This is a genomic window from Roseomonas sp. KE0001 (assembly GCF_016107285.1).
GTDB lineage: Bacteria > Pseudomonadota > Alphaproteobacteria > Acetobacterales > Acetobacteraceae > Pseudoroseomonas.
In genome coordinates, this window is sequence record NZ_RCVQ01000004.1 from 276,882 (window position 1) to 389,826 (window position 112,945).

94 protein-coding genes and 1 pseudogene (2 of these 95 only partly in view) are annotated in these 112,945 nt (G+C 71.9%); 64 read left to right on the forward strand and 31 right to left on the reverse strand.

Translation table 11 applies throughout. The features are described 5' to 3' along the window. The 4 genes from D9598_RS10610 to D9598_RS10625 all read left to right on the forward strand — a co-directional run. Positions 1-1,169, forward strand: partial view of a DUF6212 domain-containing protein gene (locus D9598_RS10610; protein ID WP_198366456.1) — the 3' portion only. 829 nt of this gene lie to the left of the window's left edge; only the last 1,169 of its 1,998 coding nucleotides appear in the window; the start codon falls outside the window, past its left edge; its stop codon occupies positions 1,167-1,169. Positions 1,170-1,353: 184 nt separating this feature from the next. Further along, on the forward strand, positions 1,354-2,433 hold the full coding sequence (locus tag D9598_RS10615) for an ABC transporter substrate-binding protein (RefSeq protein WP_198366457.1): 1,080 nt from the start codon (positions 1,354-1,356) through the stop codon (positions 2,431-2,433). After that, a complete protein-coding gene (locus D9598_RS10620; protein ID WP_198366458.1) occupies positions 2,433-3,467 on the forward strand; it encodes an ABC transporter permease in 1,035 nt (344 codons plus the stop codon). The genes D9598_RS10615 and D9598_RS10620 overlap by 1 nt, the downstream gene beginning before the upstream one ends. Positions 3,468-3,502: 35 nt before the next feature. Continuing rightward, complete coding sequence (locus D9598_RS10625; RefSeq protein WP_198366597.1) at positions 3,503-4,246, forward strand: ABC transporter ATP-binding protein; 744 nt, start codon at positions 3,503-3,505, stop codon at positions 4,244-4,246. A gap of 36 nt (positions 4,247-4,282) precedes the next feature. On the opposite strand, the gene D9598_RS10630 is transcribed toward D9598_RS10625, so the two are convergent. Continuing rightward, a complete protein-coding gene (locus tag D9598_RS10630) occupies positions 4,283-5,203 on the reverse strand; it encodes a LysR family transcriptional regulator (protein WP_198366459.1) in 921 nt (306 codons plus the stop codon). A gap of 116 nt (positions 5,204-5,319) precedes the next feature. Between D9598_RS10630 and D9598_RS10635 the strand changes: the two genes are divergently transcribed. Continuing rightward, positions 5,320-6,093 carry an SDR family oxidoreductase gene (locus D9598_RS10635; RefSeq protein ID WP_198366460.1) on the forward strand — a complete coding sequence of 258 codons (774 nt, stop codon included), beginning with the start codon at positions 5,320-5,322 and terminating at the stop codon, positions 6,091-6,093. 43 nt (positions 6,094-6,136) lie between these two features. On the opposite strand, the gene argJ is transcribed toward D9598_RS10635, so the two are convergent. Together argJ and D9598_RS10645 are read right to left on the reverse strand one after the other, a co-directional pair. Then, the gene (argJ, locus tag D9598_RS10640; RefSeq protein WP_198366462.1) at positions 6,137-7,372 is read right to left on the reverse strand and encodes a bifunctional glutamate N-acetyltransferase/amino-acid acetyltransferase ArgJ; all 1,236 of its coding nucleotides are present in this window, start codon (positions 7,370-7,372) and stop codon (positions 6,137-6,139) included. Between the two features lie 131 nt (positions 7,373-7,503). Beyond that, positions 7,504-8,463 carry a peptidylprolyl isomerase gene (locus D9598_RS10645; protein ID WP_198366463.1) on the reverse strand — a complete coding sequence of 320 codons (960 nt, stop codon included), beginning with the start codon at positions 8,461-8,463 and terminating at the stop codon, positions 7,504-7,506. A 203-nt stretch (positions 8,464-8,666) separates the two neighbouring features. Here D9598_RS10645 and D9598_RS10650 point away from each other — a divergent pair, with 203 nt between their 5' ends. Both D9598_RS10650 and secA read left to right on the forward strand, forming a co-directional pair. Beyond that, complete coding sequence (locus D9598_RS10650; protein ID WP_198366464.1) at positions 8,667-9,659, forward strand: RimK family alpha-L-glutamate ligase; 993 nt, start codon at positions 8,667-8,669, stop codon at positions 9,657-9,659. A gap of 266 nt (positions 9,660-9,925) precedes the next feature. After that, positions 9,926-12,682: a preprotein translocase subunit SecA gene (gene secA, locus D9598_RS10655; RefSeq protein ID WP_198366465.1), complete on the forward strand. Its 2,757-nt coding sequence runs from the start codon at positions 9,926-9,928 to the stop codon at positions 12,680-12,682. 19 nt (positions 12,683-12,701) lie between these two features. Here secA and D9598_RS10660 read toward each other — a convergent pair whose 3' ends face one another. Further along, entirely contained in the window at positions 12,702-13,871 is a 1,170-nt protein-coding gene (locus D9598_RS10660) for an N-acetylmuramoyl-L-alanine amidase (protein ID WP_198366466.1), read from the reverse strand. Positions 13,872-14,624: 753 nt separating this feature from the next. Between D9598_RS10660 and D9598_RS10665 the strand changes: the two genes are divergently transcribed. The 3 genes from D9598_RS10665 to D9598_RS10675 all read left to right on the forward strand — a co-directional run bounded on the left by D9598_RS10665 (position 14,625) and on the right by D9598_RS10675 (position 19,716). Further along, positions 14,625-17,726 (forward strand): ribonuclease E/G, encoded by a 3,102-nt coding sequence (locus tag D9598_RS10665; protein WP_198366467.1) that lies wholly within the window; start codon positions 14,625-14,627, stop codon positions 17,724-17,726. 61 nt (positions 17,727-17,787) lie between these two features. Next, positions 17,788-18,792 carry a bifunctional GNAT family N-acetyltransferase/(deoxy)nucleoside triphosphate pyrophosphohydrolase gene (locus D9598_RS21475; RefSeq protein ID WP_198366468.1) on the forward strand — a complete coding sequence of 335 codons (1,005 nt, stop codon included), beginning with the start codon at positions 17,788-17,790 and terminating at the stop codon, positions 18,790-18,792. A gap of 159 nt (positions 18,793-18,951) precedes the next feature. Continuing rightward, on the forward strand, positions 18,952-19,716 hold the full coding sequence (locus tag D9598_RS10675; protein WP_198366469.1) for a molybdopterin-binding protein: 765 nt from the start codon (positions 18,952-18,954) through the stop codon (positions 19,714-19,716). Positions 19,717-19,727: 11 nt separating this feature from the next. Here the strand turns inward: D9598_RS10675 and D9598_RS10680 are convergent, their stop codons facing one another. The 5 genes from D9598_RS10680 to D9598_RS10700 all read right to left on the reverse strand — a co-directional run bounded on the left by D9598_RS10680 (position 19,728) and on the right by D9598_RS10700 (position 24,888). Then, entirely contained in the window at positions 19,728-20,624 is an 897-nt protein-coding gene (locus D9598_RS10680) for an NAD(P)-dependent oxidoreductase (RefSeq protein ID WP_198366470.1), read from the reverse strand. Positions 20,625-20,634: 10 nt separating this feature from the next. Continuing rightward, on the reverse strand, positions 20,635-21,618 hold the full coding sequence (locus tag D9598_RS10685; protein WP_198366471.1) for a tripartite tricarboxylate transporter substrate binding protein: 984 nt from the start codon (positions 21,616-21,618) through the stop codon (positions 20,635-20,637). Between the two features lie 123 nt (positions 21,619-21,741). Then, positions 21,742-22,839 carry an Ldh family oxidoreductase gene (locus D9598_RS10690; RefSeq protein ID WP_198366472.1) on the reverse strand — a complete coding sequence of 366 codons (1,098 nt, stop codon included), beginning with the start codon at positions 22,837-22,839 and terminating at the stop codon, positions 21,742-21,744. A gap of 179 nt (positions 22,840-23,018) precedes the next feature. After that, on the reverse strand, positions 23,019-23,993 hold the full coding sequence (locus tag D9598_RS10695; RefSeq protein WP_198366598.1) for a succinylglutamate desuccinylase/aspartoacylase family protein: 975 nt from the start codon (positions 23,991-23,993) through the stop codon (positions 23,019-23,021). 109 nt (positions 23,994-24,102) lie between these two features. After that, positions 24,103-24,888 carry a DsbA family protein gene (locus D9598_RS10700; RefSeq protein WP_198366473.1) on the reverse strand — a complete coding sequence of 262 codons (786 nt, stop codon included), beginning with the start codon at positions 24,886-24,888 and terminating at the stop codon, positions 24,103-24,105. Between the two features lie 260 nt (positions 24,889-25,148). Here D9598_RS10700 and D9598_RS10705 point away from each other — a divergent pair, with 260 nt between their 5' ends. The 3 genes from D9598_RS10705 (at position 25,149) to D9598_RS10715 (ending at position 28,055) form a co-directional block, all read left to right on the forward strand. Further along, complete coding sequence (locus tag D9598_RS10705; protein ID WP_198366475.1) at positions 25,149-26,627, forward strand: gamma-glutamyltransferase; 1,479 nt, start codon at positions 25,149-25,151, stop codon at positions 26,625-26,627. A 22-nt stretch (positions 26,628-26,649) separates the two neighbouring features. Then, positions 26,650-27,813, forward strand: a complete 1,164-nt coding sequence (locus tag D9598_RS10710; protein WP_198366476.1) for a pyridoxal phosphate-dependent aminotransferase — start codon at positions 26,650-26,652, stop codon at positions 27,811-27,813. A gap of 65 nt (positions 27,814-27,878) precedes the next feature. Beyond that, on the forward strand, positions 27,879-28,055 hold the full coding sequence (locus tag D9598_RS10715; RefSeq protein ID WP_198366477.1) for a hypothetical protein: 177 nt from the start codon (positions 27,879-27,881) through the stop codon (positions 28,053-28,055). 26 nt (positions 28,056-28,081) lie between these two features. Here the strand turns inward: D9598_RS10715 and D9598_RS10720 are convergent, their stop codons facing one another. Then, positions 28,082-28,726 (reverse strand): hypothetical protein, encoded by a 645-nt coding sequence (locus D9598_RS10720; RefSeq protein WP_198366478.1) that lies wholly within the window; start codon positions 28,724-28,726, stop codon positions 28,082-28,084. Positions 28,727-28,761: 35 nt separating this feature from the next. Here D9598_RS10720 and D9598_RS10725 point away from each other — a divergent pair, with 35 nt between their 5' ends. The 12 genes from D9598_RS10725 (at position 28,762) to D9598_RS10780 (ending at position 44,763) form a co-directional block, all read left to right on the forward strand. After that, positions 28,762-29,592 carry an aldo/keto reductase gene (locus tag D9598_RS10725; protein ID WP_198366479.1) on the forward strand — a complete coding sequence of 277 codons (831 nt, stop codon included), beginning with the start codon at positions 28,762-28,764 and terminating at the stop codon, positions 29,590-29,592. Between the two features lie 50 nt (positions 29,593-29,642). After that, complete coding sequence (locus D9598_RS10730; RefSeq protein ID WP_198366480.1) at positions 29,643-30,653, forward strand: hypothetical protein; 1,011 nt, start codon at positions 29,643-29,645, stop codon at positions 30,651-30,653. Further along, a complete protein-coding gene (locus D9598_RS10735; RefSeq protein ID WP_198366481.1) occupies positions 30,650-31,621 on the forward strand; it encodes a hypothetical protein in 972 nt (323 codons plus the stop codon). Before D9598_RS10730 ends, D9598_RS10735 begins: the two co-directional genes overlap by 4 nt. Beyond that, positions 31,618-33,894, forward strand: coding sequence for a glycosyltransferase (locus D9598_RS10740; RefSeq protein WP_198366482.1), 2,277 nt, complete (start codon positions 31,618-31,620; stop codon positions 33,892-33,894). The genes D9598_RS10735 and D9598_RS10740 overlap by 4 nt, the downstream gene beginning before the upstream one ends. A 283-nt stretch (positions 33,895-34,177) precedes the next feature. Beyond that, positions 34,178-35,482, forward strand: coding sequence for a UDP-glucose/GDP-mannose dehydrogenase family protein (locus D9598_RS10745; RefSeq protein ID WP_198366483.1), 1,305 nt, complete (start codon positions 34,178-34,180; stop codon positions 35,480-35,482). A gap of 238 nt (positions 35,483-35,720) precedes the next feature. Further along, positions 35,721-36,809, forward strand: coding sequence for a hypothetical protein (locus D9598_RS10750; RefSeq protein ID WP_198366484.1), 1,089 nt, complete (start codon positions 35,721-35,723; stop codon positions 36,807-36,809). Between the two features lie 4 nt (positions 36,810-36,813). Then, positions 36,814-39,051, forward strand: a complete 2,238-nt coding sequence (locus tag D9598_RS10755) for a glycosyltransferase (protein WP_198366485.1) — start codon at positions 36,814-36,816, stop codon at positions 39,049-39,051. Between the two features lie 40 nt (positions 39,052-39,091). Further along, complete coding sequence (locus D9598_RS10760) at positions 39,092-39,973, forward strand: hypothetical protein (RefSeq protein WP_198366486.1); 882 nt, start codon at positions 39,092-39,094, stop codon at positions 39,971-39,973. A gap of 30 nt (positions 39,974-40,003) precedes the next feature. Next, positions 40,004-41,077, forward strand: a complete 1,074-nt coding sequence (locus tag D9598_RS10765) for a polysaccharide pyruvyl transferase family protein (protein WP_255528716.1) — start codon at positions 40,004-40,006, stop codon at positions 41,075-41,077. A gap of 146 nt (positions 41,078-41,223) precedes the next feature. Then, positions 41,224-42,204, forward strand: coding sequence for a hypothetical protein (locus D9598_RS10770; protein ID WP_198366489.1), 981 nt, complete (start codon positions 41,224-41,226; stop codon positions 42,202-42,204). A 50-nt stretch (positions 42,205-42,254) separates the two neighbouring features. Further along, positions 42,255-44,126, forward strand: coding sequence for a tetratricopeptide repeat protein (locus D9598_RS10775; protein WP_198366490.1), 1,872 nt, complete (start codon positions 42,255-42,257; stop codon positions 44,124-44,126). Further along, positions 44,119-44,763, forward strand: a complete 645-nt coding sequence (locus tag D9598_RS10780) for a hypothetical protein (protein WP_198366491.1) — start codon at positions 44,119-44,121, stop codon at positions 44,761-44,763. Before D9598_RS10775 ends, D9598_RS10780 begins: the two co-directional genes overlap by 8 nt. 92 nt (positions 44,764-44,855) lie before the next feature. Here D9598_RS10780 and D9598_RS10785 read toward each other — a convergent pair whose 3' ends face one another. Beyond that, positions 44,856-46,586 carry an ATP-binding protein gene (locus D9598_RS10785; RefSeq protein WP_198366492.1) on the reverse strand — a complete coding sequence of 577 codons (1,731 nt, stop codon included), beginning with the start codon at positions 46,584-46,586 and terminating at the stop codon, positions 44,856-44,858. A 281-nt stretch (positions 46,587-46,867) separates the two neighbouring features. On the opposite strand from D9598_RS10785, the gene D9598_RS10790 reads away from it, so the two are divergent. The 6 genes and pseudogenes from D9598_RS10790 to D9598_RS10815 form a co-directional block, all read left to right on the forward strand. Then, entirely contained in the window at positions 46,868-48,934 is a 2,067-nt protein-coding gene (locus D9598_RS10790) for a proton-conducting transporter membrane subunit (protein WP_198366493.1), read from the forward strand. Further along, on the forward strand, positions 48,931-49,890 hold the full coding sequence (locus D9598_RS10795; RefSeq protein WP_198366494.1) for a respiratory chain complex I subunit 1 family protein: 960 nt from the start codon (positions 48,931-48,933) through the stop codon (positions 49,888-49,890). The genes D9598_RS10790 and D9598_RS10795 overlap by 4 nt, the downstream gene beginning before the upstream one ends. Before the next feature lie 10 nt (positions 49,891-49,900). Then, positions 49,901-50,581 (forward strand): hydrogenase-4 component E, encoded by a 681-nt coding sequence (locus D9598_RS10800; RefSeq protein WP_198366495.1) that lies wholly within the window; start codon positions 49,901-49,903, stop codon positions 50,579-50,581. Continuing rightward, positions 50,578-52,065, forward strand: coding sequence for a proton-conducting transporter membrane subunit (locus D9598_RS10805; RefSeq protein ID WP_198366496.1), 1,488 nt, complete (start codon positions 50,578-50,580; stop codon positions 52,063-52,065). Before D9598_RS10800 ends, D9598_RS10805 begins: the two co-directional genes overlap by 4 nt. Beyond that, on the forward strand, positions 52,062-53,597 hold the full coding sequence (locus tag D9598_RS10810; RefSeq protein ID WP_198366497.1) for a hydrogenase expression protein HypE: 1,536 nt from the start codon (positions 52,062-52,064) through the stop codon (positions 53,595-53,597). Before D9598_RS10805 ends, D9598_RS10810 begins: the two co-directional genes overlap by 4 nt. A 22-nt stretch (positions 53,598-53,619) precedes the next feature. Continuing rightward, positions 53,620-54,123, forward strand: a pseudogene (locus tag D9598_RS10815) (NADH-quinone oxidoreductase subunit B family protein); the annotation flags it as partial. 276 nt (positions 54,124-54,399) lie between these two features. Here the strand turns inward: D9598_RS10815 and D9598_RS10820 are convergent. Both D9598_RS10820 and D9598_RS10825 read right to left on the reverse strand, forming a co-directional pair. Further along, positions 54,400-54,627, reverse strand: coding sequence for a hypothetical protein (locus D9598_RS10820; RefSeq protein WP_198366498.1), 228 nt, complete (start codon positions 54,625-54,627; stop codon positions 54,400-54,402). Positions 54,628-54,768: 141 nt separating this feature from the next. Further along, positions 54,769-55,194: a DUF1489 domain-containing protein gene (locus D9598_RS10825; protein WP_198366499.1), complete on the reverse strand. Its 426-nt coding sequence runs from the start codon at positions 55,192-55,194 to the stop codon at positions 54,769-54,771. A gap of 194 nt (positions 55,195-55,388) precedes the next feature. Here D9598_RS10825 and D9598_RS10830 point away from each other — a divergent pair, with 194 nt between their 5' ends. The 6 genes from D9598_RS10830 to D9598_RS10855 all read left to right on the forward strand — a co-directional run bounded on the left by D9598_RS10830 (position 55,389) and on the right by D9598_RS10855 (position 60,539). Then, positions 55,389-56,411, forward strand: coding sequence for an aspartate-semialdehyde dehydrogenase (locus D9598_RS10830; RefSeq protein ID WP_198366501.1), 1,023 nt, complete (start codon positions 55,389-55,391; stop codon positions 56,409-56,411). 111 nt (positions 56,412-56,522) lie between these two features. After that, positions 56,523-56,828, forward strand: a complete 306-nt coding sequence (locus D9598_RS10835; protein ID WP_198366502.1) for a hypothetical protein — start codon at positions 56,523-56,525, stop codon at positions 56,826-56,828. A gap of 156 nt (positions 56,829-56,984) precedes the next feature. Continuing rightward, complete coding sequence (sdhC, locus tag D9598_RS10840; protein ID WP_198366503.1) at positions 56,985-57,431, forward strand: succinate dehydrogenase, cytochrome b556 subunit; 447 nt, start codon at positions 56,985-56,987, stop codon at positions 57,429-57,431. 4 nt (positions 57,432-57,435) lie between these two features. Then, entirely contained in the window at positions 57,436-57,834 is a 399-nt protein-coding gene (gene sdhD / locus D9598_RS10845; RefSeq protein WP_198366504.1) for a succinate dehydrogenase, hydrophobic membrane anchor protein, read from the forward strand. 98 nt (positions 57,835-57,932) lie between these two features. After that, positions 57,933-59,741: a succinate dehydrogenase flavoprotein subunit gene (gene sdhA, locus D9598_RS10850; protein ID WP_198366505.1), complete on the forward strand. Its 1,809-nt coding sequence runs from the start codon at positions 57,933-57,935 to the stop codon at positions 59,739-59,741. A 15-nt stretch (positions 59,742-59,756) separates the two neighbouring features. Beyond that, positions 59,757-60,539 carry a succinate dehydrogenase iron-sulfur subunit gene (locus D9598_RS10855; RefSeq protein WP_198366506.1) on the forward strand — a complete coding sequence of 261 codons (783 nt, stop codon included), beginning with the start codon at positions 59,757-59,759 and terminating at the stop codon, positions 60,537-60,539. A 72-nt stretch (positions 60,540-60,611) separates the two neighbouring features. Here D9598_RS10855 and D9598_RS10860 read toward each other — a convergent pair whose 3' ends face one another. Then, complete coding sequence (locus D9598_RS10860; protein WP_198366507.1) at positions 60,612-60,878, reverse strand: DUF2171 domain-containing protein; 267 nt, start codon at positions 60,876-60,878, stop codon at positions 60,612-60,614. A gap of 178 nt (positions 60,879-61,056) precedes the next feature. Between D9598_RS10860 and zapE the strand changes: the two genes are divergently transcribed. The 7 genes from zapE to odhB all read left to right on the forward strand — a co-directional run bounded on the left by zapE (position 61,057) and on the right by odhB (position 70,257). Then, on the forward strand, positions 61,057-62,244 hold the full coding sequence (zapE, locus tag D9598_RS10865; RefSeq protein ID WP_198366508.1) for a cell division protein ZapE: 1,188 nt from the start codon (positions 61,057-61,059) through the stop codon (positions 62,242-62,244). A gap of 31 nt (positions 62,245-62,275) precedes the next feature. Then, complete coding sequence (locus D9598_RS10870) at positions 62,276-62,683, forward strand: hypothetical protein (RefSeq protein ID WP_198366509.1); 408 nt, start codon at positions 62,276-62,278, stop codon at positions 62,681-62,683. 142 nt (positions 62,684-62,825) lie between these two features. Further along, positions 62,826-63,779, forward strand: a complete 954-nt coding sequence (gene mdh / locus D9598_RS10875; RefSeq protein WP_198366510.1) for a malate dehydrogenase — start codon at positions 62,826-62,828, stop codon at positions 63,777-63,779. Positions 63,780-63,791: 12 nt separating this feature from the next. Beyond that, positions 63,792-64,988, forward strand: a complete 1,197-nt coding sequence (gene sucC / locus D9598_RS10880; RefSeq protein WP_198366511.1) for an ADP-forming succinate--CoA ligase subunit beta — start codon at positions 63,792-63,794, stop codon at positions 64,986-64,988. Between the two features lies 1 nt (position 64,989). Continuing rightward, on the forward strand, positions 64,990-65,874 hold the full coding sequence (sucD, locus tag D9598_RS10885; protein ID WP_198366512.1) for a succinate--CoA ligase subunit alpha: 885 nt from the start codon (positions 64,990-64,992) through the stop codon (positions 65,872-65,874). Positions 65,875-66,070: 196 nt separating this feature from the next. After that, positions 66,071-68,959 carry a 2-oxoglutarate dehydrogenase E1 component gene (locus D9598_RS10890; protein ID WP_198366513.1) on the forward strand — a complete coding sequence of 963 codons (2,889 nt, stop codon included), beginning with the start codon at positions 66,071-66,073 and terminating at the stop codon, positions 68,957-68,959. Positions 68,960-69,000: 41 nt separating this feature from the next. Continuing rightward, positions 69,001-70,257 carry a 2-oxoglutarate dehydrogenase complex dihydrolipoyllysine-residue succinyltransferase gene (gene odhB / locus D9598_RS10895; protein WP_198366514.1) on the forward strand — a complete coding sequence of 419 codons (1,257 nt, stop codon included), beginning with the start codon at positions 69,001-69,003 and terminating at the stop codon, positions 70,255-70,257. A gap of 84 nt (positions 70,258-70,341) precedes the next feature. Here the strand turns inward: odhB and D9598_RS10900 are convergent, their stop codons facing one another. After that, positions 70,342-71,340 carry a tripartite tricarboxylate transporter substrate binding protein gene (locus D9598_RS10900; RefSeq protein ID WP_198366515.1) on the reverse strand — a complete coding sequence of 333 codons (999 nt, stop codon included), beginning with the start codon at positions 71,338-71,340 and terminating at the stop codon, positions 70,342-70,344. Between the two features lie 217 nt (positions 71,341-71,557). Between D9598_RS10900 and lpdA the strand changes: the two genes are divergently transcribed. The 4 genes from lpdA to D9598_RS10920 all read left to right on the forward strand — a co-directional run bounded on the left by lpdA (position 71,558) and on the right by D9598_RS10920 (position 75,055). Then, positions 71,558-72,949, forward strand: a complete 1,392-nt coding sequence (gene lpdA, locus D9598_RS10905; protein ID WP_198366516.1) for a dihydrolipoyl dehydrogenase — start codon at positions 71,558-71,560, stop codon at positions 72,947-72,949. Between the two features lie 61 nt (positions 72,950-73,010). Further along, entirely contained in the window at positions 73,011-73,484 is a 474-nt protein-coding gene (gene ybaK / locus D9598_RS10910) for a Cys-tRNA(Pro) deacylase (RefSeq protein WP_198366517.1), read from the forward strand. Positions 73,485-73,497: 13 nt separating this feature from the next. After that, positions 73,498-73,809, forward strand: coding sequence for a PGPGW domain-containing protein (locus D9598_RS10915; protein ID WP_198366518.1), 312 nt, complete (start codon positions 73,498-73,500; stop codon positions 73,807-73,809). Between the two features lie 94 nt (positions 73,810-73,903). Further along, on the forward strand, positions 73,904-75,055 hold the full coding sequence (locus D9598_RS10920; RefSeq protein WP_198366519.1) for a methyltransferase domain-containing protein: 1,152 nt from the start codon (positions 73,904-73,906) through the stop codon (positions 75,053-75,055). A gap of 66 nt (positions 75,056-75,121) precedes the next feature. Here the strand turns inward: D9598_RS10920 and D9598_RS10925 are convergent, their stop codons facing one another. From D9598_RS10925 to fsa, 3 genes are read right to left on the reverse strand one after another with little or no spacing between them, the layout of a single operon-like run. After that, positions 75,122-76,045, reverse strand: coding sequence for a tyrosine recombinase XerC (locus D9598_RS10925; protein ID WP_198366520.1), 924 nt, complete (start codon positions 76,043-76,045; stop codon positions 75,122-75,124). Continuing rightward, a complete protein-coding gene (locus D9598_RS10930; RefSeq protein ID WP_198366521.1) occupies positions 76,042-76,641 on the reverse strand; it encodes a hypothetical protein in 600 nt (199 codons plus the stop codon). The genes D9598_RS10925 and D9598_RS10930 overlap by 4 nt, the downstream gene beginning before the upstream one ends. A gap of 34 nt (positions 76,642-76,675) precedes the next feature. Further along, positions 76,676-77,332, reverse strand: a complete 657-nt coding sequence (fsa, locus tag D9598_RS10935; protein WP_198366522.1) for a fructose-6-phosphate aldolase — start codon at positions 77,330-77,332, stop codon at positions 76,676-76,678. A gap of 117 nt (positions 77,333-77,449) precedes the next feature. Between fsa and D9598_RS10940 the strand changes: the two genes are divergently transcribed. The 12 genes from D9598_RS10940 to D9598_RS10995 all read left to right on the forward strand — a co-directional run bounded on the left by D9598_RS10940 (position 77,450) and on the right by D9598_RS10995 (position 91,987). Next, on the forward strand, positions 77,450-79,639 hold the full coding sequence (locus D9598_RS10940; protein WP_232477105.1) for a primosomal protein N': 2,190 nt from the start codon (positions 77,450-77,452) through the stop codon (positions 79,637-79,639). Positions 79,640-79,891: 252 nt separating this feature from the next. After that, positions 79,892-80,476: a F0F1 ATP synthase subunit delta gene (locus D9598_RS10945; RefSeq protein WP_198366524.1), complete on the forward strand. Its 585-nt coding sequence runs from the start codon at positions 79,892-79,894 to the stop codon at positions 80,474-80,476. Then, the gene (atpA, locus tag D9598_RS10950; protein ID WP_198366525.1) at positions 80,476-82,011 is read left to right on the forward strand and encodes a F0F1 ATP synthase subunit alpha; all 1,536 of its coding nucleotides are present in this window, start codon (positions 80,476-80,478) and stop codon (positions 82,009-82,011) included. The genes D9598_RS10945 and atpA overlap by 1 nt, the downstream gene beginning before the upstream one ends. Before the next feature lie 22 nt (positions 82,012-82,033). Continuing rightward, entirely contained in the window at positions 82,034-82,924 is an 891-nt protein-coding gene (locus D9598_RS10955) for a F0F1 ATP synthase subunit gamma (protein WP_198366526.1), read from the forward strand. Between the two features lie 17 nt (positions 82,925-82,941). After that, a complete protein-coding gene (gene atpD, locus D9598_RS10960) occupies positions 82,942-84,369 on the forward strand; it encodes a F0F1 ATP synthase subunit beta (protein ID WP_232477106.1) in 1,428 nt (475 codons plus the stop codon). Between the two features lie 22 nt (positions 84,370-84,391). After that, complete coding sequence (gene atpC, locus D9598_RS10965) at positions 84,392-84,805, forward strand: ATP synthase F1 subunit epsilon (protein ID WP_198366528.1); 414 nt, start codon at positions 84,392-84,394, stop codon at positions 84,803-84,805. A 180-nt stretch (positions 84,806-84,985) separates the two neighbouring features. After that, positions 84,986-86,101: an endo-1,4-beta-xylanase gene (locus D9598_RS10970; protein WP_198366529.1), complete on the forward strand. Its 1,116-nt coding sequence runs from the start codon at positions 84,986-84,988 to the stop codon at positions 86,099-86,101. A gap of 78 nt (positions 86,102-86,179) precedes the next feature. Continuing rightward, positions 86,180-87,235: an alanine racemase gene (locus tag D9598_RS10975; protein ID WP_198366530.1), complete on the forward strand. Its 1,056-nt coding sequence runs from the start codon at positions 86,180-86,182 to the stop codon at positions 87,233-87,235. Positions 87,236-87,266: 31 nt separating this feature from the next. After that, a complete protein-coding gene (locus D9598_RS10980; RefSeq protein ID WP_198366531.1) occupies positions 87,267-87,725 on the forward strand; it encodes a RidA family protein in 459 nt (152 codons plus the stop codon). Between the two features lie 99 nt (positions 87,726-87,824). Further along, positions 87,825-89,231, forward strand: coding sequence for a threonine synthase (thrC, locus tag D9598_RS10985; RefSeq protein ID WP_198366532.1), 1,407 nt, complete (start codon positions 87,825-87,827; stop codon positions 89,229-89,231). A gap of 168 nt (positions 89,232-89,399) precedes the next feature. Further along, positions 89,400-90,665: a pitrilysin family protein gene (locus tag D9598_RS10990; protein ID WP_198366533.1), complete on the forward strand. Its 1,266-nt coding sequence runs from the start codon at positions 89,400-89,402 to the stop codon at positions 90,663-90,665. Further along, a complete protein-coding gene (locus tag D9598_RS10995; RefSeq protein WP_198366534.1) occupies positions 90,662-91,987 on the forward strand; it encodes a TldD/PmbA family protein in 1,326 nt (441 codons plus the stop codon). The genes D9598_RS10990 and D9598_RS10995 overlap by 4 nt, the downstream gene beginning before the upstream one ends. Before the next feature lie 35 nt (positions 91,988-92,022). Here D9598_RS10995 and D9598_RS11000 read toward each other — a convergent pair whose 3' ends face one another. The 9 genes from D9598_RS11000 to D9598_RS11040 all read right to left on the reverse strand — a co-directional run bounded on the left by D9598_RS11000 (position 92,023) and on the right by D9598_RS11040 (position 104,146). Then, positions 92,023-93,732 carry a methyl-accepting chemotaxis protein gene (locus D9598_RS11000; RefSeq protein WP_370591988.1) on the reverse strand — a complete coding sequence of 570 codons (1,710 nt, stop codon included), beginning with the start codon at positions 93,730-93,732 and terminating at the stop codon, positions 92,023-92,025. Positions 93,733-93,783: 51 nt separating this feature from the next. Continuing rightward, positions 93,784-94,275: an RNA pyrophosphohydrolase gene (locus D9598_RS11005; protein WP_198366536.1), complete on the reverse strand. Its 492-nt coding sequence runs from the start codon at positions 94,273-94,275 to the stop codon at positions 93,784-93,786. Between the two features lie 3 nt (positions 94,276-94,278). After that, entirely contained in the window at positions 94,279-95,514 is a 1,236-nt protein-coding gene (locus D9598_RS11010; RefSeq protein ID WP_198366537.1) for a divergent polysaccharide deacetylase family protein, read from the reverse strand. 27 nt (positions 95,515-95,541) lie between these two features. Further along, a complete protein-coding gene (locus D9598_RS11015; RefSeq protein ID WP_198366538.1) occupies positions 95,542-96,939 on the reverse strand; it encodes a S41 family peptidase in 1,398 nt (465 codons plus the stop codon). Positions 96,940-97,185: 246 nt separating this feature from the next. Further along, a complete protein-coding gene (locus D9598_RS11020) occupies positions 97,186-98,487 on the reverse strand; it encodes a murein hydrolase activator EnvC (protein ID WP_198366539.1) in 1,302 nt (433 codons plus the stop codon). Positions 98,488-98,567: 80 nt separating this feature from the next. Continuing rightward, entirely contained in the window at positions 98,568-100,097 is a 1,530-nt protein-coding gene (gene gpmI, locus D9598_RS11025) for a 2,3-bisphosphoglycerate-independent phosphoglycerate mutase (protein ID WP_198366540.1), read from the reverse strand. A gap of 117 nt (positions 100,098-100,214) precedes the next feature. Next, complete coding sequence (locus D9598_RS11030; RefSeq protein WP_198366541.1) at positions 100,215-101,243, reverse strand: ABC transporter substrate-binding protein; 1,029 nt, start codon at positions 101,241-101,243, stop codon at positions 100,215-100,217. A 109-nt stretch (positions 101,244-101,352) separates the two neighbouring features. Beyond that, a complete protein-coding gene (locus D9598_RS11035) occupies positions 101,353-102,954 on the reverse strand; it encodes an ABC transporter substrate-binding protein (RefSeq protein ID WP_198366542.1) in 1,602 nt (533 codons plus the stop codon). 211 nt (positions 102,955-103,165) lie between these two features. Next, positions 103,166-104,146 (reverse strand): TIM44-like domain-containing protein, encoded by a 981-nt coding sequence (locus D9598_RS11040; RefSeq protein WP_198366543.1) that lies wholly within the window; start codon positions 104,144-104,146, stop codon positions 103,166-103,168. A gap of 149 nt (positions 104,147-104,295) precedes the next feature. Here D9598_RS11040 and D9598_RS11045 point away from each other — a divergent pair, with 149 nt between their 5' ends. Beyond that, on the forward strand, positions 104,296-105,207 hold the full coding sequence (locus tag D9598_RS11045) for a lysophospholipid acyltransferase family protein (protein WP_370591989.1): 912 nt from the start codon (positions 104,296-104,298) through the stop codon (positions 105,205-105,207). Here D9598_RS11045 and D9598_RS11050 read toward each other — a convergent pair. From D9598_RS11050 to xseA, 3 genes are all read right to left on the reverse strand, one after another. Then, positions 105,200-105,445 (reverse strand): hypothetical protein, encoded by a 246-nt coding sequence (locus tag D9598_RS11050; protein WP_198366545.1) that lies wholly within the window; start codon positions 105,443-105,445, stop codon positions 105,200-105,202. The two genes, D9598_RS11045 and D9598_RS11050, sit on opposite strands and share 8 nt — an antisense overlap. A gap of 114 nt (positions 105,446-105,559) precedes the next feature. Beyond that, entirely contained in the window at positions 105,560-106,423 is an 864-nt protein-coding gene (locus D9598_RS11055) for a M23 family metallopeptidase (protein WP_198366546.1), read from the reverse strand. Between the two features lie 29 nt (positions 106,424-106,452). Beyond that, entirely contained in the window at positions 106,453-107,940 is a 1,488-nt protein-coding gene (gene xseA, locus D9598_RS11060) for an exodeoxyribonuclease VII large subunit (protein ID WP_198366547.1), read from the reverse strand. A 241-nt stretch (positions 107,941-108,181) separates the two neighbouring features. Here xseA and D9598_RS11065 point away from each other — a divergent pair, with 241 nt between their 5' ends. The 3 genes from D9598_RS11065 (at position 108,182) to purD (ending at position 112,344) form a co-directional block, all read left to right on the forward strand. Further along, positions 108,182-109,864 (forward strand): Ig-like domain-containing protein, encoded by a 1,683-nt coding sequence (locus D9598_RS11065; RefSeq protein WP_198366548.1) that lies wholly within the window; start codon positions 108,182-108,184, stop codon positions 109,862-109,864. Positions 109,865-109,930: 66 nt separating this feature from the next. Then, on the forward strand, positions 109,931-111,013 hold the full coding sequence (locus D9598_RS11070; RefSeq protein ID WP_198366549.1) for an AraC family transcriptional regulator: 1,083 nt from the start codon (positions 109,931-109,933) through the stop codon (positions 111,011-111,013). A gap of 56 nt (positions 111,014-111,069) precedes the next feature. Next, positions 111,070-112,344 (forward strand): phosphoribosylamine--glycine ligase, encoded by a 1,275-nt coding sequence (purD, locus tag D9598_RS11075; RefSeq protein ID WP_198366550.1) that lies wholly within the window; start codon positions 111,070-111,072, stop codon positions 112,342-112,344. 22 nt (positions 112,345-112,366) lie between these two features. Here the strand turns inward: purD and D9598_RS11080 are convergent, their stop codons facing one another. Next, positions 112,367-112,945, reverse strand: the 3' portion of a protein-coding gene (locus D9598_RS11080) for a YciI family protein (protein ID WP_232477108.1). Its footprint extends 72 nt past the window's final position; 579 of the gene's 651 nt are visible here — the last part of the coding sequence; the start codon falls outside the window, past its right edge; its stop codon occupies positions 112,367-112,369.

The window sequence follows — 112,945 nt, forward strand, 5'->3', positions numbered from 1 at the left end:
CGGAGGGCGGGCTCGCGGCGGGGCTGGTGCTGTCGCTGGAAGAGGGCTGGGTGCCGGCCCACCTGGCCTGCGCCGTCGCCGGCCTGCCACCCGCCGCCGAGCCGGAGGCGCGCGCCCTCGCCCTGCGCCTCTGGACCGCCGGGCCGGGCGAGCGCTTCATCGTGCCGGAACACTGGAACTGGGACGAGGCGGGGGCCAGCCTGCCGCTGGAGGGCGTGCCGCAGGCCATCGCGCCCGGGACCTGGCATGCGGCGCGGCGGGTGGCGGGGCAATGGGGGCGGGTCGCCATCGGCGGCGAGGCGCCGCGCCTGTCCGCCCGGCTGCGCGGCGCGGAGGAGGCGGCGCTGCTGCTGCCGCGCCTCACGCTCGCCGGGCATGACGTGCTGCGCCTCGACTGGTCGCTGCGCCTGGGCGAGGCGGAGGGGGCCGGGATCGGCCTCTGCCTGCTGGACCGGGACGCGGTGGTGCGCGGGCCGGCGGCCGCCCTGGCGCTGGGCTGCTTCTCCGGCTGGCGCGATCTGGCCGCCGGCAGCCTGACCATGACGCTGCCGCTCGGCCTTGGCTGGCAGGCGCAGGCGCTGATCCTGCTGCGCGGCGCCGAGGGCGGCGATCTCCAGGTCGAGCTGAGCGCCCTGAGCCTGCTGCCGGGCCGGGCGCCGGAGCGCCTGCTCGCCACGCGGGCACGGGCCGAGGCGGAGCGCGCGCCGGAGCCGCTCGCCGAGGCCGGCGTGCCGGTGGTGGGGGCGGTGGAACTGCACCAGCACCTGCGGGGCCGCCCGGGCTACGAGCATCTCGACATCGGCCTCCGCGATCTGGCGGGCGGCGGGCAGCACTGGCCGGGCCTGCGCTTCAAGCTGGCGCGGAACAACGACACCCCCCTGCTGGAGTTCCGCCGCGCCCGGGACTGGCCGGAGGCCTTCGTCGAATGGCCAGGGCGGGAGAGCGACCGGTTCGGCCCGGTGATGCGGCTGCGGCCGGCGGAGGTCGGGCGGCTGGCGGGGGCCTTGTCGCATCCGCGCGACGCGGCCCTGCTCGCCGTGCTGCTGGACCTGCTGCCGCCCATCGCCGACGAGGCGGCGCGGCAGGCCGGGCTCGGGGCGGAAGCCGGGCTCTGGCGGGAGGCCGCCGGCCGCTTCCTGGCGACGTTGCCGGATGCCTTGCCGGCCTGAGCGGGTGCCGGAGTGGAATCTCCCTGTGGCGATCGCAAAAAAGGGAAGGAAACGGCTGCAGAGCACGATATTTCCCCAGAATTTGTGCTGTTACAAAATCACATTGACTCATATGAATAGTTAAATTCTGAATATCCCGTCCTTATCGCGATTCTGAATCGTGATTCATGATGGGAGACTGGATATGCCGCAAGCTCCGAGCCTGCCGCGCCGCGGGGTGCTGGCCGCCCTCGGCACCGCCGGCCTCGCCCTGCCACTGGCCGGCTTCGCGCCCATGGGCGCCGACCGCCGCGCCTTCGAGGCGATGCTGGCGCGCTCCCGCTGCCTCACGCCCCTGCCCGCGGCCGGCGCGGGCGGCGCGACGCGCAAGCTGACCATCGCCTGGAACGCCACCTCCATCTGCACCTCACCGATCGAGGTGGCGCGCAAGCACGGCATCCTGGCCCGGCACGGGCTGGAGGTGGAGCTGATCAATTTCGGCGGCTCGACCGAGGCACTGCTGGAGGCCATCGCCACGCGTAAGGCCGATGCCGGCGTCGGCATGGCGCTGCGCTGGCTGAAGCCGCTGGAGATGGGCTTCGACGTCAAGATCACCGCCGGCACCCATGGCGGCTGCATGCGGCTGGTGGGCGACCCCGCGGCCGGCATCACCACCGACCTCGACTCGCTGCGCGGCAAGACCATCGCCGTGACCGACATGGCGGCGGCCGACAAGAACTTCTTCGCCATGGTGCTGAAGCGCGCCGGCATCGACCCGGAGAAGGACGTGACCTGGCGCGTCTTCCCGGCGCATGTCTTCGGCCTGGCGCTGCAGCGGCGCGAGGCCGACGCCTACACGCTGGGCGACCCGGTGGCCTGGACATTGCGGCGCGACAACAACCTGGTCGAGGTGGCGACCAATCTGAGCGGCGTCTGGGCCGACAAGGCCTGCTGCATCCTGGGCGTCTCGGGCGGGCTGGTGAAGGAGGAGCCGCAGACGGCCGCCGCCCTGACCCGGGCGCTGATCGAGGCGCAGCACCTGACCGCCGAACGGCCCGAGCTGGCGGTCGAGGCCTTCCTCGAATACGCCCCCGGCCGCGTCAATCGCGACGACCTCCTGGCCATCCTCCAGACCCACACCCATGGGCACAGCCCGGTCGGCGGCGACATCCGGCGCGAGATCGAGTTCTACGCCAGCGAACTGAAGGAGGTCGGCGTCATGCGCCCGCGCACCGATCCGAAGCGCTTCGCCGAGCGCGTCACCGCCGACGTGCTGAGCGTGTGATGAGCGCCTCGGGAGTTGCCCTGAGATCCCGAGGGGATGCCGCCAGGGATGCATCCGGGGATCTCGCCACGGCGCGGGGCGCGGCGCGTCCCGGCCTGTGGCTCGGTGGCCTCGCGGCCGGGCTGGTCTGGCTGGCGGCGGCGGCGGTGATCGCCCTGCCGGAGGATCGGATCGAGGTCGGCCGTACCCAGGAGCTGGCGCTGCTGGCGGCACTGCTGGGCGGGCTGCTGCTGCTGGCCGGGCTGGCGGCGGCCTGGTCCGGCCGGGCGGGCGAGCGCCTGCGTCCGCTCGGGCCCTGGCTCGCCGTGCTTGGCCTCGGCCTCATCGGCTGGGAGCTGCTGACCGCCAAGTTCGCCCTGCTGCCGCTGCCCTTCTTCGCTTCGCCGCAGGGGCTGCTGGAGGTCTATCTGGAGGACTGGCCGCGGCTCGGCGAGAGCGTGCTGCGCTCGCTCTGGCTGCTCGCCACCGGCTATGCCCTCGGCGCCGCGGCGGGCTTCGTCGCGGGGGTGGCGCTCGGCTGGTCGCGCGCCATCGGCTACTGGGTGCATCCGGTGCTGCGGCTGATCGGCCCCCTCCCGGCTACCGCCTGGCTGCCGGTCGCCTTCTTCGTCTTCCCGTCGAGCGGCAGCGCCAGCACCTTCCTCGTCGCCCTGGCCGCCTGGTTCCCGGTCACGGTGCTGACCTGGTCCGGCGTCGCCGGCGTCAACAAGGCCTATTACGACATCGCCCGGACGCTCGGCGCCAGCCAGGCCTTCCTGGTGCTGAAGGTGGCGGTGCCGGCGGCCCTGCCGCAGGTCTTCGTCGGCCTCTTCATGGGCCTCGGCGCCTCCTTCTCCGTGCTGGTGGTGGCCGAGATGCTGGGGGTCAAGGCCGGGCTCGGCTGGTACCTGCAATGGGCCCAGGGTTGGGCCGCCTATGGCAACATGTACGCGGCGCTGATCGTCATGGCGCTGATGTGCTCCGGGCTGACGACGCTGCTGTTCAAGTCGCGCGACCGCCTGCTCGCCTGGCAGAAGGGGACGGTGCGGTGGTAGGCGCGACCTCGCGGCAGGAGCTTTCCGCCGCCGGCATGGCGCTGGAGATCGAGGGCGCCAGCCAGGCCTTCCAACTGGAGGGCCGGCCGCTGCCGGTGCTGGACGATGTCAGCCTCACGGTGCGGCCGGGCGAGTTCGTCGCCCTGCTTGGCCCCTCGGGCTGCGGCAAGTCCACCCTGCTGCGGCTGCTGGCCGGGCTCGACGCGCCGGTGGCCGGGCGGGTGCTGGGCGATGGCGCGCCGATCACCGCGCCCGACCCCTCCCGGGTGCTGGTCTTCCAGGACCCGACGCTCTACCCCTGGCGCACGGTGCGGGCGAATGTCGCGCTCGGGCTGGAGGCGCGCGGCCTGCTGCGCAGCCACGGCCACCGCATCCAGGAGGCGATCGACCTGGTCGGGCTGACCGGCTTCGAGACCGCCTATCCGCACCAGCTCTCGGGCGGCATGTCGCAGCGCGTGGCGCTGGCCCGCGCCCTGGTGAACGATCCGCGCCTGCTGCTGCTGGACGAGCCGTTGGGCAAGCTCGACAGCCTGACGCGGCTGTCGATGCAGGCCGAGCTGGTGCGGCTCTGGCAGCGCAGCGGCCTGACCGCGCTGCTGGTGACGCATGACGTGGAGGAGGCGCTGGTCCTGGCGCAGCGGGTCATCGTCTTCTCGCCCCGCCCGGCGCGGATCACCGCCGAGCTGGTGGTGGACCGGCCCTATCCGCGCCACCGCGACGACCCGCATCTGGTCGCGTTGCGGCGCGAGGCGCTGGGGCTGCTCGGGCTCGCGGACTGAGAGGGCCCGGGGCGCGACGACGCGGGCGGCGGGGCATCAGGCGCCGCCGCCCGCTTCAAGCAGCGCCTCCCGCTGCATCAGCCCGGCGAGCCAGCCGGCGAAGGCCTGCACGCGGCGCGACAGGTGCCGGCGGTGCGGATAGAGCAGGGTCAGAGGCATCGGCGCGGCGCGGTGCTCCGGCAGGATCTCGGTAAGGGCGCCGCTTCCGAGTTCCGCCCGGACGTCATAGGCGGGGATCTGGATCATGCCGAGCCCCGCCAGGCAGCAGGCGATGTAGGCCTCGGCGCTGTTGACGGCGACGCGGCTTCGCATCGGACAATCGCGCAGGCGCCCTCCCTCCTGCCATTCCCAGGGCTCGGTCCGGCCGCTGGTGGGCGAGATGTAGTTCACCGCCCAGTGCGCGCCGAGCTCCTCCGGGCCGCGCGGCGTGCCATGCCGGGCGAGGTAGGCGGGGCTGGCCACATTGATCAGCGGCAGGGCGCCGAGCGGGCGCGCGATCAGGCTGGATTGCGCCAGAGGCCCGACGCGCAGCGCGCAATCCAGGCTGTCCTCGACGAGGTTCACCGCACGGTCCGTGACGCCGAGTTCGATCTGCAGGCCCGGGTGGCGTTCCAGGAAGTCGGGCAGGGCCGGCGCCACGATCAGGCGGCCGACGCGGCCCGGCACATCGACCCGCAGCGTGCCGGCGAGGCTCGTGGCCGTCTGGCGGAACAGCCCCTCGGCCTCCTCCACATCGGCGATCAGACGGAGGCAGCGCAGGTGGAAGGCCGCCCCGTCGCTGGTGGGCGCCACCTTCCGCGTGGTCCTGTTCAGCAGCCGTGTCCCCAGCCGGCCCTCGAGCTCCTGCACCGCCGCCGAGACCGAGGAGCGCGGCAGGCCCAGCATGTCGGCCGCGCGGGTGAAGCTGGCGCAGTCCACGACCTTGGCGAAGATGCGGTAGAGCTCGATACGATCCATGGGCCTGGCCTGATTGTTCGCCCTGGCTGACAGGTTCTGGCAGAACTCGCGGCTTTATGCGGCGTCCTCGGATCTTAGCCTGTTCCGGTCATCGGGAAAGACGAGGAGCAGGCACCATGGCCGATCATGAAATCCGGGATAAGACCATCCTCATCGCGGGCGGGGCGAAGAATCTGGGCGGCCTCGTCGCCCGCGATCTCGCCGCGCGGGGCGCGAAGGCGGTGTTCATCCATTACAACAGCACCGCCTCGCGGGCGGAGGCCGAGGCCACGCTGGCGGCGGTGAAGGCGGCCGGGGCCCAGGCGGCGGCCTTCCAGAGCGACCTGACGACGGCCGGCGGCATGAAGGCCCTCTTCGACGCCGCCCGGAAGGCCTTCGGCGCGCCGGACATCGCCATCAACACGGTCGGCAAGGTGCTGAAGAAGCCGATCGTCGAGATCACCGAGGCCGAGTACGACGAGATGAGCGCCGTGAACGCCAAGGCCGCCTTCTTCTTCCTCCAGGAGGCGGGGCGGAACCTGCGCGACCAGGGCAAGGTGGTCACGGTCGTCACCTCGCTGCTCGGCGCCTTCACGCCCTTCTACGCCAGCTATGCCGGCACCAAGGCGCCGGTGGAGCATTTCACCCGCGCGGCCGCGAAGGAATTCGGCGAGCGGGGCATCTCCGTCACCGCCATCGGCCCCGGCCCGATGGACACGCCCTTCTTCTACCCGGCCGAGGGCGAGGACGCCGTGGCCTATCACCGCACGGCGGCGGCCCTGTCGCGCTTCTCCCGGACCGGCCTGACCGATATCGAGGACATCGTCCCCTTCATCCGCTTCCTGGTCTCGGAAGGCTGGTGGATGACCGGCCAGACCATCCTGGTGAACGGCGGCTACACGACCAAGTAAGGCGGCTGTGGCGCGCGGCCGCGCCCACCGCGCGCCCCGCCGCTCAGGAGCGGTAGGAGCCGTTGATGTCGATGTAGCCGTGCGTCAGGTCACAGGTCCAGGCGGTGGCCTTGCCGCGGCCGAGGCCGAGATCGACGGCGATCTCGATCTCGCGCCCCTTCATGTGGGCGACGACGGGCGCCTCGTCATAGCCCGGCACCACGCCGCCCTCCCGCGCCATCCAGGTGCCGCCGACGGCCACCGACAGCCGGTCGCGGTCGGCCGGCTCGCCGGCCTTGCCCACGGCCATGACGATGCGGCCCCAGTTGGCGTCCTCGCCGGCGATGGCGGTCTTGACCAGCGGGGAATTGGCGATGGCCATGGCGATGCGCTGCGCCGAGCGCGCGGTGGTCGCGCCGGTCACGTCGATGCGGATGAACTTCTGCGCGCCCTCACCGTCGCGCACCACCTGCAACGCCAGGTCGAGCAGCAGCTCGTGCAGGGCGCGGGCGAAATCCTTCAGCACGGCACCGCCTTCCGCCAGCACGCGCGGGTGCTTCGCCTGGCCGGTGGCGAAGACCAGCACCGTGTCGCTGGTCGAGGTGTCGGAATCGACCGTGGTGCGGTTGAAGCTGGCGTCCACGCCCTTCCTCAGCACCGCCTGCAGCGCGGCGGCCGGGATCTTCGCGTCGGTCGCGATGAAGCAGAGCATCGTCGCCATGTCGGGCGCCACCATGCCGCTGCCCTTGGCGATGCCGGCGATGGTGACCTCGGCCCCGCCGATCATCGCCTTGCGGACGCTGCCCTTGGGGAAGGTGTCCGTGGTCATGATGCCGCGCGCGGCGTCGGCCCAGGCATCCTCCGACAGGGCCGCGTGCAGGGCGGGCAGGGCGGCGGTCAGCTTCGCATGCGGCAGCGTCTCGCCGATCACGCCGGTGGAGGCCAGGAACACCTCCCGCGACTTGCAGCCGGCGAGCGCCGCGGCCGCCTCGGCGCTGGCCTGCACCGCGTCGCGCCCCGCCTGGCCGGTGAAGACATTGGCATTGCCGGCATTGACCACCAGCGCCCGCGCCTTGCCGCTCTTCAGCGCCGCGCGGCACCAGTCCACCGGCGCGCCGGGGCACTTGTTGCGCGTGAAGACGCCGGCCACCGTGGTGCCGGGCGCGAACTCCATCAGGGTGAGGTCGTTGCGGCCCTGGTAGCGGATGCCGGCGGCCGCCACGCCTAGCCGGACCCCGGCGATGGGCGGCAGGGGCGGCAGCGGGACCGCGAGGGGGGAAACGGGGAGATCCTTGGCCATGGGCGCGTCCGTCCTCATCAATGCGCGCGGCAGCGTTACCCTGGCTTTGGCCAATGAAAAAGGCCGGGCGCGGTGATTTCCCGCGCCCGGCCCCATCGCGCCCCGTCCGAAAGGCCTCCGCGATGCCCGCCCTACTTCCTCGGCGGCGGCGCGGCGCCGTCCAGCAGGGAAGGCGCCGGCTGCGGCGCGCGGGGCGAACCGTCCATGTTGAAGCGCTCGATCGTGGCGGCGGCCTGCACCCGCTCCACCGCCTCGTTCACCGCTTCCTCGAAAGCCGCCTGGCGCAGCGTCTCGGCGCTCTCCTCGAAGCTGGGCACCGCGGCGGTGCGGCGATCCTCGAGCTTGATGATGTGCCAGCCGAAGGCGCTGCGCACCGGCTCCCGGCTCGTCTCGCCCTTCTTCAGCGCGAAGGCGGCATTGGCGAATTCCGGCACCATGTCGCTCTTCTTGAAGAAGCCGAGGTCGCCGCCTTCCTGGCCGCTGCGGTCGCTCGAGAACTTCTTCGCCACGGCGGCGAAATCGGCGTTGGGCTTGCGCAGCTCGGCCAGCACCTTGCGCGCCTCCTCCTCGGAGCTGACGAGGATGTGGCGGGCATGCACCTCCTCCTCGCCCGGCTTGGAGGCGATCTCCTTCTGGTAGCGCTCGCGCAGCGCCTCGGGCGTCAGGGCCGGGGCGATCTCGCGCCGCAGCAGGGCCTGCTGCAACTGCTCCTCCTCGGCCCGGCGGATGGCGCGCTGCACGGCCGGCTCCTGGTCGAGCTTCTGCGCCCGGGCGGCGGCGACGAGGGCCTTCTGCGCGATCAGTTGATCGACCACCAGGGGAAAGAGCATCGGACCCGGCGCGCCCCGCAGCTGCTCCGGCAGCTCGGCGATGGCGGCCTGGACATCGGCCAGGTGAAGCTCCTCGCCATCGACGCGGGCGACGACCGGATTGCCCTCGGCCGGGAGGGTGGAGCCCGGGGCCGTGGACTGGGGCGCGGGCGGCTGCGGCGTGGGGGCGCCGGGCGGCGGGCTCGCCGGAGCCTGGGCCAGGGCGGGGCTGAGCAGGAAGGGAAGCAGGAGAAGAGGTCGGGTCAGTCGGGTCAAACGCATCAACCGCATGTGCCTTCGCGAAGAGAGGCTTCAAGATGCCGGAAGCGTGCCGCCGCCACAATCGCGGCCTTGTTGCGCCCGGAATGGCCAGGAGGCCAGGGCGGGACCGGGTTCCGCGGCGTGATCCGCTTGAAGCGGACGGCATTCCCCTGTATTTGCGAAATCAATTCGTTAATCCCGAGAATCACGATCGGAGCTGAGGCATGTCCAAGATCCATGTCATCCATGAGAACCCGGCCTGGCTGCCGCCGCTGGCCGCCGCGTTCGACCGCGCCGGCCTTCCCTGGGCCGAGATGGATCTCTCGCGCGGCAGCTTCGACCTCTCCGCCCCGCCGCCGGAGGGGGTCTACTACAACCGCATGAGCGCCTCGTCCCACACGCGCGGCCATCGCTACTCGGCCGAGCTGACCGCGGCGGTGCTGGCCTGGCTGACGCGATACGGCCGGCGGGTGGTGAACGGGCCCCGCGCGCTCGATCTCGAAATCAGCAAGGCGCGACAGTACGCGGCGCTGGAGACGGCCGGCCTCGAGGTGCCGCGCACCGTCCTGGTGCATGACGCGCCGGAGGCGCTCATCGCCGCTGCCCGCCGCCACTTCGCGCCCGGCCCGCTGATCCTGAAGCCGAACCGCGGCGGCAAGGGGCTGGGCGTGCGGCTCTTCCCCTCGGTGGAGGCGCTGGCCGCCCATCTCGATACCGCGCCGTCCGACGAGGCGCCGGTGGACGGCCTCTGGCTGCTGCAAGACTATGTGCGCGCCGCCCGCCCGGTGATCACCCGGGCCGAGTTCGTCGGCGGCCGCTTCGTCTATGCGGTGGAGGTCGACACCACGGCGGGCTTCGAACTCTGCCCGGCGGATGTCTGCGCCGTGGGCGATGCCTTCTGCCCCGCCGGCGAGGCGCCGGCCGCCGTGCCGGCCCCGGCGGCGCCGCGCTTCACCGTGCTGCGGGACGGCATCGAGGCGCCGCTCCGGGCGCGGCTGGAGGGCTTCCTGGCCCAGGCGGGCGTGGACGTCGCCGGCATCGAGTTCATCCGCGACCCGGCCGGCCGCACCCTGGTCTACGACGTGAACACCAACACCAACTACAATGAGGCGGCCGAGCAGGCGGCCGGCCTGACCGGCACGCCGGGCTCCGGCCCGGGCGCGCTCGCCGCGTATCTGGCGGCCGAGCTGCGTCGCGGCCTGCCCGCCGCGGCCTGAGGCCGGCGCGCCAGGGGAGGCGGCACCAGGGGAAGGGGCACCAGGGGCGGTGCCCTCCGCTCCCGCGCGAGGATGACTTTCCGGGCTGTCATTCCTCCTTTCGTTGACCCTGGTCCGGTCGCCGCCTATCTGTTCACCCCAAAGCAGCCTGTTGCCCGCCATGGGTCCGGTCCCGCCTTCCGGACAGACCCCGGCGCGCCCTCGGCCGCCCGCCACCGGCGGGCCGGGCGGGGGCAAGGGCGGCCCTCGGAGATTTTCGCAGCCCCATGTTCGCCCGCCTCGCCCGCGCCGTCTTCGGCTCAGCCAACGACCGCATGCTGAAGCAGTTCAGCGCCCGGCTGCCCGCCATCACGGCCTTCGAGCCTCAGCTCGCCGCGCTCTCGGACGAGGCGCTGCAGGCCCAGACGCCGAAGCTGAAGCAGCGCCTGGCCGCGGGGGAGAGTCTGGACGACCTGCTGCCGGAGGCCTTCGCCACGGCGCGCGAGGCCTCGAAGCGCGTGCTCGGCATGCGGCATTTCGACGTGCAGATGATCGGCGGCATGGTGCTGCATTCCGGCCGCATCGCCGAGATGAAGACCGGCGAGGGCAAGACCCTGGTGGCGACGCTGGCGGTCTATCTGAACGCGCTGGCCGGCAAGGGCGTGCATGTCGTCACGGTGAACGACTACCTGGCCACGCGCGATTCCGAGCATATGGGCCGGCTCTACGATTTCCTCGGCCTGTCCTGCGGCGTTATCGTCCATGGGCTGACCGACGAGGAGCGGCGCGCGGCCTATGCCTGCGACATCACCTACGGCACCAACAACGAGTTCGGCTTCGACTACCTGCGCGACAACATGAAGTACCGGCTGGAGGACATGGTCCAGCGCGACTTCAACTATGCCATCGTCGACGAGGTGGACAGCATCCTGGTCGATGAGGCGCGCACGCCGCTGATCATCTCCGGTCCCGCCGAGGACAGCTCGGACCTCTACCGCAATGTCGACGCGGTGGTGCGCGAGCTGGTCAAGGACAAGGAGACCTATGACAAGGACGAGAAGCAGCGCGCGGCCAACCTGACCGAGGCGGGCACGGCGCGGGTCGAGGAGATGCTGACCCAGGCCGGGCTGCTGACCGAGGGCAATCTCTACGACTTCCAGAACGTGACGCTGGTGCATCACGTCAACCAGAGCCTGCGCGCCCATGTGCTCTTCGCCCGCGACGTGGACTACATCGTCAACCGCGAGGGCAAGCTCATCATCATCGATGAGTTCACCGGCCGCATGATGGAGGGCCGCCGCTACTCCGAGGGCCTGCACCAGGCGCTGGAGGCGAAGGAGGGCGTTGAGGTCCAGCCGGAGAACCAGACGCTCGCCTCGATCACCTTCCAGAACTACTTCCGCCTCTATCCGAAGCTGTCTGGCATGACCGGCACGGCGGCGACCGAGGCCGATGAGTTCGCCGAGATCTACAAGCTCGAGGTGGTCGAGATCCCGACCAACGTGCCCGTCATCCGCCAGGATGGCGATGACGAGGTCTACCGCTCGGCCGGCGAGAAGTACGCCGCCGTCGCCGCGCTGGTGAAGGAGGCGCAGGCGCGCCGCCAGCCGGTGCTGGTCGGCACCACCTCGATCGAGAAGTCCGAGCTGATCAGCGAGCTGCTGAAGAAGGAGGGCGTGCCGCACAAGGTGCTGAACGCGCGCTACCACGAGCAGGAGGCCGGCATCATCGCCCAGGCCGGCCGGCCGGGCGCCGTCACCATCGCGACGAACATGGCCGGGCGCGGCACCGACATCAAGCTCGGCGGCAATGCCGAGATGCTGGCGCAGCAGAGCCTCGGCGGCGTGCACGAGGGGCCGGAGTACGAGGCGGCGCTGGAGCGCTTCCGCGCCGAGGTCCGGCAGGACGAGCAGACGGTGAAGCAGGCCGGCGGCCTCTTCGTCATCGGCACCGAGCGGCATGAATCGCGGCGCATCGACAACCAGCTCCGCGGCCGCTCCGGCCGCCAGGGCGATCCGGGCGCCAGCCGCTTCTTCCTCAGCCTGGAAGACGACCTGATGCGGATCTTCGGCAGCGACCGCATGGGCGGCATGCTGCAGAAGCTCGGCCTCAAGGAAGGCGAGGCCATCATCCATCCCTGGATCAACCGGGCGCTGGAGAAGGCGCAGAAGAAGGTCGAGGCGCGCAACTTCGACACGCGCAAGAACCTGCTGAAATACGACGACGTCATGAACGACCAGCGCAAGGAGGTCTATGCCCAGCGGCGCGCCTTCATGCAGGCGCAGGACGTGTCGGAGACGGTGGAGGAGATGCGGCGCGAGACCGTCGCCGCCATGGTCGCCCGCGCCATCCCGGAGAATGCCTATCCCGAGCAGTGGGATCTGGCCGGCTTGCAGGCGCAGGTGCGCGAGCAGCTCGGCCTCGACCTGCCGGTGGAGGAATGGGGCCGCGAGGAGGGCATCGACGAGGTCGCGGTGCGGGAGCGGCTGGAGCAGGCGACCGACCAGGCTGCCGCGGCGCGCGCCGCCAACATCGGCCCGGACCTGATGCGGATGGTCGAGAAGAGCGTGCTGCTGCAGGTCTTCGACGCGGTCTGGAAGGAGCACCTGCTCAACCTCGACCACCTGCGCCAGGGAATCGGGCTGCGCGCCTATGGCCAGCGCGATCCGCTGAACGAGTACAAGAGCGAGGCCTTCAATCTCTTCACCAGCATGCTGCAGGACCTGCGTGAGCGGGTGACCTCGCTGCTCCTGCGCATCGAGATGGCGCCGAACGCGCCGCCGCCGATGCCGGAGCCGGTGATGGTGACCGACATGCGCCACCCCGAGCCGGACATGGCGGGGCTGGAGGTGGCCGGTGCGGCCGGTGGCGCGGCCGGCTGGGAGCATGCGCCCGCGGGTGCCGCCTTCGCGCCCGCCCCGTCGCGCGCGCCGGAGGGCGTCGATCCGCAGGATCCCGCCACATGGTATCGCACGCCGCGCAACGCGGCCTGCCCCTGCGGTTCGGGCCGGAAGTACAAGCACTGCCACGGCCGCGCCGGCTGAGACGGCCGGCGCCCGCCACCTAGCCGGTGCTGACAAGCCCGGCGTGGTGCTGGGCCAGCCAGCCCTGCACCGCGCCCGACAGCGCGACGGCCAGCTGCCTGCGGTGGGCCGGCCGGTTCAGCGCCGCCTCGTCGCGCCGGTCGCTCAGGAAGCCCATCTCGACCAGGATGCTCGGCACCTCCGGCGCCTTGAGCACGGCGAAGGAAGCCTGGCGATGGGTGTTGGGCAGCAGCGTGACAGAGCGGCCCAGACCTTCGACCGCGAAGCGCGCCATGCGCGCGGAGCCGATCTTGGTCTCCTGCCGCACCAGCGAATAGAGGATGCGCTCGATCTCGGGTGAGACCGGGGGCAGGCGCAGCCCCCCGGCGGCGTCGGCGGCGTTCTGGCTCTGCGCCAGCCGGGCCGAGAGCCCGTCCGAGGCGCGGTCGGACAGGGTGTAGACGCTGGCGCCCCGCGCGCCGGGCGCGGAATCGGCGTGCAGCGAGATGAACAGCGCCGCCTCGCGCTTGCGGGCGAATTCCACGCGCCCATCCAGCGGCACGAAGACATCGCGCGAGCGGGTCATCGCCACCCGGCAGCGCCCGCTTGCCTCGAGCTGCTTCTTCAACTCCTGGGCGGCGGCGAGGGTGATGCGCTTCTCATAGGTGCCGGCGACGCCGATGGTGCCGGGGTCCTTGCCGCCATGGCCCGGGTCCAGCACGATCAGCGGCAGGCCCGATGCCATCGTTGTCCCGCGGCCGCCGCCGGTTCCGCCGCCGGCCCCGCCGATGGTTCCCTGGCCGCCGCCATTGCGCACGAGCAGGGCATGGCTGGTCTGGGTGCCCGGGGCGATGTCGATCACCAGCCGGCTGCCGCTCGCGCTGCGGGAGACCGAGACCGGGCCCGTGAGGTCGATCAGCAGCCGCCGGCCGGCGCTGTCCCAGCGGGCGGCGTCCACCGGCCCGCTGCCGCGCAGCCGCGCGGGCGCGCGCCAGGTGCTGCCGGGAAGCGAGAGGATGAGGCGCGCCGGCCGCGCCGTGGCGGTCAGCTTCCAGGCGGTCGCGGTGTTGGCGCTGACGGTCAGGCGGGCGCGCCCGCGTCCCGCGCTTTCCAGCCGCGCCTCGGTCACCGCCGCGATGGCCAGGCCGGGAAGGCCGATGAGGCCGAGCGCCAGGCCCAGCAGATCCCGTCGGCCGCTCAAGAAGGTCATGGCATGGTTCCCCCAATCCAGGCCCTGCCGCCGCCACATGCCGGGATCGCCCCCCGATCCACCGCCATGCTGTCCTGCCTCGCGCCGGGCGCGGGCTGGCCGGAAAAGCCGCCACGCGCCGCCAGGGCGAGAAGCCGCCGGCAGGATCGCCCCGCCTCTAACACGGCAGTCTCGCGGGATCACGGCATTACTTCATGTAACATCTGAGCCTTGCAATGCCTTGTGGAAGGCGAGGGGGGGGCCTATGGTGCCTTGCCCCGGCGGCAGACGCCGCCGGTGGAGGTTCCGGGCGCGGCCGCCCGGCCTTTTTCCGCTCCCGCCTCATCCGGCGGGGCCGAAACCGGCGCGGCGCGAAGGATCCGGCAGGAGGCTGCCCCCGTGTTGCGGGGTTCCGGCCTTTCAGCGCGCCGGCATCCCGCTGTCCACTCCACCGGCGCGGAATCCAATGGCGTGGAAGGGTGGCGCGGCCGATGGCCGGCTGTCCTGGACCCGCCAGCCGCTGGCCCGTTCGTGCCGAAGGGTATCGCGTCGCGCGATCCAGGGGCGCGGTCCCGGGGCCTGCGCGCGGCGCGCTCAACATCAGGGCCCCCCCCTCTTTCCAGGGGCGCGGCCCGCCGAGACGAGAGGTCGGAACCAGAGCCGCATGGCACCCAAGCCGCCACGCCGCCTGCGCGACCCCGTAGCCTCGGGCCTGCCCACCTATTGCCGCCGTCGGCCGCGCGACTGCGCCGGCGGCACGGAGCATCCCGGTTCATGACCAAGCGCATGCTGATCGATGCATCCCACAGCGACGAGACTCGCGTGGTGGTGCTGGACGGCAACCGGCTCGACGAATTCGACATCGAGACCGAGAACAAGCGGCCCCTGAAGGGCAATATCTACCTGGCCAAGGTGGTCCGGGTGGAGCCCAGCCTGCAGGCCGCCTTCGTCGAGTATGGCGGCAACCGCCATGGCTTCCTGGCCTTCGGCGAGATCCACCCCGACTACTACCAGCTCCCCGTCGCCGACCGCGAGCGCCTGCTCGCCCTGCAGGCCGCCGAGGCGGCCGAGGACGAGGAGGATGAGGACGACGAGCCCCTCGGTGAGAACGAGGCGGAGGCCATGGCCGCCGCCATCGAGCGGTTCGCCGACGACGCCGGCGCGCCGCGCCGGGATGACGCCCCCGCCGAGGGCAACGGGACCTCGGGAGAGGCCGAGGGCGGCGACGACGAGGCCGGCCGGCCCGGCACGCCGCGCGCCCAGCCCATGACGACGGCCGAGCACCGCAGCGCCGAGCCGGAGGCCCTGCTGGCCGAGGCCGACGAGGAGGGCGGCGAGGATGAGCCCGAGGCCGCGCCCGAGACGCTGGGTGGCCGGGACCAGGGCGAGAGCCGCAACGGCGATTCCGACGAGGGCCGGGCCGAGCGCCGCATCCCGCCGCGCTTCCTGCGCCACTACAAGATCCAGGAGGTGATCCGCCGCCGGCAGATCATGCTGGTGCAGGTCGTCAAGGAGGAGCGCGGCAACAAGGGCGCGGCGCTGACCACCTACATCAGCCTGGCCGGCCGCTTCTCCGTGCTGATGCCGAACAGCCCGCGCGGCGGCGGCATCTCCCGCAAGATCACCTCGGTCGCCGACCGCAAGCGGCTGCGCGAGGTGATCCAGGAACTCGGCATGCCGCGCGGCATGAGCCTGATCGTCCGCACCGCCGGCGCCGGCCGGCCCAAGCCCGAGATCCGACGCGACTGCGAGTACCTGCTGCGGCTGTGGGACGATATCCGCGAGCGCACGCTGGACTCGGTCGCCCCCGCGCTGATCTATGAGGAGGCCGACCTCATCAAGCGCTCGATCCGCGACGTCTTCGGCCGCGACATCGAGGAGATCCAGATCGAGGGCGAGGACGCCTACCGCCAGGCGCGCGAGTTCATGCGGATGCTGATGCCGCACAACGACCGCAAGATCCGGCTGTACAAGGACCCGACCGTCCCGCTCTTCGCGCGCCATGGCGTCGATGCCCAGCTCGACGCGATGATGTCGCCCACCGTGCGGCTGAAGTCGGGCGGCTACCTGGTCATCAACCAGACCGAGGCGCTGGTCTCGATCGACGTGAACTCGGGCCGCGCCACGCGGGACCGGCACATCGAGGACACGGCGCTGCGCACCAACCTGGAGGCCGCCGACGAGGTGGCGCGCCAGTTGCGCCTGCGCGACCTCGCCGGGCTGATCGTGATCGACTTCATCGACATGGAGTCCTCGCGCAACGATGCCCAGGTCGAGCGCCGGCTGAAGGAGGCGCTGCGCCACGACCGCGCCCGCATCCAGGTCGGCCGGATCAGCCATTTCGGCCTGCTGGAGATGAGCCGGCAGCGGCTGCGCCCCAGCGTGACCGAGCATTCCTTCGTCACCTGTCCGCATTGCCAGGGCCTCGGCATCGTCCGCACGCCGGAGAGCAGCGCGCTGCAGGTGCTGCGGCAGATCGAGGAGGAGGGTGGCCGCCGCCGCGCCGCCGAGATCGCCGTGCACATCGCCCCCGACCTGGCGATGCACATCCTGAACCGCCGCCGCGACCGCCTGGCCGAGATCGAGGCGCGCTACGGGATGTCGGTGTTCTTCCAGCCGGATGCCTCCCTGCTGCCGCCGGCGATCCGGATCGAGACGCTGCGGGCGCAGACGGTGGTCGAGCCGCCCAGCGCCCCGGCGGCGCTCCGCATGGACTACGCGCCGGAGGAAGAGGCCGAGATGCCGGCCGTGACCGCGCCCGAGGCGACGCCGGCCGCCAGGGCCGAGGTCTCGGGCGAGGCGCCGGCCGCTGGCGAGACGGCCGGGCCCCCCCCCGAGGACCGCAACGGTGAAGGCCAGAACGGCGAGGGCCGCCGCCGCCGCCGCCGCCGCCGCCGGCGTGGCGGACGCCGCGAGGACGGCCAGCCGCTGCAGGGCGCCGATGAGAACGGCGAGGGCGGCGAGGAGGAGGACGAGTCCGAGGAGGTCGGGGCGGAGGCTGAGCAGGCCGCCGAGCCGCAGCCCGCGACGCCGGCCGAGCCGGACGAGACGGAGCGCCGGCTGCGCCGCCGTGGCCGTCGCAGCAACCGGCCGCGCGGCGGTGCCGAGGGCGAGGCGCAGGTGCAGGCCCGCTATGCCGGGCCGACGCCGGCCGATCCCTTCGCCGGCACGCTGGACGACATCTTCGACGCCATGGCCGCCGCCGAGGAGGCCGCCGAGCGTGGTCCCGCCCCGGCGATGGAGGCGGTGACGGCCGAGGTCGCGCCGGTCGTTCCGGTGCCGCCGGAGCCCGTGTCGCCTCCCGCCGCCGCGCCCGACGTGCCGGCGGTGGCCGCGGAGGTGACGCCCGCCGCGGTCGCGCCGATCGGTGTCGAGCCGGTGCCGGCCGCCGCGGATGCGGCCGGGGAGAAGGCGGGGGAGGAGGCTCCGGTCGCCGCCAAGCCGCGCCGCGCGCCACGCAGTCGCAAGAAGGCTGACGTCACCCCGGCTGAGACTCCGGCCGCGCCCCTGGCCGAGCCCACGGAGGCTGCGGCGCCGCCGAAGCCGCGCCGTAGCAGCCGCAAGAAGGCCGAGGTGGCGCCCGCCGGCGTCGCGGAGGCGGCGGAGCAGGCCGAGGCGCCCGCGCCGAAGCCGCGCCGCAGCCGTCGCAAGGCCGAGGCGCCGGCGGAGACGCCGGTCGCTGAGGTGCCGGTTGCTGAGCCGGCGGTGGCCGAGGTGGCGGCCGCCCCGCTCCAGCCGGCCGAGCCTGCCCCGGTGGAGGACCCCTCCGTGACGGAGGCCGGGGCGGCCGAGCCGCAGGCCGCCCCGCCGGTCCAGCCCGTGCTGGTGGACGCCTCGCCGGACGCGCCGAAGAAGCGCGGCTGGTGGAAGCGTTGATGCCCTCCGGGGCCGTGGCTCGCGCCGCGGCCCCGGCTTCTTCTTCCTGCCTGGCTGCGTGATGGACATCGTGAACTTCGAACCGCTGCGGACCGAGCGGCTGACCCTGCGTCCGCTGCGCGCCGAGGATGCGGCGGCGCTGCACCGGCTGGTCAATGACTGGGAGACGGTGCGCAACCTCAGCCGCCTGCCCTTCCCCTATCCGCGCGAGCTGGCCGATGAGTGGATCCTCTCCACCCACCGGCAGATCGCCGAGGGCTCCGCCTGGCACCTGGCCATCGTCGGGCAGGATGGCGATACCGAGGTGCTGGTCGGCTGCGTCGGCCTGACCCGCAAGGGCGAGGCCCGCGAGGCGGAGCTGGGCTACTGGGTGGGGCGGCGCTTCTGGGGCCATGGCGTGGCCACCGAGGCGGCCGGGCGGCTGGCGCGCTGGGCGCTGGCGCATCTCGACCTCGACCGGATCACCGCCAAGGTGACGGAGGAGAACGCGGGCTCCTGCAAGGTGCTGCGGCGCATCGGCCTGGTCGAGAAGGGGCGGTCCGAGAGCTACATGCGCGCGCTGGACCGGGTGCTGCCGGTCATCCTCTTCGAGGCCGGGCGCGAGGATCTGACCGCGCCGGTTCCGGTGCCGGAGCCGCTGGCGGCCGAGGAACTGCCGCCCGGCGCCAAGCCGATGCTGCTGGTCGCCGCCTGCGCCCTGGTGGATGCGGATGGCCGGGTGCTGCTGGCCCGCCGCCCCGAGGGCAAGCCGATGGCGGGCCTCTGGGAATTCCCCGGCGGCAAGCTCGACCCGGGCGAGACGCCGGAGGAGGCGCTGATCCGCGAGCTGAAGGAGGAGCTCGGCATCGATGTCTCCGCCGCCTGCCTCGCGCCCTTCACCTTCGCCAGCCACGATGCCGGCCGCTTCCACCTGCTGATGCCGCTCTATCTCTGCCGCCGCTGGGAGGGCAGCCTGGTGGCGCGGGAAGGGCAGGCCCTGGCCTGGGTCCGGCCGAACAAGCTCGGCGACTACGCCATGCCGCCGGCGGACAGGCCGCTGGTCGCGCTGCTGCGGGATTTCCTCTGAGGGCCGGCACGGCGGTCGCCCGGGCTTCGACTACGGCCGCGATCTGGCCTACCCTCGGGAGCGGAGCCCGGCCATCCCCGGCCCGCCGCGATCCACGGCCGGCTGGACGAGGCGGCGCGGGCGCGGATGATGCCGATGCCGCCAATCCCGGAGCCCGCCATGAGCAATCCCACCGCCTGTCTTCTCGTCATCGGCAATGAGGTCCTGTCCGGCCGCACCCAGGATGCCAATATCCGCTTCCTGGCGACGCGGCTGGGCGAGATCGGCATCCCCTTGCGCGAGGTGCGGATCATCCCCGATGTGCGGGAGACGATCGTCGCCGCCGTGAACGAGGTCCGGGCGGCGTTCACCTATGTCTTCACGACCGGCGGCATCGGGCCGACGCATGACGACATCACGGCCGAATGCGTCGCCGCCGCCTTCGGCGTGCCGTGGGAGCCGCATCCGGTAGCCTGGGAGCGGCTGGCGGCGCATTACGCCCGGCAGGACCCGCCCGGCGATTTCAACGCCGCCCGCCAGCGCATGGCGACGATGCCGCGCGGCGCGGCGCTGATCGACAATCCGGTGTCCATCGCGCCGGGTTTCATCATCGGCAATGTCCATGTCATGGCCGGCGTGCCGCGCATCATGCAGGCGATGTTCGAAGGGCTGGCGCCCTCGCTGGCCGGCGGGGTGCCCGTGCAGTCCCGCGCCGTGCACGCGCATGGCATGATGGAGGGAACCATCGCCCAGGGCCTGGGCGAGATCCAGGGCCGCTTCCCGGATCTCGATATCGGCTCCTACCCCTATTACCGGCCGGAGGGGAACGGCGTGGCGCTGGTGGCCAAGGGCACCGATGCGGCGGCTGTGGAGGCGGCGGCGGCGGAGATCACCCGCTTCGTCGCCGGCCTGGGCTACACGCCGATCCAGGGCGAGCCGGGCTGAGGGCGCTGCCCTCAGGCCTTCGACAGCTCCGCCACCAGCGCGCCCAGCGCCGCGGAATCCAGACCTCCGCGGCCGCTGTTCACCAGCGCCTCCATCATCTGCGCGGCGAGCGCCGTGGCGGGCGCGAAGACGCCGTGATCGCGCACCGCGCCGAGCGCCAGCCGCATGTCCTTGCGCATCAGCTCGGCCCGGAAGCCGGGCTGCAGGGCGCCGTCGAGGTAGCGCTTGGCATGGGCTTCCAGCACCGCCGACCGGGCCGAGCCGCCGAGCAGCGCCTGGCGCATCGCCTCCGGGTCGAGCCCCGCCTTGCGGCCGAGCGCCAGCGCCTCGAACACCGCCTGCATGGTGGCGGTGATGATGAGCTGGTTGGCGGATTTGCAGACCTGCCCGGCGCCGGCGGGGCCGAGATGCGTGGCGCTCCGCCCCACGGCCTGGAAGACGGCGGCGGCGGCGGCGAAGGCGGCCGCGTCGCCGCCGACCATGCAGGTCAGCGTGCCGTCCCGCGCCCCCGCCGGCCCGCCCGAGACCGGGCTGTCCAGCAGATGCGCGCCCCGCTCCGCCAGCAGCCGGGCGGCGAAGCCGGCGGCGGGGGCGGCGGCGATGGAGGAGAAGTCGATCAGCAGCGTGCCGGGGGCGATTCCCTCGGCCACGCCGCCGGGGCCGAACAGCACGGCCTCGACATCCGGCGTGTCCGGCAGGCAGAGGCCGATGCAGGCGGCGCCGCGCGCGGCCTCGGCCGGGGTCCCGGCCCAGGCGGCGCCGGCCTCCTCCAGCGGCGCCGCCTTGCCGCGGCTGCGGTTGTGGACGGTCAGGGCGAAGCCGGCGCGGCGCAGATTGGCCGCCATGGCCGCGCCCATGACGCCGAGGCCGATGAAGGCGAGCGGGGCGGGCGGGGTGATCGGGGTCATGCGCTTCTCCTCAGCTCCGGCGCAGCGCGCCGCGGATATCGTCCAGCAGGGTGTCCATGGCGCGCTGGAAGTCGGGGCCGCTGGCATAGCCATCGGTTTCCCGGATGCGCTCCATGAAGCGGGTCCAGGATGGCGCCTTCATGCCCTCGCGGAAGCGGTCGTGGTGGTAGGCGACCATGGCGTCGGTGAGGCCGGCGGGGCCGACCCAGCCCTTCTGGTTGTCCGCCTGCACGTCCCAGCCCAGCTCGCGCAGTGTCGGCACCTGCGGCCAGGCGGGCGAGCGCTCGGCCGAGGCGAGGGCGATCGGCACGATGTCGCCCGAGGCGGCCAGGCCTCCCAACTCGTCCGAGGCCTGCACGCCGAGGTCGATCTCGCCGGCCAGCAGCGCCTGGGCCACCGGCCCGCCGCCCGTGTAGGGCACATGCAGGAACTCGACATCGGCGCGCCGCTCCAGCAGCAGGAAGAGCGAGTGGGAGAGGGTGCCGGCCCCCGCCGAGCCATGGGTGATGCGCCCCGGCTCCGTCTTCGCCGCCGCCATCACCTGCCGCATGTCGGAGAACCGCCCGCCCTTGCCGCGCACGCAGATGAAATGCCCGTTGCGGGTCAGGCGGATGATGGCGCGGAAGGCGGTCTTGGGGTCGTAGGGCACCTCGCGATGGGCGGGGATGGAAGTGCTTTCGCTGCCGCCGGCCAGCAGCAGGGTGTGGCCGTCCGGCGCGGTGCGAGCCACCGCCTCCGCGGCCAGCGCCCCGCCGGCGCCCGGGCGGTTCACCACCACCAGGGGCTGCGGATAGAGCGGCGCACAGGCCTCGGCGATGGTGCGGGCGATGATGTCGCTGCCGCCCCCCGGCGCGAAGCCGGCGATCAGCTCGATGCGGCGGCTGGGCTGCCAGCCGCCCTGGGCGCCCGCCTGCGCCGCCACGCCGTGGGCGCGGAGCAGCGCCGGCGCCGCGAGCAGGCCGGCCGTGAGGGCGCGGCGCGTCATCCTGGACATTGTCGAAGGTCTCCCGGTCTTGCGTGATGCATGGCCGTCTTTTCGCGCGGTCCACGTCCACCCGCGCCGCGCCCGCCGGAGCGGCATCGGGTCGTTCCCTGTCCGGCCGGGGGCGTCGCCCCCTCAGCCCAGCAGGTAGTCGGCGCCGCAGCGGTCGCAGATGCCGCGCACCAGCGCCCGCAGCGTTTCCGGCACCGGAATCCCGGCGGCCAGGCGCTCGGCCCGCGAGGCCGCCTCCGGGTCGCCGGGGATCAGCACCGGGCGATCCGGCCGGGCCGGCGGGGTGGCGCGCAGGGTCTCCAGCAGCGTGCCGAGATCCTCCTCGAAGGCCTCGGCCGGGCGGAAGGCGGCGGGGTCGATGGCGAGGAAGAAATGTCCGATGTTATCCGGCTCCCCGGTCTTCCGCGTGCGGTCGCGCAGCACGGACAGGGCGCCGCCGGTCAGCGTTCCGGCCAGGATCTGCACCATCAGCGCCAGGCCATAGCCCTTGTGGCCGCCGCCGCTCTCGTCGCCGCCGAGCGGGGTCAGCCCGCCCTCGGCCCGGCGGAACAGATAGGCCATGCCCTCGGCGGCGTCGGTCACCGGGCGGCCCTCGCCATCGATCACCCAGCCCTCGGGCATCGGCTTGCCGTTCAGGTCGTAGACCTTGACCTTGTTGCCGGCGACGGTGCTGCTCGACATGTCCAGCACGAAGGCGGGCTCGCGGCCGGCGGGGGCGGCGAGGGCCAGGGGGTTGGTGCCCAGCATCGGAACGCCGCCGCGCGTCGGCACCACCAGCACGCTGCGCGCCGAGGTCATCACCAGACCGATGACGCCGCGCCGCGCCGCCAGCCGGGCATAGTATCCGGCAGCGCCGAAATGGTGCGAGTTGAACACGCCGACGGCACCGACACCGCCGCCGAGGGCCAGTTCCACGGCGAGCTCCATGCCCAGGGCGGCGACCGGATGGCCGAGCCCGGCGGCGCCGTCCACCAGCGCGGTGGCGGCGTTGCGGCGCACCACGCGGGGCCGCGCGGCGAGGTCGAGCTGCCCTTCGTCGCGCAGGGTCTCGTACATCATCAGCATGGACAGGCCATGCGAATCGATGCCCATCAGGTCGGTCTCGACCATGGCCTCGGCGGTGGTGGCGGCGAGGTCCGCCGCCATGCCCCAGGCGGTCAGCACCGCCAGGATCTGCCGGTGAACCTGATCGGCGGGAATCTGCGAGACGGGAACGGCCATGGCCCGCGCCTCAGTCGCCGGCCCGGCGGGGCGGGGGGACGATGCTGCAGCCATGGATCATGCGAAACTCCTCCGGTGGATAGGCTTCCTAGACGTCAGGGCAAGCTTCGCACGGAGTGTTCACTGTCGGCAATCCGGGGCGCGCCGGAAGAACGGGTGAGAGGGCCGCGTGAACAGGGTCAGGGCGGCGCCAGATCCTCCGGCCGCAGGAAGCGCGCCAGCCGCACGGCGGTATGGCCGCGCATGGTGCGGGGGCTCGGCATGACCAGCAGGCAGTCGTCATGCGGCGTGCGGATCTCGGCTTCGCCATCCAGGGCGAGCAGGGTGTTGCGCGCGCGGATCACCGTGCCGCCACGGAAGGGCCTCACGAAGCTGAAGCCGTGCGTGCCGGCGATGACGGTGCGGGTCACCTCCGCCACGCTGGGGGCCGGGCGCGGGACCGGCGCGGCCGGCGGCGGCGCCTCGATCAGCCCGGTCTCGCGCAGCAGGGCGGTGGCGCAGGCCTCGAGCGTGGCCAGCGTCTCCGGCTCCCAGTGCTGGCCGCCCTCGACCAGGATGGCGCGGCGGTGGCCCTCCGGCGCGGTGAAGGTCGCGTGGTCGATCAGGCGCCGGCCGGTGCCATGCCCCTGGTCGGCCACCACCAGCGGCGGCACGCCGAGCCGCGCGCCGAGATCACGCGCCCGGGCCATGGCGCCGGTGATGATCAGCGGGTCGGACGGCCAGAGCATGCTGTGCAGGTCGAGCAGTACGTCCACCGTGGCGATCAGCGGCCGCAGCGCGCGCGCGCGGCGCAGCTCCAGGCTGTCGCGCGGGCCGTCCAGCACGCGGTCGCACCAGACCCGGTTCAGGTCCTCGTCGACGAAGCGGCTGAGCGTCGGATCGGCCGGATTGAAGCGCGCGAAGGCGGCGAGATTGGCGAAGATGAAGGTCAGCCGGCCGCGTCGCGGGCGCAGCCCCTGAGAGAGCCAGCGGGCCAGCAACAGGGCGCCGGCGAACTCATTGCCATGCACCAGGCAGGAGAGCGCCACATGCGGGCCGGGCCGGCCGGAGTCGAAGCTCCACACGCCCGGCAGCAGGTTGCCGGCTTGCCATGGGCGCAGGTCGGGCACCGGCAGGAGGACGGGGAAATGCGGCAGGAAGCCATGGCCCGCCATGCCGTTCACCGCTTCGCGGCCTCATTGGACATGCCTGCCTTCTCCAGCCCCATCGCACTGCACTACAGACGGAGTGTATAGACGGGCGCGGGATGGGCAACCGGGGGGCTCAGCCCTTGCGGGCCTCGGCCACCAGCCGCTGCAGCGTCGGCAGATCGACGGCGCCGGGGACCAGCGTCCCACCGATCACCAGCGCCGGCGTGCCCTCGATGGAAAGGACGCGGGCCAGGCGCAGATGCTCCTGGAGCCGCCGCTCGATGGCCGGGTCCTCCATGTCGCGCCGCAGCCGGGCCCAGTCCAGGCCCAGCTTCTTCGCCTCCGCCTGCAGCGCCGCCTCGGTCGGCTCGCCGCGCAGCTTCATCAGCGCGGCCTGCAACTCGACATACCTGTCCTGCCGCTGCGCCGCGAGCAGGGCGCGGCTGGCCAGCACGCTGGCCGGGCCCAGGATCGGCAGGTCCTTCATGACGATGCGCACGCCCGGATCGGCCCGCAGCAGCGCCTCCAGCGTCGGGTGCAGGGCCTTGCAGTAGCCGCAGCGGGCATCGAAGAACTCGACGAGGGTCACATCGCCGCGCGGATTGCCCTTCACCGGATCGGCGGGATCGCGGAACAGCGCCCCGGCCTCGGCGCGGATCGCCCCGGCGCGGCCCTCGCTGGCCTGCTGCCGCGCCGCCTCCTCCAGCGCGGCGAAGGCATCGCGCAGGATGCTCGGGTCCTGCCGCAGCGCCTCGCGCATCACCTGGACCACCTCGCGCCGCTGCTCCGGCGTCAGCGCCTGCGCCGCCGCGGGCGAGGCGGGGAGGCCGGGCGCGGCCGCCAGGGAGATGGCGGCGAGCAGCAGCGGGACGGCGAGGCGCCGGGGGCGGCGGGCGGAGGGGGGCGGAATGCGCGACATGGCGCCAGCCTAGCGCGCCGGCGGGCGGCTGCCTGCCCCCCCTCTCGCGCGGCGGCGGTCAGGATCGCGGCATCGGCCGGCGCGCGGAGGCGGTTGCCGCCCTCGCCGAAGGCGTCTATGGCCGGGCGACAACCCGGCCTGGCCGGGCGTGGCCCGTACTGGATTTTCGTACTGGATTTTCGTACCGGACCCTCGTGCCGGACCCATCCGGCCCACGCCGTGGCGCGGGCCCCGACAGCACCGGAGTGAAACAGGCCAGCATGAAGAGCAGCGCGCGCAACCGGTCGAGCCGTCCTTCCACCGGCCCGGCGGGGATCCCGGCCTTCCGGAGCGGCCTTCTCGGCCTCGGCCTGCTGGCCCTGTCCGGCTGTGGCCTGGGGGAGACGGTGGGCGGCCTCGTCGGCACCGCCGGCCCGGCCGAGGGCGAGGCCGGTCACGTGCGCGGCTTCCTCGGCGCGGCGGTGGCGGATGAGCCGCGCGCCGCCCTGGTCGCGCGGGATGTGCTCTCGGCCGGCGGCACCGCGGCGGATGCGGCGGTGGCGGCCGGCTTCGCCATGGCGGTGACGCTCCCCTCGCGCAGCGGACTCGGTGCCGGCGGCGCCTGCCTGGTCTATGACCGGGGCCGCAACCAGACCGAGGCGGTGCTGTTCCCCGCCGTTCGGCCGGCGCAGGCCCGGGGCGACCGCCCGGCGGCGGTGCCGATGCTGGCGCGCGGCCTCTTCGCCCTGCACACCCGAAATCCCCGGCGCCCCTTCGAGGAACTGATGGCTCCGGCCGAGCAGCTCGCCCGCTTCGGCGCCACCACCTCGCGCGCCCTGGCGCAGGACCTGGCGGCGGTGGCGGGCCCGCTCTCGGCCGATCCCGGCGCGCGGGCGATCTTCGCCGGGCCCGGCGGCCAGCCGCTGCGCGAGGGCGAGCGGCTGGTGCAGCCGGACCTGGGCAGCACGCTCGCGGCGCTGCGCACGGCCGGGGTGGGCGATCTCTATCAGGGTGCCCTGGCGCGCCGGCTGGAGCAGGTCTCGCCGCGCATCGGCGGTGGGCTCACCCTGGAGGACACGCGGCCGGCGATCCCGACCATGGGCGTGCCGCTGCAGATGACCGTCGGCAACGACGTCCTCTCCTTCCTGCCGGTCCCGGCCGATGGCGGCCTGGCGGGAGCCGCCGCCTTCCGCGCCCTGCAGGGCGGCGCCGGCGTCGATGCCGCCGCGCAGCAGGGCCTCGCCACCGCCATGGCCTGGCGCCAGCGGGGCGGCGATCCGGCGGCGCTGCTGGCGGGCGCGCCCGGCGCGGCCTTCGGCGCGCCGCAGTTGCCGGCCTCCTCCAGCCTGGTGACGCTGGACCGCGAGGGCAATGCGGTCTCCTGCGCCTTCAGCCTGAACAACCTCTTCGGCACCGGTCGCGTCCTGCCGCAGATGGGCTTCCTGCTCGCGGCGGCGCCGGATGTCGGGCGGGTGGAGCCGCCGCTGCTCGCCGCCGCGCTGGCGCACAACACCAGCCTGCGGGCCTTCCGCTATGCCGGCGCGGCCTCGGGCCAGGCGGCGGCGCCCATCGCCCTCGCCCTGCCGGCGGCGCGCCACCTGCTGAACGGCACGCCCCTGGCCGATGCCGTGGCCAGCGTGCCGGAGCCGGGGCGGGCCAATGCCATCGCCTGCGGCCGCTACCTGCCCGGCAGCGCGGCGCAGTGCGCGGCGGCCACCGATCCGCGCGGCGCGGGGCTGGCGGTGATGGGCACGCCATGAGGGCGATCGTCGCGGTGGGGCCATGCTGAAGACCGGACGTGGCGCGGAGGCGCCGCCCTTCCTGGTGATGGATGTCATCACCGCCGCCAATGCGCGCGCCGCCGCCCTGCCGCCGGGCGCGCCCGGCGTGCTGCGGATGGAGGTGGGCCAGCCTTCCACCGGCGCGCCGCGCGGCGCCGCCGAGGCGGCGATCCGCGCGCTGCGGGCCGGCGCGCCCATGGGCTACACGGAGGCCTTCGGCCTGCGCTCCCTGCGCGAGCGCATCGCGCGGCACTATGCCGACAAGTACGGGGCGGTGGTGCCGGCCGGGCGCATCGCCGTCACCGTCGGCGCCTCCGGCGCCTTTCCGCTGGCCTTTCTCGCTGCCTTCGATCCCGGCGACCGCGTCGCCATGGCGGCGCCGTTCTACCCGCCCTACGCCAATATCCTGACCGCGCTCGGCATGGTGCCGCAGCTGCTGCCCTGCGACGCCACCACGCGGTTCCAGCCCACCCTCGCCATGCTGGAGGCGCTCGATCCACGCCCGGAGGGGCTGATCCTCGCCTCGCCCTGCAATCCCGCCGGCACCATGCTGTCGCCGGAGGCGCTGGCGGCGATCGCCCGCTGGTGCCACGCGAATGGCGTGCGCCTGGTCTCGGACGAGATCTATCACGGGCTCTCCTATGGCATGAAGGAGGCCACCGCCGCCGCCGTCAGCGAGAGCGCGGTGGTGGTGAACTCCTTCAGCAAGTACTTCTCGATGACCGGCTGGCGCATCGGCTGGCTGGTGCTGCCGGAGGATCTGCTGCGGCCCGTCGAGTGCCTGGCGCAGAACCTGTTCATCAGCGCGCCCCATGTCGCGCAGATCGCCGCCGAGGCCGCCTTCGACTGCGCCGAGGAGCTGGAGGCCAACAAGGCGGTCTATCGCCGCAACCGGGATGTCCTGCTGGCCGGCCTGCCCGGGGCGGGGCTGGACCGGCTGGCCGAGGCCGACGGCGCCTTCTATCTCTGGGCCGATATCGGCCATCTCAGCAATGACAGCGTGGCCTTCGCCGCGCGCATGCTGGCCGAGGCGGGAATCGCCGCGACGCCGGGCGTGGACTTCGACCGTGAGCGCGGCCACCGCTTCCTGCGCCTGTCCTATTGCGGGGCGGAGCCGGCGATGGCCGAGGCCCCGGAGCGGCTGCGGCGCTGGCTGCGCGGCTGAGGGCCGGCGCAACCGCCGCACGCGCCGGCTGTTGCAGCATCATGCATCGCCATGGAGACGGGCCGATGACCATGAGCCGCAGCGACCGCCGCCTGCCGGGCTTCCTGACCCGGCGACCCTTCCTGGGTGCCACGCGCGACCGGACGACGGGCAATGCCGTGCTGGCCCTCGCCCTGGCGCCCCGTCGCGCGCCGGCGCCATCCGCGCCGCCGCCGCGCCGGCCACGGGGCCGTGAAGCCTAGGCGGCGCGCCCGGCGGCAGCGTCGGATCAGGGGCGGGGGAGGAAGAAGCTCTGGAGCCGCTGCAGGAGGTCCTGCAGGTTGAAGGGCGGCGGAGGCTCTTCCGTCTGCTCGGCGGGCACCCGGGCCCGGAAGGCGGCGATCGCCGCCGCCGTGCCCGCGAGCGATAGCTCATGCGGGGTGCCCTCCGCCGTGGCCCGGCCCAGGCCCAGCACCCGCACCAGCACGCGGTCCGCCGCCGCCAGCTCCTGCGCCGCGCGGGCGGCGTCCTCGGGACGCGGGGCGCAGACCACCGAGCGTCCCTCCAGCCCGCAAGGCATCTCGAAGAACGGGTTCGGGGGGAAGCGCATCTGCACCGTGCCGGTCAGCGCCAGGAGCCCGCGCATGGCGTTGTCCAGCGCTAGGTCCCGCGCGGTCACCACCGGCACCATCCGCCCGCGGCGGGGGGCGACCTCGAGCGCCAGCGGGCCCTGTCCCTCCCGCGCCGGTTCCACGGGGCGGTCGAGCGTCAGGCGGCACTGCGCGCGGTCGGTCATCGGATCGGTGCTGCAGGTCAGCAGCCAGGGGCCGAACTGCTCCACCGCCGGCACCGGACCGGGGGTGGCGGGCGGCGGGGCCGGCGCCGCCCCGGCGAGGCCGAGGAGGGCGGGCAGCAGGAGGGCGTGGCGGCGCATGGCGTCGAAGATAGGATGTCCGAAAGGAGCTTACCATGAACACCATCGACATGCCGGACGGAACCGCGGTGCCGCGGCTTGGCCAGGGCACCTGGAAGCTGGGCGAGCGCGGCGCCGACCGGGCGGCCGAGGCGCGGACGCTGCGGCTCGGGCTCGACCTCGGGCTGACGCTGATCGACACCGCCGAGATGTATGCCGATGGCGGGGCGGAGGAGGTGGTGGCGGAGGCGATCGCCGGGCGGCGACAGGAGGTGTTCCTGGTCAGCAAGGCCTATCCGCAGAACGCCTCCCGCCGGCGGCTGCCCCAGGCCTGCGAGCAGAGCCTGCGGCGGCTGCGGACCGATGCGCTCGATCTCTACCTGCTGCACTGGCGCGGCAGCGTGCCGCTGGCCGAGACGGTCGAGGCGATGGAGGCGCTGGTGGCGCAGGGCAAGATCCGCCGCTGGGGCGTCTCCAACCTCGATGTGGCCGACCTTGAGGAGCTGGGTCCCGGCCTCGCCAACTGCGCCACCGATCAGGTGCTGTACAATCTCGGCGCACGGGGCGTGGAGTTCGATCTGTTGCCCTATGCCGCGCGGCTGAAGATGCCGGTCATGGCCTATTCGCCCGTCGGCCAGGGCGGCGCCCTGCTGCGGCATCCGGTGCTGGGTCGGGTGGCGGCTCGGCAGGGTCTGACCCCGGCCCAGGTGGCGCTGGCCTGGTCGCTCCGCGATGGCGGCGTCATCAGCATTCCGAAGGCCGCCGGGGAGGCGCATCTGCGGGAGAACGCCGAGGTCTGGAAGGTGGTGCTGACGCCTGAGGACTTGGCGGAGCTGGACGGTGCCTTCCCGCCGCCGAAGCGCAAGCAACCTTTGGAAATGCTGTAAGCTTCATGAAGATTTACCCGGAAAGGTAAGGAGGCGGGTGGAAAGGTGTCATGGCTCGCCGTATGGTTGCGGAGATGCAGGAATCCCTTTCCGATCCTCTCCGGCCGGGCGAGCGTCATCTCTTCCGCATCTCGGTGCTGGGGGAGGGGCCGGAGACCCTCGACTATCTCGACGGCGACGACATCCTCCTGCATCTGAGCCTCCGTCCGGCGACCGCGCGGCTCGTTGTCAATGACCGGATCGACGGAGGCTGGGGCACCGAGACCGGGCTGACGCTGCCCGCCGGAGCGCTGAACGGGCTGGAGGTGGCGCTGACGATCGGCGCCACCGTGGAGGTCGAGGCGGCCGGCTGCCGGCTGCGGCACGGCCCGCTGCGCGGTGATCTTTGCGAGGCGCGGCGGTTGCGCGGCACGGCGGGCTTCAGCCGGCTCCGCCCGCCGCGGGTGACGGGCGGCCCCTGGCTGCGCCTCGACGCCTGTCATGCGCCGGGCGGCATCCGGGGCCGGGTGGGCGGGTTCGGCGAGGCGTCCGCCACCCTGCATCTGCGGGTGGCGGAGGAAGAGGTGGCGCGGCTGGCCCTTCCCCCCGGACCTGGGCCCCGCCGCTTCGCCGTCCCGGCGCCGGAGGGGCTGGCCGGCGGCGCAGCGTTGCGCTTCCTCTGCCGCGGCACGGAGGGGGACGAGGTGGCGCTGGGCGAGGCGCGCTTCGCCCGCCGGCTGCGCGGCGCATTGGAGCATTGCGGCCGGCGCGGCGCGCGGGGCTGGGCGGCGCCGCTCGATGCCCCGGGCGGGCCGCCCCTGTGGCTGGAGGTGCTGGTGGACGGCCGCCCGCTCGGCCAGGCCCGCGCCGACCGGCCCCGCCCCGATCTCGCCGCCGCCGACCCCGATCTCGCACGGCGGGGTTTCCTCTTCCACTTCCCGGAGCCGCTGGACATCCCTCCGGGCGAGGACCGCGCCGTGACGGTCCGCGTCGCGGGGACGGGGATCGAGCTGCGGAACTCGCCCTGGCGGCTGGGCCGGGCCAGCGCCTCGCCCCTCGAGCCGCTGCGGGAGGAAGGGTGACGCGCCACCGCCAGGAGCTGCGCATCCTGCCGCCGGCCGTCCTCGGCGAGCGCGGCATCGACCTGATGGCGGGGGAGGCCATCCTGCTGCACCTGAAGCCGCGCCCCTCCGCCGGCTGGCTGGTCGTCAACACGCCGGACGCGGCGGGGGGATGGGGCCCGGAGTTCCGTCTGCCCCTGCCGCCGGACGCGGCGGCGGCGGCTCTCACGGTGGTGCTGGAGGGGGAGGGGGAGACGCTCGACATCCGCCTCGGCGAGGCCGCGCCGGCCCGCTTTCCGCGCCCGCTTCGCCTCGGCGACGGCTCCGGCTGGCGGCTGCCGCCCGGGGTGCAGGAACGGCTTCCGGCCGAATCGCCCGGCGCGCCGGCGGCGCGGATCGACTTCGCCGACCGCCATCATCTCCGCTGCCGGCTGCAGGACCTGCCGCCGGGCCGCTCGCTCTCGTTGCGCGCCGACGGTCTGCCCTGCGCCGCCCTGCCCGCCGGCGACGCGCCCGCCGAGGGCGCCGCGACGCTGCGCTACGCCGCGGGCAGCCTGGTGCTGGAGGGCATGCGTCTCGAGCTGTTGCTGGAGGGGGAGGAGCCGCCGCGCTGCCTGGCGCGGGCTCGCGTCGCCTCACGCTACTGCGGCGCCATCGAGATGGCGGATGAGGCCGGCCTGTACGGATGGGCGCTCAACCCCGCCCTGCCCGAGGAGCCCGTGGTGGTCGATGTCTATCTCGACGGCCGCTTCCAGGGCGCGGCCCGCGCCGACCGGCCGCGGCCCGACCTGGCGCGGCTGGGCCCGGGCTTCGGCCGGAGCGGCTTCCTGTTCCGCCTGCCGCGCCGCGTCTTCCCGCGCGAGGGCGTGCCGCTTCGCCTCGAGGCCCGCATCCAGGACACCCGCTTCGCGCTCCGTCATTCCCCCTGGTGGCTGTCCCGCCCGGTTCCGGTCACGGCGGCGGCGCTGGGCGGAGAGCCGGCGGAATGAGGATCTGCATCGCCACGCCCGACATCATCGGGCCGGTGCGCAACGGCGGCGTCGGCACCGCCTGCACCGCCCTGGCGCAGGCGCTGGCGGCGGCGGGCCATGCCGTGACGCTGTTCTACACCTCGACCTACTTCGAGCAGGGCGACCGCGAGCGATGGCGCGCGGATTACGCGCGGATGGGCATCCGGCTGCTCTATCTCGATCCCGCGCCGCGCCCGCCGCTGCACCGCGCGCCGACCGTGCAGGACGAGGACAACCTGGCCCGCGCCTATCACGTCTACGAGGCGCTGAAGCACAGCGACTACGACGTCATTCATTTCGTGGACTACATCGGGCTCGGCTACTTCACCGCCCTGGCGCGGGCCCAGGGCCTCTGCCTGCCGCGTACCCGGCTGGTGGTGACGGCGCATTCGCCGACGCTGTGGTCGCGCCTGTCCAACAACAGCGTGCTGGACGATATCTCCCCCCTGCTGCGCGACCGCATGGAGCGCGGGCTGATCGCGCTCTGCGACATGGTGATAAGCCCGAGCGCGTACATGCTGCGCTGGCTGCGCGACCAGGGCTTCGCCCTGCCCGAGCGCCAGCGCGTCCTGCCCAACCTGATGCCGCGCCGCCTGGGCGCGCCGGAGCCGGGCATCCTGGCGGAGCCGGTGGAAGCGGGCGCCGCGCCGCTGCGCGAGATCGTCTTCTTCGGCCGGCTCGAGCCCCGCAAGGGGCTGCTAGTCTTCTTCGACGCCCTGGACCGCCTGCGGGGCCGGCTGCCCGCCGGCGCGAGCGTCACGCTGCTCGGCAAGCTGGGGCCGGACTATCCCCGTGCCGTGCTGGAGCGGCGGGCGGCGCGCTGGGGCCTGCCCTTCCAGATCTTGGACGGGCTCGACACCTTCGCGGCGCTGGATCATCTGCGGCAGCCGGGGCGGCTCGCGGTGCTGGCCGCGCTGTCCGACAATTCGCCCTACACGGTGCTGGAATGCCTGCACCACCGCATTCCCTTCATCGCCTCCGACGTCGGGGGCGTCGCCGAACTCCTGGCGCCGCAGAGCCAGGCCGAGGTGCTGTTCGATCCGGTGCCTGCGGCGCTGGCCGAGCGCCTCGTCACCGTCCTCGGGGCGGCCCCCGGCGCCTTCGTCCCGGCCCTGCCGCGCCCGGGGCTGGAGCAGGCCGAGCAGCGGATGCTGGCGCTGCATGAGGAGCTGGCGGCGGAACTGGCGGCGGAGGCGGCGCGCCTGCCACCGCCGCCGCCGCGCCAGCCCCTGGTCAGCGTCGTGATCCTTCACCATGAGCGCCCGGCCGAGCTGGAACAGGCGCTGGTGGCCCTGGCGCGGCAAAGCCACCCGCGGCTCGAACTGCTGGTGGTGGACAATGGCAGCCGCGACCCGGTCGCGCTGGCCTGCCTCGTGGCCCTGGAAGCCGAGGGGCGCGCGCGGGTGCTGCGCCTGCCGGAGAACCTCTATGAGCCGGAGGCCCGCAATATCGGCGCCCGGGCGGCGCGGGGCGAGTACCTGCTGTTCATGGATGACGACAACCTGCCGAAGCCGCGGGAGGTCGAGCTGTTCTGCCGCGCCGCCCAGGCCGGCGGCGCCGACGTGCTGACCTGCTTCGCCGATCACTTCCAGGGAGCGGCGCCACCGGAGGAGGACAGTGGCGCTGCGAAGCGCTTCCTGGCGCTCGGCGATGCGGGGCCCGTGGGGCTGATCTTCAACGCCTATGGCGATCTCAACTGCTTCGTCCGGCGCGACCGTTTCCTGGCGATCGGCGGCTTCGTGCAGGACCGGCGATTCAACCATGCGGAGGACTGGCGGTTCTTCGCGCATGCCTGGGCGCAGGGCCTGCGCATCCAGGTCGTGCCGGAGGCGCTGTTCTGGTACCGCGCGCCGCCGCCGGGGCAGGAGGGATGGCGTCGGCGCGACCGGCCCGGCGCGTTGATGCGGGCCGCCGAGGCCTATCTCGCCGTGGCGCCGGCGAGCCTACGTCCCTTCCTGCATCTCGCCCAGGGCTTGTTCTGGAAGGCGCTGAGCGAAGCCGCCGAGACGCGGCGGCGGGGGGCGGAGCTGGAGCGGCTGCGCCAGGAGAACGCGACGCTGCGCGCAAAAGAGGAAAGGCTAAGCCTGGAAAACGAAAATCTTCGAAAAAATTATACGGCGCTCTCCGGCATCCTGCCTGCCCTGCTGCGGGATGGCGCCGGCGACGCGGAGGCGCGCGAGAGGATTTTGCGACACGTCCGCCTTATCGGCGACAAGTGCCGCGATTCCGATGCGGGCGGGACATCCTCGTGATGCTGGCGCGTCATCGCGGATAACTGTTCTTCCCGCTTCGATGGTGTTGTAGTAAAGAAGGAAGAAGATGCGCGTGATGGTCGAATGGCCTCCGCGAGAAATGCCGCACCGGTTCCAGACCGCTGCTGCCACAGCCCGCGATCCTCCAGGCAAGGAGGACGGTCATGGAGGCAATGTCATGACGTGGTTGTTGATGTCCACCGGGGCTTTTGTGGTTGCGTTTCACCAATGACGGGCGGCCTATGGCGCCGGTGGCACTTCTGAAAGGCGAGCTGAGGACACAATGAAGATAGCGATGATTGGGGCCGGCTATGTCGGTCTCGTCTCTGGCGCCTGTTTCGCCGAATTCGGCGTCGATGTCTGCATTGTGGACACGGAGGCCCGCAAGATCGAGGCCCTGCGGCAGGGCCGGATCCCGATCTACGAGCCCGGGCTCGATCGCCTGGTGGAGGAGAATGCCCGCGACGGCCGGCTGAGCTTCACCACCGATCTCAAGGAAGCCATGCACGGCGCCGATGCCGTCTTCCTCGCCGTCGGTACCCCGACGCGGCGCGGCGACGGCCATGCCGATCTGACCTACGTCTTCTCCGCCGCCGAGCAGGTGGCGCTGGCGGCCGAGGGGCCGCTGGTGCTGGTGACGAAGTCCACCGTGCCGGTCGGGACCGGGCGCCGGGTGAAGGAGATCGTGCGCGCGGCGCGCCCCGATCTCGAGATCGAAGTGGCGTCGAACCCTGAGTTCCTGCGTGAAGGCAATGCCATCGGTGACTTCATGCGGCCCGATCGCGTCGTGGTCGGTGTCGATTCCGAGCGGGCGCTGGCGGTGCTGAAGCGACTCTACCGCCCGTTGTACCTGATCGAGACGCCGGTCGTCGCCACCTCGATCGAGACGGCCGAGTTGATCAAGTACGCGGCCAATGCCTTCCTCGCCGTGAAGATCACCTTCATCAACCAGATGGCCGATCTTTGCGAGAAGGCCGGCGCCAATGTGCATGACGTAGCGCGCGGCATGGGGCTCGATGGCCGGATCGGCCGCAAGTTCCTGCATGCCGGCCCCGGCTACGGTGGTTCCTGCTTCCCGAAGGACACCCTGGCCCTGGCGCGGACCGCGCAGGAGCTTGGCGCGCCGGTCACGATCGTGGAGCAGACCATCGCCGCCAACGATGCGCGCAAGGAGCAGATGGCGCAGCGGGTCATCGCGGCCTGCGGCGGCTCGGTGAAGGGCAAGACGATCGGCGTGCTGGGCGTCACCTTCAAGCCCGAGACCGACGACATGCGCGACGCGCCCTCGCTGGTGATTCTTCCGGCGCTGCTCGATGCCGGGGCGACCGTGAAGGTCTATGACCCGCAGCCCGCGCATGCGCGGGAGATGCTGCCGGCCGCGCTCCAGTTCACCGAAACTGCGATGGACGCCGTGCAGGGGGCGGATGCGCTGGTCGTCATCACCGAGTGGAACGAGTTCCGGGCTCTCTCCCCCGAGAAGCTCAGGAAGGCCATGGCGGGAGATGTCATCTGCGATCTTCGGAATGTCTGGGAACCGGCCGCCATGCGCGAGGCTGGGTTCAACTATTCCTCGATCGGCCGGCCCTGACGTTCCTGTATCGTCCAGGAGACGGAAAAGGGCGCCATGCGGCGCCCTTTTTCATGCGTGCAGCCCAGGGATCATGCGAACCATAAGTTGCGCGTTGCACAAAAGATATCTTGCTGTGGTGGTATGGGCGCCGGTATTAGTTACTCGAAGGTGAGACCGCCTAGGCCTTTCCGGCTCGCCGCTCCGGCGGATGCTCTACGGCGGACCTGTCTGCCATCAGGGGAAGACCAGGCTGGACATGATGCTCCACTCGACAGGCGAGACCGCCGACCTGGCCGCCGACGACTTCCTTCCCGCCGGGCGCTGGGATTTCGTCATCACCCCCGATGCGGCGCGCCGGCAGGCCCGTATCGACCTCCTGCACGGCGACGACATCCTGCTGCACATCAAGGTGCTGCCGGAGCGCGAGCGCATGGTGCTGAACGACCGCATCGGCGGCAAGTGGGGCAGCGAGATCCATATTCCGGCCCCTCCCTCGGTCACGGCCGCGGACATGCACGTGCGTCTGAGGCAGGAGCAGAACGAACTGAGAGTGGAACTGATCGGTGGAGGAAGCGCGATTTCCCCTCGCCGGATCCAGGAGATGCTACAAGCGCGTCTCACCTTCACGTCCGGCGTTCGGTTAATTCATGATCCGGCCGGACTGGATCCCAGCGTGGTTGTCGGAAGGATTGTTCGCGCCGATCTCATGCATATCGTCGGAACGCTACGGTTTCCGGACCTGCGCTGGTGCGGCCCCGAGGGCCGGAATGAAGCCAGGCTTGTGGCCCTGATCGACGGGAGGATAGCAGGACGGGCCGCCCTTCCTGATGTCACCGCCGATCACCTCATGCCGTCACTGGAGTTTCTGCTTCACATCGATGACGGCGCCTTCGCCTGTGACGGCATGCAGGCTGATCTCGCGCTGGAAGTGGGTGGACTGCGTTCTCTCTTGGCGTCGGCCACTCTCAAGACGCGCTTCGCCGGCGGCGTGGAGCGTTGCAACGAGAGCATGGTCAGCGGCTTCGTCTGCAACCCCGCTCTTCCGAGCCGCCCGGCACTGGTCGATGTCTTCATCAACGATGTCTTCCAGGCGACGGTTCCGGCACTGGAGCCGCGGCCGGATCTCGAAGTGCTCGGCCTCTCCCCGGACTACGGGGGCTTCCGCTTCCGCTACGCCAATCCGATCCATCTGCCGGTGAGCGCTGATGCGCTGGTCTCCGTCCGTGTCCACAACACGGATATCGAGCTGGCCCATAGTCCCTGGAGGGTCAGCCAGGCGGTGTGCATGACACGCAACCTGGCCGGACCCTGTCCCGAAGTGGCCCACGAGCAAGGGGCGGTGTGAGAGAATGAAGATCTGCGTTGCCTCGCCGGACATCGTCGGGCCGATCAAGAACGGTGGCGTCGGAACCGCCTGCACGGCGCTGGCCCAGGGGCTGGCGGCGGCCGGTCACGAGGTCACGCTCTTCTACACCTCGACCTACTTCGAGATGCACGATCTCGAATACTGGCAGCGGATGTACCGGCGCTCGAATGTCGAGCTGATCGGCTTCCGCCCGGCCTCGAACCCACCCCTGCACCGCTCGACCACCGTCTATGACGAGGACAATCTCGCGCGCAGCTACCGCGTCTATGAGCAGCTCCGCGACACCGATTTCGACCTGATCCACTTCGTGGACTATATCGGCCTGGGCTACTACACGGCCCTGGCGAAGTCGCAGGGACTCTGTCTGCACAACACCCGCATCGCCGTCACCACCCATTCGCCCACGCTGTGGTCGCGCCTGACCAACTCCGCCCCGGTGGATGACATCTCGTACATGGTGCGGGACCGCATGGAGCGGCGCCTGATCGAGCTGTCCGACATGGTCATCAGCCCCAGCCACTACATGCTGCGCTGGCTGCGGGAGAATGGCTTCAAGCTTCCCTCCCGGCAGATCATGCTGCCCAATCTCATGCCCAGCCGCATGCAGGGGGCGCCGCCGGACGTGCCGAGCGCGCACAGGGGGCCTGTGAAGGAGCTGGTGTTCTTCGGCCGCATCGAGCCGCGCAAGGGCCTGCTGATTTTCTGCGACGCCATCGACCGTATCAACAGGCTGCTGCCGGAGGATGTGAAGATCACCTTCCTAGGCAAGCTTGGGAAGGAATATCCGCAGGACGTGCTTGATGCCCGCACGGCCCGGTGGAAGCGCGAGGTCCAGGTCGTCTCGGGGCTGGATACCTTCCAGGCCGTGGATTACCTGCATGGCGAGGGGCGCATCGCGGTTCTCGCCGCGCTGCATGACAATTCGCCCTATACGGTGATGGAGTGCATCTATCACAGCATCCCCTTCATCTCGACGGATGTCGGCGGTGTCGCCGAGCTGATCGCTCCGGAAAGCCGCGACGCGGTCCTCTATCCACCGACGCCGGCCGGCATGGCCGAGCATATCCTGCGGACCATGGCGGCGGAGGACTTCGGTCCCGCCCGTTCCAATGTGGATTTCCCGGCCAATCTGGAGGCCATTCTCCGGCTGCATCGCGAGCTGGAGGCCGAAGTGGCCCTGGAGCGCGCCAGGCCGCGGCGCCAGGCACGGCGCCCTCTCGTCACGGTCAATATCCTGCACTTCGAGCGGCCGGGCGGTCTGGCCCAGGCGCTGGAGGCGCTGGAGCGGCAGAGCTACGACAATCTCGAGATCCTCGTCGTCGACAATGGCAGCCGGTCCGAGGAGGCCGTGGCCTATCTCGACGCGTTGGAGGCACAGGGACGCGACGACCTGCGTGTCCTCCGCATGGGGGAGAACGTCTATGAGCCCGCGGCCCGCAACGCCGGCGCCTATGCCGCGCGCGGCGAGTACGTCCTGTTCATGGACGACGACAACGTGCCCAAGCCGAACGAGGTCGAGGTGTTCTGCACGGCGGCCGAGAATGGCGGCGCCGATATCCTGACCTGCTTCAATGACCACTTCGTCACGGACGCTCCGCCGGAGAAGGACGAGGACGCGGTCAAGCGCTACATCGTCATGGGCGATTTCGGGCCGCTCGGCCTGATCTACAACAGCTATGGCGATCTCAACTGCTTCGCGCGGCGCGACCGTTTCCTGGAGATCGGCGGCTTCATTGTCGATGGCTGCTTCAACCACGCGGAGGACTGGCGCTTCTTCGCCAAGGCCTGGGCCAAGGGGCTGAAGGTCGACGTGGTGCCGGAAGCCCTGCTCTGGTACCGCACGACGCTGGCAAGCTGGGGCACCGGATGGCGCAAGCGCGACCGGGCCGGCGCGATGATGCGGGCGGCGAATGCCTATCTCGAGTCCGCCCCGGCTGAGGTGAAACCCTTCGTCCTGTTGTCGCAGGGACTGTTCTGGAAGGCCTCCTCCGCCGATTCCGCGCGGCGCAACCTGAGCCGGGAGGCCGGCGCGTTGCGCCGGCAGGTCGAGAAGCTCGAAGAGGAGAAGAAGGTGCTGGAGTTCGAGAAGCAGTTGCTCATGCAGGCCTATCGCTCCGTCTCCCACTTCGCGCTCAGCACGTTGGAGGGGCAGGCCGATCACCTGCCGGAAGTTCAGCGTGGCGTGGTCCATCTTCGGAACATCATGCGGAAGTATCAGTAGGATCGATGATCCAATCGGCTGATCAGATCAGGGAAGGCGCATGACCAGCATTGAGACGATCGAGGCTCGTACGGAGTCGTCCCCCTTGCGAACGATTGAGTTCGACAAGGTGAGCGATTTCAAGTTGCGGCCGGGGACATTCATCTACCACATCAAGGGGGAGGGGCTGCCGATCTATCTCTTCGGCAAATTCACCCAGGTTGGTTCGCCCCTGATGGTCTTCGGGCAGGGAATGGTGGCCCGGGATCAGGTTCAGTTGCCGCGCTTCCAGCGCATGAACTGGGCTCCTGCCTTTCCGGAGAACATGCTGATCATCAATGATCCCACGCTCTTTCTGGCAGACGATGTCACATTGGGTTGGTTGCTGGGAACGCATGAGAACTACATCATGCCCAAGATCGCCGAGGTCGTGCGCCGGGCCAGGGATCAGCTCGATATCGCAGACAGCAACATTCTCTTCTACGGTACCTCGGCAGGCGGCTTTGGCTCCTTGATGCTTTCCACCCAGTTCGAGAATTCCGCGGTCTTCGTCAACAATCCACAGACCAACGTGCTCAAGTTCAGAAGGGGCGGCGTGGCCAGGCTGCTCCAGGTCGCCTTTCACGGGCTGAATCGCGAGGAAGCCGCGAAGCGGTATGGAGCAAGGCTCTCGTATGTTGAGGCTCTGAGACAGGGCGCCAAGTTGCCGCGGCTGTACTATCTCCAGAATTTTCTGGATGAAGATCATTACGAAGATCAACTTCTCCCCTTGATGGCGGAAGCAAAGTTCTCCGCGAAGGGAAAATCCGGCACGCATCTGGAGAGACAGTTTATTGTCGATCTCTACATAGACGAGAAGACGCTACACAATCCGTTGGGTTTGACCAGGATGCAGGCTTGCATGGATATTGTCAGAGAATGGATCCGCATCGAGCGCGATTAAGTGCATCGATAGCATCAAGGAGACAGTACTATGGGCGCTTTTCCTGCAGTGATCGGGACTACATCCAAATATCGATCCTTGGGGACCGATAACGTCGGAAATGTACTGCACGCCGTGGCGGGACGCAGGTTGCTGCAACGCTACACGGAATTCCCGACATCTCGCGAATGGACCGATGACGAACTCGAGCGGGTGGAAAGCCATTCGCACATCGTGATCATTATGGCCAATGCCGTGCGATTGGGAGCGAAGGAAAGCGCCCTCGAGCCGCATCACGAGATCATGCGCCGAAACATCGAGCGAACCACGCGCCCCGTGGTCGTCTTCGGGCTGGGAGCGCAGGCGGCTGCAATGCAGGATGCACAGTACTCCGCGCCTCCCGGCACCCTGCGTTTGCTGAAGGTCGTCAGCGAGCGCTCGCGTCGTATCGCGGTGCGTGGCGAGTTCACCGCGGATGCCTTGCGGCGTCTCGGAATCAATAATCCGGAAGTCATCGGATGCCAGAGTTGCTTCCTGAGCCGGGAAGGAGAGTTTCCCTTCCCCATCACGGATGCCGTCGATGCGACAGGGACCATCTCGTTCAACTACACATCATCTCGTGTCGAGAAGCGCCTGATCCAGTTCGCGGTTTCGCAGGGCTACGACATGATTGGCCAGCTGGAGCGCTTCGAGGCGCATGCCCGCGAAGGCCTCGATTTCGAGCTGACGAGCGGCATGCAGAGCCTGCTGATGTTCCTGGGCATGACGGCCGATCAGTATCGTGCCTATTGCCGGGAGCACTTTCACGTCTTCAACGAACTCGATCCCTGGCTTGCGCATATGAAGAGGTACAGCTTCAGCATGGGAAGTCGCTTCCACGGGAACATGATGGCTCTGCAGGCTGGCATCCCCGCTCTCTGGCTCGTCCACGATGAGCGGACGCGCGAGCTCTGCGACTTCCTGAAGCTTCCGCATGTCGAGTTGCATAAGGCCCTCGAGTGGAATCGGCTGGAGGATTTCATCGAGGTGGCGGACTACGGGCCATTCCTGAAGGCCTATCCGGAGAGGTATCGGCGTCTGAAGGCGTATGTCGAGGATGCCGGCCTTCCCCATACGTTGAATTGAGGGCAGCTTTGGCCGCCGCGGTGACGACGGTGCGAGCTATGGTGCGGACCGCCACCCTTGCGCTTTGCCTGTGCGTGATGCTCTCGGCGTCGCTTCTCGCCCAGGGTCGGCCTGTCACAGGTGTCAATGTCACCGGAGTGGCCTGGATGAAGTCCGAGGAGCAGGCCCAGCTCCTCGAGCAACTGTCATCCGCGGGCGTGGCGTCGGTACGGATGACCTTGCATGAGCCTTTTAGTGCGGTCATCGATGCCATGCGGCTGGCGCAGCTGTCTCGCTTGGATGTGGTGCTCGACATTTCGCTGAATATCCGCTCCTACTTCGCGACTGATACGCGCCGTCGCCATCAAGGAAAGGTCGATCGTTCCTATCCTCTTTCCACACTGGACGTGGCGTTGTTCGAGAAGGCCTTCGGGCCCTTCTGGCAGGAACTTGAACGACGCGGCATTCATGTGCAGGCGCTTCAGGTCGGGAATGAGATCAACTGGAGTTTCAATGGAGACCTTCGCTCCGGCATGCATGGCGAGGGGCAAGTCTACGACAGCTTAAGGGATCTCCCCAACGCTGCAGCATTCGAGCGAGGTCTCGACAACTACGTCGCGGTTGTCCGCTTTGTGCACGCGGCCCGGGACGCCTCCTCCGTGAACAGGAGCGCCACGATCCTCTCCGCGGGCCTGGCGCGGATCAGGCCCGATTTCGCCAGGAAGACGGGTGCGGATGCCCTGGATGCAGGGCTTACCTATCGACTGCTGGAGCAGCGTGGGCTTTCCCGCCATATCGATGCGGCCGCCATCCATTATTACCCTGCCGTTTCAGCCACACCGGAAGATCGACGCCGTCATCTGCAGGCGGCGCTTGCGGAGTGCGGAATTCCGAATGCGAGGCAGGCCTGCTGGATCACGGAATGGGGGATCAGCAATTCATCCCAAGCTTGCCCTTCCGATGATAACGCCCGCGCCCGGCTGGTGCGCGAAACGCGCGCGGCTTTGCGGGAAGCGGCGGATCACGGTGAACTGGCCGCATCCTACTATTTCGAATGGAGCGGGCGATCCGCCCGCAGCATCTGGCGCTGCGGCGGCCTGACCGAGGCCGGCCGTCTCGCCATCGCCCCGTTGGGGGCACGTCCATGATCGTCTCCGACCACTCCTGCCCTTCACTGAAGCACCGGAACCCTGACGCCATGCGCAAGCGCAAGTCCCAATCCCGTTCAGGCGGCGGCCTGCGCCGGCAGGACGCCGCGCCGCCCACGCCGCCTTCCTTCGCCGACTTGCAGCAGCGGGCGGCGGCGGAGATGGCGGCCGGGCGGCCCGACCAGGCCGAGGTGCTGCTGCGCGCCGCGCTGGATCAGGCGCCGGAGGATGCCGCCTGTATGCGCCGCCTGTCGCAATGCGCCGCCGCGCGCCGCGACTGGGCGGCGGCGCGGGACTGGGCGGCGCGCGCCGTGGCGCTGAACGCGCGCGATCCCTGGTCGCATCATCAGTGCGGCACGGTGGCCTTCCAGGCCGGCGATCTGGAGGCGGCGGAGACGGCGGCGCAGCGGATGCTGGAGATCGTGCCCGGGCATCCGGCGGCGCTGCGCCGGCGGATTGACATCGCCCTGCGGCGCGGCGCGCTGCCGGAGGCGATGGCGCAGGCGCGCGCGGCGGCGGCGTTGCATCCGGAGGAGCCTGGCGTGCTGCACCAGCTTGGCACGGTGCATCTGGCGCTGGGCGAGGTGGCCGAGGCCGAGGCGCTGGCGCGGCGCTGCCTCGAACTGCGCCCCGATTCGCTGCCCGCCCTGCGCCGCCTCAGCGATCTCGCCAACCGGCGGGGCGAGCGGGACCGGGCGCTGGCCCTGGCGCGCGAGGCGGTGGAGCGGCATCCGCTCGAGGCCGGCCCCTTGCATCACCTGGGCGCGCTGCACTTCCAGGCACGGGACTACGACGCCGCCGAGGCGGTGGCACGCCGCATCCTGGAGATCGTCCCGGGACAGGCCGGGGCTTTCCGGCGGCTTTCCGACATCGCCCTGCGGCGCGGTGACCACGCGGCGGCGCTGGACTGGGCGCAACGCGCCGCGGCGGCCATGCCCTCCGATCCCGGCGCGCGGTATCAGCTCGGGACCGTGCATCTGGCGGTCGCTGCGCTGGAGCCCGCCATGGTGGCGGCGCGCCAGACCCTGGATCTGGAACCGGGGCACACGCCCTCGCTTCGCCGCCTGGCGCAGATCTCCGCCCGGCTGGGGCAGATGGACACGGCCTTCGACTGGGCGGGCCGCGCCCTGGAGGCGGACGGGCGCGATCTCTGGTCGCATCATCAGCTGGGCTCGCTGCACATGAGCGCCGGGGACCTCGACGCGGCCGAGGACGCCGCCCGGCGGATGCTGGAGCTGGAGCCCGAGAATCTGGCGGCGCTGCGACGGCTCTCCGACATCGCCCTGCGGCGCAAGGAGCATGCCGAGGCGCTGGACTGGGCGCTGCGCGGCGTGGCCGGCCACCCCAATGAGCCAGGCGCGCGGTTGCAGGTCAGCACGGTGCGCCTGGCGATGGGCGATCTCGCGCTGGCGGAAGCCCTGGCGCGCGAGGCGCTGGACCTGACCCCCGGCCATGCCGCGGCGTGGCGCCGGCTGAGCGAGATCGCGACGCGGCGGGGCGATGCGGCGGCGGCGCTGGAGCGGGCGCGGGACGCGGTGGCCGCCGACCCGGCCGACGCCTGGTCGATGTCCCTGCTGGGCCAGTTGCACTTCCAGGCCGGCGACCTGGACGCGGCCGAGGCCTGCGCCCGGGCGGTGCTGAGGCTCGCACCCGGGCATGCCACGGCGCTGCGGCGGCTCGCCGACATCGCCCTGCGGCGCGAGGATGTCCCCCTGGCGATCCAGTGGGCGGAGCAGGCGGTGGCAGCCGCCCCGGCCGATGGCTGGGCCAATCGCCAGCTGATCGACCTGCTTCTGCGGCAGGACGACCTCGCCGGCGCGGAAGCGGCGCTGCGGAAGGCCGAGGCCACCGTGCCCAATCCTGCGCCGCTGCGGCGGGCGGCCGAGGAGATCGGCCGCCGGAAGGAGCTGGCGCATGCGTGAGGAGGTGGGGACGAAGGATGCCGGCGCGGCGCTGGCGGTCCGGTTCGGCTCGGCCGACCGTTTCCAGGTGAGCGGCGAGATCGCCGCCCCGGCCCTGCCCGGCGCCCGGTCGCTGGTGCTGCTGGCCGGGGAGACGGTGGTCGGCCGCCTGGCCGCGCCCGTCACGCCCGGGGGGGAGGCGCCTGCGCCGTTCCGCATCCCGGTGGAGGAGGCCGCGGCGGTGGAAGAGGGGGGCTCCCTGACCCTGGCGCTCGAAGGCGAGGGGGGGCGCCGTGTGCTGGGGACGGCGCCGGTTCGCAGCCGCGTGGCCGGCGCCCTGGATCGCTGCAACGAGGCGCTGGTGCGGGGCTGGGCCGCCAATCTGAACTGCCCCGATCAGCCGCTGGAGGTCGAGATCCTGCTCAATGGCCAGTCGCAGGGCTTCGTCGTGGCGAACCGGCGCCGCTCTGATCTGGAGCGGATGGACAAGGCGCTGGCCGCCACCGCCTTCCTCTTCAAGTTCGCCCGCCCGCTGGACCTGCCGCGGGGGGAGACGGCGGTGATCACCGCGCGCATCCGCGGCACCGGCATCGAACTCGGCAACAGCCCGTGGTGGATCGCCCGCGCCTACGAGTCCCTGCCGCTTCTCGCCGGGTAACGTTCCGCCCGGTCCAGGCCACTCCCGGCCCGGCCCGTCCCGGTCCAGGCCGCCTTCCGGGGCCCGTCGCCAGTACGGGCCCCGCCGCGGGCTCAGGCCGGCTGCAACTCCGGCGCCGGCTGGCCGACCTCCGCATCGCCCAGCGCCCGCGCCAGGCCGGCCTCCGCCTCGGCCCAGCCGGTGCGAATGTCGTCGGCGATCAGCGTCAGCACCTCGGGCGACAGGGCGGCGCGCAGATGCGGCTCCTTCCATTCCTGCGGCCGGCCCCGCTTGGCCAGGGCATAGGCCAGGCCACGGGCGATTCGCAGCACCATGCCGCGCTCGGCCTGGAGCTGCGCGGCCTCCGCCACCCTCTCGGCGTCCATTCCCTCGGGGGCGGTGGCCAGCAGCATCCGGGCCATCTCGCCCACCGCGCCATAGGTCAGGTTGACATGCAGCTGGTGGGTCTCGGGGTAGTAGCAGGCGGCGCGGTGCAGCAGGTCGCGGTCGGCGAGCTCGGCCGGATCGCGCAGCAGGAAGATGGCCGGCGCATTCTCGAGGGGGACGGGCTTCGGCTCGGCCGGCGGTCGCGGCTCGCCCTGCCGTGGCGCCGGCGGCTCCTTCGGCAGGGGCGGCGACTGGCGTGGGCGGCGGCGCGCGACGCCCATCTGCTCCAGCATCTGGCGCAGCTCCTCCTGCACCTCCGCGGCATAGGCGGCGGCGGGGGAGGCGTCGGCCAGCAGCTTGGCCAGCCAGCCCGGCTGGTGCCGCGTCACCAGGCCCGCGAAGTCGAGCAGCTTCACCTGCGCCTGGGTCTCGGAGCGGTAGCGGAGGAACTCGCGATAGGCCTCCGGCTGCACCGGATAGTCGGACGGCAGCTCCACCAGGATGGTGACATGCCGGGCCACGAAGGGGATGCCGAAGCTTGGCGCCTCGCGGCGCCAGGCCTGGCCGGACAGCACGCCGTACATCTCGTCCTGATGCACCAGCGCCGCCAGGCTGCTGGCGCTCTCCGGCCCGCCGCCCTGGCTCGCATTGGCATCCGCCAGGGTCGGGTGCGCCGGATCGTAGGCGTAGTGGATCGTGATGCCCTCGGGCGTGTGCACCGCCTCGTAGCGCGCCAGCCGGGCGAGGCGCGTGGCCAGGCTGGTCAGCCGGTGCGGCGCCTTCAGGCCGGCGATGCCGGGTTGCAGCAGGATCTCGACGCCCTCGGGGAAGCGGAAGAACCGCTGGCCGATCGCATCGACCAGCCAGCGCGGGCCGACCCGCGGCCGCCCGTTATAGGGATCGCTCACCGTGTCCTGCGCGGCGGCGTTGCCGAGCAGCACGACCTCCGTCCAGTCCTCCCCGGTCCGGCGCCCCTCGGCGCGGGCGGCCTCGCCGGCGTCGATGACCTCCGCGGGGCGGCCGTCCCCGCCCGGGCGCAGCAGGCGGCCATAGACCCCGTTGAACTTGCCGATCACCACCTCGCCGACCTCGCCCTGGCGGGCGGAGCGGTAGCGCAGGCCCCGCTGGTTGGAGGGCAGCGAGGCCACCTTGGCGCCCATGCCGAAATTGCGGTCGAGCCCGGTTTCCTTGCGGATCGAGGAGGCGATGTCGCACATCCGGAACAGCTCCTCGCCGCTCAGGCCGGTGCCGCTGTTCCAGATCGCCAGCTTGCGGGTGCCCTCGACGGGCAGGACGGAGAACTCCACCCGGCGTCGTCCCTCCGGCGCGGTGGCGGCCGCCTCCAGCGCGTTCTGCAGCAACTCCCGGATCATCATGCTGCGTGGGCAGCGCTCGATCATCGAGGCAACAAGAAAATCCTCGTTGTCGACGCGGAGCTTGGTCACGCTGCTGATCATGCACTGCATCCTCTGTGCTGCGCTGCGGAGAGACATGAATAGCGCAAGAAAGGCTTCAAATGAAACAATGGCAGTATTTGGTCTTTCTCTCTTTTTTGGACGGATGGCGATGTGTCATCCGGTGAGGCGCATGGCATGGCCTGCTACGCCCGCGGCGCCATGGCCCTGAACCGTCTGTGACCGGCCGGCGGGCGCAATGTCCCGCCTCCGGCCATTTGCCGCCTTTCGGCGGCTGCCCGCCCTGCCTATCCTGCCGTCGTGACACAGCTTTCCGCCCTGCCGTGACCGCGGCGCTCGCCCTGCTGCTGCTCTGCCTCCTGCTGCTGTCCCTGGCTGGCCTGGCTGCGACGCGGCATCCCTGGCTGCCGCAACTCGTCCGGTATGGCTGCGCCGCCGTCTCCGCCGGCTTCGCGGGGCTGGGGCTGGCAGGGCTGGCGCTGGAGGGCGGGGCGCCGCTGCTGCTGCCGGTCGGGCCGCCCTGGGCGCCGCTCAGCCTGGAACTGGACGGGCTTTCGGCCTTCTTCCTGGTGCCGCTCGGCCTCGTGGGGCTGGCGGCCATGCTCTACGCCGCAGCGCGCGAGACCGCCGCGATGCCGCGCCGCCTGGTGCCCTATCCGCTGTTCCTGGCCGGCATGGCGCTGACCGTCCTGGCCGCCGATGGCATCACCCTGCTGCTCGGCTTCGAGGCGATGTCGCTGGCCTCCTGGGCCCTGCTGGCCGCCGGCCATGTGGAGGAGGAGCGGCGCGAGGCCGCCCGGCTCTATCTGGGCTTCGCGCTGTTCGGCGCCGCCTGCCTGATCCCCGCCATCGGGCTGATGACCGGCCTCGCCGGGGATTTCTCCTTCGCCGCCCTGCGGGCCGCGCCGCCCGAGGGCTGGCGCGCCGGGGCGGTGCTGCTGCTGGTGGTGGCGGGGGCGGGGGCCAAGGCCGGGCTGGTGCCGCTGCATCCCTGGCTGCCGCCGGCCCATGCGGCCGCGCCCGCCGCCGGCTCGGCGCTGCTCTCGGCGGCGATGACCAAGGTCGCGCTCTATGTCCTGGCCCGGCTGCTGCTGGACCTGGGCGGCCCGGCCCAGCCGCTCTGGTGGGGCCTGCCGCTGATGGTCCTGGGCGCGGCCAGCGCCGTGCTGGGCGGACTGCGCGCCACGCAGGAGACCGACGCCAAGCGCCTGCTGGCCTGCTCGACCATCGAGCATGTCGGCCTGGTGGCGCTCGGCCTCGGCCTCGCCGCGGCGCTGCGGGCGGCGGATCTCGGGCCGCTGGCGGCGCTGGCGGCCGGCGCCGCGCTGTTTCACCTGCTGGCCCATGCCGTTTTCAAGGCGCTGCTGTTCCTGGCGGCCGGGGAGATGCTGCATGGCGCCGGGGCGCGGCGGCTGGACGGCATGGGTGGGCTGATCCACGCCATGCCGCTGGTCGGCTGGTGCGCGCTGGCCGGCGCGGCCGCCGCCGCGGCCCTGCCCCCGCTGGCCGGATTCGCCGGGGAGTGGCTGCTGTTCCAGGCCCTGCTGGCCGCGTGGCGGGTGGGGGCGCTGGGCTTCCAGATCCTGGTCATGGCGGCGCTGGCGGCGGCGGCGCTGGGGGCGGCGCTGGGGGCGGCCGCCATGCTGCGCTTCTGGGGGCTGGCCTTCCTGGGCCGGCCGCGCACCCCGCGCACGCTGGGCGCGCAGGAGGCGGCGCCGCTGCCGCGCGGCGTGCTGGCCGGACTGGCCGGGCTCGCCGCGCTGCTGGGCCTGCTGCCCGGTCCGCTGCTGGGTCTCGCCGCGCCCGCCCTGCAGCGGATCACCGGCCATGCCGGCCTGCCCGAGTTCACCCTGCTCTCGGTCAGTGCCTCGGCGCCGGCCGCCGACTATGCGCCGCTGGCGGTGCTGCTGCTGCTGGCCCTGGCCGGGCTCGGCCTTGCCGCGCTGCTGCGCCGCCTCTCGCCCTGGCCCTCGCGGCGGGCGCCGCCCTGGGATGGCGGCTTCACCGCGCCGCCGGCGCATCTGCCCTTCGGCGATCCCGCCACCCAGCCGAGCGCCGCCGGCTTCGCCCAGCCGCTGCACCGCATGCTGGGCGCCACGCTGCTCGCGGCACAGGAGGATCTGCGCGCCGCCGCCCCGGGCGACCCGGCGCCGGCCCGGTTCGAGAGCCGCTTCGAGGACCCCGCCGGCCGCTGGCTCCTGGCGCCCCTGGCGCGCGGCAGGGACAGGGTGGCGGCGGTGCTGGAGCGGCTGCGCGACCTCGGCCTCCGGCAGTTCATCGGCCTGGCCCTCGGCACCCTGGTCGCCCTGCTGGCGCTGCTCGCCCTTTGGCCCTCCCTCTGGCCCTCCCTCTGGCCCTCCCTCTGGCCCTCCCTGGCGGGCGCGGCATGATCGCCCTCTCCGGCCTGCCGGCGCAGATCCTGCACCTGGTGCTGATGCTGGCGCTGGCGCCGCTGGTGGCGGGCGGCGTCCGCTGGCTGAAGGCGCGGCTGACCGGCCATCGCGGCGCCTCGCCCCTGCAGCCCTGGCGCGACCTCGCCCGCCTGCTCCGCAAGCAGCCGGTGCTGGCGGAGAACGCCTCGCCGGTCTCCAGCGCCGCGCCCTATCTCGCCCTGGCGGCGACGCTGGTGGCGGCGGCCCTGGTGCCGGGCTTCGCGCACGGCATGGCGCTGGCGCCGCTCTCCGACCTGATCCTGATCGCCGGCCTGCTGGCGCTGGCCCGCTGCGCCCTGGTGCTGCAGGGGATGGATGCCGGCACCGCCTTCGGCGGCCTGGGCGCGGCGCGGGCGGCCAGCTTCGCGGCCCTGGCCGAGCCGGCGCTGATGGTGGCGCTGATCAGCCTCGCCCTGCTGGCCGGCAGCACCAGCCCGGAGGTGATCGGCGGCGTGCTGCAGGAGGGCGGGCAGGGGCTGCGTGTCTCGCTCGGCCTCGCCGCCGCGGCGCTGATGGCGGTGGCCCTGGCCGAGAATGCCCGGCTGCCGGTGGACAATCCCGCCACGCATCTGGAACTGACCATGGTGCACGAGGCCATGCTGCTGGAATCCTCGGGCCGCCACCTGGCGCTGTGGGAGATGCAGGGAGCGCTGCAGCTGACCCTCTGGCTCGCCCTGCTGGCGGCGATCTTCCTGCCCTTCGGCACGGCGCCGGCCGGGGCCGGGCCACTGGCCTGGCTGCTCGGCCTGGCGGCCTGGGGCGCGAAGCTGGCGGTGCTGGGTGGCGCGCTGGCGGCCTTCGAATGCGCCATCGCCAAGATGCGGGTCTTCCGCGTGCCGGAGTTCCTCGGCGCCGCGCTGCTGCTGGCCATGCTGGCGGCGGTCTACCTCTTCCTTTCCACCGGCCAGGCCTGAGGCGCGGCGCATGGTCTTCGGCCAGCTCTCCTATGACATGGCGCATCTGCTCGGCGGCGGCGTGCTGCTGCTCTCCTTCCTGCTGCTTTACCAGCGGCGCATCGCCGCCGTGATCACCGCCTTCGCCGCCCAGGGGGCGGTGCTGGCGCTCGCCGTCGCCTGGCAGGCGCATGCCCAGGGCGCGCCGGCCCTCTATCTCACCGCCCTGCTGGCCGGCGCCGCCAAGGCCGTGCTGATCCCGCTGGCGCTGCGCCGCATGGTGGCGCGGCTCGGCCTGCGGCGGGAGGTGGACGCGCCTCTCGGCATCGGCGGCAGCCTGATCGCCGGGCTCGCCCTGGTGACGCTGGCGGTGACGGTGGTGCCGCCGGGGGCGGGGCCCGTCGCGGCGGCGGCGCGGGAGGATCTGGCGCTGGCGCTCTCCGTGGTGCTGCTCGGCCTTCTGATGATGGTGACGCGGCGCAACGCCATCAGCGTGGTCATCGGCCTGCTCAGCCTGGAGAACGGGCTGGTGCTGGCGGCGGCCGGGGTGCGCGGCATGCCGCTCGTGGTGGAGCTGTCCTCCGCGGCGCTGGTGCTGGTGCTGGCGGCCGTGGCCGGCTTCTTCGTGCTGCGCCTGCGCGACGACCTGCCGGGCGGGCATCCGCCCCTCGATCTCTCCCTGCTGCACCGCTTCCGGGGGGAGCGCGAATGAACGCGGTCTCGTCCATTCCCATTTGGGCCGCGCATCTCTGGCTGGTGGCGCTGCTGCCGCTGGCGGGCGCGGCGCTGCTGGCGCTGCTGCCGGCCCAGCGGCTGGCGGCGCGGCTGAACCTGGCCCTGGCGGCGGCGCAGCTCGGCCTGATCCTGGCGCTGGCGGCGCGCGGGCGCGGCCCCGAGGCGGCGCTGCTGCATCTCGACGCGCTGAACCTGCCCCTGCTGCTGCTGGCCGGCGTGATCGGCGTGACCACGGCGCTCTACTCCGCCGCCACGATCCGCGGCGAGGGCTTCGGCCCGCGCGCCGGGCGCGCCTACCATGCCGCCTTCCAGGTCTTCCTCGGCGCCAATGCCCTGGCGCTGCTGGCCGAGGATCTGGGCGTGATGTGGGTGGCGGTCGAGGCGGCGACCGTCGCCACGGTGCTGATGGTGGCGCTGCACCGCACGCCGGCCTCGATCGAGGCGGCGTGGAAGTTCCTGGTCCTCTGCGGCACCGGCATCGCCCTGGCGCTGTTCGGCACCATCGCCCTGGCGCTGGCGGCGCAGCCGCTGGGCGAGGGGGGCGCCACGGCGCTGTCCTTCGGCGTGCTGCGGCAGATGGCGCCCGAGGCGGACCCGCGCCTGCTCAGCCTCGCCTTCGTCTTCCTGCTGGTCGGCTATGGCACCAAGGCGGGGCTGGCACCGCTGCATTCCTGGCTCCCCGATGCCCATGCCGAGGGCCCGATGGCGATTTCCGCCGTGCTGTCCGGCCTGCTGCTGAACACCGCGCTGCACGCCATCCTGCGCGCCCGGGCGGTGGTTTCCGGCAATCCGGAGGTGCTGCCGCCGGGGGCGCTGATGCTGGCCATGGGCCTGGCCTCGGTGCTGCTGGCCGCCTTCGCGCTGTGGCGGCGGCGCGACGCGCGCCGGCTCTTCGCCTGGAGCAGCATCGAGCACATGGGGCTGGCCAGCATGGCCTTCGGCCTGGGCGGCCCGGCGGCGCTGGCCGGCATGCTGCACCTGCTGGGCCATTCGCTGGTCAAGAGCGCGGTCTTCTTCGGCCTCGGCCGCGCCATCCAGATCAAGGGCAGCCAGCGCATCGCCGCGATCGGCGGGCTGGCGGAATCGCATCCCCTGCTCGGCTGGTCGCTGGCGCTCGCCATCCTGGCGGCCGCCGGGCTGCCGCCCTTCGTCCTCTTCGCCAGCGAGGTGCTGCTGATGCAGCAGATGGTGACGCGGCTGCCCTGGCTGGCCCTGCCGCTGGGCCTCGGTCTGCTGCTGGCGGCGCTGGCGCTGCTGAAGGTGCTGCAGGCGCTCTGCTTCGGGCCGGGCCGCGCCGGCGTGCCGCCGCCGGACCAGCGCCACTGGCTCGGCCATCCGGCGGCGGAATGGGCGACGCTGCTGCCGCTGCACCTGCATCTGCTGCTGGCGCTGCTGCTCGGCCTCGCCCTCCCGGCGGCGGGGCTGGCGCTGCTGACCGAGGCGGCGGGGATCGCGGGATGACGGGGCCGGCCTCCGACCTGATCCGCGCCGGGCAGCGGCTCACCCCCTGGCGCTGGTGGCTCGACCCGGCGAGCTGGGCGGCCCTGCCGGCGGCGCTGCGGCAGGAGCCGGCGCTGGAACTTCTCGCCCTCTGGGCCGAGGCGCGCACCGTGCACGCCGCCTTCCGCCTGGGCCCCGAGCTGCTGCTGGCCAGCGTGGCGGCCGCCGATGGCGCCTATCCCGCCCTCTCCCCCGCGCGCCCCGGCGCCATCCTGTTCGAACGCGCCATCGCCGATCTCTGGGGCCTCAGGGCCGAGGGGGCGGTGGATGCCCGGCCCTGGCTCGACCACGGCGCCTGGGCCGCCGCGCGCCCGCTCGCCGTCCAGGGGCAGGGCGGGGGGGCGGCCGCCGCGCCGCTCCCCGCCCTTCCCGTGGGTGGCGAGCGGCCGCAGCCGGTCTTCCTGCCGGCCGAGGGGGAGGGGGTGCACCAGGTGCCGGTCGGGCCGGTGCACGCCGGGGTCATCGAATCCGGCCATTTCCGCTTCCATGTCCAGGGCGAGGCGGTGGTGCGGCTGGAAGCACGGCTCGGCTACAAGCATCGGGGCCTGATCGGCCTGATGCTGGGCAGGACGCCGCGCGCCGCCGCCCGCTACGCCGCGCGCATCTCGGGCGATTCCACCGTGGCGCTGGCCTGGGCCTTCGCCGCCGCCGCCGAGGCCGCCACCAGCCTGGTGCCGCCGCCGCGCGCCCTGCTGCTGCGCGGCGTGATGGCGGAGCTGGAGCGTATCGCCAACCACCTGAACGACTGGGCCGCGCTTTGCGGCGATGCCGCCTTCCTCTGGCCCCAGGCGCGCCTCGGCGCGCTGCGCGAGGGGGTGCTGCGCGCCTGCGACGCCGCCTTCGGCCACCGGCTGATGATGGACCGCCTGGTGCCCGGCGGCGTCTCCATCGACATCGCGCCGAGCGGACCGGACCGGCTGCTGGCGGCGCTCGCCGTGGTGGGCGCGGAGCTGCCGGCGCTGCGCCGGATCTGCGAGGAGCATGCCAGCCTGCAGGACCGGCTGGCGGGCACCGGCGTGGCGCGGCCGGAGCTTGTCGCCGCCTATGCCGCCGGCGGCTTCGTCGGCCGCGCCTCGGGACGGGACTTCGACGTCCGGCGGGATCTGCCCTATGCGCCCTATGCCGGCCTCGAGATCGCCGTGGCCGGCGCCGCGGCGGGGGATGTGGAGGCGCGGCTGGCGGTGCGGATCGAGGAGCTGGCGCGGAGCCTGGAGCTGGTGGGCACCCTGCTGGCGCGGCTCGAGCCGGGCGAGACCCTGCTGCCGCTGCCCGGGAAGGGCGGGGAGGGGATCGGGCTGGTGGAGGGCTTCCGCGGCGAGGTCTTCTGCTGGATGGCGCTGGACGAGGCCGGGCTGATCCGTGGCCTCTTCCCGCGTGACCCGTCCTGGCTGCACTGGCCGCTGCTGGAGGCGGCGATGGAGGGCAATATCCTGGCCGACTTCCCGCTGTGCAACAAATCCTTCAACGCCTCCTATAGCGGGGTGGACCTGTGACACGGAGGCGCGGCTGATGGCGATGCTCTGGCCCCGCATGCTGCGCGGCCTGCGCCGGCCGCTGACCGATCCGGCACCGGCCGCGCCGGAGGCCACCGTCGCCGCCCTGTCCGAGCGGCTGGAGCAGGCGGCGCGGCGCCGGCTGGGCCGCAGCCTGGCGATCCGGCATGTCGATTCGGGTTCCTGCAACGGCTGCGAGCTGGAGCTGAACGCGCTCCATGGCGCCGTCTACGACCTCGAGCGCTTCGGGCTCCGCTTCGTCGCCTCGCCACGCCACGCCGACGTGCTGCTGGCGACCGGCCCGGCCAGCCGCAACATGGTCGAGGCGCTGCTGCGCACCCATGCCGCCATGCCGGAGCCGAAATGGGTGGTGGCGGTGGGCGATTGCGCCCTGGGCGGCGGGCTTTTCGCCGGCAGCTACGCGGTGGCGGACGGGGTGGACGCGGTGCTGCCGGTCGATCTGGTCATCCCCGGCTGCCCGCCGAGTCCGACCCTGCTGCTGGAAGGCCTGCTGGCCCTGCTCGGCGCACAGCGGGAGCCGCCGCCCGCCGCCCCGCCGCCAAGGGCCGAGCCCAGGCTGGAGGAAGGACCGGAGGAAGGGCCGGAGCCCCCTGATGAGGCCGGCGCCCCCGGCCCTCGCATGGAGCGGGACGCCTGAACGGCTGCCCGGGCGGGCGTATGACAGGCGGGCGCATGAAAAGGGGCCGGCCGGATCGCTCCAGCCGGCCCGAATGGCCGCTCCCTGCGGGAACGGCCTGTCGGACGACGACCTGCCGGGAATAAGGCCGCCGCCGAACCCGTGTCAGCCGGCGGCGGGGCGCGGCGCCCGGGGTGCGCGGCGCGCCTGGGCCTGCTGACGGTGATGACGCTTGTGGGCCGTAGCGTGATGCCGCTTGGCCGCGTGGGGGCGCTGGGCCTGCTGCTCCGCCCGGGCGGGGGTGCGGGCCTCGGCCGGGGTGGCGTGGCCGGCGAGGGCGAGCGGTGCAGCCAGGGCCAGGGTGGCGAGCATGAGGCGGAGCGAGCGGAGCATGCTGTGCGATATCCTGATGCGGAACCGCGATCCTGCGGTCCGTCCCCGATACTCTGCCGCCGGCCTTCTCTCGCCAGCATGGGCCGGCGCTGAATTAACCGTAAGACGGGCCGATCGGAGCGGGCCATCGGAGCGGGCCGGTCAGAGCAGGCAGAGCTCCTCCAGGCTGCGCCGCAGCGCCGCCGGCAGGTCGGCAAGGCCCTCGGCCGGGGTGGCGCCCGGGGCCAGGTCGGGCGGCGCCACCTCGGCGGCCAGGTAGCGCCAGCCCTGGAAGGGCTTGACCGGCCGCGCCGCCACCGGCGTCAGGACGGGGTCCAGCACCAGGGCGGCGTGCGGCGTGCCGTCGGCGCCCGGCTCCTGCCGGATCTCGAGGATGCGCTGGCGCACGCTGACGAAGCCCGCCACCACCCAGTAGAGCGAGCCGCCCTCCAGGATCTCCTCCGCCCGCTTCGGCGCCATGCGGGTCAGGTGGCGCAGCGGCGGGTCCAGCGCCACGCGCCGCGCCTGGGCGGCGCGGAGGGCGGCGATGTCGCGGGGGCCGACGCAGAGCTTCAGGATATGCAGCACGCCGCATGATCTACGCCGCGCCGGCGCCGGCGCAAGGGCGGGGCCCCGGCGCGGCCGGACCGGCCTCCCCTCAAAACGGTTGCGCCATCCGCCCGGCGGGCGTTAAGCCAGCGCGCTTTTTTGCCCGGACGGTCCGGCTGGCGATCGCCGGGGACCCGGGCCCATCGGGAACCATCGAGAAGGAGATGCGCGGCATGGGCTACCGGGTTGCGGTCGTCGGCGCCACCGGCAATGTGGGGCGCGAGATCCTCAAGACCCTCGCCGAACGGGAATTCCCGGTCAGCGAGGTGATCGCCCTCGCCTCGGGCCGCTCCGCCGGGCAGGAAGTCTCCTTCGGCGAGCGGGCCGTGCTGAAGGTGCGCAACCTGGAGACCTTCGATTTCGAGGGCGTCGATATCGGCCTCTTCTCGCCGGGCGCCTCGGTCTCCGCCATCCATGCGCCGCGCGCCGCCGCCGCGGGCTGCGTGGTGATCGACAACACCAGCCAGTTCCGCATGGAGCCGGACGTGCCCCTGGTGGTCCCCGAGGTCAATCCGCAGGCGCTGAAGGGCTTCCGCAAGCGCAACATCATCGCCAATCCGAACTGCTCGACCATCCAGATGGTGGTGGCGCTGAAGCCGCTGCACGAGATGGCCCGGCTGCGGCGCGTGGTGGTCGCCACCTACCAGTCGGTCTCCGGCGCCGGGAAGGAGGCGATGGACGAGCTCTTCACCCAGACCCGCGGCGTCTTCGTCAATGACGCGGCCTCGCCCGAGGTCTTCACCAAGCCCATCGCCTTCAACTGCATCCCCCATATCGACAGGTTCATGGAGGACGGCTTCACCAAGGAGGAATGGAAGATGGCGGTCGAGACCCGCAAGATCCTCGACCCCGACATCCAGGTGGTGGCCTCCTGCGTCCGCGTGCCGGTCTTCATCGGCCATGGCGAGGCGGTGCATGCCGAGTTCGAGCGGCCCATCACGGTGCAGCAGGCCTGGAAGGCGCTGCGCGAGGCGCCGGGCATCACCGTGCTCGACCACCGCGAGGATGGCGGCTACGCGACCCAGGTCGAGATCGCCGGGGAGGACCCGGTCTTCGTCTCCCGCCTCCGCGCCGATCCCACCGTGCCGAATGGCCTGGCCTTCTGGTGCGTCGCCGACAATCTGCGCAAGGGCGCGGCGCTGAACGCGGTGCAGATCGCTGAGGAGCTGGTGCGGCAGGGCCTGCTGGCGCGCTGAGCCGCTCACGGAAGCGTGTCCGATTGCGGCGGCGGCGCCCCGGTACCGCCGCCGGCCGGCCGCGATCCCGGCAGAACCTCCAGGGCGTGAACACGGCTGGAGGATGACCCCATGCGCAAGCCCCTGTTGCATCTCGGACTGCTCGCCGGCCTCGGCCTGGCGCTCGCCGGCTGCACCGATCCCTACAATCCGGGCCAGAGGGCCATCGGCGGCGGGCTGCTCGGCGCCGGCGCCGGGGCCGGGGTGGGCGCGCTGACCGGCGGCAATGCCGGCACCGGCGCGCTGATCGGTGGCGCGCTCGGCGCCGTGGGCGGTGCCGCGACCACGCCGGAGCGGCCGCCGCCGGCCTATTACGGCGGCGGCTACGGCCCGCCTCCGGGAGCAGGATACCGTCAGGGTCGCGGCTACGGCTATTGAGGCGCTTCGCCGCGCGCCGCCGTGGCACCGGAGATGGCTGCCCTGCGTTGACGCTTTGTGGCAGCGCGCCATAAAAGGTGCGTGCACAAGGCCCTGGCCCGCCGCTGCCCCGGCGGGCTTCTGGGCGCCTCGACATTCGCGGAGCGGGATCGGTCCATGGCCCTTACGAACAACGCGCGCGATGCGACCATGATGGGTCGCCGCACCGACGGGACGGTCATCCGCCGCCCTCTCTCGCCGCATCTGCAGGTCTACGACATGCTGCAGATCACCAGCGGCCTGTCCATCTCGCACCGCATCACCGGCAGCATCTGGGCCGGCGGACTGCTCTTCATGGTCTGGTGGCTGGTGGCCGCCGCCGCCGGGCCCGGCCCCTTCGCCACCGCCCAGTGGTTCTTCAGCTCCTTCCTCGGCATGCTGATGCTCTTCGGCCTCTCCGCCGCCGCCTGGTACCACACCCTAGCGGGCATCCGGCACCTGATGTGGGATGCCGGCTACGGCTACGACCTGCCGACGACCCACCGCACCGGCCGTGCCGTGCTGATCGGCACCGGGGTGCTGACGGTGCTGACCTGGCTGATCGTCATCATCGCCTGGGGCTGAGCACATGAGCGACAAGAAGCTTCACATCGCGCAGATGCGCTCGCCGCTCGGCCGGGTGCGCGGCATGGGCTCGGCCAAGCAGGGCTCGCATCACTGGTGGATCCAGCGCGTGACCTCCATCGCGCTGCTGCCGCTGATGCTGTGGTTCACCCTCTCGGTGGCCACCATGGGCGGCATCAGCTACGTCGAGACGATCGCCTGGATCGGCCACCCGCTGAACGCCGCGCTGCTGCTGCTGACCGTGGGCATCGCCTTCCATCACACCGCCTCCGGCCTGCAGGTCCTCATCGAGGACTATGTCGCGGACGAGTGGAAGCGCACCGCCGCGGTCCTGCTGATCAAGGGCGCCTGCCTGCTGCTCGCCGTGCTCTCGGCGGTGGCGGTGCTGAAGATCGCCATCTGAGCGCCGGGGCCGCCCGGCCGGGCGCGCCCCTGGCGATTGCTCTCTGCACAATCGGGCGCCCCCTTCGCGCGCCGAGCCAGTAACGGAAGATCGGGACGATGAACGCGATCACCATGCCTTCCTCAGGCGCCTACCGCATCGTGGACCACACCTATGACGTGGTGGTCGTGGGGGCGGGCGGCGCCGGGTTGCGCGCGACCTTCGGCATGGGTGCCGCGGGGCTGAAAACCGCCTGCATCACCAAGGTCTTCCCGACCCGCAGCCACACCGTGGCGGCGCAGGGTGGCGTCGGCGCGGCGCTCGGCAACATGGGCGAGGACGACTGGCGCTGGCACATGTACGACACCGTGAAGGGGTCGGACTGGCTGGGCGACCAGGACGCCATCGAGTACATGTGCCGCGAGGCGGTGCCAGCGATCATCGAGCTGGAGCACTTCGGCGTGCCCTTCAGCCGCACCGAGGACGGCCGCATCTACCAGCGGCCCTTCGGCGGCCACATGCAGAACTACGGCAAGACGCCGGCGATGCGCGCCTGCGCCGCCGCCGACCGCACCGGCCATGCCATCCTGCACACGCTCTACCAGCAGTCGCTGAAGCACAACTGCGAGTTCTTCGTCGAATACTTCGCCCTCGACCTGATCATGGAGGAGGGCGCCTGCCGCGGCGTCATCGCCTGGTGCCTGGAGGATGGCTCGATCCATCGCTTCCGCGCCCAGACGACGGTGCTCGCCACCGGCGGCTATGGCCGCGCCTATTTCTCCTGCACCTCGGCGCACACCTGCACGGGCGATGGCGGCGGCATGGTGCTGCGCGCCGGCCTGCCGCTGCAGGACAACGAGTTCGTGCAGTTCCACCCGACCGGCATCTACGGCTCCGGCTGCCTCGTCACCGAGGGCGCGCGGGGCGAGGGCGGCTACCTCACCAATTCCGAGGGTGAGCGCTTCATGGAGCGCTACGCGCCGACGGCGAAGGACCTGGCGTCCCGCGACGTCGTCTCCCGCGCCATGTCGATGGAGATCCGCGAGGGGCGGGGCGTCGGCCCGCACAAGGACCACATCCACCTGCATCTGGAGCACCTGGGCGCCGACCTGCTGCACGAGCGGCTGCCGGGCATTTCCGAGACCGCGAAGATCTTCGCCGGCGTGGACGTGACCAAGGAGCCGATCCCGATGCTGCCCACCGTCCACTACAACATGGGCGGCATCCCGACGAACATCCACTGCGAGGTGCTGGCCGCGACCGGCACCGACCAGGACAAGGTGGTGCCCGGGCTGATGGCGGTGGGCGAGGCGGCCTCGGTCTCGGTGCACGGCGCCAACCGCCTCGGCACCAACTCGCTGCTCGATCTCGTGGTCTTCGGCCGCGCCGCCGCGTTGCGCGCCGCCGAGACCGTCAAGCCGGGCGCGACCCAGGCGCCGCTGCCGCCCAAGGCCGGCGAGGCCTCGCTCGAGCGGCTCGACCGGGTGCGCTACGCCAAGGGCGATACCTCGGTCGCCGATCTGCGCCTCAACATGCAGCGCACCATGCAGACCCATGCCGCCGTCTTCCGCACCGCCGAGCTGCTGAAGGAAGGCGTGGAGAAGATGGACAAGGTCGCCGCCGGCTATGCCGATATCCGCATCGCCGACCGCAGCCTGATCTGGAACAGTGACCTGGTCGAGGCGCTGGAGCTGGACAACCTGATCGGCAACGCGCTGACCACGGTGGTCGGCGCCGAGGCACGGCACGAGAGCCGTGGCGCCCACGCGCATGAGGACTATCCGGAGCGCGACGACGCGAACTGGATGAAGCACACCCTCGCCCGCGTGAACGAGAAGTACGAGGTTTCCCTCGACTACCGCGACGTGAAGATGCGGACCCTCACCAACGAGGTTCAGGTCTTCCCGCCCAAGCCGCGCGTCTACTGAGGAAGGAGCGGGATCATGGCCACTTTCACCCTGCCCAAGAACTCGACCATCGGCACCGGCAAGACCTATGCGGCCGAGCCGGGCGCGAAGAACGTCAAGTCCTTCAAGATCTACCGGTTCGACCCCGACACGGGGGAGAACCCGCGCTACGACACCTACGAGATCGATCTCGATAAGTGCGGCCCGATGGTGCTGGACGCGCTGATCAAGATCAAGAACGAGGTGGACACCACGCTGACCTTCCGGCGCTCCTGCCGCGAGGGGATCTGTGGCTCCTGCGCGATGAACATCGACGGGATGAACACCCTCGCCTGCCTGAAGCCGATCGAGGATGTGAAGAAGGACGTGCGGGTTACGCCGCTGCCGCACATGCCGGTGGTGAAGGACCTGGTGCCGGACCTGACGCATATCTACGCGCAGCTCCGCTCGGTCGAGCCCTGGCTGAAGTCCGACACGCCGGCGCCGCCGGATGAGGAGCGCCGCCAGTCCAAGGAGGAGCGCGCCAAGCTGGACGGGCTGTGGGAGTGCATCCTGTGCTTCTGCTGCTCCACCGCCTGCCCCTCCTACTGGTGGAACGGCGACCGCTACCTCGGCCCGGCCGTGCTGCTGCAGGCCTATCGTTGGATCGCGGATTCCCGTGACGAGTATGCGGGCGAGCGCCTCGACAATCTCGAGGACCCGTTCCGCCTCTACCGCTGCCACACCATCATGAACTGCACCGCGACCTGCCCGAAGGGGCTGAACCCCGCCAAGGCCATCGGCAAGATCAAGGAGCTGATGATCGAGCGCCAGGGCTGAGGCCCGCGACGCCGGCGACGACGGACAAGGCCTGCCGGGAGACCGGCAGGCCTTTCCTTTTTCCGGCCGGCTTCAGCCGAGGGTCGGATCGGCCCCCAGCCCCGCCTCCGGACTGTCCTGCAGCAGGGAGCGCGCGGCCTGATGGTTCATGGTCGTGGTCACCTTCCCCTCCTCCACGGAGGCGACGGCGGAGATCGGCAGGTAATGGTGCTGGCCGTCCTCGGAATCCGAGCGGGTCAGCTTGATGAAATCGCCCTCGACATGGTCCACGGTGCCAACATGGCGGCCGCAGGAGCCCAGGATTTCGGCGTGTTCGGTGATTTTGGACTTGTCGATCATTGTGGCTCTCCTCAATCATTGCTTCGATCGCGTCACGTTAACGAACGGCGCGAGGAAGGGATGCTTAAAAAGCCCAAGAAAACATAGATATCACTCTCACGGCTCATGTGCCGTATGAGCTTCGTCGGCTAACATCCCGTCTTGCCGAGCCGGGCATTAACCTTTATGCCGCAACGCGATGCTTGGCCCGACGATGCCGGGGGCGGCGCCGACCGCCCCATCCACCGCCGACGGACCGCTTCCCGCCTATCGCGCGAAGGTTGCGGCGGGCGAACTGCGTTCCGACCCCGCCCAGGCCCTGGCCGCCGAGACCCTGCAGGACCTCTGGCGCCGCACCCGCGGGTACGAGCCCCGGCATGAGGAGCCCGGCAAGGAGGGTGGCGGTTTCATGAGCCGCTTCTTCCGCCGCAAGCCGGTGGACGAGGCGCCGGGCGACGCGCCGCGCGGCCTTTATCTGGTGGGCGAGGTCGGCCGCGGGAAGTCCATGCTGATGGATCTCTTCTTCGCCTGCGCCGACGTGCCGCGGAAGAAGCGCATCCACTTCCACCAGTTCATGCAGCAGTCGCATCAGCGCATCCATGCCTGGAAGAGGCAGCATGGCGACACGGCCGACCCGATCCCGCCGCTGGCCGACCAGATCCTGGCCGAAGCCTCGCTGCTCTGCTTCGACGAGTTCCAGGTCCATGACATCGCCGATGCGATGATCCTGGGGCGGCTCTTCGAGGCCCTTTTCGCGCGCGGCACCGTCATCGTCGCCACCTCGAACACCGCGCCGGACGACCTCTTCAAGGGGCGGCCAGGGCGGGATGCGTTCCTGCCCTTCATCGCCCTGATCAAGAAGCACGTAGCGGTTCTGCAGCTGCAGTCGGCGCAGGATTACCGGCGCGACCGCATCCAGGGCCTGCCGACCTGGCACGTGCCCGCCGACGGGCGGGCCGAGCGGGCGCTCGACGCCGCCTTCAAGGAGCTGACCGGCCGGCCGCGCGGCGAGCCCGAGGTGATCAGCGTGCTGGGCCGCCGTGTCGAGATCCCGCAGGCGGTGGGCGGCGTGGCGCGGGCCGAATTCGACGACCTCTGCGGCAAGCCGCTGGGACCGGCCGACTACCTGGCCCTCGCGACCCACTACCACACCCTGGTGCTGGACGGGGTGCCGCGCCTGGGGCCGGACAATTTCGACCGGGCGCGGCGCTTCATCACCCTGATCGACACGCTCTACGAGCACCGCTGCAAGCTGGTGGCCTCCGCCGCCGCGGTGCCGGACCGTCTCTACGAGCAGGGCGAGAACGCGGCGATGTTCCAGCGGACCGCCTCGCGCCTGGTCGAAATGCAAAGCCACGATTATCTCGGCCTGCCGCATCTCACATGAGGTTGCGGCGGGCGGAAAAAAGGAGCCGACGATGCGCCTGATCCCGCTCTGCCTGCTCGGCCTGATGGCGGCCGCCATCGCGACGGCGGCCGCGCCTCCGGCCGAGGCCGCCGGCCGCGAGGCCGCGGCCAGCAAATCCTCCAAGGCCGCCCATCCCGCCCGCTCGGCATCCCGGCAGACCGCGTCGGCCTCGCGCAGCGCGTCCCGCCCGGCTGCCGGCAACTACCGGGCCGTGGTGGCGCGGCCGGGACAGCTGATCGCCCCCGGCACCCGGCTCCGTCCGCAGGCCAAGGCGCCGGCGCGGCGGCAGGTCATGGCCTCGGGCTCCTGGCAGGCCGGGCTGCCGCTGGCCAGCGGAACGCAGCGCGAGTGTCCAGTGGGGACCATTTCCACCCTGGCGCGCGGTCACGATGATGTGGTTCGCTGCCTTCCGCTCTGACGGATGACGTGATCTGATCCGCCTCGGGAGCCACGCTATTTGGCGCTGGCCCGCCTTGCCCGCCCCGGTGGGGCGGAGTAGGTAGCCGCTGCACGTTCTCCGGAATTCGCCTCCCATCGTCAGCTCGGGAAGGAGCCTCTGTATGGCCCGCAAGAAGATTGCGCTGATCGGCGCCGGCAACATCGGTGGCACGCTCGCCCACCTGATCGGCCTCAAGGAACTGGGCGACGTCGTCCTGTTCGACGTGTTCGGCGGCGTCGCGGCCGGCAAGGCCCTGGACATCATGCAGTCCGGCCCTGTGGATGGCTTCGACAGCGCCATGTCCGGCGGCAGCGACTATGCCGCCATCGCCGGCTCGGATGTGGTGATCGTCACCGCCGGCTTCCCGCGCCAGCCCGGCATGAGCCGCGACGACCTGGTGGCCAAGAACGCCGGCGTCATCGCCCAGGTGGCCGAGGGCATCAAGCAGCACTGCCCGGACGCCTTCGTCATCGTCATCACCAACCCGCTCGACGCGATGGTCTGGGTGATGCAGCAGAAGTCCGGCCTGCCGCCCGAGAAGGTCGTCGGCATGGCCGGCGTGCTGGACAGCGCCCGCTTCCGCCTGTTCCTGGCGCAGGAGTTCAACGTCTCGGTCGAGGACGTGACCGCCTTCGTGCTCGGCGGCCATGGCGACACCATGGTGCCGCTGACCCGCTATTCCACCGTGGCCGGCATCCCGGTGCCCGACCTGGTGAAGATGGGCTGGTCCACCCAGGAGAAGATCGACGCCATCGTGGCGCGCACCGCCAATGGCGGCGGCGAGATCGTCAAGCTGCTGGAGAAGGGCTCGGCCTTCTACGCGCCGGCGGCCTCCGCCATCGCCATGGCGGAGAGCTACCTGAAGGACAAGAAGCGCGTCCTGCCCTGCGCCGCCTGGCTGACCGGCCAGTACGGCGTGAAGGATCTCTATGTCGGCGTGCCGGTCGTGATCGGTGAGAAGGGCGTGGAGCGGATCGTCGAGGTGGAGTTCACCGAGGCCGAGGCCGCCGCCTTCAAGAAGTCCTGCGCCGCGGTGCAGGAGCTGCTGGATGCCTCCAAGAAGCTGGTTGGCTGAAGGACCCCGCGCATGAACATCCATGAGTATCAGGGCAAGGAGCTGCTGCGGCGCTACGGCGTCGCGGTGCTCGACGGCCATGTCGCCTGGACCGCGGACGAGGCCGCCGAGGCGGCCGGGAAGCTGCCGGGCCCGGTCTATGTGGTGAAGAGCCAGATCCACGCCGGCGGGCGCGGCGCGGGGCGCTTCAAGGAGGACCCGAACGGCAAGGGCGGCGTGCGCGTCGTCAAGTCGGTCGAGGACGTCCGGGCCGCCGCCGAGGCGATGATCGGCAAGACGCTGGTGACCAAGCAGACCGGCGAGGCCGGCAAGCTGGTCAGCCGCGTCTATGTCGAGGACGGCTGCGACATCAAGCGGGAGCTCTATCTGTCCCTGCTGGTGGACCGCGAGACCTCGCGCGTGATCATCATGGCCTCCACCGAGGGCGGCATGGAGATCGAGGAGGTCGCCGAGCACAGCCCGGAGAAGATCCTGAAGGTCACGGTCGATCCGGCCGCAGGCATCTCCGGTTGGCACGCTCGCAAGCTGGCCTTCGGGCTCGGCCTGGAGGGCAAGCAGGTCGGCGTCTTCGGCAAGTTCGTGACGGCGCTCTACACGGCCTTCATCGAGCTCGACTGCGCCATCGTCGAGATCAACCCGCTGGTGGTGACCGGCGCGGGCGACGTGGTGGCGCTCGACGCCAAGGTCTCCTTCGACGACAACGCCCTGTTCCGCCACAAGGATCTGGAATCGCTGCGCGATGACAGCGAGATGGACCCGAAGGAGCTGGACGCGGTCAAGCACGACCTCAACTACGTCGCGCTCGACGGCGAGATCGGCTGCATGGTGAACGGCGCCGGCCTCGCCATGGCGACGATGGACATCATCAAGCTCTATGGCTCCTCGCCGGCGAACTTCCTCGATGTCGGCGGCACGGCGACGGCCGACCGCGTGACGGAAGCCTTCCGCATCATCACCTCGGACAGCAACGTCAAGGCGATCCTCGTCAACATCTTCGGCGGCATCGCCAAGTGCGACATGATCGCGACCGGCGTGGTGCAGGCGGCGAAGAACCTGACCCTGTCGGTGCCGCTGGTCGTGCGCCTCGAGGGCACGAATGTCGAGCTGGGCAAGCGGATCCTGGCCGAGAGCGGCCTGAAGATCATCCCGGCCGACAACCTGGCCGACGCCGCCGAGAAGGTGGTCGCCGCCGTGAAGGGAGCCAAGTAAGATGGCCATCCTGGTCGACGCGAACACCAAGGTCATGACCCAGGGCTTCACCGGAGCCCAGGGCACCTTCCATGCCGAGCAGGGCATCGCCTACGGCTCGAAGTATGTCGGCGGCGTGACGCCGGGCAAGGGCGGGCAGACCCACCTGAACCTCCCGGTCTTCAACACCGTGGCCGAATGTGCGGAGAGGACCGGGGCCACCGCCTCGGTCATCTACGTGCCGCCGCCCTTCGCGGCCGATTCCATCCTGGAGGCGATCGACGCCGAGATCCCGCTGATCGTCTGCATCACCGAGGGCATCCCGGTGCTCGACATGGTGAAGGTGAAGCGGGCGCTGTCCGGCTCGAAGTCGCGGCTGATCGGCCCCAACTGCCCGGGCGTGATCACTCCGGACGCCTGCAAGATCGGCATCATGCCGGGCCATATCCACAAGCGCGGCTCGGTCGGCATCGTCTCCCGCTCGGGGACGCTGACCTATGAGGCGGTGGCGCAGACCACCTCGGCGGGCCTCGGCCAGTCCACCTGCGTGGGCATCGGCGGCGACCCGGTGAAGGGCACCGACTTCACCGAGGTGCTGGAGATGTTCCTGGCCGATCCCGAGACGCAGTCGATCGTCATGATCGGCGAGATCGGCGGCCAGTCGGAGATCGAGGCGGCCGAGTTCCTGGCGCGCGAGAACAAGGGGCCGAAGGCCAAGCCGGTGGTCGGCTTCATCGCCGGCGCCACGGCGCCTCCGGGCCGCCGTATGGGTCATGCCGGCGCCGTCATCTCCGGCGGCAAGGACACGGCGGCGGCGAAGATGGACGCCATGCGGACGGCCGGCATCCATGTGGCCGAAAGCCCCGCCGCCCTGGGCTCGACCATGGTGAAGGCCCTGCGCGGCTGATGTTTGCTGCGGCGCAGCAATCCTTGCGGCGATACGGGCCCGCCATGCGGGTCCGGCATGCGCCTCTGCAAGAATCTGCGCCCATGTACTATCTTCCAGAGCGCCGTCCCTATATCGGGGGCGGCGCTGCCTTTTGTGGCACCTGAGACCGTGAGACACCGCCCCGCCCGATGGTGGTGCGGGCGAGGAGGAGATGATGGCCGGTATCGACATCCTGGCAAGCGCGATGACGGGGGCGAATGCCACCTTCCTCGCCGACCTCTATGCGCGCTGGGTGGAAAATCCGGACAGCGTGGACACCTCCTTCCAGGAGCTCTTCGCGGCCCTCAATGACGATGCCCGCGCGGTGCTGCACGACGCCACGGGCGCCTCATGGGCGCCCCGCCCGCGCGGCGGCTTCGCGCCCGAGCCCGAGGCTGCCCGGACGGATGGCAAGGCGGATGCGAAGGCGGCGGGCAAGGCCGGCGGCCTCGATCCCGCCGCGGCCCGCCGGCAGGCGCAGGATTCGCTTCGCGCCCTGATGCTGATCCGCGCCTATCGCGTGCGCGGGCATCTGGAAGCGAAGCTCGACCCGCTGCACCTGCAGACGCCCAAGCCGCATCCGGAGCTGGATCCGGCGACCTACGGCTTCACCGAAGCCGACATGGACCGGCCGATCTTCATTGACCGGGTGCTGGGACGCGAGACGGCGACGCTGCGCGAGATCGTGCAGATCCTCCGCGCCACCTATTGCGGCCCGATCGGCGTCGAGTTCATGCACATCCAGGACCCGGAGCAGAAGGCCTGGATCCAGCAGAAGGTCGAGGGCGCGCCCTGGTCCCGGATCTTCGACGCGGATGCCAAGCGCTCCATCCTGCAGCAGTTGACCGAGGCCGAGGGCTTCGAGGCCTTCTGCGCCCGCAAGTATGTCGGCACCAAGCGCTTCGGTCTCGAGGGCGGCGAGGTGACGATCCCCGCGCTGCAGACCATCATCGCCGCCGCGGCGAAGGAGGGTGTGGACGAGATCGCGATCGGCATGCCGCATCGCGGCCGGTTGAACACCCTGGTGAACGTGGTGAAGAAGCCCTTCACCCAGGTCTTCGCCGAGTTCAAGGGCGTGATGGCCAACCCGGACGATGTCCAGGGCTCGGGCGACGTGAAGTATCACCTCGGCACCTCGACCGACATCGAGATCGAGGGCCGGCAGGTCCATCTCTCGCTGCAGCCCAACCCCTCGCATCTCGAGGTCGTCGATCCGGTGGTGGTCGGCAAGGTGCGCGCGCGCCAGGACATGGCGGGCGACACCAAGGGCCGCCGCAGCGTCATGGGCATCCTGCTGCATGGCGACGCCGCCTTCGCCGGCCAGGGCGTGGTCTATGAGACGCTGGCGATGAGCCAGCTCATTGGCTACCGCACCGGCGGCACCGTGCATGTCGTGGTGAACAACCAGATCGGCTTCACCACCGTGCCGCTGCATGCCTATTCCGGCCTTTATTGCACGGACGTGGCCAAGTCGGTGCAGGCGCCGATCCTGCACGTCAACGGCGACGATCCCGAGGCGGTGGTGTTCTGCGCCCGGATGTCGGCGGAGTACCGGATGAAGTTCGGCGCCGATGTGGTGCTGGACATCGTCTGCTACCGCCGGCATGGCCACAACGAGACGGACGAGCCGGCCTTCACGCAGCCGCTGATGTACGCCCGGATCAAGCAGACGCAGACCACCCGCACGCTCTACGCCGAGCGTCTGGCCAAGTCCGGCGACGTGCCGGCCGAGGACGGCAAGGCCATGCTGGATGCCTTCAACGTCCAGATGGAGGAGGCCTACCAGGCGGCCCAGACCTTCAAGCCCAACAAGGCCGACTGGCTGGAGGGGCATTGGTCCGGGCTGAAGGCCGCCGGTTCGGAGGATGCCGAGAAGGAGGACGGCACCGCCGTGGCGCTCGACACGCTGCGCGAGATCGGCGCCGCGCTGGCGCGCCTGCCGGAGGGCTTCAACGCCAATTCCAAGATCGTCCGCCAGCTCGAGGCGAAGCGGAACGCCATCGAGACGGGCGAGGGGATCGACTGGGCGACCGGCGAGGCCCTGGCCTTCGGCTCGCTGCTGATCGAGGGACACCGCGTCCGCCTCTCGGGCGAGGACGTGCAGCGTGGCACCTTCAGCCACCGGCACTGCGTGCTGGTCGATCAGACCAACCAGGCCGAGTACATGCCGCTGAACAACATCCGCGACGGTCAGGCGCGGATGGAGGCCTTCAACTCGCTGCTCTCCGAGATGGGCGTGCTGGGCTTCGACTACGGCTATACCCTGGCCGATCCGCAGACCCTGGTGCTGTGGGAGGCGCAGTTCGGCGACTTCGCCAACGGCGCGCAGGTGGTGATCGACCAGTTCATCGCCAGCGCTGAGACGAAGTGGCTGCGGATGTCGGGCCTCGTGATGCTGCTGCCGCACGGCTATGAGGGGCAGGGGCCGGAGCATTCCTCCGCCCGGCTGGAGCGCTACCTGCAGCTGTGCGCCGAGCGCAACATGGCCGTCTGCAACTTCACCACCCCAGCCAACTACTATCACGCCCTGCGCCGCCAGCTGAAGCGCAACTACCGCAAGCCGCTGGTGGTGATGACGCCGAAGTCGTTGCTGCGCCACAAGCTGGCGGTGAGCAGCCTGGCCGATTTCGCGCCCGGCAGCACGTTCCAGACCGTGATCCCTGAGACCGATGCCATCGCCGCGCCGGACCAGGTGAAGCGCGTCGTGCTCTGCACCGGCAAGGTCTATTACGATCTGCTGCAGGAGCGGCGCGACAAGGGCGTGAAGGACGTGGCCATCGTCCGTCTGGAGCAGATGTATCCCTTCCCGAAGAACAGCTTGGCCCGCGTTCTGGGCGAGTACAGGAATGCCGAGGTCGTGTGGTGCCAGGAGGAGCCCGAGAACATGGGCGCCTGGACCTTCGTGGACCGGCGGATCGAGAAGGTGCTGAAGGCGCTGGGCGGCAAGGCGACGCGCCCCGTCTATGTCGGCCGCGAGGAGGCGGCGAGCCCCGCGACGGGTTCGGCCAAGGTTCATCAGCAGCAGCAGGAAGCCCTGGTGCGTGAAGCGCTCAGCCTGTCCTGACGTTATTGCGAGCACGCACCGGTAAAGAAGCGAGACGATACATGACCGAGATCCTGGTTCCGACCCTGGGCGAGAGCGTGACCAGCGCCACCGTGGCGCGCTGGATGAAGAAGGCCGGCGAGGCGGTGGCAGCCGATGAGCCGCTGGTGGAGCTGGAGACGGACAAGGTCACGGTGGAGGTGAATGCCCCCGCCGCCGGGGTGCTGGAGGCGATCAGCGCCGATGAGGGCGCCGAGGTCGAGCCAGGTGCGCTGCTCGGCACCATCGCCGCGGGCGACGGCGCGGGCGCCGGGAAGGTTTCCCCCAAGGCGACCGAGAAGCCGGCGGAGAAGCCCACGGACAAGCCCGCCGGTGGCGCCGCTCCGAAGGTGGAGGCGCCGCGCCAGGAGAGCGGCCCGGTGTCGCGCCCGGGGGGCAGCGGCCATGCGCCGCTGCCGGCCGCCGCCAAGATGATGGAGGAGAACAGCCTCACCGCCGAGCAGATCGGCACCGGCACCGCCAAGGACGGCCGGGTCAGCAAGGGCGACGTGCAGGCCTTCCTCTCCCGCCCCGCCCCCGAGGCGCCAAAGCCCGCCGCCAAGGCGCCGCGCCCCCTGGAGGGCGGCGAGGAGCGGGTGAAGATGACCCGCCTGCGCAAGACCATCGCCAACCGGCTGAAGGAGGCGCAGAACACCGCCGCCATGCTGACCACCTTCAACGAGGTGGACATGACGGCCGTGATGGCGCTGCGGTCGGAGTACAAGGACGCCTTCGAGAAGAAGCTCGGCACCAAGCTCGGCTTCATGTCCTTCTTCGTGAAGGCCTGCGTGGCGGCGCTGAAGGACTATCCGGCGGTCAATGCCGAGATCGACGGCGACGAGCTGGTCTACAAGAACTTCGTGCACATGGGCATCGCGGTGGGCGGCCCCTCCGGCCTGGTCGTGCCGGTGCTGAAGAACGCCGACCAGATGTCCTTCGCCGAGATCGAGAAGAGCATCTCCAACTTCGGCAAGCGCGCCCGTGACGGCCAGCTGAAGCTGGAGGAGCTTTCGGGTGGCTCCTTCACCATCACCAATGGCGGCATCTATGGCTCGCTGATGTCGACGCCGATCCTGAACCCGCCGCAGTCGGGCATCCTGGGCATGCACAAGATCCAGGAGCGCCCGATGGTGGTGGGCGGCAAGATCGAGATCCGCCCGATGATGTACCTGGCGCTGTCCTACGACCACCGCATCGTCGACGGGAAGGAGGCCGTGTCCTTCCTGGTGCGCGTCAAGGAAAGCATCGAGGATCCGCGGCGCCTGCTGCTCGACCTCTGATCCGCGTGGTGGCCGGGGCTGTCCCCGGCCTGCCCTCACGGCCAGGATCGCCGCGCGCGGTCCTGGCCGTTTTGCTGTCCGGCCTCAGGAATCGATGCTGAGATTGAGCCGCGCCACCATCTCCTTCTCATAGGCGGCGCGGCGCACCACGAAGTCGCGATAGGCCTCGCTGTCGAGATAGGCGAGCGGCATGTCCCAGCGGTCGCGGATGGCGGTGTTCTCGGGCGAGAAGAGGGCGGTGCGGAAGGCGTCGTGCAGCGCGCGGACCACGCCCGGGTCCATCCCCTTCGGCCCGGCGATGCCGTAGGGCGAGGTCACGACCATGTCGTGGCCCAGCTCGCGCAATGTCGGCACGTCCGGCAGGCGGCTTACCCGCTCGGCGGTCCAGACGCAGAGGGCGCGGAAGGTGCCGGCCTCGGCCTGCGGCATCCAGGCGGAACTGTCGGCGATGCTGTCGATCTGCCGGCCCATCAGCGCGGTGACGCCCTCCGTCGTGCCCCGGAAGGGCACATGGGTGAGCTCGATGCCGGCCCGCGAGCACAGATCCTCCATGGCGATGTGGTTCGTCGTGCCGATGCCGCTGGTGGAGTAGGTCAGCAGGCCCGGCTTCGCCTTGGCCGCCGCGACGAAGCTCGCCCAGTCCTTGTAGGGGCTGTCGCCGCGGACGACGACACCGAAAAGCCAGCCGGTGAGGCCGATGACCGGGGTGAAATCCTCCACCGGGTCCCAGGATTTGGCGCGGGTGAGGAAAGGGTGCCGCAGCACCGAGAGATGGTGCTGGGACAGGGTATAGCCATCGGGCGCTGCCTGCAGCAGTTGCTGCGCCCCCAACAGGCCGCGCGCGCCCGAGCGGTTCTCGATCAGCACGGGCTGGCCGAGGGTGCGGGTCGCGAGGTCGGCCAGGGAACGGATCTGCGCGTCCGAGGAGCCGCCGGGGGGCCAGGGCAGGATCAGGCGGATCGGCCGGTCGGGGAAGCGGCCCTGGGCCAGGGCCGGGCGGCTCAGCGAGGCGGCGCCGAGCGTCACGCCGGACAGGGCGAGCAGCCTGCGTCGCGACAGGGCGCGCAAGGGGTGATACGGCATGGATCGTCTCCCATCAGGGCGCCTTCACGGCGCCTCCTTCTGCGCGCCAGATTGGCAGAAGCCTTGCCCGCGCCGCAACAGGAGGAGTCGCGCCTTCACCGGCACCTGCGAATGGCGGCGCGTCGCCGCCACCCCCTTGCCGCGCGGGCGCTGGCGGGCCAGTTTGCCGGCCAGTTCTGCTTCGTCTCATCCTCCTGTCAGCTAAGGGTGCTTGCCCATGTCCGAGAGCTTCGACGTCATTGTCATCGGTGCCGGCCCCGGCGGCTATGTCTGCGCCATCCGGGCCGCGCAGCTCGGGCTGAAGGTGGCCTGCGTCGAGCAGCGCGAGACGCTCGGCGGCACCTGCCTCAACGTCGGCTGCATCCCCTCCAAGGCACTGCTGCAATCCTCGGAAAGCTTCGACGAGACGAAGCACAAGTTCGCCGAGCACGGCATCCTGGTCGATGGCGTGAAGCTCGACCTCGCCCGCATGCAGGCGCGCAAGGGCGAGGTCGTGACGGCCAACACCAAGGGCGTTGAGTTCCTGTTCAAGAAGAACAAGATCACCTGGCTGAAAGGCAAGGGGAAGATCCTCGCCGCCGGCAAGGTGGAGGTCGCCGGCCAGACCTACGAGACGAAGAACATCGTCATCGCCACCGGCTCCGACAGCGCGCCGCTGAAGGGCGTCGAAGTGGACGAGAAGCAGATCGTCACCTCGACCGGCGCGCTGGAGCTGGAGAAGGTGCCGGGCCATTTCGTGGTCATCGGCGGCGGCGTGATCGGGCTGGAGCTGGGCAGCGTCTGGCGCCGCCTGGGCGCGGAGGTCACGGTGATCGAATATCTCGACCGCCTGGTGCCCGGCATGGACGCCGAGACCGCCAAGCAGTTCGAGCGGATCCTGACCAAGCAGGGCATCAAGTTCCGGCTGAAGTCCAAGGTGACCGGCGCGGCGAAGTCGGCCGATGGCGTGACGCTGACCGTCGAGCCCGCCGCCGGCGGCGGGGCCGAGGAGGTCAAGGCCGATGTGGTGCTGCTGGCCATCGGCCGCCGCGCCTATACCGAGGGTCTGGGCCTGGCCGAGGCCGGCGTCGAGCTGGACGAGCGCGGCCGGGTGAAGACCGACAGGCATTTCGCCACCAACGTTCCGGGCGTCTACGCCATCGGTGATGTCATCGCCGGGCCGATGCTGGCGCACAAGGCCGAGGATGAGGGCGTCGCCCTGGCCGAGCGGCTGGTCGGGCAGGCCGGGCACGTGAACTACGGCGTGATTCCCGCCATCGTCTACACTTGGCCCGAGATCGCCAGCGTGGGCGAGACCGAGGAGGAGCTGAAGGCGCGCGGACAGGCCTACAAGGTCGGCAAGTTCCCCTTCATGGCCAATGGCCGCGCCCGCGCCATGGGCGACACGGACGGCTTCGTGAAGATCCTGGCCGACAAGGAGACGGACAGGGTGCTCGGCTGCCACATCCTGGGCCCGGATGCCGGCACGCTGATCGCCGAGGTCGCCATCGCCATGGAATTCGGCGCCAGCGCCGAGGATGTGGCGCGCACCTGCCATGCCCACCCGACGCTGTCGGAAGCGGTGAAGGAGGCGGCGCTCGCCGTGGACGGCCGGCCTCTGCACATCTGAGGCGGGACATCCGAGACGGGGCAGGGGAGGGATCTCCCCCGCGCCCGGGAGGCGATGCGGCATGTCCAGGGTGACCCGGGCCACCCAGGCCCTCGACAGGGCGGGGATCGCCTTCGCCCTCCGTGAATATGCCTATGATCCGGAGGCCGCAAGCATCGGCCTCCACGCCGCCGCCGCCATCGGCGAGCCGCCGGCGCGGGTACTCAAGACGTTGATGGCGGCGGTGGACGGCCGGCCGGTCTGCGTCGTCATCCCTTCGGACCGCGAGGCCAGCATGAAGCGGCTGGCCGCGGCCTTTGGCGGCCGCCAGGCGCGGATGCTCAGCCCGGCCGAGGCGGAGCGGATCACCGGCTATCACGTCGGCGGCATCAGCCCCTTCGGCCAGCGGCGCGCCGTGCCGGTGGCCATCGAGGCCTCCGCGCTCTCCGAGCCCTACATCTTCGTCAATGGCGGGCAGCGCGGCCTGCAGCTCCGGCTCGATCCCGCCGCGGCCCTGGCGGCGCTGGGCGGTCGAGCGGCCCCGCTGATCGCATGACCTCCGGCTTGAGATGGCGGGCCGGACGGGCCATCTGCGGAGCATGGTCGCTCTCCGCCCGTCCTGGAAACGCCGGCTTGCCGGGTGGAGCCTCCTTCTCCTGGGCGTGATCGGCCTGATCCTGCCTCTGCTGAACGGGACGATCTTCCTGCTGCTGGGCCTTTTCGTGCTGCGGGAGCAGTATGTCTGGTCGCAGCGCTGCCTCGCCTGGTGCGATCGCCGCTGGCCGGGACGCCTGGACTCCCTGGCCGCGGTGGAGGCGAAGATGCTGCGGTGGTGTCGCGAGACCGGGGGCCGGCTGCGCCGCCGCCTGGGGCTGGGTTGAGGCCGGGCCGCCTCGGGGAGTTGTCGCCACCCGCCATTGACTTGGCGCGATCTCCCCCTCGAAACTGCGCCAACTATCCATATGGGGACCTCGGATGAGCTGCCGCGATCATGTTCTGGCGGGTTTGGACCTGAGGAATTCCCTGGGCATCGAGGTCGGCCCCCTGGCCTCGCCGCTGGTGACGCGCGCCGAGGGGCGGATCATCTACGTCGATCACATCGACACGGCGGGCCTGCGCGCGAAGTACGCCGGGCGCCCCGGCATCGATGTCGAGAACATCGTCGAGGTTGACGCGGTCTGGGGCGACAAGACGCTGCGCGAGGCCGTCGGGGAGGGCGTGACGGCCGACTACCTGTTGGCCTCCCACCTCATCGAGCATGTGCCGGACCTGCTGGGCTGGCTCGAGGAGGCGCGCTCGGTGCTCCGTCCCGGCGGCAAGCTGCGGCTGGTGGTGCCGGACCGGCGCTTCACCTTCGACTATCTCCGGCGCGAGAGCCGCCTGTCGGACGCCCTCCACGCCAGCCTCGTGAAGGCGCGGGTGCCGCAGCTGCCGGCGCTGCTGGATCACATCCTGGAAGCCGTCACCCTCGATGCGCGGCAGGCCTGGCAGGCGTCGCCGGACCCGGAAAGCCTGCCGCGCATCCATGATCTCGGCCTGGCCCAGCGCATCGGGCGGGATGTGCTGGAGAACGGCACCTATCACGACGTGCATTGCTGGGTCTTCACCCCCGCCTCCTTCGCCGGGCTGATGGAGCGCGCCTCCGGGCTCGGCCTGGTGCGGTTCAGCTGCGAGCGGTTCTTCGACACCGCGCCCGACGAGGTGGACTTCACCGTGGCCATGGAGGTCAGCGATGACCCCGCCGCCGCCGCCGCGAGCTGGCGCCGCATGCGGGAGGCCTGCGCCGACCTGCCACCACGTGCGGCGGCGACCGTCGCGGCTCCCACGCCGGCGGAGCGGGAGGCGGAGCATGAAGCCCTGGCGCGGGCACGCGAGGAACGGGCCGAGCAGCGGGTGCGCGCCGAGCTGGCCCCTCAGCTCGCCGCGCTGCAGCAGGAGAAGGCGGCCGTGCTGGCGGAACTCGCGGCGATGCGGGCCTCGCGCCTCTGGCGCCTCCTCTCCCCCTGGCGCCGGCTGCGGGGGCAGCACCACGATACCATCCCGGCGGCCGCGTCGGCGCAGCCCGGCGCCCTGGCGAAGGGCGAGCGCCTCGGCTCCTCCACCGCGCCCCAGGCGCATGGCGGATGAGCTAGAGCATTTGTTCTTGCGAGCATCCTCACCCGATCAGGTCCTTCGACCTGATCGGGATCTGCTCTAGTCGGCCCGCGGATGTGCCTTCCGCCAGCTGTCCAGCAGCCGGGCGGCATCCACGCCGGTATAGCGCTGGGTGGTGGAAAGGCTGGCATGGCCCAGCAGTTCCTGGATGGCGCGGAGATCCGCGCCGGCGCCCAGCAGATGGGTGGCGAAGGAATGGCGCAGCGCATGCGGCGTGGCGCTCTCCGGCAGGCCGGCCAGCCGCCGGTAGTGGCGCAGCGCCCGTTGCGCCACCGCCGCATCCAGCCTGCCGCCCCGCGCGCCGAGGAACAGGGGCTGATCGGCTGAGGGATGGCCGCGCAGGCGCAGATAGGCCGCCACGGCCTCCGCCACGGCCGGCAGGACCGGGACGACGCGCTCCTTCTGCCCCTTTCCGCGGATCCGCAGGCCGATGCCGGCCCGTGGCGCGTCCCGCACATCCAGCCCCAGCGCCTCGGAGATCCGCAGGCCGCAGCCGTAGAGCAGGGTGAAGAGGGCCTGGTCCCGCGCCGCCAGCAGGGGGTCGGCCTCCACGCTGCCGGCGTCGCGCGCCACCTCCCGCGCCTGCTCGGCGGTCAAGGGCCTGGGCGCGGGGGGGACCACCCGGGGGCCGCGCAGCGCCGCCAGCGCCACGGGCGTCATTCCATGGCGCCGGGCCAGGAAGCGCAGGAAGCCCCGGATCGCCGCCAGTTGCCGCGCCCGGGTGGCATTGCCGACACCGTCGCGCATCGCCCGCTCGGCCAGGAAGGCGCGCAGATCGGCGGGGCGGAGCGCTGCCAGCGCGGCAAGGTCCGGCTCGCCGCCGAGATGCCGGCTGAGGAAGCCCAGGAAGTCCGCCAGATCGGCGCCATAGGCGGCCAGGGTGTGCGGGCTGGCGCGCCGCTCGCGCGCCAGCCAGTCCAGCCATTGCTCGCGCGCCGCCAGCCCGGTCGCGGGTTCCGTCATCGCAAAAGCGCCGTGGCCAGGGCGCGGGCGAGGAAGAGCAGCTGCGCCGCGCTGCCCCGCGCCGGCAGGTCCGCCACGCCGCGCGCGCCCAGCACCAGCAGGGCGGGAGGGCCAGGCAGCGGAACGCGGACCAGCGCGTCGGAGGTGATCAGCCCGGCGGCCTCGGCATGCAGCAGGGAAAGGTCGGTCGGCGTGGTTCGCAACAGCGCGTCGCGGCCGGCCGGCATCAGCCGGGCGACGCTGCCCGCCGGCAGGAAAAGCCGGTGCGCCGAGGGCAAGTCCTCCGTGGCCAGGGCGCAATGCGCCAGGCCGAGCAGGGCGGGCCATTCCTGGTGCACCGTCTCGGCCGGCTCATGGCTGGCGATCAGGGCCAGGATGGCGGCGCGGATGCGGGCGGCGAAGCCGTCGCCCTCGCGCAGGGCATCGGCCATGTCGCGCGTCGCGGCGCGCTCGGCGGCCAGCATCGCCGCCATGTGGTCAGTCAGCGTCTCGCCATGGACGCGGCGCGGCGGCGCCAGCATCCGGTAGAGATCCGGCCGTTCCGCCAGGAAGCCGGGATGGTCGCGCAGCCAGGCGGCGACGGCATCCGGGTTCACGGCGGCAGGGCCGGGCCGGGTCAGGCGCCCCGCCTCACAGGATGCTCTGCCCGGTTTTCTTCCAGTCGGCCAGGAAGGCCTCCAGGCCGCGATCGGTCAGCGGGTGGCGGATGAGCTGGCGGATCACGGCGGGGGGCAGCGTCGCCACCTCGGCGCCCAGCTTGGCCGCCTGCACCAGATGGACCGGATGCCGCACCGAGGCGACCAGCACCTCGGTCCGCAGCGCCGGATAGGCGCGGTAGATCTGCACGATGTCGGCGATCAGCTGCATGCCGTCCTGGGCGATGTCGTCCAGCCGGCCGACGAAGGGCGAGATGTAGGCAGCCCCCGCCTTCGCCGCGAGCAGCGCCTGGGCGGCCGAGAAGCAGAGGGTGACGTTGACCGGCGTGCCCTCGTTGGACAGGGCGCGGCAGGTGCGCAGCCCGGCCTCGGTCAGCGGCACCTTGACCGCGACGTTGCGGGCGATGTCGCGCAGGTAGCGGCCCTCGGCCAGCATGCCCTCGTAATCCGTCGCGGTCACCTCGGCCGAGACCGGGCCGGGGGTGATCTCGCAGATCTCGGCGATCACCTCCGCCATCCGCCGCCCCGACTTGGCGATCAGCGAGGGGTTGGTGGTGACGCCGTCGACCATGCCGAGCTCGGCGAGGGCGCGGATCTCGGAGACCTCGGCGGTGTCGACGAAGAACTTCATGCTGGGAATCCCGTGGGGGCCGCGGGTGTCCCGCCGCCGTTGCGTTTTCGTTCCTGCGGGGCAGCATAGCGGATGCCGGGTGTTGAACGAAAGTCCGGCGCGGCGGAGAAGGGAGCGATGGCCCGTCTGCCCGTGCTGCTGCCCCTGCCGCTCGCCGGCGCCTACGACTACCGCGTGCCGGCCGGCATGGTGCCGCCGGAACGGGGCAGCTTCGTCGTCGTGCCGCTGTCCGGGCGGCTGATGATCGGCGTGGTCTGGGATGGCGAGGCCGATCCCGACCTGTCCGAGAAGCGGCTGCGCGACATCCAGTCGGTGCTCGATGTGCCGCCGATGACAGAGAGCCTGCGCCGCTTCGTCGACTGGGTGGCGGCCTATACGCTGAGCCCGCCCGGCGCGGTGCTCCGCATGGCGATGAGCGCGCCCTCGGCGCTGGAGCCGCCGGCGGCGAAGGCGGGCTGGCGCCTCTCGCCGCTGGGCGCGCGGGCCAAGCGCGGGGAGGCGGCGGCGCGGCTGACCGAGGGCCGCCGCCGCGTGCTGGACGTGATGGAGCCCGGCGAGGTCTATCCACCGGGGGAGGTCGCCACCGAGGCCGGCGTCTCTCCCGGCGTGGTGCGCGGCATGGCCGATGCGGGGCTGCTGGAGAGCGCCCTGCTGCCGCCGGGCCAGGCCTTCCCGGCGCCGGATCCGCGGCGCCCCGGCCCGGCGCTGGGGGAGGCCCAGGCGGAGGCCGCCACGGCGCTGCGCGCCGCCGTCGCGGCGCGAGGCTTCGGCGTGACCCTGCTGACCGGCGTCACCGGCTCGGGCAAGACCGAGGTCTATCTGGAGGCGGTGGCCGAATGCGTGGCGCAGGGCCGCCAGGCGCTGGTGCTTCTGCCGGAGATCGCCCTCTCGACCCAGTGGCTGGAGCGGTTCGAGGCCCGCTTCGGGGTGCCGCCGGCGCTCTGGCACTCGGAGCTCGGCAGCCGGCGGCGGCGCGACACCTGGCGGGCGGTGGCGGAAGGGAAGGTCGCGGTCCTGGTCGGCGCCCGCTCGGCGCTCTTCCTGCCCTATCCCCAGCTCGGCCTGATCGTCGTGGACGAGGAGCACGAGACCGCCTTCAAGCAGGAGGACGGCGTCGTCTACTCGGCGCGCGACATGGCGGTGGTGCGTGCCCGGCTGGCCGGGGCCGCCTGCGCCCTGGTCTCCGCGACACCCAGCCTCGAGACGCTGGTGAACGCCGAGAGCGGCCGCTACGCCGCCCTTCACCTGCCGACGCGGCATGGCGGCGCGGCGCTGCCCGAGGTCGTGGTCATCGACCAGCGCGTGGCGCCGCCGGAGCGGGGGCGCTTCCTGAGCCCGGCCCTGGTCGCCGCGGTGCGCGAGACGCTGGCCGCCGGGCAGCAGGCCATGCTGTTCCTGAACCGCCGCGGCTACGCGCCCCTGACCCTCTGCCGCGCCTGCGGCCACCGCCTGCGCTGCCCCAACTGCACCGCCTGGCTGGTCGAGCACCGGCTGCAGCGCCGGTTGCAATGCCACCATTGCGGCCATGCCGAGCCGATCCCGCCCGCCTGCCCGGAATGCGGCGCCGAGGGCAGCCTGACCCCGCTCGGCCCCGGCGTGGAGCGGGTGCAGGAGGAGGCGGCCGAGCTGTTCCCCGAGGCGCGGCGGCTGGTCATGGCCTCGGACACCATCCCCGGCCCGCTGGCGGCGGCCGAGGCCGCGCGATCCATCGCCGCGCGCGAGGTGGACCTGATCATCGGCACGCAGATCGTCGCCAAGGGCTGGCATTTCCCGCATCTGACGCTCGTCGGCGTGGTCGATGCCGATCTCGGCCTGGCCGGGGGCGACCTGCGCGCCGCCGAGCGGACGGTGCAGCTGCTGCACCAGGTGGCGGGCCGCGCCGGGCGCGCCGAGGCGCCGGGGCGGGTGCTGCTGCAGAGCTGGAACCCGGACCACCCGGTGCTGCAGGCCCTCGTCGCCAACGACCTCGACGCCTTCATGGCCACCGAGGCGGAGCAGCGCCGGCCCGGGCACTGGCCGCCCTTCGGCCGGCTGGCGGCGCTGATCATAAGCGCCGAGGACGAGCGGGAGGCCGACCGGGCGGCACGCGACCTCGGGCTTGCCGCGCCACGCGCCGAGGGGGTGGAGGTGCTGGGCCCGGCCCCCGCGCCGCTCGCCCTGCTGCGCGGGCGGCACCGGCGGCGGCTGCTGCTGAAGGCCCGGCGCGAGGTGATGGTGCAGCCGCTGCTGCGGGCCTGGCTGGCCCGGGTGCCACTCCCCGCCTCGGTCCGCGTGCAGGTGGATGTCGATCCCGTAAGCTTCCTGTGACGGTTGCTCTCCGCCACAGTCTTGCGCGCCCTGCGATACGGAGGGGCGGAAACAGGTGCGCACGGTGAACGTGCGGTAACGAATCCGTCCTACCCCCCGTTGCCGCCCTGCGACAAGCCGTGTTAATGCCGGCGCGCCGCGACGGGCCTGCCCGACGCGTCGATTTCATGTCCAATCGCCGTCAGGGGATGCCCGCAGGGGCCGCTCGGATGCGCGGGGGGACGCCGGGAAAGCAAGAGAACGGGATTCTCCGTGGCCTCCGAAGCGACCAACGTCTCGCCGAACGCGACGCATCATCCCTCCGGCCTGTCCCAGCGCTACGCGCTGGCGCTGCTGGAACTTGCCAAGGACAGGAAGTCGGTGGACGCGGTCGCCGCCGATCTGGAGCGCCTCCAGGAGCTCTGGCAGAACGACGCGCCCTTCCGCGCCTTCATCGAGGATCCGCGCCTGGACGCCAGCGCCCAGCGGCGCGGCGCCTTCGCGGTCCTCGACCGGGTCGGCATCGGCGGCGATGTCCGCAACCTGATCGGCGTGCTGATCGCCAACCGGCGCCTGCCCTCCCTGCCGTCGGTCATCGCCGCCTTCGGCGCGCTCCTCGCCGAGCAGCGCGGGCAGCAGACCGCCGAGGTGGCCACCGCCCATCCGCTGACCGACACCCAGCGCACGCAGCTCGCGGCGCGGCTGACGGAAGCCGGCTATTCCAACGTGAAGCTGGTCGAGCGCGTCGATCCCACCCTGCTGGGTGGCCTGGTCGTTCGCCTCGGCTCCCGCCTCTACGACAGCTCTATCAAGTCCAAGCTGCAACGCCTGCAATATGCCATGAAGGGGGCCGCCTGATGGAAATCCGTCCCGCCGAGATCTCGGAGATCCTGAAGCAGCAGATCGCCGGCTTCGATGCCGATGCGAATGTTGCCGAAGTCGGCACCGTGCTGAGCGTGGGCGACGGCATCGCCCGCGTCTACGGCCTGCAGAATGTCATGGCCGGTGAGCTGGTCGAGTTCCCCGGAGCCGGCCTGAAGGGCATGGCGCTGAACCTCGAGACCGACAATGTCGGCGTCGTGATCTTCGGCGACGACCGCCAGGTCCGCGAGGGCGACACCGTCTCCCGCACCGGCGACATCGTCTCCGTGCCGGTGGGCAAGGGCCTGCTCGGCCGCGTGGTCGACGGCCTGGGCAATCCCATCGACGGCAAGGGCCCGCTGACGGACGTCAAGCAGGCGCTGGTCGAGGTGAAGGCGCCGGGCATCATCCCGCGCAAGTCCGTGCACGAGCCGATGCAGACCGGCATCAAGGCGATCGACGCGCTGATCCCGATCGGCCGCGGCCAGCGCGAGCTGATCATCGGCGACCGCCAGACCGGCAAGACGGCCGTCATCATCGACACCATCATCAACCAGAAGCCGATCAACGCTTCGGGCGATGAGGCCAAGAAGCTCTACACGATCTACGTCGCCGTCGGCCAGAAGCGCTCCACCGTCGCGCAGCTCGTGCGCACGCTGGAGGAGAACGGCGCCCTCGAATACTCGATCATCGTCGCCGCCACCGCCTCCGACCCGGCGCCGATGCAGTTCCTGGCGCCCTATACCGGCTGCGCCATGGGCGAGTTCTTCCGCGACAACGGCATGCATGCGGTCATCTTCTACGATGACCTGTCGAAGCAGGCCGTGGCCTACCGCCAGATGTCGCTGCTGCTGCGCCGCCCGCCGGGCCGCGAGGCCTATCCGGGCGACGTCTTCTACCTGCACTCGCGCCTGCTCGAGCGCGCGGCGAAGATGAACGACGATTTCGGCGCCGGCTCGCTGACCGCCCTGCCGGTGATCGAGACCCAGGCCGGCGACGTCTCCGCCTATATCCCGACCAACGTGATCTCGATCACGGACGGGCAGATCTTCCTGGAGACCGAGCTGTTCTTCAAGGGCATCCGCCCGGCCGTGAACGTCGGCCTCTCGGTCAGCCGCGTCGGCTCCGCCGCCCAGATCAAGGCGATGAAGCAGGTGGCCGGCAAGATCAAGCTGGAGCTGGCGCAGTACCGCGAGATGGCGGCCTTCGCCCAGTTCGCCTCCGACCTCGACGCTTCCACCCAGGCCCTGCTGGCCCGTGGCGCGCGCCTGACCGAGCTGCTGAAGCAGCCGCAGTACAGGCCGGTCCCGGTCGAGGAGCAGGTGCTGTCCCTCTTCGCGGGTGTGCGCGGCTACCTCGACCGGATCGAGGTCTCCAAGGTCGGCGCCTTCGAGTCCCAGCTGCTGTCCTCGGTCAAGGCGAACGCGCCGGAGATCCTGGAGAGCATCCGCGACAAGAAGGAGATCACCAAGGAGAACGAGGCGAAGCTGGTGTCCTTCATGGACGACTTCGCCAAGTCCTTCTCGGCCTGAAGGCGGGTCCAGGGAGCGATCCATGGCCAACCTCAAGGAATTGCGGGGACGCATCAACAGCGTCAAGTCGACCCGCAAGATCACCCAGGCGATGAAGATGGTCGCGGCGGCGAAGCTCCGCCGCGCCCAGCAGCAGGCCGAGGCGGCGCGGCCCTATGCCGAGCGGATGGCGCGCATGCTCGCCTCGCTCGGCCAAGCCGTGGCCGGCAATCCGGACGCGCCGAAGCTCCTGGTCGGCAGCGGCGGCGACAGGACGCACCTGCTGATCGTGGTGTCCGGCGAGCGTGGCCTGGCTGGCGCCTTCAACACCAATGTCGGCCGCTTCGCGCGCAACCGCATCCGCGAGCTCGAGGCCCAGGGCAAGACCGTCAAGGTGCTGGCGGTCGGCCGCAAGGGCGCCGCCTACCTGAAGCGGGAATTCGCCTCCCGCATCGTCGGCGAGGTGTCCTTCCAGGGCAAGAAGCGCGTCGGCTTCGAGGAGGCGCAGGAGATCGCGACCCGCGTCACCGCCATGCTCGAGGCGGGCGAGTTCGATGTCTGCACGCTGGTCTTCAACCACTTCCGCAACGTCATCAGCCAGGTGCCGACGGCGCAGCAGCTGATCCCGGCCGAGCTGCCGGCGGCGAAGGAGGCGGCGGAGGCCCCGGGCGAGGTGGGCGCGTGGTACGAGTATGAGCCGGACGAGGCCACCATCCTGGCGCAGATCCTGCCCAAGAACCTGGCCATCCAGATCTACCGTGCCATCCTGGACAGCACCGCCGGCTTCTACGGCAGCCAGATGAACGCGATGGACAACGCCACGCGCAACGCGGGCGAGATGATCAACAAGCTGACCCTGACCTACAACCGTACCCGCCAGGCCAATATCACCAGCGAGCTGATCGAGATCATCTCCGGGGCCGAGGCACTCTGAGGGGAATGAGCACTGCCATGAAGAACAACGTTGGCAAGGTCACCCAGGTCCTGGGCGCCGTGGTGGACGTGCAGTTCCCCTCCGAACTGCCCTTCATCATGAACGCGCTGACCACCAAGATCGGCGACCGCACCCTGGTGCTGGAAGTGGCGCAGGAGCTCGGCGAGCGCACCGTGCGCTGCATCGCCATGGACACGACCGACGGCCTGGTCCGCGGGACCGAGGTGGTCGACACCGGCAAGGGCATCGCCGTGCCGGTGGGCGAGGGCACGCTGGGCCGCATCCTGAACGTCATCGGCGAGCCGATCGACGAGCGCGGCCCGGTCCCGCACGACAAGGTCTACACCATCCACCGCGAGGCGCCGGCCTTCGACGAGCAGGCGACGGCGGCCGAGATCCTGGTGACGGGCATCAAGGTCATCGACCTCCTGGCCCCCTACCTGAAGGGCGGCAAGATCGGCCTCTTCGGCGGCGCCGGCGTCGGCAAGACCGTGACCATCCAGGAGCTGATCAACAACATCGCCAAGGGCCATGGCGGCGTGTCGGTCTTCGCCGGCGTGGGCGAGCGCACCCGTGAGGGCAACGACCTCTACCACGAGATGATCGACGCCGGCGTCATCAAGCTGGGCGAGAACACCACCGAGGGTTCCAAGGTGGCGCTGGTCTATGGCCAGATGAACGAGCCGCCGGGCGCCCGCGCGCGCGTGGCGCTGTCGGGCCTGTCGATGGCGGAGTACTTCCGTGACGAGCAGGGCCAGGACGTCCTGTTCTTCATCGACAACATCTTCCGCTTCACCCAGGCGGGCGCCGAGGTCTCGGCGCTGCTGGGCCGCATCCCCTCCGCGGTGGGCTACCAGCCGACGCTGGCCACCGACATGGGCGCGCTGCAGGAGCGGATCACCTCGACCAAGAAGGGCTCGATCACCTCGGTGCAGGCCATCTACGTGCCCGCCGACGACCTGACCGACCCGGCGCCCGCCACCTCCTTCGCCCACCTGGACGCGACCACGGTTCTGTCGCGTTCCATCGCGGAGCAGGCGATCTTCCCGGCCGTGGACCCGCTGGACTCCACCAGCCGCGCCCTCGACCCGCGCATCATCGGCGACGAGCACTACAACACCGCCCGCGAGGTGCAGAGGATCCTGCAGACCTACAAGTCGCTGCAGGACATCATCGCCATCCTGGGCATGGACGAGCTGTCCGAGGACGACAAGCTGATCGTGGCGCGCGCGCGCAAGATCCAGCGCTTCCTGTCGCAGCCCTTCCATGTGGCCGAGGTCTTCACCGGCACGCCGGGCGTGTTTGTGAAGATCGAGGACACGGTCCGCTCCTTCGCCGCCATCTGCAAGGGCGAGTACGACCACCTCCCCGAGGCCGCCTTCTACATGGTCGGCACCATCGAGGACGCGGTGAAGAAGGGCGAGAGCCTCAAGGCCGCGGCCTGAGCATCCGAGGGGGAACCGACCCATGGCGACCTTCAACCTGGAACTGGTCAGCCCGGAGAAGCTCCTCCTCTCCCGCCCCGTCGAGATGGTCATCATCCCGGCGGCGGAGGGCGAGATGGGGGTGCTGCCCGGCATGGCACCGATGATCGTGGCCCTTCGGGGCGGCGTCATCCAGGTGCAGGAGAACGGCCAGATCACCGAGAAGCTGTTCGTCATGGGCGGCTTCGTGGAGATCACGCCGGCCCGCGTGACGGTACTGGCCGACGAGGCCACGCCGGTCGCCCAGCTCTCCCGCGCCGAGGCCTCGGCCCGCGTGCGGGAGGCCGAGGCGGCCTACAACCAGGCGGCGTCCGGCGAGGCGCCGGAAGTGCGCGAGGCGGCGATGGATCGCCTCCTCGCCGCGCGCGAGATGGAGACGGCCGCCGAGGCCGCCTGAGCCCGCGCCCCTCTTTCCGGTCCGGCAGCGCCGTCCGCCACCAGCGGGCGGCGTTTTCATGTCCGCGGGGCAGGGAGAGGATCACAACCCAAGGTCGTGGAATCTCCTCGCGCTCCCCTGGCATGATGCTAGGGTGGACGGCATGACGATCGAGACAGCCAGCGAGACAGGGAGCCGGCTTTGCCTGCCCCCGTGACCCGCCGCGGCCTGGGCCTTCTCGGCCTGTCCGCGGCCGCTCCGGCCCTGGCGGCGCCCGCCGCCGGGGGGCTGGCCGCCATCGCCCGCGCCCGCGGCATCACCTTCGGCGCCGCCGCCCAGCACAGCCTGCTGACCGGGGATGCCGCCTATGCCGCCTATGCCGCGGCCTTCGCCGCCGAAGCCGGCCTGCTCGTTCCGGAATGGGAGGCCAAGTGGGCCGATCTGCAGCCGGAGGAAGGCCGATTCGACACCGCGCCGCTGGATGGCCTGCTGTCCTGGGCCCAGGAGCGGGCGATGCCCGTCCGGGGTCATGCGCTGGTCTGGCACAACGCCATGCCCGATTGGCTCGGCCGGGCGCTGGCCGAGGGGCGCGAGCGCGCGCTGTCGGTGATGGCGGCGCATTTCGACAAGGTCCTAGGGCACACGCGGCTGCGGATCCGCGACTGGGATGTGGTCAACGAACCCGTCGCCAATCCTCCCGGCAGCGACGTACCGCAGGCAGGCGAGGGCACGCTGCGGGACACGCCCTGGCTGCGCGCCCTGGGGCCCGCCTATATCGACACCGCCCTGCGCATGGCGCGGGAGCGCGATGCGACCCTGCGCCTCACCCTCAACGAGTATGGCATCGAGGAGGACACGCCCGACGCCGCCGAGAAGCGCCGGCGGCTGCTCGACCTTCTGCGCGGCCTGCTGGAGCGCGGCGCGCCGCTCGACGCGGTGGGCATCCAGGCCCATCTGCAACTGCGGCGCCCCTTCAGCCCGGCCCCCTTCGCCGCCTTCCTGGCCGAGCTGCGGCGCATGGGCCTGGCCGTCCTGATCACCGAGATGGACATCCGCGAGGCGCCGGACGCGCCGGCCTCCCTCCCGGCGCGCGACGCGCTGGTGGCCGAGCGGGCCTATGCCTTCGTCTCCACGGCGTTGGAGGGTGGCGCGCGCAGCGTGCTGACCTGGGGCCTGTCCGATCGGTATTCCTGGCTGCGGCAGGAGCCGGCGGTGGCGCTGGGGCCGGATCGCAGCCATCGCGGCCTGCCGCTGGACGAGGAATGGCGGCGCAAGCCCATGTGGCAGGCCCTGGCGCGGGCCTTTCAGGGGGGGTGAGGGCGGAAAGCGGGCCGCGGGGGGCAGACAAGGCGGCCGGCCGGGTGTTTCCTGCGCGCCGCAGATGCTGGAGCGCCCATGGACCTCGCCACTCTCGAAACCCCCGTGCCGGTCGTCGACCTCGATATCGTCGAGGCCAATCTGAAGCGCATGCAGGCCTATTGCGACGCCCATGGCATCGCGCTGCGGCCGCATATCAAGACGCACAAGATCCCGCGCCTGGCGCTGCACCAGGTGGAGCTTGGCGCGCGTGGCATCACCTGCCAGAAGCTGGGCGAGGCCGAGGTCATGGCCGCGGCCGGGCTGGACGATATCCTGATCTCCTATCCGCTGCTCGGCGCCGGCAAGGCGGAGCGGCTGGCGGCGCTGTCCCGCCGCGTGCGGATGCGGGTCTCGGTGGACAATCCCGTCGCCGTCGCCACCGCCGCGGAGGCGGCCCGGCAGGGGGCTGAGATCGGCCTGCTGGTCGAGTTCGATTCCGGCAATGGCCGCACCGGCGTCACCAGCATCGACGGCGTGGTGGAGCTGGCCCGGCGCATCCGCGAGACCCCGGGGCTGCGCTATGACGGGCTGATGAACTACCCGGTCAGCCCGCGCACCGGCGAGATCCTGCGCGATCTGCTGCCGCGGCTGAAGGCGGAGGGGCTGGAGCCCGCCATCATCTCCGGCGGCGGCACGCCCAATGCCTTCCGCACGCACGAGATGGCGCCCGTCACCGAGCTTCGCGTCGGCACCTATATCTACAACGACCGCATGCAGGTCGCCGCCGGCCATGCCGGCTGGGAGGATTGCGCCTTCGCCCTGCATGTCACGGTGATCAGCCGCCCCGAGCCGCACCGCGCCATCATCGATGCCGGCTCCAAGACCTTCGCCGCCGACATCATGCCGGCGGGGCCGCAGGAGGGGCATGGCTACTTCCCCGACTATCCCGGCGCCCGGCTGGAGAAGATGAGCGAGGAGCACGGCATGGTGGATCTCTCCGGCTGCGACCGGAAGCCCGAGATCGGCCAGCGCCTGCGGGTCATTCCCAACCATGTCTGCCCGGTCAGCAACCTGCACGACCGGATCGCGGTGACGCGCGGCGGCGCCTTCCAGGAGTTCTGGGACGTGGCGGCGCGCGGCCGCAGCCAGTGACACGACCCGAGTGACACGAGAGGAGTTCACGATGAGCGCCGAAGACCGCCTGGCCGCCCTGGGCCACACCCTGCCCACCGTCGGCAAGCCGCTGTTCAACTACGTGCCGTTCCGCCGCGCCGGCGACATCGCCTTCCTCTCCGGCCAGGTGCCGCGCCTGGCCGATGGCACGGTGATCGCCGGCAAGGTGGGGGCCGGGATGAGCGTGGAGGAGGCGCAGAAGGCCGCGATCCTCTGCGGCCTGCACCTTCTGGCGGTCGCGAAGGTGGCGGCGGGCTCGCTGGAGAAGGTCGAGATGCTGAAGATCTTCGGCATGGTGAACGCCACGCCGGAGTTCGGCCAGCAGCCCAAGGTGATCGACACCTGCTCGAACCTGATGGTCGAGGTGCTGGGCGAGCGCGGCCGGCATGCCCGCTCGGCGGTCGGAATGGGTTCGCTGCCCTCGGACGTGCCGGTCGAGATCGAGGCGGTGATCCGCATCCTGGACTGAGGCGGCGGGGGCCGGGCGGGAGCGCCCCCGCCCGGCGGCCACCCCTAGCGGGGGCCTCCCGGCTGGCGTGCCCGCCCGCGATGGAATATCTCCCCCGTCATGCGCTACATCTCCACCCGGGGCGAGGCCCCAGCCCGCGATTTCGAAGGCGTCCTGCTGGCCGGCCTCGCCGAGGATGGCGGGCTGTTCATGCCGGAGTCCTGGCCGCTGCTCTCCGCCGCCGAGTGGCGCGGCCTGCGCGGCCGGCCCTATGCCGAGGTGGCGGCGCACCTCATGGCGCCCTTCGCCGAAGGCGCGCTGGACCATGAGACCCTGCTGCGCCTGACCCGCGCCGCCTATTCCGGCTTCGGCCACGCCGCCACGGCCCCGCTGGTGCAGATCGAGCCGCGCCTCTTCGCGCTCGAGCTGTTCCATGGCCCGACGCTCGCCTTCAAGGACATGGCGATGCAGCTGCTGGGGCGGCTCTTCGACCATGCGCTGGAGAAGCGTGGCGAGCGCGTGACCATCATCGGCGCCACCTCGGGCGATACCGGCTCGGCCGCCATCGAGGCCTGCCGCGACCGCCGCGCGATCGACGTGGTCATCCTCCATCCCGAGGGCCGCACCTCCGAGGTGCAGCGGCGGCAGATGACCACCGTGCTCTCGCCCAATATCCGCAACATCGCCATCCAGGGCAGCTTCGACGACTGCCAGGACCTGGTGAAGGCGATGTTCAACGACGCGCCCTTCCGCCAGGAGATGCGGCTCTCGGCGGTGAACTCCATCAACTGGGCGCGCATCGCGGCGCAGGTGCCCTATTACGCCTATGCCGCCCTGGCGCTCGGCGCCCCGGACCGCCCGGTGGCGGTCTCGGTGCCCACCGGCAATTTCGGCAATGTGCTGGCCGCCTGGGTGGCCCGCCGCATGGGCCTGCCGATCGAGCGTCTGATCATCGGCGCCAACCGCAACGACATCCTGGCCCGCTTCCTGGCGGCGAACGACATGTCGATCCAGGGCGTGGCGCCGAGCCTCTCGCCCAGCATGGACATCCAGGTCTCGTCGAATTTCGAGCGGCTGCTCTTCGAGCTGCTGGGCCGCGACGCGGCGGCCACGGCCGGGATCATGCGCCGCTTCCGCGCCGAGGGCCGCATGCCGGTGCCCGACGCCGCCTGGCGCAAGGCGGCCGGCCTGTTCCATGGCTTCGCGCTGGACGATGAAGGCACCCTGGGCGAGATCCGCCGCCTGCATGCCGAGAGCGGCTATCTGGCCGATCCGCACACGGCGATCGGCACCGCCGCCGCGCGGGCGCACCTGCCGCCCGAGGGCATCCCGGTGATCGTCGCCGCAACGGCGCATCCGGCCAAGTTCCCGGACGCGGTGGAGCGCGCCACCGGCATCCGCCCGCCGCTGCCGGCGCGGATGGCCGATCTCTACGAGCGGGAAGAGCGCCTTTCCACCCTGCCCAACGCCCTGGCGGCGGTGGAGGAGGCGGTGCGGCAGCACGGGCGGCGCAACCGCGCGGACTGAGGGGCGGGCGCCCTCTCCCGCAGCGCGTCATGATGAGGGTCGCATCGCGGCGGTGCCGGCATTACATTGCGCGTAATGACCGCCTCTTCGCCTGCCATCCGATCGAACGCCCCCTCGGCCGCCGCGCCGGCGGGCGCCCCCGGCGGGCCGATCACAGGAACCCTCCTTATGTCTGAACCGGTGCGGCTGACGCGCCTGCCCAACGGGCTGACCATCGTCTCCGAGACCATGCCGCGGGTCGAGACCGTCTCGATCGGCGCCTATGTCCACGCCGGCACGCGGGACGAGACGGCGGCCGAGAACGGCGCCTCCCACTTCCTGGAGCACATGGCCTTCAAGGGCACGGCCCGGCGCGACGCCGCCTCCATCGCCCGCGAGATCGAGAATGTCGGCGGCCATCTCAACGCCTATACGGCGCGCGAGCAGACGGCCTACTACGCCAAGGTGCTGAAGGAGGACCTGCCGCTGGCGGCGGATATCCTCGGCGACATCCTGACCCATTCCACCTTCGTGCCGGAGGAGCTGGAGCGCGAGCGCGGCGTCATCCTGCAGGAGATCGGCCAGGCCAACGACACGCCGGACGACATCGTCTTCGACCACTTCCAGGCCACGGCCTTCCCCGACCAGCCGATGGGCCGGCCGACGCTGGGCACCGAGGCGGTGATCGGCGCCATGCCGCGCGAGGTGCTGACCGGCTATATGCGCCGCCACTACGGCCCGAGCCGCATGGTGGTCGCCGCCGCCGGAGCGCTGGAGCACGAGGCCCTGGTCTCCCTCGTGGAGCGCCACTTCGCCGACCTGCCGGTCGTCACGCCCACCGCCTCCGAGGTCGCGCGCTATGGCGGCGGCGAATTCCGCGAGGAGCGGGAGCTCGACCAGGTGCATGTCGTGCTCGGCTTCGAGGGGCCGGCCGTGGCGACGGCGATGCACTACCCGACCATGCTGCTCTCCACCCTGCTCGGCGGCGGCATGTCCTCGCGCCTGTTCCAGGAGATCCGCGAGCGGCGGGGGCTGGTCTACTCGATCTATTCCTTCGCCCAGCCGTTCCGCGATGGCGGCCTCTTCGCCCTCTACGCCGGCACCGGCGAGGAGCAGGCGGCGGAGCTGGTGCCGGTGGCGCTGGAGGAACTGCGTCGCGTCCAGCACGACGTGACGGAGGAGGAGCTGGCGCGGGCCAAGGCGCAGCTGCGCGCCTCGGTGCTGATGTCGCTGGAATCCACCGGCAGCCGGTGCGAGCAGCTGGCGCGGCAGATCCAGGTGCATGGCCGCGTCATCCCGGCCGAGGAGACCAAGGCGAAGATCGCCGCGGTCACGGTCGAGCAGGTGCAGCAGGCGGCGGCGATGATCTTCCGCTCGCGGCCGACGCTGGCCGCCCTCGGCCCCGCCGGCAAGGTGCCCGGCCTGCCCGCCATCGCCGAGAAGCTAGCCGCATGAACCGGCTGGAGCGGCTGCAGGATCTGGTCCGTGCCGCCCGCTTCGCCGGAGCCGGCGCCGCCGACGCGCTGCTGGCCAGCGGCACCGCCCTCTCGGTGCAGCGGCGGCTCGGCCGGATCGAGCACCTGGAACGCTCCGAGGGGCTGGATCTGGGCCTCCGGGTCCTGGTCGGCGGGCGGCAGGCCATCGTCTCCACCACCGACCCCGACCCGCGTGGCTTCCAGGCCCTGGCCGAGCGGGCCGTCGCCATGGCGCGGGCCGTGCCGGAGGACCGCTTCGCCGGGCTTGGCGCGTACCACCCCTTCCGCCCGCTCGACCTCGAGCTGGACGATCCCGCCGAGCCTGATGCCGACGCCCTGCTGGCGCGTGCCGCCGCGGCGGAAGAGGCGGCGCTGGCCGTCCCGGGCGTGAGCAACAGCGAGGGCGCCGAGGCCGGTTTCTCCCGCACCGTCATCGCCCTCGTGACATCGGACGGCTTCGCCGGCGAGTATGCCCGCAGCGGCCATTCCCTCTCGGTGACGGCGCTGGCCGGCAGCGGTACGGGCATGGAGCGCGATTACGACTACAGCAGCGCGGTCCACCTGTCCGATCTTGAGGACCCCGCCAGCCTGGGCCGCGCGGCCGGCGAGCGCGCGGTGCGGCGGCTCCGCCCGGCCCGGCCGCGCACGGCCCGGCGCACGGTGGTCTATGATCCCCGCGTGGCCGGCTCGCTGGCCGCCCATCTCGCCGGGGCACTGAACGGCGCGGCGGTGGCGCGGGGCACGTCCTTCCTGCGCGACAGCATGGGGCAGCGGGTGCTGGCCGCCGGCCTCAGCCTGCGCGACGACCCGCTGCGCCGGCGCGGCCTGCGCTCCCGTCCCTTCGACGGGGAAGGGATGCCGGGCGCCGCCCTGGCGCTGGTCGAGGACGGGATCCTGGCGAGCTGGGTGCTGGACTGGCGCAGCGCCCGGCAACTGGGCCTCGCCTCCACCGGCCATGCCAGCCGGGGCATTTCCGGCCCCCCCGCGCCTTCCACCACGAACCTTTGGCTGGACGGCGGCAGCGGCACGCCGGAGGCCCTGATGGCCGATATCGGGGAGGGCCTCTACGTCACCGAGATGATCGGCTCCGGCGTGAACGGCGTCACCGGCGACTACAGCCGGGGCGCCTCCGGCTTCATGATCCGCGATGGAGAGCTGGCCGAGGCGGTCAGCGGCATCACCATCGCCGGCAATCTCAGGGAGATGTTCCTCAACATGGCGGCGGCCGGCGACCTCCGCTTCCGCCGGGGAACCGACGCGCCGACCCTGCGCGTCGAGGGGCTGACCGTCGCGGGCAGCTGAGGCCGGGCCGGGAGGGCGTCCCGGCCCCGCATCGGTCAGGCCGCGCGGACCTCGGAGATGAAGCCGCGCACCTCGCCGCTCAGCCGCTCCGACTGACGCGACAGTTCGCCCGAGGCCGCCAGGACCTGGCTGGCCGCGGCGCCCGTGCTCTCGGCGCCATGGCTGACGGCGGCGATGGTCTCCGAGACGGCATTGGTGGCATGCGCCGTCTCCGTCACGGTGCGGGCGATCTCCGCCGTCGCGGCGCCCTGCTGCTCGACCGCCGAGGCGATGGCCACGGTGATGCTGCTCACGGCGTCGATGGTGCCGGTGATGGCCTGGATATCGTTCACCGCCTGCTGCGTCGCCGCCTGGATCTGCGCGATCTGGCTGCCGATCTCCTCGGTCGCCTTCGCGGTCTGCGCGGCCAGCGACTTCACCTCGCTCGCCACCACCGCGAAGCCCTTGCCGGCCTCGCCGGCCCGCGCCGCCTCGATCGTCGCGTTCAGCGCCAGCAGGTTGGTCTGCCCGGCGATGGTGCTGATCAGCCCCACCACCTCGCCGATCCGCGCCGCACCCTCGGCCAGGGCCCGCACCGTGGCGTCGGTGCGCTGCGCGTCCTGCACCGCGCGGGCGGTGACGCCCGTCGCCTGGCTGACCTGCCGGCTGATCTCGCCGATCGAGGCGGTCAGCTCCTCGGCGGCGGTGGCCACGGTCTGGACGCCGTGGCTGGCCTGGCGCGCGGCCTCCAGCACCGTGCCCGCCTGGCGCCCGGTATCGCCGGCATTGCCGGTCATGGCGCGGGCGGTGGCCTCCAGCTCGGTCGAGGCGGAGGAGAGCATGCCCACCATGTCCCCCACCTTGCCCTCGAAGCGGGCCACCATCTCGCCCAGGGCGGCGGCGCGGCGCTCCTTGGCGGCGCGTTCGGCCTCCTGCGTGGCGGAGAGCGCATCGGCCTCGCGCAGCCCGGCGCGGCATTCGTCGAGCGCCCGGGCCATGTCGCCGATCTCGTCGCGCCGCCGCAGGGCGGGCAGCTCGAAGCCATAGTCGCGCCGCGCCAGGCGGCGCAGGGATTTGGAGAGGCACAGGACGTTGCGCGCCAGGTCACGATCCAGCCAGCCCAGGCTGACGATCCCGATGGCCAGCGCCAGCAGCGCGCCGATCAGGGTGCCCCAGATCGCCCGTGTGAAGATCCGGTCCGCCTCCTGTGCCGCCGTGGCGGCGCCACGCTCATTGAAGGCGATCAGCGGCTCGAGGCTGTTGAAGACCTCGTTGACCGAGCGCGCCGAGGTATTGAAGGCCTGCCGGCCCTGCTCCGCCTCCATGTCGAGGATGAGGCCGACCTCGGTCTGATAGCGCCGGTAGGTCTGCCGGAAGATCTCGAAGAGGCGCCGCTCCTCGGCCTCGGTCAGGTGGGGCCGCAGGTCCTCCATCATCTGATGGACCTGCTCGCTCATGGCACGGACCTCGGTGCCGATCTGGCGGCGCTCGGCCGGATCCTCGCTGGCGATCTGCCGGGCGGTGCGGGTCCGCTCGCGGGAGATGGCGTATTGCAACTGGCTCAGCCGTTTGACGGCGGGCATCCAGTTGGTCTGGATATCGACCAGCCCGGCATTCACCTGGCGCAGCTCCAGCAGGCTGTAGCCGCTGTTGCAGATGCCGCAGATCAGCATGGCCCCCAAGGCAAGGATCACCTTGCTGCGGATGCTGAGCCCTTGCAGGAAAGAAACCATTATCCGTGACTTACGATGTGCGTGAGGCGGCATTAGAGGGGCTGGCGGTTAACAATCCGTGCCGGGCCCGGGGCACGGGGAGCCTTATTTCCCGGCGCCTTCCCCGCCGCTTTGGGCGAGGTGGCGGAATTCCCGGACCAGCCGCTCATAGACCGGCCGGCGAAACGCGACGACGATCCCCGGCAGGTCCTCCAGCCGCGCCCAGCGCCAGGCGTTGAACTCGGGATGCGGGTCGAGGTCCAGGCGGATCTCGGACTCCTCGCCCAGGAAGCGCAGGGCGAACCATTTCTGCTCCTGCCCCCGGAAGCGGCCCCGCAGCGCCTTGCCGATCAGCTCCGGCGGCAGGTCGTAGCGCAGCCAGTCCGCGACCTCGCCGATGATCTCGGCCTTCCCGGTGCCGATCTCCTCGGCCAGTTCCCGCAGCACCGCCGCGCGGGGATCCTCGCCCTCGTCCAGCCCGCCCTGCGGCAACTGCCAGGCCTCGGCCGCCACGTCGGCGCGGCGGGCGATCAGCACGCGGCCGTCGCGGTTGAACAGCACGGCGCCGACATTGCGGCGGTAGGGAAGGTCGGACATCGGCTAGTCGGTGCCTCGCGAAGCGGGGGTGCTGCCAGGAGGATAGGATCCTGGGGGATAGGTCAGGGCGCTGACCGGCGCCAGCACCAAGTCGCGCGCCGCAAGCCCCGCCGCCCAGCCGGCGATGGCATCGACCAGCAGCGGCGCGGGCTCCGCCGCCAGGCCCAGGGCATGGCCCCGGCGGTGGGCCAGGGCTTCCAGAAGGGCCAGCCGGCGATCCACCTCGCCCCGGGTCAGGGGCTCGTCCAGCACCAGGTCCACGCTGGCGCCCCAGGCGGCGGCCGGCTCCGGCGCGCCGGGCCGGGCCTCGACATAGTAGAGGCCACGCTCGGCCAGGCTGTCCTGGAGGGCCTCCAGCGGCGCCGCCTCGGCGGCGAAGCGCTCGCCGCGCCAGCCGCCGGTGGCGCCGATGGCGCCGGCATAGCCGCCGATGGCGCCGAGCGCGCGCAGCAGCCGCTCGCGGTTCTCGGCCGGCGACAGGCTGGCGCGCAGCAGGTCCGGGGCCGGGGGCATGCCGAGGGAATCGAGCGGCAGGGCCAGCAGCATCTCCATGCCGCGCTGGCGAGCCAGGGATTGCAACGCCCGCGCGCGGGGCAGGCGCGGGCTGAAGGCGGGCGTGACCTCGGCCGGCAGGCGGTGCAGCGCCGCCTCGGCCCGCTCGGCCACGAATCCCATGCCGATGACGAGCGCGATGCGCGGCCGGGTTTCTCCGGCGAGGAAGGGGCGGGCATAGACCTCCCTGGCCTCCCGCCCATCGCCGGCGCGGCGCGGGATCGCGCCGGCCGGGCCGGTCTCGAGCAGGTCCTCCAGGGGCGGGGGGATCGGGGCCGCCGCGCCGCCCCTGCCGTCACGCGGCGGCAGGGGCGGTGGCGAGGGGGCTTCCGGCAGGCCGGGCGGCGCCGGCGGTGCGACAGCAGGTTCGCTGACGGTCTCGCCGAAGGGCGGGGGATGGGGCAGGGGATGGGGCAGGGGATGCGGCGGCGAGGGCGCCTCGGCGGCTTCGGGGGGTGACGGCAACAGGGCCGGCGCGGGTTCCGGCACCGCCGGCGCGGGGGCGCCTTGCGCTGGCGCGACCGGCTCCCGCCTGTCCTGGCGCGGCGGGGCCGGCTCGGCTGGGCCCAGGAGATGGAGCGTCAGCGCCGTTGCCGCCGCCGCCGTCGCCACCAGCGCCCAGAACACGCCCAGGGCCCGCCAGCCCATCCCTGTCCGGAAGGCGGGCCGGCGGGCATGACCGGACATGGCGCCCCCCGCCGACGCCCCGTGGCCTCAGCGCGCCGCGCGCCGCTGCGGATCCGCCGCGGCCCAGGCGCGCAGCAGGCCCACCGCCTGCTGCAACTGGAAGTCGGTTTCCGGCTTGGTCGGGTCGAAGGACGGCGCGCCCTCGGGCGGCATCTTCTGCACCTTCTCGGCCACGCCGCCGGGCAGGTTCATCGGCGGCAGCGGGGCGGTGGGGTGGGTGTCATTGTCGTTGCGCAGCGCCTTGCGCAGATCCGCCTCGCGGTCCCGCAGCGGCGCATTGCCCTCCTCCCGCGTCGCCAGCACCTCGATGTCGGGGGTGATGCCGAGCGCCTGGATCGAGCGTCCGGAGGGCGTGTAGTAGCGCGCCGTGGTCAGGCGGATGGCGCCATTGCCGGGGATCGGCATGACGGTCTGGACGCTGCCCTTGCCGAAGGACTTGGTGCCCAGCACGATCGCCCGTCGGTGGTCCTGCAGGGCGCCGGCGACGATCTCGCTGGCCGAGGCCGAGCCGCCATTGACCAGCACCACGATCCTGAAGCCTTCGGCGATGTCGCCCGGCTTGGCGTTCCAGCGCTGGCCATCCTCCGGGCGGCGGGCGCGGGTGGAGACGATCTCGCCGCGGTCCAGGAAGTCGTCCGCCACCTGCACCGCCTGATCCAGCAGGCCGCCCGGATTGTTGCGCAGATCCAGGATGACGCCCTTCAGGTTGTTGCCGGCCTGCTGCTTCATGGTGCCGAGGGCGCGCCGCAGCGCCGTGTCCGTCTGCTCGTTGAAGGAGGAGAGGCGGACATAGGCCACATCCTCGCCCTCGATCCGGAAACGCGCGACCTGCGGGCGGATGACGTCGCGGGTGATGGCCAGCTCGAGCGGCGCGTCGGTGCCGGGGCGGCGGATGGTGATCTTGATGGTGCTGCCGCGCTCGCCCCGCATCTGGTCGACCGCTTCCTGCAGGCTGAGACCCTGCACGGAATTGCCGTTCAGATGCGTGATCAGATCGCCCGGCTTGACCCCGGCCTTGGCCGCCGGCGTGTCGTCGATCGGGCTGATCACCTTGACGTAGCCGCCCTCCTGGCTGACCTCGATGCCGAGGCCGCCGAACTCGCCCCGCGTCTGCACCTGCATGTCGCGGAAGGAGCGGGCGTTCATGTAGCTGCTGTGCGGGTCGAGGCCCTGCAGCATTCCGTTGATGGCGGATTCAATGACATCGCGGTCGTTCACCGGCTCGACATACTCGGCGCGGACGCGCTCGAAGACATCGCCGAACAGGTTGAGCAGCCGGTAGGTCTCGGCATTGCGGCCGGCCTCCTGCGCGATGGCGGAGACGATCGGCGGCGCCACCACCGGCCCCAGCACGGCACCGGCGGCGAAGGCCGCCGCCACCATACCCACCGTGCGCAATCCCGACTTCATGCGGTGACGCTTCATGCGGTCAACGATCCTTTCGTCGCGGCCCTACAGCCTGGCCATAGCGGCCGTTACCCGTGGCGCCAACCCGGTGACACCGGCCAGAGATCCTTCCCAGGATCTTCCGGGCCCGGCGCCATCCCATTCCATCCGTCCCGCCGCGCCGCCTCCGCCGTGGGCAAAGCCTGCCGGACCCGGGCGGACAGTACCGCGATTCCACCTGCCGGGGGCAAACTGAAACCTTTCTGAACAGTCAGATGGACATGGTCACCCTCGCCCGCGGTACCAACTCTTCGGATCGACCGGCTGGCCCTTCCGGCGCAGCTCGACATACAGATTGGCCCGGCCCGAATCCTCCGCCGCGCCAAGCTGCCCCACCGCCTCGCCCGCCACCACGCGGGCGCCGAGCCTGGCATCCAGCCGGTCCATCCCGGCGAGCACGAAATGGTAGCCGCCGCCGCAATCGACAATCAACAGCTGGCCATAGCTGCGGAACGGACCGGCGAAGGCGATACTGCCGCCGCAAGGGCTCACCACCCGCGCGCCAGCCGGCGCGGCATAGGTCAGGCCACGCGACGGGCCGCCCGCGCCGCCTTCGCCGAAGTCCCGCGTGATGCGTCCCGCCACCGGCTGCGCGCGGCCGGCGCTAGGTTGGGGGGCGCTGGGGCGGGGGGCGGAGGGCGGCGGGGTGCGGGCGGCCTGCTCCCGCCGCGCCTGCTCGCGCTCCCGAAGCACCTCGCGCTCGCGCTCCAGGGCGGCGCGGGCCTCGGCGTCCCGCGCGGCGCGCTGCCGCGCGGCCAGGGCCTCCGCCTCGCGCTCGGCGCGCTGGCGGGCGGCCTGCTCCGCCGCCTGCCGCTCGCGCTCGGCTCTCGCCCGCGCCTCGGCCTCCGCCTTCGCGCGGGCCTGTTCCAGGCGGTCGAGCATCTCGCGCAGATCGCTGGCGCGGGCGGCCGTGGCGGCGGCCCGGGCCGCCGCCTCCATCTCCTCCTGCTCGGCGCGGCCGCGTTGCGCCTGCGCGGCGAGCAGCGCCTCCTCCACGGCGGCGGCGGCGGCCCTGACCTCGGCCCGGGCCCCGGCCAGCCGTGCCGCCTCATCCTCGGCCTGGCGGCTGGCCTCCGCGGCCACGGCCTGGGCCTCGCGCAGCGCCGTCGCCTCGGCCGAGAGATGGCGCGTCAGGCTGCGCAGCACGAGCGCGCCGCGCAGCGCCGTCTCGGGATCGACCGGCACGGCCAGCAGCGTCTCGGACGGCCACTGGCCGAGGCGGCGCATGAGCGGCAGCAGCGGCGCCAGGGCATCGGCGCGCCGCCGCAGATCGACCAGGGCATTGTCGCGCACCTGGGCGGCCTCGCGCGCGCGGGCCTCGGCCTCGTCGGCGGCGGCATCGGCGGCCACGGCGCGGCGCCCCGCCTCGGCGCGCTGGCGGGCCAAGGCCTCCTCGGCCGCCGCCGCGGCTCGCGCCGCCTCGGCCGCCGCCGCCGCCGCCCGGTGCGCCTCGTGCGCGCTGCGCTCCGCCTCGCGCAGGGTCTCGGGGCTGGCCTGCTCCGGCCGGGCCGGGCCCGCCGCCAGCATCAACAGGGGTATCGCGAGAAGCAGGCGGAGCGGCAGGTGGGAGGTCCTCGCGAGGCAGGCGATGGATGCGATGACCGGGCTCAGCCCCGCTGGATCAGGCTGTGCCCGGTCATCGCGGCGGGTTGCGGCAGGCCCAGCAGGTCCAGCAGCGTCGGCGCCACATCGGCCAGCCGGCCCTCGCCCAGCCGCGCCCCGGCGGGGCCGCCGACCAGCAGGACCGGCACCGGGTTGGTGGTGTGGGCCGTGTGCGGGCCGTCGGTCGCCGGGTCCTTCATCAACTCGGCATTGCCATGATCGGCGGTGACGAGCAGGGCGCCGCCCTGCGCCCGGATCGCCGCCTCGATCCGCGACAGCCCGGCATCCACCGCCTCGCAGGCCTTGATGGCGGCGGGCAGGCTGCCGGTATGACCGACCATGTCGGCATTGGCGAAGTTCAGGATGATCAGGTCGAAACGGCCGGAGCCGATCGCCTGCACCGCCTTCTCCGCCAGCTCGGGCGCCGACATCTCCGGCTGCAGGTCGTAGGTCGCGACCTTGGGGGAGGGGACCATGATCCGCTCCTCGCCGGGGAAGGGGGTCTCCTCGCCGCCGTTGAAGAAGTAGGTGACGTGCGGGTACTTCTCCGTCTCCGCCATCCGCAACTGCGTCAGGCCGGCGGCGGAGACGACGGCGCCCAGGATGTCCTTCAGGGTCTCGGGCCCGAAGAGGGCGGCGAGGTGGGGGTTCAGCACCTCGGAATACTCGGTCATGGCGGCGGCGCCGGCGAGCTTCGGGCGGCGCGGCGGGAGGAAGCCGTCGAAGGCGGGATCGACCAGCGCGCCCATGATCTGCCGCACCCGGTCGGCGCGGAAGTTGAAGCAGAGCACGCCATCCCCGTCCTTCATCCCGGCATAGTCGCCGATCACGGTGGCGGGGATGAACTCGTCGGTCTTGCCGGCCGCGTGGGCGGCGGCGATGGCGGCGGCGGCGCTCTTCGCCCTGGCCTGTCCGTGGCCCTCCACCATGGCGTCATAGGCCTGCCGCACCCGCTCCCAGCGCCGGTCGCGGTCCATGGCGAAGTAGCGGCCGGTCACGGTGGCGATGCGCGCCCCGGCGGGCAGCGCCGGCTCGAACCGCGCCAGGTACTGCGGGCTAGCCTCGGGCGGGGTGTCCCGCCCGTCCGTCCAGGCATGCACGGCGACGGGGATGCCGGCGGCGGCGAAGACCCTGGCCAGGGCCAGGCCATGATCCTGGTGGCTGTGCACGCCGCCGGGAGAGAGCAGGCCCATCAGATGCAGCGTGCCGCCGCTGGCCCTGAGCGCCCGGATCAGCCCGGTGACGGCGGGCAGGCCGCCGATCGTGCCATCCGCCACGGCCTTGCTGATGCGCGGCAGCTCCTGCATCACCACCCGCCCGGCGCCGAGGTTGAGGTGGCCGACCTCGGAATTGCCCATCTGGCCATGCGGCAGGCCGACATCCTCGCCGCAGGTGTGCAGGAAGTTGTGCGGGCAGCCGGACCAGAGCCGGTCGAAGCAGGGCGTGCTCGCCTGCCGCACCGCGTTGTCCGCTTCCTCCTCGCGCCAGCCCCAGCCGTCGAGGATCACGAACATCACGGGCTTCGGACGGGACATGGCGGTCTTCTCCGGGGCTGGTTCCGCGACAGGGGATAGACCCGGAGGGGGCGGCTTGCCCAGGGGGGGAAAGCAGGGGCGCGGGAACGGGCGCCGAGCCCGCCCCGCCGCCGCGCCTCAGGCGCTGAACTTCAACGCCGCGGCCGGCGGCAGGAACTGCGGCGCGTAGAGATCGGCCGCCCTGAGCTCCGCGGTGATGCCGAAGGCGCCGCGCACGGTCTCGATCGCCGCCTGCACGCGCTCGGTGCCGAGATTGCCGAAGCCGCCCGACATCACCTCCGGCGTGCGGATGAAGGCGAAGTTGGCCAGCATCCGCGCCTTCTCGAGATCCCGGGGCGCGGTGGCGTCGCGCTTGGCCAGGGCGGCGATAGCGGCATCCGGCTCCTTCCAGGCGAGGTCATGGCCGCGGGCGATGGCGCGGATCATGCCGGTGACCACCCGCGCATTGGCCTCGGCATAGGGGCGCCGCACCAGCAGGGCGGTGGAGAGCAGCGCGACGCCCGCATCGGCGTAGCGCAGCGAGACGATGTCGTCCGGGGCGATGTTCAGCGAGCGCAGGCTGAACACGCCGGAGACCTCGAAGCCGGTGATGGCATCGGCATCGCCGCGCGCCAGCATCGGCTCGCGCAGCTGCGGCGTCACCGTCACCCAGCCGATCCTCGCCGGGTCGATGCCGGCGGCCCTGGCGAAGGCGGGGAAGAGCTGCCGCCCGGCATCGCTCTCCGGCGCCGCCAGCTTGCGGCCCTCGAGCTGCTTCGCCGTGGTGATGCCGGTCTTCTTCAGCGTCATCACCGCCAGCGGGCTGCCCTGCTGCACCACCATGGGCGCGATGACATCGCTCGCCGGCGTGGTCAGGCGCAGGCGGATGACGGGGGAGAGATCGGCGATGCCGAATTCATAGGCGCCGCTGGCGACCTTCACCGGCGTATCGCCCGAGCCGAAGCCGCGATCGACCGTGACGTTCAGCCCCTCCTCCCGGAAGAAGCCCCGCTCGGCCGCCAGGACATAGGGCGCCTGCGGTCCCTGGAAGGCCCAGTCGAGGCAGAACTTCACCGGCGTCAACGCGGCCTGGCCGCGCGCCAGGCGAGGAGCGGCGAGCAGGCCGGCGGCGGCGCCCCGCGTCAGGCCACGGCGGGTGGGGAACATGAGGGATCTCCCGGAGTGTCGCGCCGGGCGCATCCCAGCGGCCTGAAAGTCTAGCAACCGCCGTGCCGGCGTGAGGAGCGGAGGGCGACGCGGCCCCCCCTCCGGCGGTTCAGCCCTTCTTCACGCCCCAGAACAGCGGGAAGGGGGCCTTGGCGAGGCCGGCGACATCCTTGCGCCAGGCGGTATGGCCCATGAAGAAGCCGGTGGGGATATAGGTCACGGCATCCATCCCGGCGCTGTTGACGCCCTCGATCGCGGCCTTCTCCGCCGCCAGGTCCGGCGCGTCGTACCATTCGGCGATGTGGCGCTCGACGCGCGCGTCGTCCGGCCAGCCGAACCAGGCCTTGTCGCCGCTCGCGGAGACGCCCTTGTAGGGCGCCGGATTGATGCAATCGACGCCGCTGTGCCAGCTGAAGAAGATGTTCCAGCCTCCCTCGGAGACAGGCTTCTTGCTGGTGCGCCGGGAGCCGACCGTGCCCCAGTCGAGCGACTGGTAGTCGACGTTCATGCCGATGCGGCCCAGCATGTCGGCGGTGACGTCGCCCTGCGCCTTGGTGACCGGCACGTCGGCGGCCACCAGCATCACCACCTTCTCGCCGTTGTAGCCCGCCTGCTTCAGCAGGTCCCTCGCCTTGTCGTACCGGCGCGGCCCCTTCAGGCGCTCGGCGCCCGCCTCGGTGTAGAGCGGCGTGCCGGGGGTGAAGAAGGAGGGCAGCGGCTTCCACAGCGATTCATCGTCACCGACGATGGCGCGCATGTAGTCCTCCTGGTTCACCGCGTATTGCAGCGCCTGGCGGACCAGCCTGTTGTCGAAGGGCGGGATCAGGTGGTTGATCCGCATGGCGCCGATATTGCCGAGCGGATCGGCGATGCCGACCTCGATGCGGCGGTTGCGCTTCAGCACCGGCACCAGGTCGGCGATCGGGTTCTCCCACCAGTCCACCTCGCCATTCTGCAGCGCGCCGAGGGCGGTGGAGGGGTCCGGCATGGTGATCCACTCGACCCGGTCCACCAGCATCCGTTTGCCGCCGGCCAGCCAGTCGGCCGCCTCGTCGCGCGGCCGGTAGCCCTCGAAACGTTCGAAGACGGCGCGCGAGCCGGCCATCCATTCGTCACGCCGGAAGCGCATCGGGCCGGAGCCGACATACTCCTTCACCTGGGTATAGGGATCGGTGCCGGCGATCCGCTCCGGCATGATCACCAGCAGCGGCGTGTTGCTCTTGCCCAGCGCATAGAGCAGCTTCGGGAAGGGCTGCTTCAGGCGGAAGCGGAAGGTGAGGTCATCCACCGCCTCCAGCGCGTCGAGCCGGGCCTGGATCATCTGCCCCATGCCGTCGCGCGGCATCCAGCGGCGGATGCTGGCCACGGCATCGGCGGCGCGCACGGGCTCGCCGTCGTGGAATTTCAGGCCCTCGCGCAGGCGGAAGGTCCAGCTCAGCCCGTCCGGCGTGACGTCATGGCCCTCGCACATCTGCGGCTTCGGCTCCAGGCTGGAATCCAGGCCATAGAGCATGTCGAAGACCAGCAGGCTGGCATTGCGCACGACGAGCTGGGTGCCGGCCACGGCGTCCAGGTTCGGCAGGTCGGCCTGAGGCACGAAGCGCAGCAGGCGGGCATCCTGGGCGCGGGCCAGGCGGGGGAGGGAAAGGCCGCCGGTCAGGCCGGCGCCGGCCAGGGCGGCGGTGGAGCGGAGGATGTCGCGGCGCTGCATGGCGGGTCTCCCGGATCAGGACAGGATGAGCGGCGCGGCGCTTAGCGCCTTTCCCCGCCACTTCCCAGGTCATTGGCGATATCGGGAGCAGAATCCTGCCATTCTGTCAGCGGAATGGGCAGTTCGCCGGAAGTTTGGGCGGCGCGTGCCTGAGCTGAAGGCAAAAAAAGGCATGGCCTCGCGGCCATGCCCGAACGCGCGGCCGGCCGCGTCAGCCGGTCTGCTGGATGGCGGAGAGCTTCCACGGCCCTGCGGGCTGCCGGACGAAGGTCCAGAGCTCGGTGGCGGTGTCGCGCCGCTCCGGATGCCCCTCGACCACCTGGCCCTGGGCGTCATAGGTGACGTCCACCAGGCTGAAGCGCATGGCCACGGTGGCGAATTCCGCGCCGCCCTCGCGCCAGGCCTCCGCCAGGTCGCCCTGCTCGAGCTTCAGGTCGCGGGTCTCGTTGCGCCAGCCACGGGCGTCGAGATCGCGCAGGTCCTGCTCGAAGTAGCTCATCATCTCGGGCGTGGAGATGCGGGAGAGGCCCTGCAGGTCCCGCCGCGACCAGGCGGCGTTCACGTCCCGCAGCAGGGTCTCGAAGGCCTGGAAGTCGCTGTTGCCGACCTGCACCGGAGCCTGCGCCGCCGCGCCTGCCATGGAGGCGCCCATGCTGCCCGGCATCGCCCGGCCACCGGCGCCCGGCGCCATGCCAGGGGGCGTTCCCTGGGCCTGGCGCTGCATGCCGTTCGGGTTCGGGCCGCCCGCCATGGCCGGCTGCTGGCGGCTGCGGAAGAAGCGCAGCGCGAAGCGCACCAGGAAGACGATCAGCACGATCTGCAGCAGCAGGCCGAGGATGCTGCCGAAGCCGCCGAAGCCGCCGAAGAGGCCATTGCCGAAGAGCAGCCCGCCCAGCCCCATGCCGATCAGGCCGCCCATCAGCGCGCCGCCGAAGCCGCCGCCGAACATGCCGCCCCGCTGCGGCGCCGTGGCGCCGGGCACGGTGTTCTGCGGTCGGGTCGGCTGCGTCATGCTGCGGTCCATCGGCCGCGCCGCGTCGGGCGCGGTGCGCGTCACCGGAGGTGGCGCATAGGTGCGGCTGCCGCGGCTGCCCATGCTGGTCCGGCCGCCGGGCCGGGCCTCGGCCAGGGCCGGGCCAAGCACCAGGGCGAAAGCGGCAAGGGCGGCCAGGAGCCTGGCTCTTCCACGCATTGAGGGCGTCCTCCGAAGAAAGGTCATCGCCCCCGAATATAGGCATTACCGCGCCGTAATCCATGGGCGACGTGCCGACGTGGGCGCCGGCGCTGGCCAAACCGGGCCGGATACCGCAGAAGGCGGGCGGAAACCGGCGGGAGGATCGGGTGCGGCGCTTCTGGTGGCGATGTGAAGCGGCGCTGGTCCGCGGCTTGCTGGCCTTGTCCGGGTGGCTCGGGCCCCTGCGGGCCTCCAACCTGGGCGGGGCGGTGGCGCGGGCCCTGGGCCCCCGGCTGCCGGTCTCGCGGATCGGGCGGCGCAACCTGGAACTGGCCTTCCCCGGCAGCGAGGCCGCCTGGCGCGAATCCGTACTGCGCGACGCCTGGGAGAATCTCGGCCGCACGGCCATGGAGATGCCGCATGTCCCCCGGCTGCTGCGCTCCGCCGAAGGGCCGGGGTGGGAGATCACCGGGGAGGAGAATCTGCCACGCCGGGGCGCAGGCATCCTGTTATCGGCGCATCTGGCCAACTGGGAGATCCTGCTGCGCGCGGCCGCCGAATCGGGCATCCGGATGGGCGGCTTCTACCGCGCGCCGGACAATCCCTTCGTCGATGCGATCGTGCGGCGGATGCGGCAGGAGGGGGCGGATATCCAGCTCTTCCCGAAGGGCAGCAAGGGCGCCCGGCTCGGCCTGCGGCTGCTGGCGGATGGCGGGGTCCTGGGCCTGCTGGGCGACCAGAAGCTGAACGAGGGACTCGAGGTGCCCTTCCTCGGCATTCCCGCCATGACCTCGCCCGCCGCCGCGGAACTCGCCCTGCGCTTCGACTGCCCGGTGGTGCTGGTGCAGGTCCTGCGCATCGGCCCCTGCCGCTTCCGCCTGCGGGTGGAGCCGCCGCTGCCGATGCCGGGGGAGGGCGACCGCCACGCCAGGCTGCTCGCGATCACCCGCGCGATGAACGAGCGGATCGGCGAATGGGTGCGGGAGCGGCCCGGGGAATGGCTCTGGCTGCACCGCCGTTTCCCCGCCCGCTACTATCGTGGGGAGGGGGGGCGCGGGGAGGGGCGGGCGCCTAGCTGACCACCAGCAGGGCGCCGGCGGCGTAGAGCCGCTCGCGCAGGCCCGGGGACGGCTCCACCGTCACCACCCCGCCGGAGCGATGACGCAGCAGCCGCGCGCCGGCCCGCCGCAAGGCGCCCTCGGCGGCCGCGGCATCCGCGAAAAGGACGACAAGAGGCGCTTCCCGGCCGGCCGGGCCGAAGGCGGTCTCGACCGGAGGGGCGGGGCGATGGGCGATAAGAGGGGCGATGTCGGACATGCGGCGCCCATGCACTGCTATTGCTTTCCGGTTGATGAAGACAATGCGTCTCTTAGGTTAAACGGATCACATTATCCATATCCTGTCCGGAATAACTGGATGGAGGCCGCTGCTCTAGGCCGGCAGCAGGGGCTGCGGGTCGATCGCCGTGGCCAGCCAGTTCAGGCCGAGATGCAGATGCGGCCCGGTGACCCGGCCGGTGGCACCGATCGCGCCGAGCCCCTGTCCGCGCGCCAGCATCTCGCCCTCCCGCACGTCGATGCGCGAGAGATGGGCGTAGAGGCTCACCACGCCATGGCCATGGTCGAGCAGCACGGTGTGGCCGGTGAAGTAGAGATCCTCCGCCAGGAGCACCCGGCCGCCGCCCATGGCGGCGCAGGGCGTGCCAGTGGGAGCGGCGATGTCGAGGCCGAGATGCGCGGCCCGCGCCTCGCCGTTCAGGATCCGCTGGCTGCCGAAGACACCGCTGATCCGCCCGCGCGCCGGCCAGACGAAGCCTTCCGCGAAGAAGGGCAGGTCGCTGTCCACCTTGCGGATGGCGGCGAGGCGCTCGCGTTCCTTGCGGATCCGCGCGAGCTGCTGCGCATTGGGGCTGACCATGGCCTGCGGCAGCCCGCTGATCCGCTGCACGTCCCATTCGCGCCGGCCGATCTCCAGCCGGCGGGTCTGCGGGCGCCCGTCCGGGAGGGTGACGGCGAGCCGCGCCTCCGGCGCCGCGTCCCGCGCGAAGCCCAGGGCGAAGCGGCCATCCGGCCCGACCTGCACCGGCCGGCCATCCAGCGCCACCCGGCTGCCCGGCGGCACGCGCCCGAGGGCGAAGCCGCCCTGACGCAGCCCCTCCGTCGCCAGCTCCAGCCCCGCGCCGGCGGAGGAGGGAGGCGGGGCGCCGTCCGGGGCGGCCTCGGGACCGGCGCAGGCGGTCAGTGGCAGGCCCAGCAGCAGGCCGGGGAGGGCAAGGGCGAGCCGGCGGTGGATCATGGCGGTCCTCATGCGGCGGGAGGCGGGGGTCACAGCAGGCTACCCTGTCCGGGGGAGGGCGTCGGAGGGGCGCGGCGGCGCGGCCGCGCCGGGCCGGTGGCCTCGCCATCCGCGGTCAGGGCGACGCTGCCATCGCGCAGGACGGCCGTGACGCGATCGCCCGGGCCGATGGCGGCGGCATCGAGCAGCGGCTCCCCCTCCGGGCCGCGCAACAGGGCGAAGCCGCGCGCCAGCACGCCCTCGTAGGACGCGCTCCGCAGACGGGCCGAAAGTCCGTCGAGCTGGAGCCGTGCCTCGCGCAGCCGGGCCGCCATGCCGGCGGCGGGATCGGCGATGCGCGCCAGCCGGGCGTGGCGCTGATCGGTCATGCGGAGCAGGGCCGCGCGGGCCCGGGTCTCCAACTGCGCCAGGCTGTGGCGATGCAGGGCCAGCGCCTCGCGCGGATGCGGCAGGCGCGGCGCCACGGCGCCGAGCGCGCCGCGCTTGCGCTGGATGAGCGCCAGGGGCGCCAGGACCAGACGCTCGGCCCGGTCGTCCAGCCGCTGCCGCGCCGCCCCCAGGATGCCGGGCAGGTCCGGCATCCGCGCCTCGATACGGGAGAGGCGCAGCCGCGCGCGGTCCAGCGCCGCCTGGCCGCTCTGCAGAAGGCGGGCCGCGGTCTGGCCCAGCGCCGCCAGCAGCTCGGCGCGCGCCGGCACCGCCAGCTCGGCGGCGGCGGTCGGCGTCGGCGCGCGGCGGTCGGCGGCGAAGTCGATCAGCGTCGTGTCGGTCTCGTGTCCCACCGCCGAGATCAGCGGGATCGGGCAGGTCGCGGCGGCACGGATCACCGCCTCCTCGTTGAACGCCATGAGATCCTCGAGGCTGCCGCCGCCCCGCGCGACGATCAGCACATCGGGGCGGGGCATCCCCGCCGGCAGGCGCGAGAAGCCGGCGATGGCGGCGGCGATCTGCTCCGCCGCCCCCTGGCCCTGCACCGGCACCGGCCAGAGCAGGATCCGGCTCGGGAAGCGGCGGGCGATGGTGGTGCGGATATCCTGGATCACCGCGCCCTTCTCGGAGGAGACGACGCCGACCACGCGCGGCAGCAGCGGCAGCGGCCGCTTGCGCGCCTCGTCGAACAGCCCCTCGGCGCCGAGCCTCTTGCGCAGCTGCTCGATGCGGGCGAGCAGCGCGCCCTCGCCGGCGAATTCAAGGCGGTCGATGATGAGCTGATAGTCCGACCGCTCGCCATAGGCCGAGACCTTGCCGGTGGCGATCACCTCGATGCCGTTCTCGGGCCTCAGCGTCAGGCGCGGCACTGCGAAACGCCAGATGATGGCGCGGATCTTCGCCCCCTCGTCCTTCAGCGCCATGTAGATGTGGCCCGAGGGATAGGCCTTCATCTCGGTGATCTCGCCACGCACCCGCACGCGGCCGAACTCGCCTTCCAGCGTGCGCTTGATGGCACCGCTGATCTCGCTGACGGTGAATTCGGGGGTGTTGCCGCGGGGGGCGGGGTCCGGCGCGTCGATATCCATGCGGCGCAGACTAGGCGCGGCGGCGGCGGGGGCAAAGCAGGGCGGCCGGATTTGATCCCGTGGCCCAGAGTCTTGACCCGCCGTCCCACCGGCCGCCGGGCCGCTTGAGGCGCCGCGCGGCCCGGCTACTCTCGCCGCCGGAGCCGGCCCGCGCCGCCGCCGCGCGGGATGCCGGCCCTCCGTCCCCGTTCCGATCCCCGCCACGGTGGCGCGCCGCGCCGCCACGCCCGAGGTTTGCCCGATGCCCAACCCCCCCGAGCGGCCGAGCGCCGAGAGCTTCGACAGCGTGCAGGAGGCGGCGCGCTGGGGCGGCTACTGGGGCGGCCAGGGCCGCAACCTGCTGCTGGGGACGGCGGCGGGCGATAGCTTCACCGGTGGTGGCGGCGACGACCGTATCGAGGCCGGCGGCGGCAACGACTCCGTCCATGGCGGCGCCGGGCGGGACGTGATCCTGGCCGGGGACGGCGACGACTTCGTCACCGGCGACGAGGGCGACGACTGGCTGGAGGGCGGCGCCGGACGCGACACGCTCTATGGCGGCGCCGGCGACGACACCCTGTCCGGCGGCGCGGGGGATGGCGACATCCTCTCCGGCGGCGCCGGGGCGGACACCTACATCCATCGCCCCGGCGACGGGCGGGACGAGATCCAGGGCCTGAACCGGGCGGAGGGCGACCGCGTCGATCTCACCGCCTGGGCCCCGCTGCTCGGCGGCATCGACAGCCTGGCCGGGCTGGTGGCGGCCGGGCGCGTCTCCGGCACCGCGCAATGGGGCGGCGACACGCTGATCCGGCTGAGCGGGACGGATGTGCTGACCCTCCGCTGGATCAATCCGCGCGACTTGGCGGAGAGCCAGTTCGTCTTCGCCCGGCCGCCGGCCAACACCGCGCCCACGGAGATCGCGCTGAGCGGCACCAGCCTGGCGGAGAGCCTGCCCGCGGGCCATGCCATCGGCAGCCTCTCCGGGACCGACCCGGAGGGCGACGCGCTCGCCTTCACCCTGCTCGACGATGCCGGCGGTGCCTTCCGCCTGGCCGGGGATGGCGTGACACTGCTCGCCAACCGGAGCTTCGACTACGAGGCCGGCCCGCGCGAGCTGTCCGTGACGGTGCGCGCCACCGACACCGGCGGGCTCACCCTGGACCGTGTCTTCCGGATCGCCATCACCGATCTGGACGAGCCGGTGACGGCGGTGGCCGACCGCTACGCCGCGGTGGAGAACAGGGCGCTGAGCGTCTCCGGCGAGCAGGGCGTGCTGACCAACGACCTGGCGCCGGATGGCGGCAAGGCGGCGGTGGCGGGCACCTTCGCCACGGCGCTCGGCGGCACCGTGCTGATGCGGACGAATGGCAGCTTCCTCTACATGCCCAAGGCCCATGCGAACGGCACCGACAGCTTCGACTACACGCTGATCGACCATGACGGCTCCACCGCCACGGGGACGGTGACGCTGGAGGTGGCGGCGGTGCAGTACCCGATCACGCCGGTGCGGCTCGCCGACATCGCCGCCGGCAAGGGCGGCTTCGCCATCCTCGGCGCCCGGCCGGGCAGCCAGCTCGGCCAGAGCGTGGCGGCGGGCGATTTCAACGGCGATGGCTATGCGGACCTGCTGATCGGCGCCTCGGGCGATGCCAACAGCGGCACCCCCGGAACCGATTCCCATGGCGCCTACATCATCCGCGGCCGCGCGGCGCCGGCCACGGGCGAGGCGGCGATCGCGCTCAACGCCGCGCTGCCGCCCCATGTCACGCGGCTGCAGGTGTCGCAGACGCCCGGCTTCACCGGCTTCGCCCTGGCCAATGCCGGCGACATGGACGGCGACGGGCTGGCCGACCTGCTGGTCGGCGCCGCCGGGGCGGACCACCGGGGCGGTGGCTCGGGCGCCGCCTATCTGCTCTACGGCCAGCCGGAGTGGCAGCTCTGACGGCGGCTCCGGCGAAGGACGCGGGGCGCTGCGCCACGGCATTGCCAATCGGTCAGGCCGTGGGGAATGCTGTCGCTTCCGCAGGAGCCACCCCACACCAGCATGACCGAGACGCCCGATCCGCCCGGCCTCCCCGTGTTCCATTTCAGCACCGAGGCGGTGGCGCCGCCGGACCGGCTGGAGGTCTGGCGCGGGCTGGTCGGTCCGGCCTTCGAGGTGCGGCCGGAGGATGAGGCGCCGGTCGCCGCGGAGGCCAGCCACTGGCGCCTCGGCCCGCTGGACTTGATGACGCTGCGCGCCTCGCCCATGCGGTTCGACCGCCCCGCCCGCCGGGACGGGGCGGATCACTATTCCCTCATGCTGTTCCACGACGGCTCCTGGAGCGGCGATTTCGGCGGGATGCGCGGCGAGGGCACGCCCAGCGCCGCCCGCGTCCTGGACCTGGCGGCCCCCTTCGCCTCGCGCTCGGGCGAGGTCCGCTTCACCAGCCTCTCCCTGCCGCGCGACCTGCTCGACGGGCTGCCGCCGCCGCCCGCCGCCGGATGGCACGGGGTGCAGCCCGACGGGGCGCTCGGCACCCTGTTCCGCGATCACCTCCTGGCCCTGCGCCGCGCGCTGCCCGCCGTGACGGCCGCCGAGGCGCCCTTCCTGGCGCGCGCCACGGCCGAGCTGCTCGCCGCCGCCCTCTCGCCCGGGCGGGAGCGGCTGGAGCGGGCCCGCGCCCCGGCGGAGGCCGCGCTTCTGCACCGCGCGCGGCGACTGATGCGGGCGCGGCTGCACGAGCCGCAGTTCCGGCCGGAGGCGCTGGCACTGGCGCTGGGCCTGTCGCGTTCCAGCCTGTACCGCCTCTTCGCGCTGCTGGGCGGGGTCGCCGCCGAACTGCAGCGGCTGCGGCTGGAGCGCGCCCATGCCCTGCTCGGCGATCCCGCGGCGCCGCGGCGGGTCAGCGCCGTCGCCTTCGCCTGCGGCTTCGCCGGCGAGGCGCAGTTCAGCCGCGCCTTCCGCCGCGCCTACGGCTGCGCCCCGCGCGAGGTGCTGGCGGAGCGCGGTGGCGCGGCGGCCACCGCCACCCCGGAGCCGGTCGGCGCCTACCGGGCCTGGCGGGGCCGCCACTCCGACGCGTCCCGCCTCCGCGCGCGGGCGGGCTGACGCGGCGCCCGCGTCATGCTAGCGCGGCGCCGTTCCGCTTGAGGGGTAGGCGCGCGATGAAGGTTCTCCTGGTGGGCGGCGGCGGCCGCGAACATGCCCTGGCCTGGGCGCTCTCGGGCTCCGGCCTGCTGAGCCGGCTCTGGGTGGCGCCGGGCAATGCCGGCATCGCCGAGATCGCCGAATGCGTCGCCATCGGCGCCGAGGATGTCGCCGGCCTCGTCGCCTTCGCGACGGCGCAGGCGGTCGATCTGGTCGTGGTCGGCCCCGAGGCGCCGCTGACGCTGGGCCTGGCCGATGCCTGCGCGGCCGCCGGGCTGCGTTGCTTCGGCCCCAGCGCCGCGGCGGCGAGGCTCGAGGGCAGCAAGGCCTTCACCCGCGAGGTCGCCACCGCCGCCGGCGTGCCGGGCGCCGAATGGGCGCGCTTCACCGACCCCGCCGCCGCCCGCGCCTATATCCGGGAGAAGGGCGCGCCGATCGTGGTCAAGGCCGACGGGCTGGCCGCCGGCAAGGGCGTGGTGGTGGCGGCCTCCGTCGAGGAGGCCGAGAGGGCCGTCGCCGAGATCATGGAAGATCGCGTCCACGGCGCCGCCGGGGCCGAGATCCTGGTCGAGGAATGCCTGGTCGGGCAGGAGGTCTCCTTCTTCGCGTTGTGCGACGGCACCACCGCGCTGCCCATGGCGGCGGCGCAGGACCACAAGCGCGTGGGCGAGGGCGACACCGGCCCGAACACCGGCGGCATGGGCGCCTATTCCCCGCCCCCTGCCTTCACGCCCGAGATCGAGGCCGAGGTGATGGCGCGCATCATCCGCCCGACCCTGGCCGAGATGACGCGGCGCGGCACCCCCTTCTGCGGCGTGCTCTTCGCCGGGCTGATGCTGACGGACGGGGGGCCACGCCTGATCGAGTTCAATGTCCGCTTCGGCGATCCCGAATGCCAGGTGCTGATGATGCGGCTGCAATCGGACCTGCTGGCCGCGCTGCTGGCCGCCTGCGACGGCGAGCTGGACCGCTTCACCCTGCGCTGGTCGCGCGAGGCCGCGATGGTCGTGGTCATGGCGGCGCGCGGCTATCCCGGCGCCTATGCCAAGGGCAGCGTGATCGAGGGGCTGGAGGCGGCGGCGCAGGTGCCCGGCGCCCAGATCTTCCACGCCGGCACGGCGCGGGCGGAGGACGGGTCGCTGATCGCCACCGGCGGCCGCGTCCTGGGCGTCGCCGGCAGTGGCGCGTCCCTGCGGGCGGCGCGCGACGCCGCCTATGCGGCGGTGGACGCCGTGCGCTGGCCCGGCGGCTTCTGCCGCCGCGACATCGGCTGGCGCGCGCTGGATCGCTGAGCCGGAGACCGCCGGCCCCCGCTCAGGCCGTGCCAGGCAGGGGGCAATGGGGCAGGGGACGGTAGGGCAGGGGCGCGAAGCGGGTGCTGTGCCATTCGACGTCCCGCCAGACGCCCTCCGTCACATAGGGGTCCGCCGCCCACCAGGCGCGGGCCGCCTCGGGCGCCGGATGCGCGGTGATGGCCAGGGAGCCGATCATGCGCCCGCCCGGGCTGTCCAGCAGCGCCCCGCCCACGGCGAGCAGGCCCTCCGCCGCCGCCGGACGGACACGGGCGAGATGCGCCTCGCGCGCCGCCATCCGGCGTGCCGGCGCGGCGCTGTCCTGGCCATCGCGGGCGAGGGCGATGACATGGCTGGGCCGGCCGGGCGCGGGCCCCGCTGGAAGCGGACGGTAGGGCAGCGGGGCGATGCGGAAGGGCTGCACCGTGTGGCTCTCCCAGATTCCCTCGCGCCGGAACGGCTCGGCCTCGAGGTAGCGCTCGAGCGCTTCCTCCGCCACCAGCATCAGCGATCCCCGATAGGCGCCGTCCTCCTCCAGCAGCGGCACGCCGAGGATCAGCGATCCGGCCTCGGCCATGGGGCGGATGAGGGCGAGATGCGC

What these genes read in the sequence shown, in the direction of transcription:
- D9598_RS10615 (WP_198366457.1), top strand. Translation starts at nt 1,354, where the DNA reads ATGCCGCAAGCTCCGAGCCTGCCGCGCCGCGGGGTGCTGGCCGCCCTC.
- D9598_RS10620 (WP_198366458.1), top strand. Translation starts at nt 2,433, where the DNA reads ATGAGCGCCTCGGGAGTTGCCCTGAGATCCCGAGGGGATGCCGCCAGG.
- D9598_RS10625 (WP_198366597.1), top strand. Translation starts at nt 3,503, where the DNA reads ATGGCGCTGGAGATCGAGGGCGCCAGCCAGGCCTTCCAACTGGAGGGC.
- D9598_RS10630 (WP_198366459.1), bottom strand. Translation starts at nt 5,203, where the DNA reads ATGGATCGTATCGAGCTCTACCGCATCTTCGCCAAGGTCGTGGACTGC.
- D9598_RS10635 (WP_198366460.1), top strand. Translation starts at nt 5,320, where the DNA reads ATGGCCGATCATGAAATCCGGGATAAGACCATCCTCATCGCGGGCGGG.
- argJ (WP_198366462.1), bottom strand. Translation starts at nt 7,372, where the DNA reads ATGGCCAAGGATCTCCCCGTTTCCCCCCTCGCGGTCCCGCTGCCGCCC.
- D9598_RS10645 (WP_198366463.1), bottom strand. Translation starts at nt 8,463, where the DNA reads ATGCGTTTGACCCGACTGACCCGACCTCTTCTCCTGCTTCCCTTCCTG.
- D9598_RS10650 (WP_198366464.1), top strand. Translation starts at nt 8,667, where the DNA reads ATGTCCAAGATCCATGTCATCCATGAGAACCCGGCCTGGCTGCCGCCG.
- secA (WP_198366465.1), top strand. Translation starts at nt 9,926, where the DNA reads ATGTTCGCCCGCCTCGCCCGCGCCGTCTTCGGCTCAGCCAACGACCGC.
- D9598_RS10660 (WP_198366466.1), bottom strand. Translation starts at nt 13,871, where the DNA reads ATGACCTTCTTGAGCGGCCGACGGGATCTGCTGGGCCTGGCGCTCGGC.
- D9598_RS10665 (WP_198366467.1), top strand. Translation starts at nt 14,625, where the DNA reads ATGACCAAGCGCATGCTGATCGATGCATCCCACAGCGACGAGACTCGC.
- D9598_RS21475 (WP_198366468.1), top strand. Translation starts at nt 17,788, where the DNA reads ATGGACATCGTGAACTTCGAACCGCTGCGGACCGAGCGGCTGACCCTG.
- D9598_RS10675 (WP_198366469.1), top strand. Translation starts at nt 18,952, where the DNA reads ATGAGCAATCCCACCGCCTGTCTTCTCGTCATCGGCAATGAGGTCCTG.
- D9598_RS10680 (WP_198366470.1), bottom strand. Translation starts at nt 20,624, where the DNA reads ATGACCCCGATCACCCCGCCCGCCCCGCTCGCCTTCATCGGCCTCGGC.
- D9598_RS10685 (WP_198366471.1), bottom strand. Translation starts at nt 21,618, where the DNA reads ATGTCCAGGATGACGCGCCGCGCCCTCACGGCCGGCCTGCTCGCGGCG.
- D9598_RS10690 (WP_198366472.1), bottom strand. Translation starts at nt 22,839, where the DNA reads ATGGCCGTTCCCGTCTCGCAGATTCCCGCCGATCAGGTTCACCGGCAG.
- D9598_RS10695 (WP_198366598.1), bottom strand. Translation starts at nt 23,993, where the DNA reads ATGGCGGGCCATGGCTTCCTGCCGCATTTCCCCGTCCTCCTGCCGGTG.
- D9598_RS10700 (WP_198366473.1), bottom strand. Translation starts at nt 24,888, where the DNA reads ATGTCGCGCATTCCGCCCCCCTCCGCCCGCCGCCCCCGGCGCCTCGCC.
- D9598_RS10705 (WP_198366475.1), top strand. Translation starts at nt 25,149, where the DNA reads ATGAAGAGCAGCGCGCGCAACCGGTCGAGCCGTCCTTCCACCGGCCCG.
- D9598_RS10710 (WP_198366476.1), top strand. Translation starts at nt 26,650, where the DNA reads ATGCTGAAGACCGGACGTGGCGCGGAGGCGCCGCCCTTCCTGGTGATG.
- D9598_RS10715 (WP_198366477.1), top strand. Translation starts at nt 27,879, where the DNA reads ATGACCATGAGCCGCAGCGACCGCCGCCTGCCGGGCTTCCTGACCCGG.
- D9598_RS10720 (WP_198366478.1), bottom strand. Translation starts at nt 28,726, where the DNA reads ATGCGCCGCCACGCCCTCCTGCTGCCCGCCCTCCTCGGCCTCGCCGGG.
- D9598_RS10725 (WP_198366479.1), top strand. Translation starts at nt 28,762, where the DNA reads ATGAACACCATCGACATGCCGGACGGAACCGCGGTGCCGCGGCTTGGC.
- D9598_RS10730 (WP_198366480.1), top strand. Translation starts at nt 29,643, where the DNA reads ATGGCTCGCCGTATGGTTGCGGAGATGCAGGAATCCCTTTCCGATCCT.
- D9598_RS10740 (WP_198366482.1), top strand. Translation starts at nt 31,618, where the DNA reads ATGAGGATCTGCATCGCCACGCCCGACATCATCGGGCCGGTGCGCAAC.
- D9598_RS10745 (WP_198366483.1), top strand. Translation starts at nt 34,178, where the DNA reads ATGAAGATAGCGATGATTGGGGCCGGCTATGTCGGTCTCGTCTCTGGC.
- D9598_RS10750 (WP_198366484.1), top strand. Translation starts at nt 35,721, where the DNA reads ATGATGCTCCACTCGACAGGCGAGACCGCCGACCTGGCCGCCGACGAC.
- D9598_RS10755 (WP_198366485.1), top strand. Translation starts at nt 36,814, where the DNA reads ATGAAGATCTGCGTTGCCTCGCCGGACATCGTCGGGCCGATCAAGAAC.
- D9598_RS10760 (WP_198366486.1), top strand. Translation starts at nt 39,092, where the DNA reads ATGACCAGCATTGAGACGATCGAGGCTCGTACGGAGTCGTCCCCCTTG.
- D9598_RS10765 (WP_255528716.1), top strand. Translation starts at nt 40,004, where the DNA reads ATGGGCGCTTTTCCTGCAGTGATCGGGACTACATCCAAATATCGATCC.
- D9598_RS10770 (WP_198366489.1), top strand. Translation starts at nt 41,224, where the DNA reads ATGAAGTCCGAGGAGCAGGCCCAGCTCCTCGAGCAACTGTCATCCGCG.
- D9598_RS10775 (WP_198366490.1), top strand. Translation starts at nt 42,255, where the DNA reads ATGCGCAAGCGCAAGTCCCAATCCCGTTCAGGCGGCGGCCTGCGCCGG.
- D9598_RS10780 (WP_198366491.1), top strand. Translation starts at nt 44,119, where the DNA reads ATGCGTGAGGAGGTGGGGACGAAGGATGCCGGCGCGGCGCTGGCGGTC.
- D9598_RS10785 (WP_198366492.1), bottom strand. Translation starts at nt 46,586, where the DNA reads ATGATCAGCAGCGTGACCAAGCTCCGCGTCGACAACGAGGATTTTCTT.
- D9598_RS10795 (WP_198366494.1), top strand. Translation starts at nt 48,931, where the DNA reads ATGATCGCCCTCTCCGGCCTGCCGGCGCAGATCCTGCACCTGGTGCTG.
- D9598_RS10800 (WP_198366495.1), top strand. Translation starts at nt 49,901, where the DNA reads ATGGTCTTCGGCCAGCTCTCCTATGACATGGCGCATCTGCTCGGCGGC.
- D9598_RS10805 (WP_198366496.1), top strand. Translation starts at nt 50,578, where the DNA reads ATGAACGCGGTCTCGTCCATTCCCATTTGGGCCGCGCATCTCTGGCTG.
- D9598_RS10810 (WP_198366497.1), top strand. Translation starts at nt 52,062, where the DNA reads ATGACGGGGCCGGCCTCCGACCTGATCCGCGCCGGGCAGCGGCTCACC.
- D9598_RS10820 (WP_198366498.1), bottom strand. Translation starts at nt 54,627, where the DNA reads ATGCTCCGCTCGCTCCGCCTCATGCTCGCCACCCTGGCCCTGGCTGCA.
- D9598_RS10830 (WP_198366501.1), top strand. Translation starts at nt 55,389, where the DNA reads ATGGGCTACCGGGTTGCGGTCGTCGGCGCCACCGGCAATGTGGGGCGC.
- D9598_RS10835 (WP_198366502.1), top strand. Translation starts at nt 56,523, where the DNA reads ATGCGCAAGCCCCTGTTGCATCTCGGACTGCTCGCCGGCCTCGGCCTG.
- sdhC (WP_198366503.1), top strand. Translation starts at nt 56,985, where the DNA reads ATGGCCCTTACGAACAACGCGCGCGATGCGACCATGATGGGTCGCCGC.
- sdhD (WP_198366504.1), top strand. Translation starts at nt 57,436, where the DNA reads ATGAGCGACAAGAAGCTTCACATCGCGCAGATGCGCTCGCCGCTCGGC.
- sdhA (WP_198366505.1), top strand. Translation starts at nt 57,933, where the DNA reads ATGAACGCGATCACCATGCCTTCCTCAGGCGCCTACCGCATCGTGGAC.
- D9598_RS10855 (WP_198366506.1), top strand. Translation starts at nt 59,757, where the DNA reads ATGGCCACTTTCACCCTGCCCAAGAACTCGACCATCGGCACCGGCAAG.
- D9598_RS10860 (WP_198366507.1), bottom strand. Translation starts at nt 60,878, where the DNA reads ATGATCGACAAGTCCAAAATCACCGAACACGCCGAAATCCTGGGCTCC.
- zapE (WP_198366508.1), top strand. Translation starts at nt 61,057, where the DNA reads ATGCTTGGCCCGACGATGCCGGGGGCGGCGCCGACCGCCCCATCCACC.
- D9598_RS10870 (WP_198366509.1), top strand. Translation starts at nt 62,276, where the DNA reads ATGCGCCTGATCCCGCTCTGCCTGCTCGGCCTGATGGCGGCCGCCATC.
- mdh (WP_198366510.1), top strand. Translation starts at nt 62,826, where the DNA reads ATGGCCCGCAAGAAGATTGCGCTGATCGGCGCCGGCAACATCGGTGGC.
- sucC (WP_198366511.1), top strand. Translation starts at nt 63,792, where the DNA reads ATGAACATCCATGAGTATCAGGGCAAGGAGCTGCTGCGGCGCTACGGC.
- sucD (WP_198366512.1), top strand. Translation starts at nt 64,990, where the DNA reads ATGGCCATCCTGGTCGACGCGAACACCAAGGTCATGACCCAGGGCTTC.
- D9598_RS10890 (WP_198366513.1), top strand. Translation starts at nt 66,071, where the DNA reads ATGGCCGGTATCGACATCCTGGCAAGCGCGATGACGGGGGCGAATGCC.
- odhB (WP_198366514.1), top strand. Translation starts at nt 69,001, where the DNA reads ATGACCGAGATCCTGGTTCCGACCCTGGGCGAGAGCGTGACCAGCGCC.
- D9598_RS10900 (WP_198366515.1), bottom strand. Translation starts at nt 71,340, where the DNA reads ATGCCGTATCACCCCTTGCGCGCCCTGTCGCGACGCAGGCTGCTCGCC.
- lpdA (WP_198366516.1), top strand. Translation starts at nt 71,558, where the DNA reads ATGTCCGAGAGCTTCGACGTCATTGTCATCGGTGCCGGCCCCGGCGGC.
- ybaK (WP_198366517.1), top strand. Translation starts at nt 73,011, where the DNA reads ATGTCCAGGGTGACCCGGGCCACCCAGGCCCTCGACAGGGCGGGGATC.
- D9598_RS10915 (WP_198366518.1), top strand. Translation starts at nt 73,498, where the DNA reads ATGGCGGGCCGGACGGGCCATCTGCGGAGCATGGTCGCTCTCCGCCCG.
- D9598_RS10920 (WP_198366519.1), top strand. Translation starts at nt 73,904, where the DNA reads ATGAGCTGCCGCGATCATGTTCTGGCGGGTTTGGACCTGAGGAATTCC.
- D9598_RS10925 (WP_198366520.1), bottom strand. Translation starts at nt 76,045, where the DNA reads ATGACGGAACCCGCGACCGGGCTGGCGGCGCGCGAGCAATGGCTGGAC.
- fsa (WP_198366522.1), bottom strand. Translation starts at nt 77,332, where the DNA reads ATGAAGTTCTTCGTCGACACCGCCGAGGTCTCCGAGATCCGCGCCCTC.
- D9598_RS10940 (WP_232477105.1), top strand. Translation starts at nt 77,450, where the DNA reads ATGGCCCGTCTGCCCGTGCTGCTGCCCCTGCCGCTCGCCGGCGCCTAC.
- atpA (WP_198366525.1), top strand. Translation starts at nt 80,476, where the DNA reads ATGGAAATCCGTCCCGCCGAGATCTCGGAGATCCTGAAGCAGCAGATC.
- D9598_RS10955 (WP_198366526.1), top strand. Translation starts at nt 82,034, where the DNA reads ATGGCCAACCTCAAGGAATTGCGGGGACGCATCAACAGCGTCAAGTCG.
- atpD (WP_232477106.1), top strand. Translation starts at nt 82,942, where the DNA reads ATGAAGAACAACGTTGGCAAGGTCACCCAGGTCCTGGGCGCCGTGGTG.
- atpC (WP_198366528.1), top strand. Translation starts at nt 84,392, where the DNA reads ATGGCGACCTTCAACCTGGAACTGGTCAGCCCGGAGAAGCTCCTCCTC.
- D9598_RS10975 (WP_198366530.1), top strand. Translation starts at nt 86,180, where the DNA reads ATGGACCTCGCCACTCTCGAAACCCCCGTGCCGGTCGTCGACCTCGAT.
- D9598_RS10980 (WP_198366531.1), top strand. Translation starts at nt 87,267, where the DNA reads ATGAGCGCCGAAGACCGCCTGGCCGCCCTGGGCCACACCCTGCCCACC.
- thrC (WP_198366532.1), top strand. Translation starts at nt 87,825, where the DNA reads ATGCGCTACATCTCCACCCGGGGCGAGGCCCCAGCCCGCGATTTCGAA.
- D9598_RS10990 (WP_198366533.1), top strand. Translation starts at nt 89,400, where the DNA reads ATGTCTGAACCGGTGCGGCTGACGCGCCTGCCCAACGGGCTGACCATC.
- D9598_RS10995 (WP_198366534.1), top strand. Translation starts at nt 90,662, where the DNA reads ATGAACCGGCTGGAGCGGCTGCAGGATCTGGTCCGTGCCGCCCGCTTC.
- D9598_RS11000 (WP_370591988.1), bottom strand. Translation starts at nt 93,732, where the DNA reads ATGCCGCCTCACGCACATCGTAAGTCACGGATAATGGTTTCTTTCCTG.
- D9598_RS11005 (WP_198366536.1), bottom strand. Translation starts at nt 94,275, where the DNA reads ATGTCCGACCTTCCCTACCGCCGCAATGTCGGCGCCGTGCTGTTCAAC.
- D9598_RS11010 (WP_198366537.1), bottom strand. Translation starts at nt 95,514, where the DNA reads ATGTCCGGTCATGCCCGCCGGCCCGCCTTCCGGACAGGGATGGGCTGG.
- D9598_RS11015 (WP_198366538.1), bottom strand. Translation starts at nt 96,939, where the DNA reads ATGAAGCGTCACCGCATGAAGTCGGGATTGCGCACGGTGGGTATGGTG.
- D9598_RS11020 (WP_198366539.1), bottom strand. Translation starts at nt 98,487, where the DNA reads ATGCTGGCGGCGGGCCCGGCCCGGCCGGAGCAGGCCAGCCCCGAGACC.
- gpmI (WP_198366540.1), bottom strand. Translation starts at nt 100,097, where the DNA reads ATGTCCCGTCCGAAGCCCGTGATGTTCGTGATCCTCGACGGCTGGGGC.
- D9598_RS11030 (WP_198366541.1), bottom strand. Translation starts at nt 101,243, where the DNA reads ATGTTCCCCACCCGCCGTGGCCTGACGCGGGGCGCCGCCGCCGGCCTG.
- D9598_RS11035 (WP_198366542.1), bottom strand. Translation starts at nt 102,954, where the DNA reads ATGCAGCGCCGCGACATCCTCCGCTCCACCGCCGCCCTGGCCGGCGCC.
- D9598_RS11040 (WP_198366543.1), bottom strand. Translation starts at nt 104,146, where the DNA reads ATGCGTGGAAGAGCCAGGCTCCTGGCCGCCCTTGCCGCTTTCGCCCTG.
- D9598_RS11050 (WP_198366545.1), bottom strand. Translation starts at nt 105,445, where the DNA reads ATGTCCGACATCGCCCCTCTTATCGCCCATCGCCCCGCCCCTCCGGTC.
- D9598_RS11055 (WP_198366546.1), bottom strand. Translation starts at nt 106,423, where the DNA reads ATGATCCACCGCCGGCTCGCCCTTGCCCTCCCCGGCCTGCTGCTGGGC.
- xseA (WP_198366547.1), bottom strand. Translation starts at nt 107,940, where the DNA reads ATGGATATCGACGCGCCGGACCCCGCCCCCCGCGGCAACACCCCCGAA.
- D9598_RS11065 (WP_198366548.1), top strand. Translation starts at nt 108,182, where the DNA reads ATGCCCAACCCCCCCGAGCGGCCGAGCGCCGAGAGCTTCGACAGCGTG.
- D9598_RS11070 (WP_198366549.1), top strand. Translation starts at nt 109,931, where the DNA reads ATGCTGTCGCTTCCGCAGGAGCCACCCCACACCAGCATGACCGAGACG.
- purD (WP_198366550.1), top strand. Translation starts at nt 111,070, where the DNA reads ATGAAGGTTCTCCTGGTGGGCGGCGGCGGCCGCGAACATGCCCTGGCC.